Origin of the sequence: Dellaglioa algida (genome assembly GCF_030127605.1) — a bacterium.
Classification (GTDB): Bacteria; Bacillota; Bacilli; order Lactobacillales; family Lactobacillaceae; genus Dellaglioa; species Dellaglioa algida.
On sequence record NZ_JANXLE010000009.1, the window covers coordinates 1 to 87,525 of the forward strand.

Annotated in this window: 90 protein-coding genes and 5 tRNA genes; 15 read left to right on the forward strand and 80 right to left on the reverse strand. The window is 35.7% G+C overall.

What is annotated here, in order from left to right:
• On the reverse strand, positions 1-367 hold a 367-nt coding region (locus tag N0K73_RS07300; protein ID WP_284063901.1), incomplete at its 3' end, for a CvfD/Ygs/GSP13 family RNA-binding post-transcriptional regulator.
• 57 nt (positions 368-424) lie between these two features.
• Positions 425-1,009: a peptidylprolyl isomerase gene (locus N0K73_RS07305; RefSeq protein ID WP_112251557.1), complete on the reverse strand. Its 585-nt coding sequence runs from the start codon at positions 1,007-1,009 to the stop codon at positions 425-427.
• 131 nt (positions 1,010-1,140) lie between these two features.
• On the opposite strand from N0K73_RS07305, the gene N0K73_RS07310 reads away from it, so the two are divergent.
• Positions 1,141-2,139, forward strand: coding sequence for an NAD(P)/FAD-dependent oxidoreductase (locus N0K73_RS07310; RefSeq protein ID WP_284068665.1), 999 nt, complete (start codon positions 1,141-1,143; stop codon positions 2,137-2,139).
• Positions 2,140-2,164: 25 nt separating this feature from the next.
• Complete coding sequence (locus N0K73_RS07315) at positions 2,165-2,803, forward strand: VTT domain-containing protein (protein WP_057974767.1); 639 nt, start codon at positions 2,165-2,167, stop codon at positions 2,801-2,803.
• A 26-nt stretch (positions 2,804-2,829) separates the two neighbouring features.
• Here the strand turns inward: N0K73_RS07315 and N0K73_RS07320 are convergent, their stop codons facing one another.
• The 17 genes from N0K73_RS07320 to ccpA form a co-directional block, all read right to left on the reverse strand.
• Positions 2,830-3,468 (reverse strand): TIGR01906 family membrane protein, encoded by a 639-nt coding sequence (locus N0K73_RS07320; protein ID WP_181647459.1) that lies wholly within the window; start codon positions 3,466-3,468, stop codon positions 2,830-2,832.
• On the reverse strand, positions 3,452-4,237 hold the full coding sequence (locus tag N0K73_RS07325; RefSeq protein ID WP_404825141.1) for a TIGR01457 family HAD-type hydrolase: 786 nt from the start codon (positions 4,235-4,237) through the stop codon (positions 3,452-3,454). Before N0K73_RS07325 ends, N0K73_RS07320 begins: the two co-directional genes overlap by 17 nt.
• A gap of 22 nt (positions 4,238-4,259) precedes the next feature.
• Positions 4,260-4,874: a YutD family protein gene (locus N0K73_RS07330; RefSeq protein WP_112251551.1), complete on the reverse strand. Its 615-nt coding sequence runs from the start codon at positions 4,872-4,874 to the stop codon at positions 4,260-4,262.
• A gap of 37 nt (positions 4,875-4,911) precedes the next feature.
• The gene (locus N0K73_RS07335; protein ID WP_112251549.1) at positions 4,912-6,285 is read right to left on the reverse strand and encodes a bifunctional metallophosphatase/5'-nucleotidase; all 1,374 of its coding nucleotides are present in this window, start codon (positions 6,283-6,285) and stop codon (positions 4,912-4,914) included.
• 5 nt (positions 6,286-6,290) lie between these two features.
• Positions 6,291-6,902 (reverse strand): metallophosphoesterase family protein, encoded by a 612-nt coding sequence (locus N0K73_RS07340; protein ID WP_057974759.1) that lies wholly within the window; start codon positions 6,900-6,902, stop codon positions 6,291-6,293.
• Positions 6,903-7,000: 98 nt separating this feature from the next.
• Positions 7,001-8,374 (reverse strand): amino acid permease, encoded by a 1,374-nt coding sequence (locus tag N0K73_RS07345; protein ID WP_057974758.1) that lies wholly within the window; start codon positions 8,372-8,374, stop codon positions 7,001-7,003.
• Between the two features lie 118 nt (positions 8,375-8,492).
• Positions 8,493-9,509 carry a class I SAM-dependent methyltransferase gene (locus tag N0K73_RS07350; RefSeq protein ID WP_057974757.1) on the reverse strand — a complete coding sequence of 339 codons (1,017 nt, stop codon included), beginning with the start codon at positions 9,507-9,509 and terminating at the stop codon, positions 8,493-8,495.
• A 62-nt stretch (positions 9,510-9,571) separates the two neighbouring features.
• On the reverse strand, positions 9,572-9,880 hold the full coding sequence (locus tag N0K73_RS07355; protein WP_057974756.1) for a hypothetical protein: 309 nt from the start codon (positions 9,878-9,880) through the stop codon (positions 9,572-9,574).
• Entirely contained in the window at positions 9,867-10,304 is a 438-nt protein-coding gene (locus N0K73_RS07360) for a type II secretion system protein (RefSeq protein ID WP_057974755.1), read from the reverse strand. The genes N0K73_RS07355 and N0K73_RS07360 overlap by 14 nt, the downstream gene beginning before the upstream one ends.
• Complete coding sequence (locus N0K73_RS07365; protein WP_057974754.1) at positions 10,301-10,588, reverse strand: hypothetical protein; 288 nt, start codon at positions 10,586-10,588, stop codon at positions 10,301-10,303. The genes N0K73_RS07360 and N0K73_RS07365 overlap by 4 nt, the downstream gene beginning before the upstream one ends.
• Before the next feature lies 1 nt (position 10,589).
• The gene (locus N0K73_RS07370) at positions 10,590-10,985 is read right to left on the reverse strand and encodes a hypothetical protein (protein ID WP_146302684.1); all 396 of its coding nucleotides are present in this window, start codon (positions 10,983-10,985) and stop codon (positions 10,590-10,592) included.
• 16 nt (positions 10,986-11,001) lie between these two features.
• Positions 11,002-11,316, reverse strand: a complete 315-nt coding sequence (comGC, locus tag N0K73_RS07375) for a competence type IV pilus major pilin ComGC (protein WP_057974752.1) — start codon at positions 11,314-11,316, stop codon at positions 11,002-11,004.
• Positions 11,313-12,371 carry a competence type IV pilus assembly protein ComGB gene (gene comGB / locus N0K73_RS07380; protein ID WP_112251547.1) on the reverse strand — a complete coding sequence of 353 codons (1,059 nt, stop codon included), beginning with the start codon at positions 12,369-12,371 and terminating at the stop codon, positions 11,313-11,315. The genes comGC and comGB overlap by 4 nt, the downstream gene beginning before the upstream one ends.
• A complete protein-coding gene (gene comGA, locus N0K73_RS07385; RefSeq protein ID WP_225416513.1) occupies positions 12,313-13,293 on the reverse strand; it encodes a competence type IV pilus ATPase ComGA in 981 nt (326 codons plus the stop codon). Before comGA ends, comGB begins: the two co-directional genes overlap by 59 nt.
• Positions 13,294-13,400: 107 nt before the next feature.
• Positions 13,401-14,135, reverse strand: coding sequence for a YebC/PmpR family DNA-binding transcriptional regulator (locus tag N0K73_RS07390; protein ID WP_057974749.1), 735 nt, complete (start codon positions 14,133-14,135; stop codon positions 13,401-13,403).
• 108 nt (positions 14,136-14,243) lie between these two features.
• Positions 14,244-14,747, reverse strand: a complete 504-nt coding sequence (locus N0K73_RS07395) for a VanZ family protein (RefSeq protein WP_112251545.1) — start codon at positions 14,745-14,747, stop codon at positions 14,244-14,246.
• 76 nt (positions 14,748-14,823) lie between these two features.
• Positions 14,824-15,825: a catabolite control protein A gene (gene ccpA / locus N0K73_RS07400; protein WP_057974747.1), complete on the reverse strand. Its 1,002-nt coding sequence runs from the start codon at positions 15,823-15,825 to the stop codon at positions 14,824-14,826.
• A 205-nt stretch (positions 15,826-16,030) separates the two neighbouring features.
• On the opposite strand from ccpA, the gene N0K73_RS07405 reads away from it, so the two are divergent.
• Positions 16,031-17,134 (forward strand): M24 family metallopeptidase, encoded by a 1,104-nt coding sequence (locus tag N0K73_RS07405; RefSeq protein WP_112251543.1) that lies wholly within the window; start codon positions 16,031-16,033, stop codon positions 17,132-17,134.
• Between the two features lie 41 nt (positions 17,135-17,175).
• Here N0K73_RS07405 and N0K73_RS07410 read toward each other — a convergent pair whose 3' ends face one another.
• The gene (locus N0K73_RS07410; RefSeq protein WP_112251541.1) at positions 17,176-17,685 is read right to left on the reverse strand and encodes a hypothetical protein; all 510 of its coding nucleotides are present in this window, start codon (positions 17,683-17,685) and stop codon (positions 17,176-17,178) included.
• Positions 17,686-17,702: 17 nt separating this feature from the next.
• Positions 17,703-18,101 (reverse strand): DUF948 domain-containing protein, encoded by a 399-nt coding sequence (locus tag N0K73_RS07415; protein WP_057974744.1) that lies wholly within the window; start codon positions 18,099-18,101, stop codon positions 17,703-17,705.
• 232 nt (positions 18,102-18,333) lie between these two features.
• On the opposite strand from N0K73_RS07415, the gene N0K73_RS07420 reads away from it, so the two are divergent.
• Positions 18,334-19,221, forward strand: coding sequence for a mechanosensitive ion channel family protein (locus N0K73_RS07420; protein ID WP_112251564.1), 888 nt, complete (start codon positions 18,334-18,336; stop codon positions 19,219-19,221).
• A 43-nt stretch (positions 19,222-19,264) separates the two neighbouring features.
• Here N0K73_RS07420 and N0K73_RS07425 read toward each other — a convergent pair whose 3' ends face one another.
• From N0K73_RS07425 to cbpB, 3 genes are read right to left on the reverse strand one after another with little or no spacing between them, the layout of a single operon-like run.
• Positions 19,265-20,410: an N-acetyldiaminopimelate deacetylase gene (locus N0K73_RS07425; RefSeq protein ID WP_112251539.1), complete on the reverse strand. Its 1,146-nt coding sequence runs from the start codon at positions 20,408-20,410 to the stop codon at positions 19,265-19,267.
• A gap of 28 nt (positions 20,411-20,438) precedes the next feature.
• Positions 20,439-21,146 carry a 2,3,4,5-tetrahydropyridine-2,6-dicarboxylate N-acetyltransferase gene (dapD, locus tag N0K73_RS07430; protein ID WP_057974584.1) on the reverse strand — a complete coding sequence of 236 codons (708 nt, stop codon included), beginning with the start codon at positions 21,144-21,146 and terminating at the stop codon, positions 20,439-20,441.
• Positions 21,147-21,170: 24 nt separating this feature from the next.
• Positions 21,171-21,653, reverse strand: coding sequence for a cyclic-di-AMP-binding protein CbpB (gene cbpB, locus N0K73_RS07435; RefSeq protein ID WP_112251537.1), 483 nt, complete (start codon positions 21,651-21,653; stop codon positions 21,171-21,173).
• A gap of 166 nt (positions 21,654-21,819) precedes the next feature.
• Here cbpB and N0K73_RS07440 point away from each other — a divergent pair, with 166 nt between their 5' ends.
• Positions 21,820-22,557: an MIP/aquaporin family protein gene (locus tag N0K73_RS07440; protein ID WP_057974582.1), complete on the forward strand. Its 738-nt coding sequence runs from the start codon at positions 21,820-21,822 to the stop codon at positions 22,555-22,557.
• 56 nt (positions 22,558-22,613) lie between these two features.
• Here N0K73_RS07440 and N0K73_RS07445 read toward each other — a convergent pair whose 3' ends face one another.
• Genes N0K73_RS07445 through racE form a run of 3 tightly spaced genes read right to left on the reverse strand, consistent with a single transcriptional unit; the run spans position 22,614 to position 25,189 of the window.
• Entirely contained in the window at positions 22,614-23,135 is a 522-nt protein-coding gene (locus N0K73_RS07445) for a metallophosphoesterase (protein ID WP_112251533.1), read from the reverse strand.
• Position 23,136: 1 nt separating this feature from the next.
• Positions 23,137-24,378: an XTP/dITP diphosphatase gene (locus N0K73_RS07450; RefSeq protein WP_112251531.1), complete on the reverse strand. Its 1,242-nt coding sequence runs from the start codon at positions 24,376-24,378 to the stop codon at positions 23,137-23,139.
• Position 24,379: 1 nt separating this feature from the next.
• The gene (gene racE, locus N0K73_RS07455; RefSeq protein WP_057974579.1) at positions 24,380-25,189 is read right to left on the reverse strand and encodes a glutamate racemase; all 810 of its coding nucleotides are present in this window, start codon (positions 25,187-25,189) and stop codon (positions 24,380-24,382) included.
• Positions 25,190-25,350: 161 nt separating this feature from the next.
• On the opposite strand from racE, the gene N0K73_RS07460 reads away from it, so the two are divergent.
• Positions 25,351-25,839: a YslB family protein gene (locus N0K73_RS07460; protein WP_057974578.1), complete on the forward strand. Its 489-nt coding sequence runs from the start codon at positions 25,351-25,353 to the stop codon at positions 25,837-25,839.
• 64 nt (positions 25,840-25,903) lie between these two features.
• On the opposite strand, the gene trxA is transcribed toward N0K73_RS07460, so the two are convergent.
• The 33 genes from trxA to N0K73_RS07625 all read right to left on the reverse strand — a co-directional run bounded on the left by trxA (position 25,904) and on the right by N0K73_RS07625 (position 62,629).
• Positions 25,904-26,215, reverse strand: coding sequence for a thioredoxin (trxA, locus tag N0K73_RS07465; protein WP_057974577.1), 312 nt, complete (start codon positions 26,213-26,215; stop codon positions 25,904-25,906).
• 86 nt (positions 26,216-26,301) lie between these two features.
• Positions 26,302-28,659 carry an endonuclease MutS2 gene (locus N0K73_RS07470; protein WP_112251529.1) on the reverse strand — a complete coding sequence of 786 codons (2,358 nt, stop codon included), beginning with the start codon at positions 28,657-28,659 and terminating at the stop codon, positions 26,302-26,304.
• Positions 28,660-28,677: 18 nt separating this feature from the next.
• Entirely contained in the window at positions 28,678-29,202 is a 525-nt protein-coding gene (locus N0K73_RS07475) for a CvpA family protein (protein ID WP_057974575.1), read from the reverse strand.
• 4 nt (positions 29,203-29,206) lie between these two features.
• Complete coding sequence (zapA, locus tag N0K73_RS07480; protein WP_057974574.1) at positions 29,207-29,461, reverse strand: cell division protein ZapA; 255 nt, start codon at positions 29,459-29,461, stop codon at positions 29,207-29,209.
• Positions 29,462-29,605: 144 nt separating this feature from the next.
• Positions 29,606-29,899 (reverse strand): DUF1292 domain-containing protein, encoded by a 294-nt coding sequence (locus N0K73_RS07485; RefSeq protein ID WP_057974573.1) that lies wholly within the window; start codon positions 29,897-29,899, stop codon positions 29,606-29,608.
• 14 nt (positions 29,900-29,913) lie between these two features.
• A complete protein-coding gene (gene ruvX / locus N0K73_RS07490; protein WP_057974572.1) occupies positions 29,914-30,348 on the reverse strand; it encodes a Holliday junction resolvase RuvX in 435 nt (144 codons plus the stop codon).
• 8 nt (positions 30,349-30,356) lie between these two features.
• Positions 30,357-30,617 carry an IreB family regulatory phosphoprotein gene (locus tag N0K73_RS07495; RefSeq protein ID WP_057974571.1) on the reverse strand — a complete coding sequence of 87 codons (261 nt, stop codon included), beginning with the start codon at positions 30,615-30,617 and terminating at the stop codon, positions 30,357-30,359.
• Between the two features lie 146 nt (positions 30,618-30,763).
• Positions 30,764-33,421 (reverse strand): alanine--tRNA ligase, encoded by a 2,658-nt coding sequence (gene alaS, locus N0K73_RS07500; protein ID WP_112251527.1) that lies wholly within the window; start codon positions 33,419-33,421, stop codon positions 30,764-30,766.
• Positions 33,422-33,696: 275 nt separating this feature from the next.
• Entirely contained in the window at positions 33,697-35,022 is a 1,326-nt protein-coding gene (locus tag N0K73_RS07505) for a DEAD/DEAH box helicase (RefSeq protein ID WP_112251525.1), read from the reverse strand.
• A gap of 1 nt (position 35,023) precedes the next feature.
• Complete coding sequence (locus N0K73_RS07510) at positions 35,024-35,977, reverse strand: DHH family phosphoesterase (protein ID WP_112251523.1); 954 nt, start codon at positions 35,975-35,977, stop codon at positions 35,024-35,026.
• A gap of 15 nt (positions 35,978-35,992) precedes the next feature.
• The gene (locus N0K73_RS07515; protein WP_112251521.1) at positions 35,993-36,673 is read right to left on the reverse strand and encodes a metal-dependent hydrolase; all 681 of its coding nucleotides are present in this window, start codon (positions 36,671-36,673) and stop codon (positions 35,993-35,995) included.
• 57 nt (positions 36,674-36,730) lie between these two features.
• Positions 36,731-37,873 carry a DNA polymerase IV gene (gene dinB / locus N0K73_RS07520; protein ID WP_057974566.1) on the reverse strand — a complete coding sequence of 381 codons (1,143 nt, stop codon included), beginning with the start codon at positions 37,871-37,873 and terminating at the stop codon, positions 36,731-36,733.
• 166 nt (positions 37,874-38,039) lie between these two features.
• Entirely contained in the window at positions 38,040-39,527 is a 1,488-nt protein-coding gene (gene zwf, locus N0K73_RS07525) for a glucose-6-phosphate dehydrogenase (protein ID WP_284068667.1), read from the reverse strand.
• A 168-nt stretch (positions 39,528-39,695) separates the two neighbouring features.
• The gene (gene yajC, locus N0K73_RS07530; protein WP_057974564.1) at positions 39,696-40,055 is read right to left on the reverse strand and encodes a preprotein translocase subunit YajC; all 360 of its coding nucleotides are present in this window, start codon (positions 40,053-40,055) and stop codon (positions 39,696-39,698) included.
• A gap of 84 nt (positions 40,056-40,139) precedes the next feature.
• On the reverse strand, positions 40,140-41,285 hold the full coding sequence (gene tgt, locus N0K73_RS07535) for a tRNA guanosine(34) transglycosylase Tgt (RefSeq protein ID WP_057974563.1): 1,146 nt from the start codon (positions 41,283-41,285) through the stop codon (positions 40,140-40,142).
• Positions 41,286-41,301: 16 nt separating this feature from the next.
• On the reverse strand, positions 41,302-42,342 hold the full coding sequence (gene queA / locus N0K73_RS07540; protein WP_404825140.1) for a tRNA preQ1(34) S-adenosylmethionine ribosyltransferase-isomerase QueA: 1,041 nt from the start codon (positions 42,340-42,342) through the stop codon (positions 41,302-41,304).
• A gap of 17 nt (positions 42,343-42,359) precedes the next feature.
• The gene (gene ruvB, locus N0K73_RS07545) at positions 42,360-43,376 is read right to left on the reverse strand and encodes a Holliday junction branch migration DNA helicase RuvB (protein WP_057974561.1); all 1,017 of its coding nucleotides are present in this window, start codon (positions 43,374-43,376) and stop codon (positions 42,360-42,362) included.
• Between the two features lie 15 nt (positions 43,377-43,391).
• Entirely contained in the window at positions 43,392-44,006 is a 615-nt protein-coding gene (gene ruvA / locus N0K73_RS07550) for a Holliday junction branch migration protein RuvA (protein WP_112251517.1), read from the reverse strand.
• Between the two features lie 136 nt (positions 44,007-44,142).
• Positions 44,143-46,116, reverse strand: a complete 1,974-nt coding sequence (gene mutL / locus N0K73_RS07555) for a DNA mismatch repair endonuclease MutL (protein ID WP_112251514.1) — start codon at positions 46,114-46,116, stop codon at positions 44,143-44,145.
• Positions 46,117-46,132: 16 nt separating this feature from the next.
• Positions 46,133-48,712 (reverse strand): DNA mismatch repair protein MutS, encoded by a 2,580-nt coding sequence (gene mutS, locus N0K73_RS07560; RefSeq protein WP_112251512.1) that lies wholly within the window; start codon positions 48,710-48,712, stop codon positions 46,133-46,135.
• Positions 48,713-48,738: 26 nt separating this feature from the next.
• Positions 48,739-49,539, reverse strand: coding sequence for a TIGR00282 family metallophosphoesterase (locus N0K73_RS07565; RefSeq protein ID WP_112251510.1), 801 nt, complete (start codon positions 49,537-49,539; stop codon positions 48,739-48,741).
• A gap of 133 nt (positions 49,540-49,672) precedes the next feature.
• Complete coding sequence (rny, locus tag N0K73_RS07570) at positions 49,673-51,247, reverse strand: ribonuclease Y (protein WP_112251508.1); 1,575 nt, start codon at positions 51,245-51,247, stop codon at positions 49,673-49,675.
• 147 nt (positions 51,248-51,394) lie between these two features.
• On the reverse strand, positions 51,395-52,636 hold the full coding sequence (locus tag N0K73_RS07575; RefSeq protein WP_112251506.1) for a competence/damage-inducible protein A: 1,242 nt from the start codon (positions 52,634-52,636) through the stop codon (positions 51,395-51,397).
• A 64-nt stretch (positions 52,637-52,700) separates the two neighbouring features.
• Positions 52,701-53,288 (reverse strand): CDP-diacylglycerol--glycerol-3-phosphate 3-phosphatidyltransferase, encoded by a 588-nt coding sequence (gene pgsA, locus N0K73_RS07580; RefSeq protein ID WP_057974554.1) that lies wholly within the window; start codon positions 53,286-53,288, stop codon positions 52,701-52,703.
• 63 nt (positions 53,289-53,351) lie between these two features.
• On the reverse strand, positions 53,352-54,206 hold the full coding sequence (locus tag N0K73_RS07585) for a helix-turn-helix domain-containing protein (RefSeq protein ID WP_057974553.1): 855 nt from the start codon (positions 54,204-54,206) through the stop codon (positions 53,352-53,354).
• Between the two features lie 88 nt (positions 54,207-54,294).
• Positions 54,295-55,017 (reverse strand): elongation factor P 5-aminopentanone reductase, encoded by a 723-nt coding sequence (ymfI, locus tag N0K73_RS07590; protein WP_112251504.1) that lies wholly within the window; start codon positions 55,015-55,017, stop codon positions 54,295-54,297.
• 1 nt (position 55,018) lies between these two features.
• A complete protein-coding gene (gene yfmH, locus N0K73_RS07595) occupies positions 55,019-56,323 on the reverse strand; it encodes an EF-P 5-aminopentanol modification-associated protein YfmH (RefSeq protein WP_112251502.1) in 1,305 nt (434 codons plus the stop codon).
• Complete coding sequence (gene yfmF, locus N0K73_RS07600; protein WP_181647457.1) at positions 56,323-57,576, reverse strand: EF-P 5-aminopentanol modification-associated protein YfmF; 1,254 nt, start codon at positions 57,574-57,576, stop codon at positions 56,323-56,325. Before yfmF ends, yfmH begins: the two co-directional genes overlap by 1 nt.
• 120 nt (positions 57,577-57,696) lie before the next feature.
• On the reverse strand, positions 57,697-59,976 hold the full coding sequence (locus N0K73_RS07605) for an FtsK/SpoIIIE family DNA translocase (protein WP_112251498.1): 2,280 nt from the start codon (positions 59,974-59,976) through the stop codon (positions 57,697-57,699).
• A gap of 111 nt (positions 59,977-60,087) precedes the next feature.
• Positions 60,088-60,393, reverse strand: a complete 306-nt coding sequence (locus tag N0K73_RS07610; RefSeq protein ID WP_057974548.1) for a DUF1033 family protein — start codon at positions 60,391-60,393, stop codon at positions 60,088-60,090.
• 119 nt (positions 60,394-60,512) lie between these two features.
• Positions 60,513-61,025 carry a tRNA (uridine(34)/cytosine(34)/5-carboxymethylaminomethyluridine(34)-2'-O)-methyltransferase TrmL gene (trmL, locus tag N0K73_RS07615; protein WP_057974547.1) on the reverse strand — a complete coding sequence of 171 codons (513 nt, stop codon included), beginning with the start codon at positions 61,023-61,025 and terminating at the stop codon, positions 60,513-60,515.
• Between the two features lie 177 nt (positions 61,026-61,202).
• The gene (locus tag N0K73_RS07620; protein ID WP_112251496.1) at positions 61,203-62,075 is read right to left on the reverse strand and encodes a methyltransferase domain-containing protein; all 873 of its coding nucleotides are present in this window, start codon (positions 62,073-62,075) and stop codon (positions 61,203-61,205) included.
• A gap of 41 nt (positions 62,076-62,116) precedes the next feature.
• Positions 62,117-62,629 carry an aminoacyl-tRNA deacylase gene (locus N0K73_RS07625; protein ID WP_404825139.1) on the reverse strand — a complete coding sequence of 171 codons (513 nt, stop codon included), beginning with the start codon at positions 62,627-62,629 and terminating at the stop codon, positions 62,117-62,119.
• A 174-nt stretch (positions 62,630-62,803) separates the two neighbouring features.
• Between N0K73_RS07625 and guaC the strand changes: the two genes are divergently transcribed.
• Positions 62,804-63,781: a GMP reductase gene (guaC, locus tag N0K73_RS07630; protein ID WP_057974545.1), complete on the forward strand. Its 978-nt coding sequence runs from the start codon at positions 62,804-62,806 to the stop codon at positions 63,779-63,781.
• A 40-nt stretch (positions 63,782-63,821) separates the two neighbouring features.
• On the opposite strand, the gene N0K73_RS07635 is transcribed toward guaC, so the two are convergent.
• Positions 63,822-65,003, reverse strand: coding sequence for an AI-2E family transporter (locus N0K73_RS07635; protein ID WP_112251494.1), 1,182 nt, complete (start codon positions 65,001-65,003; stop codon positions 63,822-63,824).
• Between the two features lie 14 nt (positions 65,004-65,017).
• Entirely contained in the window at positions 65,018-65,371 is a 354-nt protein-coding gene (locus N0K73_RS07640) for a PTS glucitol/sorbitol transporter subunit IIA (protein ID WP_057974543.1), read from the reverse strand.
• A 124-nt stretch (positions 65,372-65,495) separates the two neighbouring features.
• On the opposite strand from N0K73_RS07640, the gene N0K73_RS07645 reads away from it, so the two are divergent.
• From N0K73_RS07645 to N0K73_RS07655, 3 genes are all read left to right on the forward strand, one after another.
• Complete coding sequence (locus tag N0K73_RS07645; RefSeq protein WP_112251492.1) at positions 65,496-66,521, forward strand: lactonase family protein; 1,026 nt, start codon at positions 65,496-65,498, stop codon at positions 66,519-66,521.
• Positions 66,522-66,533: 12 nt separating this feature from the next.
• A complete protein-coding gene (locus N0K73_RS07650) occupies positions 66,534-67,172 on the forward strand; it encodes a copper homeostasis protein CutC (RefSeq protein WP_057974541.1) in 639 nt (212 codons plus the stop codon).
• A 229-nt stretch (positions 67,173-67,401) separates the two neighbouring features.
• A complete protein-coding gene (locus tag N0K73_RS07655) occupies positions 67,402-67,605 on the forward strand; it encodes a hypothetical protein (protein WP_112251490.1) in 204 nt (67 codons plus the stop codon).
• A gap of 122 nt (positions 67,606-67,727) precedes the next feature.
• Here N0K73_RS07655 and mgtE read toward each other — a convergent pair whose 3' ends face one another.
• The 4 genes from mgtE to yjbM are packed head-to-tail and all read right to left on the reverse strand — an operon-like array spanning position 67,728 to position 71,478.
• Positions 67,728-69,098 (reverse strand): magnesium transporter, encoded by a 1,371-nt coding sequence (gene mgtE, locus N0K73_RS07660; RefSeq protein ID WP_057974539.1) that lies wholly within the window; start codon positions 69,096-69,098, stop codon positions 67,728-67,730.
• Between the two features lie 10 nt (positions 69,099-69,108).
• Positions 69,109-70,029, reverse strand: a complete 921-nt coding sequence (locus N0K73_RS07665) for an RluA family pseudouridine synthase (protein WP_404825138.1) — start codon at positions 70,027-70,029, stop codon at positions 69,109-69,111.
• Entirely contained in the window at positions 69,995-70,798 is an 804-nt protein-coding gene (locus tag N0K73_RS07670; RefSeq protein ID WP_057974538.1) for an NAD kinase, read from the reverse strand. The genes N0K73_RS07665 and N0K73_RS07670 overlap by 35 nt, the downstream gene beginning before the upstream one ends.
• Positions 70,799-70,830: 32 nt before the next feature.
• On the reverse strand, positions 70,831-71,478 hold the full coding sequence (gene yjbM / locus N0K73_RS07675; protein WP_057974537.1) for a GTP diphosphokinase: 648 nt from the start codon (positions 71,476-71,478) through the stop codon (positions 70,831-70,833).
• Between the two features lie 263 nt (positions 71,479-71,741).
• Here yjbM and N0K73_RS07680 point away from each other — a divergent pair, with 263 nt between their 5' ends.
• The gene (locus N0K73_RS07680; protein ID WP_181647455.1) at positions 71,742-72,374 is read left to right on the forward strand and encodes a DsbA family protein; all 633 of its coding nucleotides are present in this window, start codon (positions 71,742-71,744) and stop codon (positions 72,372-72,374) included.
• 49 nt (positions 72,375-72,423) lie between these two features.
• Here the strand turns inward: N0K73_RS07680 and pepF are convergent, their stop codons facing one another.
• The 5 genes from pepF to N0K73_RS07705 all read right to left on the reverse strand — a co-directional run bounded on the left by pepF (position 72,424) and on the right by N0K73_RS07705 (position 77,887).
• The gene (gene pepF, locus N0K73_RS07685) at positions 72,424-74,244 is read right to left on the reverse strand and encodes an oligoendopeptidase F (RefSeq protein WP_112251486.1); all 1,821 of its coding nucleotides are present in this window, start codon (positions 74,242-74,244) and stop codon (positions 72,424-72,426) included.
• Between the two features lie 57 nt (positions 74,245-74,301).
• Positions 74,302-75,435, reverse strand: coding sequence for a competence protein CoiA (locus tag N0K73_RS07690; RefSeq protein ID WP_112251484.1), 1,134 nt, complete (start codon positions 75,433-75,435; stop codon positions 74,302-74,304).
• A gap of 69 nt (positions 75,436-75,504) precedes the next feature.
• Entirely contained in the window at positions 75,505-76,182 is a 678-nt protein-coding gene (locus N0K73_RS07695; RefSeq protein WP_112251482.1) for an adaptor protein MecA, read from the reverse strand.
• A gap of 163 nt (positions 76,183-76,345) precedes the next feature.
• Positions 76,346-76,744 (reverse strand): transcriptional regulator SpxA, encoded by a 399-nt coding sequence (gene spxA / locus N0K73_RS07700; RefSeq protein ID WP_112251480.1) that lies wholly within the window; start codon positions 76,742-76,744, stop codon positions 76,346-76,348.
• 405 nt (positions 76,745-77,149) lie between these two features.
• The gene (locus N0K73_RS07705; RefSeq protein ID WP_057974531.1) at positions 77,150-77,887 is read right to left on the reverse strand and encodes an MBL fold metallo-hydrolase; all 738 of its coding nucleotides are present in this window, start codon (positions 77,885-77,887) and stop codon (positions 77,150-77,152) included.
• 176 nt (positions 77,888-78,063) lie between these two features.
• Between N0K73_RS07705 and N0K73_RS07710 the strand changes: the two genes are divergently transcribed.
• Positions 78,064-78,489 carry an antibiotic biosynthesis monooxygenase gene (locus tag N0K73_RS07710; protein ID WP_146302739.1) on the forward strand — a complete coding sequence of 142 codons (426 nt, stop codon included), beginning with the start codon at positions 78,064-78,066 and terminating at the stop codon, positions 78,487-78,489.
• A 28-nt stretch (positions 78,490-78,517) separates the two neighbouring features.
• Here the strand turns inward: N0K73_RS07710 and N0K73_RS07715 are convergent, their stop codons facing one another.
• Both N0K73_RS07715 and N0K73_RS07720 read right to left on the reverse strand, forming a co-directional pair.
• Positions 78,518-80,554, reverse strand: coding sequence for an ABC transporter permease (locus N0K73_RS07715; RefSeq protein WP_112251476.1), 2,037 nt, complete (start codon positions 80,552-80,554; stop codon positions 78,518-78,520).
• A complete protein-coding gene (locus N0K73_RS07720; RefSeq protein WP_112251474.1) occupies positions 80,551-81,306 on the reverse strand; it encodes an ABC transporter ATP-binding protein in 756 nt (251 codons plus the stop codon). Before N0K73_RS07720 ends, N0K73_RS07715 begins: the two co-directional genes overlap by 4 nt.
• A 141-nt stretch (positions 81,307-81,447) precedes the next feature.
• On the opposite strand from N0K73_RS07720, the gene N0K73_RS07725 reads away from it, so the two are divergent.
• From N0K73_RS07725 to N0K73_RS07735, 3 genes are read left to right on the forward strand one after another with little or no spacing between them, the layout of a single operon-like run.
• A complete protein-coding gene (locus tag N0K73_RS07725; protein ID WP_112251472.1) occupies positions 81,448-82,122 on the forward strand; it encodes a response regulator transcription factor in 675 nt (224 codons plus the stop codon).
• 9 nt (positions 82,123-82,131) lie between these two features.
• A complete protein-coding gene (locus N0K73_RS07730; protein WP_112251470.1) occupies positions 82,132-83,178 on the forward strand; it encodes a sensor histidine kinase in 1,047 nt (348 codons plus the stop codon).
• A gap of 11 nt (positions 83,179-83,189) precedes the next feature.
• On the forward strand, positions 83,190-83,747 hold the full coding sequence (locus tag N0K73_RS07735) for a M15 family metallopeptidase (protein ID WP_112251468.1): 558 nt from the start codon (positions 83,190-83,192) through the stop codon (positions 83,745-83,747).
• A 92-nt stretch (positions 83,748-83,839) separates the two neighbouring features.
• Here the strand turns inward: N0K73_RS07735 and nrdG are convergent, their stop codons facing one another.
• The 7 genes from nrdG to N0K73_RS07770 all read right to left on the reverse strand — a co-directional run bounded on the left by nrdG (position 83,840) and on the right by N0K73_RS07770 (position 87,519).
• Positions 83,840-84,427 carry an anaerobic ribonucleoside-triphosphate reductase activating protein gene (gene nrdG / locus N0K73_RS07740; RefSeq protein WP_181647461.1) on the reverse strand — a complete coding sequence of 196 codons (588 nt, stop codon included), beginning with the start codon at positions 84,425-84,427 and terminating at the stop codon, positions 83,840-83,842.
• The gene (gene nrdD / locus N0K73_RS07745; RefSeq protein WP_112251466.1) at positions 84,405-86,579 is read right to left on the reverse strand and encodes an anaerobic ribonucleoside-triphosphate reductase; all 2,175 of its coding nucleotides are present in this window, start codon (positions 86,577-86,579) and stop codon (positions 84,405-84,407) included. Before nrdD ends, nrdG begins: the two co-directional genes overlap by 23 nt.
• A 470-nt stretch (positions 86,580-87,049) precedes the next feature.
• A tRNA-Leu gene (locus tag N0K73_RS07750) sits at positions 87,050-87,133 on the reverse strand.
• A 12-nt stretch (positions 87,134-87,145) separates the two neighbouring features.
• Positions 87,146-87,216, reverse strand: a tRNA-Cys gene (locus N0K73_RS07755).
• Positions 87,217-87,271: 55 nt separating this feature from the next.
• Positions 87,272-87,344, reverse strand: a tRNA-His gene (locus N0K73_RS07760).
• Positions 87,345-87,356: 12 nt separating this feature from the next.
• Positions 87,357-87,430 (reverse strand) — tRNA-Trp (locus tag N0K73_RS07765).
• A gap of 8 nt (positions 87,431-87,438) precedes the next feature.
• Positions 87,439-87,519 (reverse strand) — tRNA-Tyr (locus N0K73_RS07770).
• Positions 87,520-87,525: the final 6 nt, after the last annotated feature.

The following is an 87,525-nucleotide window of genomic DNA, read 5'->3' on the forward strand; positions in this document are numbered from 1 at the left end:
CTCCTAATTGTTGGTTTATCCAAAAATCTATTTTGTTATCTATTGCTTCAAAGCCAGTGTTTACGGACCTATTAGTCCAATAATATTTATGATTGATTTTAACTCCAGAACTTTTTAAACTAGTATTTTTTTTAGAAACGTTCCTAATTGAAAAGCTCATTTTACCGTTATATTCATCAATATCAATAATTTGTACTTTAACTTTTTCATTTATTTTCAAATAATTCAGTACGTCGTCAACATATCCGTTATGACATTCTGAAATATGGATTAATCCTTGAATACCTTCCGCAATTGTTACAAAAGCGCCATATGGCTGGATTCCAGTTACGATTCCAGAAATTACTTGTCCTATTCTGTATTCCATATAAGTTTCTTCCTCTCATGTTAAACTATCCCAAAATAAAAAGGACTTTCATCCCTTTTACTTTGTCACTATCATATTTTCAATCACAATTGGTTCAACAGGTTTATCTTGCATTGCCGTTTTTGCATTCGCAATCTTATCAACAATGTCCATTCCACTAATTACTTGACCAAATACGGTATGATGAAAATCTAACCAGGGAGTACCACCCTTTTGATATTCTGTTATTGCCTCTTCAGGATAGTTAGCATCCTTTAGTTGATCAACCATTTGTTCAGGCACGTTTGAGTTTTGAACAATAAAAAACTGGCTACCATTTGTTGCAGGTCCAGAGTTAGCCATTGATAAAGCCCCTCTTAGATTGAATAATTCAGGTGAAAATTCGTCTTCGAATGAATCTCCCCATAAACTTTCGCCACCCATTCCTGATCCAGTTGGGTCACCAGACTGCACCATAAAATCAGAAATCACTCGATGAAAGATAACATCTTTATAATATCCTTTCTCCGAAAGGCCGATAAAGTTCTCAACTGTTTTTGGTGCTTGTTCAGGAAATAATTGAATTACGATATCACCGTAATTTGTAACCATTTTAACTTGTGGACCCGTCACGTGTTCTAAGTCTAGTTGTGGATATGCCATAATTTTTGTTCCTCCTCTTTAAACTTTAATGATTTCATTGTACCCAATTTCGTTCTAATTTACTATTACTTTATATTTTTTATGCGTTATACTACTATAATGTTAACAAATAGAATACTAGGAGACAAAATATGACAGAAAAAGACATATTTGATATTACCATTATTGGTGCTGGGCCCGTTGGTCTATTTGCTTCAACTTATGCACATATGAGGCAAGCTAAAACTCAGATTATTGAGAGTCTTCCTGAAATAGGTGGGCAAGTTGGCACGCTATACCCCACAAAAAAAATCTATGATGTGGCCGGATTCGCCGGCATCTCTGGCGAACACTTAGTTAAACAGCTTTCAAATCAGGCTTCTCAATTCAATCCTGATATCAAATTAAACGAGACTGTTCTATCTTTTGTGAAGGAAGCCGATTTTTTTAAAATTCAAACTTCTAAACGTATTACATATAGTAGAACAATCATTATTACGGCTGGTATCGGTTCTTTCCAACCTCGAAAATTAACTATTCCCAATGCAACGGAGTTCGAAGATCAGTCTTTATTTTATAATATCAGTAATCCTGACAATTTCTCAAATAAAGAGATTGCCATTGCTGGTGGTGGCGACTCCGCAATAGACTGGGCGAATGAACTTTCCATAATAACTAATCAAATTCACATGATTCATCGTCGAGATACCTTTCGGGCTTTGGAATACAGCGTTTCGAAGTTAAAAGAAACTAATACCATCTTTGAAACACCCTTTGTCATTCAATCACTTTCTAAAAAAGAGGGTCATCTTGCAATACTTTTGAAGCATTCTAAAGATAATATTAATAAAACAATAATTGTTGATAATTTACTTGTGAATTATGGTTATTTATCCGATAATAAAATTATTCGTAAATGGGGATTACTTATGAATAAAAAGTTGTTATCTGTGAATTCCGAAATGGAGACCTCAACTCCCGGTATTTTTGCCGCGGGAGATATCGTTTCATATCCGGGTAAAGTTGCTTTAATTGCTTCGGGTTTCGGTGAGGCTCCTACTGCGGTAACTAGCGCTTTGAGTTATATCAACCCAAAGACTAGCCGAACCATTCACAGTACTCAGCTGATAAAACAAAATACAAAAAATTAAAGGAGTACGTATACTTATGTCCGTAATAAATTTTTTCATCGATTTTGTTCTACATATAGACACACATTTAATCAGCATTGTCACTAACTTTGGAAATTGGACCTACCTTATTTTATTTTTTATTATTTTTATTGAAACTGGTGCTGTTATTTTACCATTTCTACCGGGCGACTCGCTGTTGTTTGCCGCAAGCGCTTTGGCAGCAAACTCAATTTACCATTTAAATATTTGGATATTCGTGGGACTTTTCCTTGCAGCTGCCTACTTAGGCGACTCGCTAAACTTCTTTATTGGAAAAAAAGTAGGGAGTTCAGTTTCGGAACACGCTGTATTCGGTAAATTGATCAATCAAGATAATCTAAACAGAACTGAACAGTTCTTTAACAAACATGGTGGTCCCGCAATTATATTAGCCAGGTTCATGCCGATTATACGAACTTTCGCTCCTTTCATCGTTGGTGGTAGTGGATTTAAGTATTCTCGTTTCTTACGATTTAGTTTAATAGGCGGATTTTCATGGGTCACAATTTGTTGTTCTGCCGGATTTTTCTTTGGTAATATTCCAGCCGTTCAGGATCATTTTTCTCTAGTTGTCTTAGGAATTATATTAATCTCTCTAATTCCAGCCGTATTCGGTGGTCTCAAAGCAAAATTCAGTAAATAAAAAGAACATTGAGAAGTTAGAAAAATCTAACTTCTCAATGTTCTTTTTATTTCTCTTTTACCCACGTAAATTCCAATAAAAAAAAATAGTTCTATCAGAATGAAGACTAGCAAGAAACAAATCATGAAGAAATTTTCTGGTAGAGCTAGGATAATAGGATCTAGTTGTGGATAAAATATCCAATCATTATTTCTAAACATGAGTTCATGAAATAATATGAAATAGTGTTCAAAGTTAAAGAAGAATAAAAACACGCCAATAAAAGGGATGGTAGCTGCTATCTGAAACGGCCTAATTAATCTCCACAGTTCTTTTTGTTTCACTAACCGAATAATAAATGTTATTGCAATAAACCCAAAAATAATAAAACAAATATAATTAAGTAAAAATAATTGCTTAACATCATGGTAATGCTGCATACCATCATACGACGAAGGCAGCGTCATTTGCAGTTTGTCCACCCACGGGTAATTAAAATAACGTAACAAACTTTTATAATCAGACATCAATCCCGCTTGAGATAATCCAACTTTTTTTTCTAGATGTGATGTGGTCACAAAAAATCTATAAATGAACGTACTATTAATTACGATTATAATAGAAAAAGAGACAATCGCTAGATATAAACTCAGCCACTGCCCCACTTTTTTAACGCGTTCTATCATTATCAAAATCCCAATCATCAAGTGAATCCATTTGAATTGTTGGTTGTACCGGTTTTGATGCTACTAATTCCTTCGTTGAAACGCCCGTATAAACTAACATTGTATCAACGCCAAAATTAATCCCGGCCATGATATCAGTCATATAATTATCGCCGACCATTACGACTTCGCTCTTCTCAAGTCCCAATCTCAACAGCGCTTCTTCCATAATAATTGTCTCTGGTTTCCCAATATAAGTGGCTTCTTGCTGCGTTGTACACTCAACCATCCTTACTAAAGATCCGGCACCGGGAAGTAACCCTCGTTCGTTTGGAATATTCGTGTCAGCATTCGTTCCAATGAACTTAGCACCACGTTTGATGGCTAATGTAGCCATTTCAAATTTATGATAAGTAACATCAGAATCTAAACCAACGATAACGTAATCAGGCGCTGTTTCTTCAACAACAAAATTTTTATCCATAATAGCTTGTTTTAGTCCATGCTCCCCAATGATGTAGACACTTTTTTTATTGGAATCTAGCGAAGCTAAGTAGTCTGCAGTCGCAAGCGCGGCCGTGTAGACTTCTTTTTCTGTCACATGAATATCAAAATTATTGGCTAAATTTGCAACAACATCTTTTGGCATTTTAGTCGTGTTGTTAGTCACAAATAAAAATGCTATATTACGTGCCTGAAGAGACTCAACGAATCTTTTTGCCGCCGCAATTTTTTCTTTTCCTCGATAAATTGTACCGTCTAAATCAATCATATAACCTTTATATGCCATTATTATCACCTTATCCGTTTAATTATGATTTATCTTTTTGTCTAATTACAAATTCATGTTTCTTCGTACGTTTTGGTGCCGGTTTTGAAACATTCTTTTGTGTTTTAACAGGTTTTGTTTTATTTAATGGTGCTTTAGGTTTTTTATTTTTAATTTGATATTTTTTTTCAGCCGTATGTGCTTTTACTACTGGTTTTCTTCTTTTACCAACTGGCTTAATCGTTTTTTTACGTTCTTTCGGATTAGAAACTGGTTCAGGCTTTTGTATTTCTAAATTGTGTAACACAAAATAAGAACAGCCAAAATTACAATATTCATATAAATAATCTTCCAGGGTATCGATACATTGTGACCGGTATGCTTTCTTATTTTCAGTTTTATAAAAACCTCTTAATCGAAGTTGATCATATCCCCAATCACCAACAATATAATCATATTTTGTTAAAATTTGGCTGAACCGTTCCGTTAATTTTTCAATTTCGAAGCCATCTCTATAGTTTGAAACAAGATCATATGGACGGTTATCGATTACTATTCTGGTCTCACTCTGTCGAACAACTTCACTAGCGTAGGCTTTTAATTTTTCTGCCTTGATTGCGAGCTGCTGTTCTCGTTTTTCTTTCTGTGCTTGATTCAAATTTTAAACCTCCTTTTACTGCTTTAGTCATACTTCATTATACAGAAAATTCCATTTTTAAATAGTCCCCAACGTAATCTCTCAAAAACTTTTTGCCATTTATGGTGATTTCGCCTGTTATTTCTATAGTTGGGAAGAAAGGAATGTACATGAAATGATCAACCGTTGCAAAGGTATAATAGTCATCCAGAACAATTTTTTGCTTATGATACAAGAGTTCACCATTTCCTTGTTCTGTCAATCCATCAACCACAACTTCACCAAATAATTGGCCTCTGAACCCCATCCCCCTAATTGGAAATTTTTTAAGAAATGACCTATTCTTTTTAATTTCCTGCATTAGTCGTATCAAATTATATCCAGTTAGTTTAACCGTAATCACCCGCATCGGATGCGGCAATGTCTGATGTAAGTCATTTTTAGTGACAACACCTTTTTGTAGATTTTTCAAAAGCAATCCACCATTTAACATGGCTATATCCGTTTTAGTCCCTAATTCAATTGCTTTAAGCGCCGCTTGCATTAATTCCGAATTTTGAGTCCACGATGTATTTAAATCTCTAGGTAAATTTGTAATAACCTCGGATGTTAACATTGTTTCTCCTCGCGACCTATATCCCGCTATTTCTGCCTGGTCACTGCTAATTTCGGGTAAACTTTCCGTTTCAATTACCCGGGCGTTTTTCTGGGTGATATTATGGTTCTCTAGCTCAACAGAGACTTCACCAATGTACATCCCCCATTTACCAGCCGCGGCTAATAATGAATCATTCACTATTTCCCCAGATTTTAACAAGTGATGTGAATGTCCGCCTAAAATGATATCTATCTGAGGATACTTTTGAGCAACTTTTCTATCTACGCCCAACCCTAGATGTGATAACAAAATAATAACGTCGACTTTACCGACTAACTTTTTCAAAAGTTCAGGTAAAACTGTATCAATTTGATTAGACTCCCACCCGTTCATCTCATAGGTCATCGGAAACGGTGCCGTTAATGCAATTATTCCAATTTTAGTCCCGGCCGCAGTTTCCATAAGCTTATATTCGGTTGCCCATGAAGGTCGACTATCGACTTCCCCATCAACCACATTATCAAGAATAATATCAAATGTTGCATCGTCGTATAAATGTTGTAACTGACTTCTTGAGTTCCCAATTCCTTCGTTATTTCCAATTGTAACAGCATCATATTTCACGGTATTCATTAATTCTATATTTGCCTTACCATTTGTCGCTTCTGATAACGGATGGACACGATCAATTGCATCCCCGATATCAAATGTTAAAACAGTCTGTCCTTGCTTCTCAAGATTAATTTTTTCTGATTGTAAAAATCGTCTGATTTTAGGCCAATTCTCTAAATGTGAATGAATATCATTCGTGTGTAAAATTGTGATTTTTTCCATTGATTTCAATCCACCTCATCTTGGTTTTTTAATGCTTCTTTTTTACCAGCAATCATGACGTCAATTTCAGCCATCGTAAACGGTGCACCAAATTTTTTCTGATTTTCCAGATAACTAACCTCTGGAGAGTCAATACCAACATTAATATTTGTCTCAGAATTCACACTATAGTGGTGAATGTGCCCGTGTAAATTGATACTATTATTTGTAATTCCCAGCATCATGGGGTAATGTGTCAAAAAAAGTTGATGATGATTCATTTTTAATAAAATACCAACATCATGAAATTCGAATTTCGGTTTATTTTTAATTAAAATATTTTGTTTTTTTATATAATTGATGATTGAACGATTGTCATGGTTACCTTTGATAAAAGTAATTCGACCGTTTAATTGCATTAAAATTTTAAAAATTGCCTCATTACCACCAGAATTAGCCATTAAAACTGCAACGTCTCCAAGATGATAAACTAAATCATCATCCGTAACAATTTCATTCCAGCTGTTAATGATTGTTTGATTCATTTCATTGACATCTTTGAACGGTCTCGGTGCAAAATCGTTATTTCCAAGTAATTTTCCATGCATAAAATGCGTATCAGACGTAAAAAATATCATATTTTTCACCCTTCTTCCTAAATATTCTTTAATCTTATAGTTTATATCTCGAATATACAAAAAAAAGACCTTAATAAATCTTAGGTCTTTCAAAAAATTTAATCTGCAAGTTTCATTTGAACACTTTTAATACCGTACAGAATAATCAACCAGCAAATTGAGGCAATAAGCGCAATTAATGTATCCGGCTTCAAACACAATACGATACCCACAAATGTCAGAAATGCCAAAATCAAGTAGTTCGTCATAGGAAAGAGTGGCATTTTAAATGCTAATGTTTCTTCTGCCTTTTCTAGCTTAATTTTACGACGATATTTCAAATGTGCTATAACAATCGTACCCCAAATGAACAAGAAACACGTCGTCGCGATACTTGAAATAAAGGTAAATACAGATTCTGCCATAAACATATTTAATATAACTGAAATAGCAATCACAGCTGTTGAAAATTTTAATGCAAATGCGGGAACTTGATTGTGCGAAAGTGTACTGATTTTTTTAGAAAACTTATTTTTTTTACCATAATTTAATGAAAATAACATTCTTCCAGTACTAAATAACGATCCATTACAAGCAGATGCGGCAGCCGTAATGACAACAACGTTAATGATACTAGCTGCAGACTTTATCCCAATATTTTCAAAAACTTGAACAAAAGGACTTTGTGACTCTGATATCATGTTCCAAGGATAAATTGCCATAATTGCCAAAAGTGATCCCACGTAAAATAAAATAATTCTTAGCGGGATTTCATTAATTGCTTCTGGAATCACCTTCATCGGATCTTCCGTTTCAGCAGCAGTTAGCCCAACCATCTCGATACCTACAAAACTGAATAATACCATTTGAAATGATAGAACAAATCCTTTAATTCCTTGAGGAAAGAAGCCACCGTGATTGACTAGGTTCGTTAAACTAGCGTGCCCGACCGATGTTTTAAAATTGACGACGACCATATATATACCAATACAAATCAATACAACAATGGCAATAATCTTAATAAGTGCGAACCAAAATTCCGTTTCACCAAATAGTCCAACCGTAACTAAGTTTATCCCTAAAAGAATTAGTAACATGACCATACCGGGAATCCACTGTGGTAAACTGGGAAACCAAAACTTCATATAAAGTCCAACCGCGGTAATCTCTGTCATTGCGATTGTTACCCAACAAATCCAATAAGTCCATCCGGCAACAAATCCAACTTTTTCACCTAAATATTCATAAATAAAATCAATAAATGAGTGTGCATCCACATTGGATAGTAGAAGCTCACCCAGTGATCGCATTAAAAGAAAACATGCAATCCCCGTAATGAGATATGCTAGTAATATAGATGGACCTGCCAAATGGATCGATTGTCCAGCTCCTAAAAATAATCCAGTCCCTATTGTTCCACCAATCGCAATCAATTGAACGTGGCGACTTTTTAGTCCCCTGGAATGATGGTCACCTGAACTTTTGTCTGTCATTGCTATCAATCTCCCTCTATGTAATTAGATAAATTATACATGACGTTCGCCAATTTCAAAAGACATATTTTCTTCAAAAATTACCAAAACAAAAAAGTAACTCAAAATATGAGTCACTTTATCTGTTGTTAAAATTAATTTGAATCCATTTATCTAACGTCTTAACAAAATTTTGGAATTGTTCTTCATCTTTTAGTGATGGGAAATCTCCTAATAACACTTCGTCTACCTGTTTACTGTTATTTCCATGTTTTTGTATAATTAAGATTGATTTACGTGAACCGGCAGAACTAAATAAATTAGCCGGTAAATTTAACATTCCCTGAAGATATGCATTTTCCTGAATGTAGACTAATAATTTTTTTGCTTCTTCAGTTTCAAATAAACCTGTAGGCACAAGATAGACACCAAATCCGCCATCATTCAAGTAGTTTACCGATTGTTCAATTAATAAATGGTGAACGTAAGAATGTCCCTCAGTAGCACGTGTTGCAAAGTGACTGACCCGCTCATCCAATGGATAATAACCAATTGGTAAGTCCGCAATAACCACATCAGATTTTTTAACGACTAAGTCATCAATTGCGTCCTGATGAAATAAATCCAAATTCAGCCGTTGTAATTGCCCACTTAATCCGGCAATTGACAGCATTGTATCGTCGTTATCAACTCCATATGCCTTAGATATTTCAAACTTGTCCGTAGACATTTGGTTTAAAATAGTTGTTAAGAGGTTTCCCGATCCAACCGTAATATCCAATAGGCTGAACGTTTTCTTCTCACCCATCAGTTTTTCAAGTACAAATGCCACTAAAAAGCCAATTGTATCAGGTGTCATTTGATGATTAGGTTGAATTTTTTCTTGTCTGGTTGCCTTCAGCAAAACTAACTGAATAACTTTGCGTACATCTTCCGATGATAATGACTCTAGATTCATTTTTTTATAAATTTGATTTAAAAGCTTCACATCTTGATCATTTGGTAGACCCGATTCCACATGCGCGGACTTATTGTCTAACAAGTTATTGCTAGTTTCAATAAAGGCATCTAAATAAGTGATTTCTAAACTTTTTTGTAAAATATCAATTGTTTCGTTAATTTGATTAAAGTTCATTTCAATTTCTTCTAATGACATAAAATCACTCCCTGAATTTATTTGCTCGTTTCAGTTTAACGATTTTTAATTATCAATTCAAGTTAAGTTTCTTTTTTATCATTTAAAAATGTATATTGAACATCATTTTTTAGTTTTATCCGGTAAACGTTCTTCTGGTACTCGACGGTACCTAGATTATAATAAAATGTTTCATCAATTTTTTTGGATGTCTGATTTAGAATAGTCATATTTTTCATTGTCTCTGCCTGATTGTATTGACATATTTTTTGGTAACTAGTAATTTTCGCATAAAAATATGCTAATTGACCCGTTAATAAAACAACCATCATCATTAAACAAAACATAGCCGAGACAACTAGATGCCCACCTAATAAATTATTTTTTTGCATTTTGAGCCTTCTTTTCCATCGGAATTACCAATTTTAAAGTTCTATTTTGATGTTCTTGTTTAATTTTCAAAAATAAAATAGGTTCGTCGTACTCGATTGAGAATGATTTAACATGGTATAAAATTGGCACGTGTCCTCCCGAAAACCCGATGAATTGAATCATCTCACCATGTTGACTAAGAAAATATCTAGCGCCCGTTTTATTATTCTTTAATGCAACCGTATATTTACCAACATCTATGATATTAAGATCTAGTTGATCTGACTCTAATAAACTAATACATTGTTGTAATGAAAACTCACTATTTTCATTACTTTTTTGATATTGGCTTGTACACAATTTCCAACATGTTGTCATCAGACTGAGAGAAATAACAAATATTCCTAAGGCAACAATGGTCTCTAACAGTGAGAACCCCTTCATTTTAATTTTACGCTGACTAATTCTTCCTCAGACTGGATACGAATTTCCGATTTAGTGGCACATTGTAAATCACCTTCAACTAATTTTGTTAAATTACTCGTTGGATGAATCACTAATAGCTTACTAACCTCACGTAAATTTCTCGTAAGTGTTGTTTTATGATTCCAGTAATCCGCTTGCTTTCGTAACGTATGATTTGTTTGAACGTACAGTCCAAATCCTGATGCCACAATAGTTAACGTCATAATGGCATCAGCTAACACAATTCCCGATAACTTTCGCATATCACTCTACATCCCTTCTAATAAATTGGCCCCATCCAATTTGGAAAACCAATTTTTGATTTCTATTTGGTAAAGTAGATTTAAAATTAACCGTCTTTCCGGTTATCTGTCCGCTTCTACTGATTTTAATCGTCACCTGTTTTTTTACGGTTACAGTCTTCGGATAACTGAGACTAATTTTATTTTTTCCATTGATGATAGTCATTTTATTTTCATTAAAATTAATAATATTGGGCATCTTATTTAGCGGTGATTCTATGACCGCGCTTTGCCATAACTGTTCAAAATTTTGCCAAAATTGCTTTTCTCTAGACGTTGCCAATGCCCTATCCATCGGTCCCATCAACAATAAGCCACATAAACTAGTAACCGCCAGCGCAATCAACATTTCAATCATGCTAAATGCGCATAACTTATTTTTCAGTTTTAACGACATTATTTGAAATAACTATATGATTTGCTTGCGCTTCTTTCTCTTGCTTCTCAGTGAGATATTTTTCTGAAACTAAATCGGAAAAATTAATTGATTTATTGTGTGTCTCATTTTCGTACAAATCAACTTGGGTTTGGACTACACTGACCAATGCTTCGTCATTAACGTGCTTTGCACTTGTCCTTTGGTGCCCAATATTCGGAAGTATAATTAACATTAAGAGAGAGATAATAAAAAGGACGCAGAGCATTTCAACAAGTGTAAATGCCTTTAATTTTTTTCGATTGTTTTTCATTTAATTTCCTCCATTGTTTGATACATAGGTAATAAGATTGCTAAATATAGTCCAACGATACAAGCCGCCACAATTATAAATGCAATTGGTTGCACATAAACCATCATTTTTTCGACAGATGATTCAAATTTTCGATAAGTTAATTCAGAAAATATTAGTAATTCCTGACTCATCACCTCTAACGTATTTCCCTTTTCAAGAAATATAGTTAGTTCCTTCGGAAAAAGTGGGTTCTTATCAATCATTTGTTTAGTATTACCGCCCTTTTCAAAATGTTGTGTAAGCTGACGTCCCAGTTGATAAAGTAACGATTCTTGATCAAATTGGTTTAAATAATCACATATTTTATTGAGATTCAAGCCACTCGATAGCAGTAGGCCTAAATTAAAAGTTAAGTAATAATGGCAGTAATCTTTATAAATTTTGCCGACTACGGGTATCTGACAATACCAAACATGTCGATTCATTGTCGTTTGCCTAGAAACACGAATAATAATTTTAATACCGTAACCTATAAGTAAGCTACTAAAGAGACCAATTATACTTTTTACAATGATTACTTTGATTCCAGAGTTCGAGGTCGTTCCCAGTTGGCTATAGTTAATTTCTGGTAATATAAATTGTTGAATACCAATATATAATGCAATTAATAATCCCATCAAAATAATAGGATATTGCAATAGTTGCTTTAACTGTTTCTTTTGTTTAACTCTAACTGCCATTAATTTGCCTAATTGATTAATACTCTTATTTAATCCGCCGTATTTTTCAGAAATCATAATTTGATAATATGAACTTTTTGAAATGTACGGTTTAATTCCCGTCGAAAAAGCTTCACCCTGACTTAACTCGGCTTCAATTTTTTGAATATCTAATTTACCCGTTGAAAATAATCTCGTCGTAGTGGTTAATGCTTGTTTCAATGAAAACCCGGCATCCAATAAATCCGCTAATACTTCAAAAAATTCACTTTGCTTTTTTATTGTCCACCTTTCACTATTGATAACGACTTGCCGTTTCCAATGTAATAATGTTGTTTTTAACGCATTCAGCAAGATTTTTGTGCCACCTTTCTAGCGGAAGTTTTTGATTATCCGTCCCATCAAAAATATTCTTTAAATTCTGACCGGATAATAAATCGAATAAAACGCCATTTGATCCCTGCGTTGTTTCAATTAAGCGTTGGTAGCTAACCGCCTGCAATGATTCTTTTAAATCACTTCGGCTAACACCAAGATTTTCTAAGCGTTTAATTGTACCGGCCGCATTTCTTGCATGCACGGTACTTAAAATTAAATGACCGCTCATAGCCGCTCTAATTGCCGCATCAGCAGTTAATTCATCCCTAATTTCACCAATAATAAAAATGTCTGGGTGATGCCTCAACCCAACCTTCAATAACTCTGCATATGTCATATTTGCTTTATCGTTCACTTGTAGTTGAATAAAATTTGTATTATGAATTTCAACTGGATCTTCGATTGTTAATATCGTCCTCTGACGTTGTATCTTTTCGGCAAGTTGATACATGGTTGTCGTTTTACCTGAACCCATGGGACCCGAAAACAAAATTAAACCACTAGATTGGCATAAACCGGCTAATTCTTCAAATTGATATGGCAACAATCGGTTTATCGGCATATTAGTTTCCGAATAAATGAATCGAATAACGATTGATTCCCTTCCTAAAAAATCGCCTACGCTGGAAATCCTACAATTAATCTGTTCATGTCCAATTTGCCATTGAAAAGCCCCAAACTGTGGCCGCCTATTTTCACTCAAAATCATATTAGCTTTAAATTTAAGAAAGTTATTCATTTGCATCAACTTTCTTTCTGAATATGTATCCAAATTATGATATTGGTTTGAGATACGATACTTAACCGAGCACCCTTTGGCATCTGGAATTATATAAAGATCACTTGCCCTCTTCTCAACGCAGATTTTAAAAATTGTATTCATTTCTGTTTCAATCATTTCAATATTCCTCCCTTCTTCATATTGAAATACGCAAAAAAAGCCAAAACATTTAAGTTTTGGCTTTTTTTGCGTATTTTTATTTTTTGAACAATTATCTTTAAAATTTATTCTTCGTCCGATAAATCTCCAGCATGGAAAACTTCTGAAACATCGTCATTTTCTTCCAATGCATCAATCATGTGGTGGAATTGTTCAATTTTATCTTCAGGAACTGGTACTAAGTTTTGAGGTACCATGACCAATTCAAATGTATCTAATTTATAGCCTTTACCCTCTAGTGAAGCACGAACATCTGGTAAATCTTTAGGATCTGTATAGATTTCAAATAATTCTTCTGATGTCTTCAAATCTTCAGCACCAGCGTCAATAACATCTTCAAACATTGCATCTTCGTCTGTATCTAACTCTTCGCGCGAGATAACAATGTATCCTTTACGGTCAAACATATAGTTAACAGAACCAGTTTCACCTAAGTTTCCACCATTGCGCGTGAACGCGATACGGACTTCTGATGCCGTACGGTTACGGTTATCTGTTAAAGTATGAACCAAAATGGCTACTCCACCTGGTGCATAACCTTCATATGTGATTTCTTCATAATCTGCACCCTCAGAACCAGATGCTTTATCAATAGCACGTTTAATATTATCTTTAGGCATATTTGCAGCTTTAGCTTTATCAAGCATCAAGCGTAATGAGGGGTTCGAATCGGGATCAGGGCCACCACTTTTTGCAGCCATGTAAATTTCTCTTGATAATTTTTGGAAAATTTTACCACGCTTAGCATCTTGTGCATTTTTTCGACCCTGGATGTTATTCCATTTTGAATGTCCTGACATAATTCCCTACCTCTTTCCGAAATGTTTCTGAATTTTTACTTTTAACCGTTTATTATAGTATCAAAATAACGAGCTAATATCAACATGATTCGCGTGAAATAGCCTAATTTAGTTCTTGCGGGTTTTTCTTCGATGATAAAGCGTCACTATTAGTATAGTTAATAAAACCCCTGCTGTTGCACCAATTGTATCAAGAATTACATCCTGAACGAGGGGTGATCGTCCACCCGTCAAACTTTGATGAAATTCATCAAATGATGCATAAATTGCGGCACAAGCAATTGCAATAAATCCACTATAACGCCATTTTTTAATCCTATTTTTTAATCCCAAGAATATAAAACCGGCCATTAAAAAGTACGTCATAAAATGGGCCGCTTTGCGAATGAAAAATTCAACAAATTTGAAATAACCAACTTGTTGAATACTTTCAACTTGACCCGCATAACTAAATGACACATTTGATAACCAGTTCTCAAACGGTTTATTAGCTAAATATTTTTCAAGAAATGGAACAGACGTCTGCTGTTTATAGGTCTCCGATGAACTTATAAATAGAATCACAATAATTAGTACTGCCAAAGCGAAGTAAATATTATTTTTATTTTTCATAAATTTTCCGTCCAAATTCTAATAAAAAAACTTGATTTACTTCAAATAACAATTGAAGAATCAAGTTTTTATTAAATTATTTTGTTGAAGAACGCTTAATTAAGCCATATGGTAACAGAATAGTCTTTTCACTGACTTCTTCTTTATCCATTAATTTTGTTAACAATCTCATTGAAACTGCGCCCAAATCATACAAAGGTTGTGTAATTGAAGATAATTTAGGTCGAACAATTTCAGTTAATTTTGAATCATTACTTGTAATAATTTCAAAATCTTCTGGTACACGTAATCCAGCATCCCTAGCGCCATTTAAGACACCAACAGCTAATTCATCGTCACCGACAAAAGCAGCCGTTGCATGACTTGAAGCGATTGCTGGCCATAACGTTTCGCCGGCACGATAAGAATAATCTGTTTCAAAAATTAATTCTTTATCAAATTTGATTCCGGCTTTTTCAAGAGCCATCTTGTAGCCCTTGAGACGATATTCACCATTAATTGGTTCATCCATCGAACCAGAAACAAATGCAATACGTTTGTTTCCATTATTAATTAAGTCCGTTATCGATTCCATTACAGCAGCAACGTAATCAATATTTACACTACCTAATTCTCCAGTAGGATCAACTGATCCTGAAAGAACAACTGGCGTCCGACTTCTTTTCAATTCAGCACGTAATTCATCAGTAATTTGATTACCCATGAAAATAATGCCATCAACTTGTTTAGCTAATAATGTATTTAATACCTGCACTTCTTTTTGACCATTTTGATCAGAGTTAGCTAGAATGATGTTGTATTTGTACATTGTTGCAACATCATCAATTCCACGAGCCAATGATGAAAAGTATATATTAGTTACATCGGGAATAATAACCCCAACTGTCGTCGTTTTTTTACTTGCCAAGCCTCTTGCAACTGCATTAGGTCTGTAATCAAGACGATCAATCACTTCCAAAACTTTCTTTCTTGTTGCTGGTTTAACGTTGGGGTTACCGTTAACCACTCGTGAAACAGTAGCCATTGAAACGGCTGCTTCTCTTGCTACATCATAAATTGTTATTGTTTGCTTATCCATTAATATTATTTCCTCTCATTACTTAAATATCAAGTTTTCATTCCGTTTTCATGCACTAGAACAATTTAGCAAATTTTCAAGATAATTGCAAGCGTTTTTACCTTATTTTCATGAAAATAAATTTATATAATGAAAATTACAATTCTTCATCGTTATTCTATACCTATGTTATAATGCAGTATACTAATGTAAAGGGAGAGATTTCATGTCACATATTGCATCTTTACAACAATGGCTTGCCAATAATGGCACAGACATTGCTTATATCAACGATCCAATGAGTATCCAATATTTTACTGGTTTTGAAAGTGATCCAATTGAGCGTGTTATGGCACTCTTTGTGTTTGCTGATCAAGATCCATTCTTATTTACGCCGGCTCTCGAAGTTGAAGCTGCCAAAGATACAGGCTGGAAATACCCTGTTTATGGTTACCTTGATCACGAAGATGCCTTTGCAATCATTCAAAGTGAAATCAACAAGCGTCAAAATTCACCAAAAAAATGGGCCATTGAAAAAGGTAGCTTAACCGTTGAACGTTATGATGCTATTCGTCGTATTTTCCCAAGCGCAGAATTTGTTGCCGACGCAACGGGGTTCATCGAAACACTTAAAGTCATAAAAACACCCGATGAAATTGAAAAATTAAAAGTTGCCGGAAAATGGGCAGATATTGCTTTTGAAGTTGGTTTTAAAGCTCTTCAAGAAGGTAAAACTGAACAAGACATCGTTGCCGAAATTGAATATGCGATGAAGAAACAAGGTATTATGCACATGAGCTTTGATACTATCGTACAAAGTGGTAAAAATGCTGCAGAACCTCATGGCTTCCCAAAGAAGGACTTAATTCAGCCAAATGCACTGACATTGTTTGATTTAGGTGTCATTTCAGATGGTTATATCTCAGATGCAAGTCGGACTATTGCTTTTGGTAAACCAAATGAAAAATCTTTAGAAATTCATAAAGTATGTTTAGAAGCTCAATTAACGGCACAAGCTGCTGCTAAACCCGGTATGATTGCTGAGGACTTAGACAAAATCGCCCGTGACATTATCGTTAATGCCGGTTATGGTCAGTACTTCATTCACCGTCTCGGTCACGGTATGGGCCAGAGTGAACATGAATTTCCTTCAATTATGGAAGGAAATAAAATGGAACTTAAACCTGGCATGTGTTTCTCAATTGAGCCTGGTATTTATATTCCTGGTGTTGCTGGTGTCCGTATTGAAGACTGTATCTACTTAACCGAAAATGGTAATGAACCTTTTACAGTTACACCTAAAACATTAAAAACAATTGAACTTCACTAGACAAAAAAAACTCATTACAATGTAATGAGTTTTTTTTGTCTTTATTTTTCGCCTGTCCATCCGTCGGGATAAATTGTTTCGGCTTTTCCTTCTGCTTCATCAGCATCTTTGGCTTCACCAAAGGCACTCTTACTATCAACATAAATATCTTCATCAGCTAAGTCTGAAAATTCATCTGTTAAATCAGTCATTTGTTCAAAAATATCGTCTGATTCCATAGCCAATTTATTCTTTAAATCATTTTTTGCATTGATCAATGCGTCCTTAGCGTTAGCATAGGCATCCTGACTCATAAGTAAGTCACTTTTTTCAGAGATTTTATCACTTATATTATTTTTTATCTCGTCAAAATCACCTATTTTATCTTTTAAATCGTAACTAGCATCTTCAGCATACGCCTTATATTCCAGTACTCGATCACGTGCATCCATAGCTTTTTCTTCGATTTGGTTTTTAATATCTTGCTTTGTTTTTTCTGAAATTAATTTAGAAGCTGCATATGCGGCAACTCCACCCGTAATTGCTAACCCCAATAAGAATTTTTTTGACATGTTAACCCCTCCTTGATTTAAGCTTTTCTATTTTTATAAAAATCAAATGCTTTTTTACCAACATTAATGAAAGCCGAAGAATCTTTAGCTTTTTTTGATGTTGCTGAAACATGTGATACTAGGTCGCGGCTTGCATCATTCAAATCTGACACGCTTTCGCTTAGATCAGCAACTGCCTGAAATAACGGATCTATCGTTGCCACTTTACCATTCACATCGTCTAATAAGACATTTGATTTCACTAGCATATTTTCAACCTCACCAGATAGTCCATCAACGTCACTGGTAATTGCTGAAATACTTTTATTAACTTCTCCGAGCGTTCTCATCATTTGCATTAAAACGAAAATAATGAATAGAACTAAAACCGCAAAAGCAATAGCGGCAATTAATCCCGCAATTTGTCCAACTGTCATAATTATTCCTCCTATTTACTTATGTAAAATAATTCAAAATCTACTTATAGGATAGCATTCGAACCTTAAAACTGCAATCGATACCATACTGCAGTTTAGCATTTAAATTACACATTAACTCATATATTTGCTATGATGATATCAATAAATAGATTTAGAGGTGAACAGTATTTTGAACAGTATTTTGAACAGTATTTTGAACAGTATTTTGAACAATCTTTTTTTAACCCATATTTCAAAGGATAGCTTAGTTTTAGGCACCTTACTTAAAACGGTCACGAAACAAGGTAATTTCATTTCACGCTACATAGCTGATATCGATTGGGATTCGATTATTAGCCATTTAGTTGAGCTAGCATTTTCACTTATTTTTTTCTCGTTCTTATTTATCGTTATAAATTGGATTGGCAAAAAAATTATTCGTCGAACATTTGCTCAATACCGAATGTCCAGCAAATATTCAACAAATAGGGTTGAAACAATTAATTCCCTAACATTAAATTTGTTTCATTATGTTATGTTGTTCTTTTATTTATATGCCATTCTCTCAGTACTCGGTGTTCCAGTCGGAACACTCATCGCTGGTGCTGGAATTCTAAGTGTGGCCTTAGGTCTTGGCGCACAGGGATTTGTGACTGACGTCGTCACCGGGTTTTTCATTCTTTTAGAACAACAATTTGATGTTGGTGACATCGTTAGAATCAATACTATCGAAGGCCCTATCGTAGCTGTCGGATTACGAACGACACAGATTGAAGACTATGATGGTATCTTACATTTTGTGCCAAACCGTAATATTACAATTGTCAGTAACTTATCTCGAAACAATATGAGAGCCGTCATCGATATTCGAATTGATGTTACCGATGATGTTGATAAAATAACCGAAATTGTACAAAAAGTTAATGATCATTTAGTTCCACTTCACCCTGAAATTAAAGATGGCCCAAATATTTTGGGTCTTGTCGATCTGGGCAAAGGAAGTTTAGTCTTCAGGGTTGTTGTGTTCACGTTAAATGGCGAACAGGCCCCAATCCAACGAACATTTTTGGCGGGTTACTTAGCCGCCTTAAACGAAGCCCACATACATGTGTTAAACTCACCTATCACACTTAACTAAAAAATGATTCAAATTATGTAAAAACATAATTTGAATCATTTTTTTATTTCCCTAATTGCAGATCTCTGTCAGTTAAAAAATGTGTCATTGCAAGAACACCAGCGTCAATTGCAACTTCTTTAGGTGCTAAAAACTCAGAATGAAGTGAGTATGGACTATCGACGCCCAACCAGAACATTGTTCCGGGTATTTTAGATAGTAAAAACCCAAAATCTTCTCCGGTCATTGCAGGTTGTGTTTCGACAAATGAAACTTCAGAATCATTTTTCATAAATCGAATAAAGTTTTCAGTTTTACTTTCATTATTCTCAACCGGTAAGTAACCGCCTTGAATTAAATTCAGTTCTACTTCACAACTATAAGTTAGTGCGATACCCTCACAAATTGTCGTTACACGCTTTTGAATTAATAAATTCATTTCTTGCGTCAGTGCCCGAATCGTCCCATTGATCTGTGCCTCGCCAGCAATAACGTTACCCGTAGTACCTGCCGTAAATTGGCCTAACGTGACAACTCCTGACTGAATCGGGTCAACATTTCGACTAACAATCGTTTGTAATTGATTAACTAATTGTGCACCCGCCACAACCATATCATTCGCTTGGTGCGGGTATGCTGCGTGCCCGCTTTTACCGGTCAAATGCGCATGGATTTCACATGTTCCCGCAAACAAAGTCCCTAATCGGGTCCCAATTGTCCCCGCAGGTAACTGCGGATTATCATGAAACGCATAAATTTCATCAGGCATCCATTCGTCTAATAAACCACTTTCATAAAGTCTTTTACCGCCACTGGCATTTTCTTCCGCTGGTTGAAAAATAAAAGTCATATTCGCCATTGGTTGATTTTCTGAAAAATAATTTAAAATCCCTAATGCAACGGTCATGTGAATATCATGCCCACAAGCATGCATCCGACCCTCATTTCGTGAGGAAAATGGTAACCCCGTCTTTTCGGCGACCGGTAATCCATCAATGTCAGTTCGGTAGCCAATTGTGTAATGACCAATCGAACCAGCAAGCCGAACTAAAATCCCGGTTTCAACAGTTTTTATCGTCATAAAATTGTGATTGAATGTTGAAATTAAGTTCAATAAATAGGCTTGAGTTTCAAACTCTTCTAATCCAATTTCCGGAATTTGATGTAGGTCCCGTCTGATTTTAATTAGCTCTTCAGTTGTTAAACTCATTTCTAATTACTCCCATTCCAATTTGCTTCTAGATATTGCGTAAATCTGCTAAAATCTCTGTCTTGTCTTTTGTTTTATCATCAATATCTTTAACTTTTTTTGCCGGCATCCCTACAACTACCGTATATGGTTCAACATCCTTAGTTACAACGGCACCAGCACCGACGACAGCACCTTTACCAACACGAACCCCTTCAAGAACGACAACATTACCACCAATCAGGACATCATCTTCAATGATAACTGGCGTTGCTGAAGGTGGCTCCACAACTCCGGCAAGAACTGTTCCAGCACCAATATGACAATTTTCTCCAACAATTGCACGACCACCAAGAACTGCGCCCATATCAATCATTGTTCCCTTGCCAATTTCAGCACCAATATTAATAATTGCACCCATCATAATAACCGCATTATCGCCAATTAATACTTGATCGCGAATCACTGCGCCAGGCTCAATTCGAGCATTAATTTTTTTCAAATCTAATAATGGAACGGCTGAGTTTCGTGTTTCATTTTCAATATGCGAGCTCGTAATTTCTGGTGTTGCCTTTAAGAAAGGTTCAACATCTGCCCAATCACCAAATAAAACACCGGCTTTATCATTTAGATAATCTTCAATTGTATCAGGGACTTTAATTCCTGCTAAGTCACCTTTAACATATACTTTTACGGGTGTTTTCTTTTTCGAAGTACTAATAAAATTAATAATTTCGTGTGCATCTAAAGTTGCCATCATCATTCTCCTCTATAAGTTATATTATTTTTCTTCTTTTGTTTCAATTGCTTGAACAGTGTAATCTTTCTCAAATTCATGAGCAATATGATTCAAACTTTTCATAAGTTCACGACGCGTCACAATCCCTGTAAAACTACCATCATTAGAAACAACTGATAAAAATGGATGGTCAACAAGTAAATGTAATACATTTTCAATATCATAAGGATCTTGGATTGTCGGCATATCTGTTTCCATGACATCTTTTACGTAGATTTCATGTAACCTACTAACATCCAACTCATCCAATCCTAACATTGTCTCAGTAATCATAGATAAAGATAATAATCCTTTAAATTTATAATCATTATCTAAAACTGGAATCTTGGCATAACGCACTTTCGTTAAAACCAATAACGCATGATCCAAAAAATTATTTTCTTGGACGTTAGCAACCATCTCTGCCGGAATTAAAAAGTGTTCCTGGTTTTCGGATAACATTTTTTCAATAGACTTAGCTATCATTCAATAGATCCTCCTTCCAAACATTTAGTACATCTTCCATTTTATAATAGATTACGCTCAGACACTATTTTTTTTCAAAAATTATGGCAATAATTAATAATTATTTACATTTGTTAACAATATTGGTACCATAGTGAATATTGTGAACAAAAAATAGGAGGACACTATGGATTATACATTAACAACAAGATTAGCCGCAGAATTTATTGGTACAGCAATTATGGTAATTTTAGGTAACGGTTCTGTTGCCAACGTCGAACTTGGACATACAAAAGGACATGGTAGTGACTGGGCTTTAATCGCCTTTGGTTACGGATTTGGTGTTATGATTCCTGCCTTAATCTTTGGTAGTATTTCAGCAAATCATATTAACCCTGCCTTCACCTTAGGTTTAGCCGTTTCTGGTTTATTCCCATGGAGTGAAGTACTTCCTTATATCGCAGTACAATTTTTGGGTGCCTTTTTCGGACAGGCAGTTGTCGTAGCCACTTACAAACCTTATTATGATCAAACAACTGATCCTGAACGTATTTTGGGAACTTTCTCAACAATTGATGCAGCTCAAAGTAAATTAAATGGGTTTATTAACGAATTTGTTGGTACTTTCATTTTAATCTTTGGTGCACTTGGAATTACAAAAGCCCCATTCTTTTCTGATAACCTTGGAACGGCTCATCTTGGATTAGGTTTCTTAGTCCTCGTATTAGTTGCTTCATTAGGTGGCGCAACGGGACCTGCTTTAAACCCAGCCCGTGACCTTGCTCCGCGTTTGTTGCATCAACTTTTACCACTTAAAAATAAAGGTAAATCACAGTGGGATTATAGTTGGGTCCCAGTCGTGGCACCAATTTTAGCTGGTATTTTAGCAATCTTTGTATACAAATCATTGTTCATGTTATCATAATTTAAAATAAGCTTAAAATGACATTGTCATTTTAAGCTTATTTTTTTATCTATCAATTAACGTTTAAACTCGGAACTAAGCTCCGGAACACTCTCGTGTTGTCTCGTAAAATATGTAACACGAACAAATTTTGCATCCGCCTCAATAATTGCATAAGTTCCTCCTAGACCACGGTACTGTCCTCTCGGTAAACTGATACTCCCCGGATTCAAAATCAACATTCCATCATCAGTCATCTCACAACCTAGTTCATGCGTATGTCCAAAAAATGCAAAATTTGCATTTTTTGATTGGGCTCTTAAACTCAGCGTTAATAAATTGGTTTTTACGCCAGTTAAGTGTCCATGTGATACATAAATTGTTTCGCCATCGACAACTTTAACTAGCTCTTCTGGAAATTTCATATCGAAATCCATATTTCCAATAACGCCATTGAACACGTTAAAGAGTGAATCGTTAGCTTCTAGCTCTGAATCTCCACAATGAAAAAATGCATCAACTTTATTTTTATTATGCGCTAAAATAGATTCTAGTATCTCTCGATCACCATGACTATCACTGACAACTAAGCATTTCATCTTATTTCTCCCACCAATCATTAAATTCTGACATTAAATTAACGGTTGCGCGGCCCCGATGACTAATTTTATTTTTTTCGGTTTCAGTTAATTCAGCCATTGACTTATCTAATTCTGGTACATAAAATAATGGATCATAACCGAATCCGTTATCTCCGCGTGGTATCCCCAAAATTAAACCGGCAACTTCACCATCCGCTACCAGTGACTCACTACCCGGTCTGGCAAAAACTAATGTTGTATGGAAGGTTGCTGTTCGCTCTTCTTTGGGAACATCAGTCAATTCATGTAGTAATTTTGCGTTATTAGCTGCATCATCATGATCCCTAGCGTATCTAGCAGAAAAAATTCCGGGTCTCCCACCTAGAGCATCTACCATTAATCCAGAATCATCAGCTAAAACGGGTAACTTAGTTAGATTTGAAATTGTTTCAGCTTTTAATTTAGCATTTTCTTCAAATGTTTTACCGGTTTCTTCGACGTCTGGTAACTCAGGATAGTCCAATAAGGTCGTAACCTTGAAACCTAATGGATTGAAAAGACGTTTAAATTCGGTCGCTTTCCCCTCATTTTTGGTTGCAATTAAAATAACATCTTTTTGATTCTCAATATGATTATTTTGAATTAAAATAGTTTGTTTTTGTGAATTGCCCATTAATTCTGATAATCCTTCCATTGCGCCGCCTAAAAGCTGAGTTAGCTTATCGCCAAGTAAGTCGGCATTTGACTTTTCAAAATTTAATTGTAAAAACGCACCAGACTCATTTTGTACAATGACTAGATGGCTATCAGTGTCTGCTTCTTCTTGACCAGTTAAATCGACAAACAATTCAAAATCAATAAACCCTACATTAACTGCTGAGAATGGTTTTAATTGTTGACCGTCATTCTGTAATAATAAGTTTTGAATGGCAACATAACTCGCGTTAATAACTGCCGCAACAACATCTCCATCAACCTGCGTAATTTGTACTTGTAATGCAAATCCTTTTTCTTTTAAAGGCTCTGCCAATGCCGTTTTAAGTGATGACGTTATTACATCCACATTAACTGATGCTTTAATCCCCAGCCACTGATTAATATCAACCGTTAATTCGCCTGCAGTCGATACCTCGTTAACCAGTATCGTTACCTTAGTCAGCCCAAGTCGGTATTCAATTGCGCTGTCTACTTGTTTAAGACTTAACTTTGTAATTGAGACAGGTCTAACTTCTAAATTATCGCGATTCTCGTGTTTACGCATGCTAGTCTCCTTGACCTAAATGAATTGTTTTAGCGTTAATATTTTCCAAACCTAACCAACCTGAAGCAATTTCATTAAAATCGTCTGAACTTCCCGTTGTGTAAAATTCATGCGTTGTTTCTTCTTCACGTTTAGCCGCGATATCAAAATAGTCCAGTATAGTTGAAACATCGTTAACCGTTTCGGCTCCTGAATCAATTAGCGTAACCTTATCACCAACAGCTTTTTGGATAAATGGTCTTAAAAGCGGATAGTGCGTGCAGCCCATAACTAGAGTATCAATATTCTTATCATCAAAGAATCCCAAAGTTTCAGCGACAACCTGTTCAGCATATTTTGATTCGTATTGGTCATTCTCAACAATTTGTACAAATTCGGGGCATGGTAAACTAGTTACAAATAAATTTGGATTTTTCTCATGCAAAGTTCGTTTATATGCGCCACTTTTAATTGTTCCTTCCGTACCAATAACACCAACCCGTTGATTTTTGGATGATTTTATTGCAGCTCGACTTCCTGGTTTTATAACACCAATCACGGGGATTGCTAATTTTTCTCGCAAATCGTCTAATGCCGCAGCAGTCGCCGTATTACATGCGATTACTAACATTTTTATTCCCTTACTTAATAAGAAAGACGTCATCTCCCATGTAAACTCTAGAACCTGTTCTGAGGGTCTAGGGCCGTATGGCATTCTAGCCGTATCACCTAGATAGTAAATTTTTTCATTCGGTAGTTGTTTAAGTGCTTCTTTTACAACCGTTAATCCACCAACGCCTGAATCTATAAATCCAATTGCTTGATTATTCATTATTTTAACCTCTTTTTAAATTACTTAGTATCTTCAATTATGACTTGTCTTTGCTTAAAATTCAAGTCTAGCCAATTATCTTTGACCTCCAAAAAATAATATCATCTAATCTTAAATAACGGTATAATAAAAACATATAACATATTTAGAGGGAGATCCAAATGAAGTCTAATTCAATTGAAAACTTATTATCCGCTGATACAAATAACATGTTCGCTTATGAACTTTTACGCGACAGTTTAATACCAGAAGTGTTCGGTACGGATACAACCATCTTATATTGGGCTGGTAAGAAAATGGCTCGTAATATCAATTTAGCTAGCATCACAGATCTTGTGACTTTTTTCGAAAAAGCGAATTGGGGGAACCTTGAGATTGTTAAGGAAAAGAAAGATAAACAAACTTGGTTACTCTCAGGCGATATCGTTAAATTCCGACAGAATCAAGTGAAAACAGCAGATTTTAATCTTGAAGCTGGATTCATTGCCGAGACAATTCAAATTCAAAGTGGTTTCACATCAGAAACAATTGTTGAAAATCAGAATAGTAAATCCGGGGTTTCAATCATTGTTCAAACTGATTTAAAAAATCCGAACGAAGTAGAACCCACAAATCAATTTCATTTTGAAAAATCAACTGATAACGACTAATTTTTATAGCAATAGTTGTCCGACAAAAAAAGAGTTAACCTTTGGGTTAACTCTTTTTTTGATATTAAATATATTTAGCTAATACTTCTTTAACTTGATCTTTTGAATGATAACCAACGATCGTATCAACAACTTCGCCATCTTTTTTAATCATTAATGTTGGAATACTCATGATACCAAAAGATTGTGCCGTTGCGGGGTTTTGATCAATATCCATTTTAGAAAATTTAACCGTCTCGCCCATTTCTTGTTCTAATTCTTCAATTGCTGGTGTTTGCATGCGACAAGGACCACACCATGTTGCCCAAAAGTCTGTTAATGTCACACCTGAATCAGTAACTGTTTCAAATTCTTTATCTGTAATTGCTTGTACCATTTGAATTCCTCCTCTGTTATATTATGCTAATATCATATCAGAGAATATGAATATACGCTATATTTTTGCTTACAAAAAGTAATGAATTACTTAAAGTGAACAATTGTTGCGCCATTGCCTCCAGCATTAGGTGCCGCAAATTCAAATGATTTAACATGACGATTAGCCTTCAAATAATCTGTTATTCCAGTCCTTAAAGCTCCTGTCCCTTTACCATGTACAATTGTAACTGAAGCATATCCGGCAAGCAGTACAGAATCAATATACTGATCAACTTGACTCATCGCATCATCATAACGTTGACCACGAAGGTCAAGTGATGTTGATGTACTCGTAGAAGCAGCATTCTTAAAGACCGTTCGATCTTTCTTGTCACTCTCAACATGAACTTTCTGAAGATCATCTTCACTAATTTTCATTTTTAGAATACCAAGTTGAACTTCCCATTCCGTCTTACTCATTTTTTTAACTAAAACACCTTGTTGACCATATGTTTTAACTAAAACATCATCATTCACACGAAATTCCTGCTTACTTTTAGCACGTTGAAGAACTTTATTTTTCTTCAACGCATCTGTTGGCTGGTGCATCTGTGATAACTGCGATTTAGCATCAATAAGCTCATGTTCTTTTATGGCCTGTCCCTGAGTAATTTGCATTTGACGAATTTTTTTAATAATTTTATCAGCATCTATTTCAGCGTCCGCCACAATATCATTAGCCTTTTCTTTGGCTTTATTTGTCATTGATTCTCTTTGCGTGACAAAATCACCATATTCTTTAGCAAGATCATCATGTAATTTTGTCGCATCAGTTAATTGGACTTGTAAGGCTAATGCTTCATCTTCTGCTTCTTTTCGCTTACTCATCAAATCAGAAATCATTTCATTCAAATCTTGACTATCTTGATCTGTCAGGCTTTGAGCTTGATCAACAATCGCCGAATCCAACCCAATTTTACGAGAAATATCAAACGCATTACTACGACCAGGAATACCAATTAACAGGCGATATGTTGGTTGTAGCGTAACACTGTCAAATTCCATGCTGGCATTAATTGTTCCAGCACGGTTAAACCCGTAAGCTTTTAATTCAGGATAATGCGTTGTTGCAACCGTGTAACTCCCTTTTGCACCAACCGCGTCAAGAATCGAAATAGCTAAAGCAGCACCTTCTTGCGGGTCCGTTCCAGCGCCTAATTCATCAAATAAGACTAATGAACGGTCATTAATATTGGCCAGAATTGAGACAATATTAGTCATATGGGCAGAGAACGTACTTAGACTCTGTTCAATCGATTGTTCATCCCCAATATCCGCAAAGATATCTTCAAAAATACCGATACGACTACCTTCACTCGTAGGAATATTCAATCCAGACTGACCCATCATTTGAATAAGGCCCAGCGTCTTCAATGTAATTGTTTTACCACCGGTATTAGGTCCCGTAACAACAATTGCCTGATAATCTTTCCCTAGCATAATATCATTAGCAACCACTTTTTTACTATCTAATAATGGATGACGCGCTTGTCTTAAGAAGATGTCATTCTCAACACTGATTGTAGGTTCAGTTGCTTTAATTGAACTTGCATACTGCGCCTTAGCATTAACGAAATCAAAATGACCCAGAATATAAGCATTTTCTAAAATTTCTGCAGTAAAAGGTGCAATTAGTTCAGATAGCTCAGCTAAGATACGACGTTCTTCATCAGCCTGAGCGAGTTGTTGTTCACGTAATCGATTATTCATTTCAACAATTGCTTGAGGTTCAATAAATAATGTTTGCCCCGTCGCACTTTGATCATGAACGGCACCACCAAATTGGCCACGATATTCGGCCTTAACTGGGATTACGTAACGTTCATTTCGAATTGTTATTAATGCCTCACTTAGATATTTGGCACTCTTTCCACGTGTAAATTCTTGTAATTTTGCTCTAATGGCACTTTCTGAACGTAAGATGTTTTGTCTAATATTATGCAGTACTGGTGATGCTTCGTCAGTTATATGACCATCATTCTCGATAGATTGGTTTAATCTACGACTAATATCGGGTAAATTTTCAAGTTTGTCTATCCAATCGAACAGTCTAACCAATTCTATTTCAGAGTCCGCCAAATCCTTGAAAAATAATTTTATTTCATTAGTTGTTCTTAAAACACGACCAACTGCTGCCAACTCCTTACCATTCAAAGAAGCACCCATATCAAGCCGTTTCATGTGTGGTTTCACATTAACTAATTGTGGTAATGGAATACCTCCACGTAAACGTAATATTTTAACGGCATCTTGTGTCTCATCTAAATCTTTTTGAATTTTTTCAAGATCAATCATTGGTTTTAGGCCGTTAACTTCTTCTTGACCAGATTCAGTCGATATAAAAGCTTGAATTTGTTGTTTAACTTTTTGGTATTCTAATGTATTTAAGCCTTTTTCGTTCATAGTTTAATCCTCCTAGCGTTAATCCGTGGCTTCTTTTGTTATAAATATCTGTTTGGCCACTGTAGGCGTCTCTGTTAGTATTTTTTGTGCGATAGTTGACTCTGAAACGGATGCATTAATGGTTTCGTTTGGCCAAATTGATAAAACGGTCAAACCAACAAAAATAAAAACAAACATCAACGCAACAGATAAAAATCCTCCGATTAGAGAATTAACTTGATGGATAACAGGAAGTTTCGTTACAGAATTTACAACCCTAATCACACTTCTTACAAGTATTCCACCGACTAAAAGTAAGATAGAAAATACAATCATCGAATAGAAATTAGTTTGAACATGATTTGCGATAGTTGTACCGCCTGTCGTCGAAAATTTTGGAAAATATTCCCCAAGCCAATTAGTGACAGGATTGGTTAACACACGGGCAAATAAATAGATGGCGATAAATCCAACCATCCTTAAAAGCGTTAATACCAACCCTTGTTTGTAGCCACTAAAAAATGACACGATTAATAAAAAAATAACAATTAAAGAAACTGTCATAATATTACTCCTTTACTTGTGTTTCACCATTAATTTCGTTTAATTTTTCTTGCAATTTAATTTGATCTGAGACGGCATTGATCGCGACCAACATGGCTGCCTGTTCATCATCTATCTCAGGTAACATCTCTTTCACAGATTGAAATTCATTTTTCACTAATGTTGCTACGGCATCCATGTGCATATCTGATTCTGACCCAACAATTGTATACACTTTTTTACCGATTTTTGTTTTATATCTATTTTTTTGATTTTCCAATGAACACCCTCCTTGCATTTAATCATTTAAAAATAATTTTACCACGAATTACATAAAAGATATACGTTATCACAATTTAGAGAAGATAATCTTAAGCAAAATAAAAAAGTTAAACCAACTGGCTCAACTTTTCAACATAAAATCTTATTGCATACTCTCATCTGAAAGGAAGGTATTCAAGACTTCTTCAACCATATCCCATTCAGCGTCATCTTCAATTGGTTCTAAATCACTTTCAGTTGCTTCACCGTTTTCATTGGGGTTAAATGAGTAGGCTTGAATTTCAACCTCTTCATCTGCCTCTGAACCTAATGGGTAGAGCATGATGTATGATTTGTTATAATCATCAGATTCAAATGTGAATAAAACTTCAAAAAGCGTTTCATTACCATTATCATCTACCAATGTAATTTGTTGGTTTTCTTCTTCATTATTCATGTTGTGCCCTCACTTTATTCTTTAGTTAATTTGCCTTTACCATCTAGATAATTTTGTAAAATAAGGCTTGCGGCAAGTTTATCAATTACTTTTTTTCTTTTTTTTCTTGATGTGTCAGCCTGTTCAACAAGCATACGTTCTGCCTCAACCGTTGTCAACCGTTCATCTTGAAAATCAATAGGTAGTCCAAAAGTTTCTACCAATAAATCACCGTATTTCTGTGCGGCTTCGGCTCGTGGACCTAATGAATTATTCATGTTTTTAGGTAATCCAATCACAAATCCAGTCACTTCGTACTCTGCAACCAGCTCCTTAACGCGATCAATCCCAAATTCACTTCTGTCTTCATTAATACGAATAATTTCAACGCCTTGGGCAGTCCATCCTAACAAATCGCTCATTGAAACGCCAACCGTTCTTGAACCAACATCCAAGCCCATTAATCTCATTTAACTGCCTACTTTTCTTCTTTATTTAAGTAATTTTTAACTAATTCTTCCACAATTTCATCACGTTCATATTTTCTAATTAAGTTCCGCGCATCATTATATCTAGGGATATACGCGGGGTCGCCCGATAACAAATAGCCAACAATTTGGTTAATAGGATTGTACCCTTTTTCTTCTAGCGACTGGTAAACAGTCACCAAAGTATCGTGGACATCTTTTTTATTATTTTCGTCGAACTCAAAGAACATTGTTTTATCTAATGAACTCATAAAGCGGCACCCCCATCTATTTATTAACTTACCTCTATTCTACTAAAAAATAACGCATCCGACAATCAAAATAGACTGATGTAATCAAGCCGTAATATAACAAAAAAGTATTTACCTAATTAAATAGATAAATACTCCTTTAATTTTTATTTAGTTTGATTTTCTAACCAATTTGTTGCCTCTTTGATTGCGTCACCCAACCCGGCTGGATTCTTACCACCGGCTTGTGCTAAATCTGGTCGGCCACCACCACCGCCACCGACGAACGGTGCGATTGTCTTAATTAAATCTCCAGCTTTTAACCCCGATTTAATTCCATCGGCGCTAACGGCAGTAATTAAATTAACTTTACCATCATCACTTGTCGTTCCAATTGCCAGGACATCTGATAAGCCCTGTGTTTTCCACTGATCCGCAAGCTGACGTAATTGAGACATTCCGGAAACCGAAACTTGTGCTGCGATAAGTGTTTTACCATTAATTTCTTGTTTATTCTTAAAGACATCTCCAGCTTGTTGGCTGGCAATTTTATCCTCAAATGCTTGAATCTGTTGTTCGCTAGTTTTTAATGAAGCCTGAAGTTGTTCTATTTTCTTAGGTACTTCCACAACTTTATTAGCTTTTACTTGTTGTGCCACTGATTCTAAAAGGGTACTTCGACCATTTAAAAAGTCAAATGCTTCTTTAGAAGTTACTGCTTCAATTCGGCGAACACCAGCACCAACACCTGATTCAGAAATGATTTTAAATAAACCAATTTCGCTGGTATTAGCAACATGTGTCCCACCACAGAACTCAATTGAATAATCACCAATTTTAACGACACGAACGATTTTGCCATATTTTTCTGAGAATAAAGCAATAGCACCCATATTCTTAGCAGATTCAATATCCGTTTCAACCGTCTCGACGGCCAATTCAGCCCAAATTTTATCGTTAACAATCTTTTCAACTTTTTCCAATTGTTTTTCTGAAACAGAACCAATATTTGTAAAATCAAAACGTAAATAAGTTGGTTCAACAAGTGAGCCAGCTTGGTGAGTATGCTCACCCAAGACATCCCTTAATGCTTGATCAAGTAAATGAGTGGCCGTATGATTTTTTTCAACTTTCTTATGGAAATCTTGATTAATTTCTAAAGATACTAATTGATTTTTCTCCATAGGTGCAAGAACTTTAATCGCATGTAGGTTTTGTCCATTTGGGGCATGCTGAACATCTTCTACCTCGGCAATGACATTACCACTCGTATCTTTAACAGTCCCTTTATCGGCAACTTGTCCACCCATCTCAGCATAAAAAGGTGTCTTAGAAAATATAACCTGTGCATTGTCTCCCGGTTTAATCGTATCCACTAATTTATTATCAACGATTAAATCAACTATTTCTGTTTCATTAACATCGGGATGCGTATATCCGACGTACTCACTAACCGTTTTAATATCGGTTAATAACCCATTTTGAACGCCCATTGACTTTGCATTACCACGAGCAGCGCGGGCACGTTCCTTTTGTTGTTGCATTTCTGCATTAAAGCCTTCTTGATCGACCGATAGCCCTTCATCTTCTGCGTATTCTTTTGTTAATTCAAATGGAAATCCATAAGTATCATATAATTTAAAGACGCCGGCACCAGACAATTCTGATTTATTTTCTGCTTTAGTTGTCTCAATCAGATTATTCAATAATTGTAATCCATCTTTTAACGTTTCATTAAAACGTTCTTCTTCAGAACGCACAATTTTAGAAATATACTCAGCTTGTTCTAAAACTTCCGGATAATAATCCTTCATGATATTTCCAACGACGGGTACAAGTTGCGTTAAAAATGATCCTTCAATACCTAATTTTTGTCCATGCATAACGGCACGACGAATTAAACGACGGATAACATATCCACGTCCTTCATTAGAAGGCAATGCGCCATCACCAATTGCAAACGAAATAGCACGTGCATGATCCGCAATAACTTTAAATGAAATATCATCTTGTTCATTATCGTCATATTTTTTATTATCACTCATTTTTTCAGTTGCATCGATTAATGGTAAAAATAGATCCGTCTCAAAATTAGTCTTAGCATTTTGGAAAATAGAAACAACACGTTCTAAGCCCATCCCCGTATCAATATTTTGATGAGGTAGCGGTTCATACGTATTTTCAGGTGTGTGATTAAATTCAGAGAAAACAATGTTCCAAACTTCTAGATAGCGTTCATTTTCACCACCAGGATAATTCTCAGGATTATCTTCAGCCAAATTATTAAAACTTTGTCCACGATCGTAGAAAATTTCCGTATCGGGGCCACTAGGTCCTTGACCAATATCCCAAAAGTTATCTTCTACTTCTACAAGATGGTCCTTGGGTAATTTAACCTCTTCTAGCCAAATTCGTTTTGCTTCTAAATCCTTTGGATAAACGGTAACGTATAATTTTTCAGGGTCAAAGGCAAACCATTTTTCACTTGTCAATAATTCCCAAGCCCAATTAATTGCTTCAGGTTTAAAGTAATCACCAATTGAAAAGTTACCCAGCATCTCAAATAACGTATGGTGACGTGCTGTTTTCCCTACATTTTCGATATCATTTGTTCTGATACTTTTTTGCGCATTCGTAATCCTGGGGTTTTCTGGTACAACTGACCCGTCAAAATATTTTTTTAAAGTGGCCACGCCCGAATTGATCCACAATAACGTTGGATCATCTACGGGGAGTAATGAAGCACTTGGTTCAATGGTATGCCCTTTTTCTTTAAAGAAATCTAGATACATTTGTCTAATTTCAGTACTTGTCATTTTTTTCATAGGTGTAACTTCCCTTCTATTTTTAAGCAAAAAACACCGCTGCGAGTAAGGACGCTTATAGCGCGGTACCACCTTACTTGCAACGATGTTTTAGTCGTTTACCTCTTAAGCTCGATAACGTTGAGTGGACGTCATTCTCTACATTCATATCACAAGGTAGCTCTTTTAAATAATCATTTCTCTCAGCAAACGAAATGTTTCTGTCCATCTATTTAAAATTATCCTTGTTTCTAATAAAAATTATATTGAAAACCACTCAAATTGTCAAATCTAGCTTACGATTCTTTACGATTTTGCTTTCTGTTAACGCGACGATCCATTTGATCTTTACGTTTAATTGCTTTTTGGATCTTTTTCTTGTATCCAGGTTTACGTTTTTTCTTTTCTTTTTTAACCATTCCCTTAATTACGGGAGCTAAAGGATCTTTTGTCTGTTTACGATTTTCACGACGATTACGATCATAGGAGTCAACGATTTCGCCTTTTTTAATATCTTTGGGTGCAAATTTAATACCCATTGCTTCTAATTCGGCAATTTTATTTTCTTCATTTGGTTCATATAATGTCATCGCAATTCCGCTAAGGCCATTACGACCAGTACGTCCAACTCGATGAATAAAGAATTCTAAGTCGTTTGGAATATCATCATTAATAACATGTGAAACACCTTCAATATCAATTCCACGGGCAGCTAAATCAGTTGCAACCACATATTGAAAATCTAATTTTTGTACTTCTTTCATTACGCGTTTTCGTTCACGAGCTGGAACATCCCCATGAATTTTGGCAACTTTTAAATCTTTGCCACGTAAGTATTCAACAATTTCATCAACACGCGTTTTTGTATTGGCAAAAATAAGTGCAATATAGGGTTGGCCCATTGTAATTAATTGATAAATAACTTCATTTCGATCGTGTCCTTTTGTCGGAATAATCCAATTTTCAATCGTATCACTAATCACTGACTTAGCAGCAATTTCTTCAACAACCGGATTTTTCATGTACTTCTTTAAAAATGGTTGTAACTTCTGAGGAATCGTTGCTGAAAAGACCATCATTTGAAGATCAGAAGGTAAGGCCGAAGCAATCTGGTCCGTCTCCTTCAAAAATCCCAAATCAAGCGTCATATCAGCTTCATCGACAACTAAGATTGAGGCATTATGGATGTCTAAATCGTTACTACCCATTAAATCAGCAATTCGTCCAGGCGTCCCGATAACAATTTGTGGTTGTCTTCTACTTAATTTATCAATTTGACGTTGTTTATCTGTCCCACCAACATAATTTTGGATATGAATTGGTTCAGGACTAAATTCTGCCAATTGTTTTGCAGCTTCATAAATTTGGTAAGCAAGTTCACGACTTGGTGTTGTAATAACTGCTTGAACCGTGTTGTTACTTGAATCAATTTGGTTGAAAATTGGTAATAAGAAAGTATGTGTTTTACCACTCCCTGTTTGGGATTGGCCTACGACGCTTTTGCCCTTCATAATAACAGGAATTAGTCGTTGTTGAACTTCCGTTGGTACATTGAAATGAATCGCCTCAATCGCTTTTAAAAGATACGATTTTAGGCCAAAATTTTTAAAGTTTTCTGGCATCTTATTCTCCTGTGTATGTCCTAGCTAAGTCATCAAGTGATTTAACTATTTCTTCGTACTCTGCTTGGTCTTTGGCTCTTGCACCACTGGCCATGGGATGTCCACCACCATCATGCTCTTTTGCTAGTTGGTTGATTACTGGTCCCTTTGAACGTAATCGAACGCGATAGCTACCATCCTTTTGTTGAACAAAAATTGCCCAACATTGAACTTCAATAATTTTACCTGGTAACGGTACAATTTGAGATGAGCCAGCATCGCCCAACTCTATTGAATCAAGATAATCATGTGTTAATACAACGTATGCGGCTTTATGTTCCGTAATCACTAAATTATCATATACGTAGCCTGATAATTTAGCCACACCCGCCGTAATATTATCCATCTTTTGGTTTATTTTAGTTGTTGAAAAATGATAAGCCATTAATTCGGCAACCACCTGCATTGTGTGCGCAGTCGTTGCCGAATACATAAAGCGACCGGTATCACCAACGATACCAGCATAAAGCATTCTGGCCGCGTCATCAGTTACAGTTAACCCACCTTCAACCTGATCAACTAAATCCATGACTAGCTCAGAACTACTTGACGCCCCTGTTTTTACCCAAACCAAATCACCATAAACGTCTTCATTTGGGTGATGGTCAAGCTTAATCAGGTATGCCCCCGTCGTATAGCGATCATCTTCGATTCTTGGCCGATTAGCCGTATCAATTACGATCACAAGTGCATCATTATACAAATCATCAGCAATTTCATCTTGGTCGCTAATCCAGGCTAATCCAGCCGATGGTGCACCAACTTGGTAAACCTTTTTTTCGGGAAAGCTTGCACGAATTATCGCTGCTAATCCAGATTGAGACCCAATTGCGTCAGGATCTGGACTTTGATGACGATGAATAATAATTGTATCAAATTGTTTAATTTTCTTTAATATCTCTAATTCAATTTTCACTTAAACGACCCCTTCTTAAAACTCAAACGGAACATCAATTTCGGGAATGATACCAACACCATCATTCAATAATTGAACGAACTCAACAGGATCCTGCTCAATTTTTGCAAACGTATTATAGTGGATTGGCACAACCTTTTTAGCTTGAACAAACTCAGCCGCAATTGCCGCGTCTTCTAATCCCATTGTGAAAGTATCACCAATTGGTAAGAATGCTAAATCAACGGGTTCCATGTGGTTAACTAACTTCATATCTGAAAACAAAGCTGTGTCGCCGGCATGGTACAGAACTTTACCATCAATATGTAACTCAAAACCCGCTGCAACACCTAACGTTCTAGGATCACCATCAATGGCGAGTGCAGCGGTATGCCATGCTGGCACAAGTTTCACCGAGCCAAATGGTAGCATAAGTTGACCTCCAAAATTCAATGCTTCAACCGTTAATCCTTCAGATTTAAAATAATTAGCTAAATCAGTAATTGAAATAACCGTAGCATCAGATTGCTTAGCCAACTCAATCGTATCACCCACATGATCATAATGTGCATGGGTTACCAAAATGTAATCCGGATCTAATTCCGCAACAGTTGTCTTAACTAATGGATTGTCTTTAATGAATGGATCAATTAAAATCGTTAACTGATTATCAGTAATAATTTGAACACTGGATTGTCCAAGCCATGTAATTTTCATGATTAATCTTCTTTCATTTCCAAAGTTGCTCTTAAGTATAACGGTTATTGAGCCCAATTACAAAGGCTGATTCAACACTTTTTTTTCAAATAAAGGCAACTTCATGTTTTCAAAACCGATTGGTGCCAAATTTGTCATCGTTAATCCAAGTAATCGAATCCCCTTCTCGGCACCTAAAATTTCATCAAATATCTGCCGACCATAAAAATAAATCGTGGCCGCATCATTACGGATAAATTCGTCCAATGTTAATCTTTTTGTGAGTGTCGTAAAATCTTGATACCGAACTTTAATAACTAATGTTTTCCCATGTTTCTGTTGTTTATTCAACGTTTCCGAAACTAAGCTCGCAATATATCTAAGCTGAGTTTCCACCTCGTCAATCGTCATCAACAATTTTCCATATGTTCGCTCACTTCCAATAGACTTTCGTTCTCTTTGCCATTCAACTGGTCTGTCATCTACGCCACGCACTCGTTTGTATAAGAAATAGCCTAATTTACCAAATTGTTGTATTAATTCAACCTCAGATTTTTCCAACAGTTCTTTTCCAGTAAAAATACCTTGATCAATCATCTTAGGAGCCGTTTTTTTACCAACACCCCTAAATTTCCCAATCGGTAAACTGGATAAAAAAGGAATAACATCGCCTGGAAGTATTAGCGTCATACCTGCCGGCTTATTATAATCTGATGCTAATTTTGCCAAAAATTTATTGTATGAAACGCCTGTTGAACAGGTTAAATGTAATTTCTGATAAATCTCTCTTTGAATCAAATGTGCCACCTGAATAGCACTCTTAATTTCTTTTTTGTTCTGCGTAACATCCAAATAGGCTTCATCAAATGCAATTGGTTCAATCATTTCGGTGTATTCATGAAATATTTCATGAAGTTGACTTGAAACCTCTTTATACAACGTGAAATCCGGTGCTTTAAAAATAGCTTTAGGACAAATTTCATAAGCTTCTTGTGCCGCCATGGCAGAGTGGATACCTAATTTTCTGGCCTCATAGTTAGCTGTGGCAACAACGCCACGACCACCATTTTTTCTAGGATCATGAGCGATTACTAATGGCTTTCCGATAAATTCGGGATGTTCACGTTCTTCAATTGATGCATAAAAAGCATCCATATCAACATGAATTATTTTCCTTTTTAATAAATTCTCATCTATTGTGATACCATTCAACTCAGCCATTAGTCCACCCCTTTTCTTAATTCATTATAACAAACATACGTTCTATTTAAAACCAATCACTCATCATTGTCATCTATCACTTTGACTTCTTACCCGTCCTATCTGCAATAAAGAATCGTTTGCAAAAAAAATAACGCCTCGATTATTATCGAAACGTTACTTTTAATTATTTTTCAGGATTATAAATCCAGTAATTGCCATCATCTGTTAATAACTTAGCTGATGCTTCTGGCCCCATAGAACCGCTCAGGTAGTTAGGGAATATCGTCTTGTCATCATCGTTATTATGCCATGAATTCAAAATGACGTCTGCCACATTCCAAGCTTTAGCAACTTCATTCCAATGCGCAAAGTTAATCGCAATCCCGTTCAAAGCATCCAAAAGTAATTTTTCGTATGCTTCTGGTGTATTAGCTTTTGTCTCAGGAGAATTAACGTAATCCAAATTAGTTTTATTTGTATTAAAACCTTGACCAATTTCTTTAGTGTTAATTGTAAGTCTGAAGCGCTCATCAGGTTCAATCGTGATCGTTAATACATCTTTACCTAAATGTTCATGTTCATCACTCGTTCCAAAAATATTTTTTTCAACATTTTTAAAAACAATATTGATTTCAGTATTTTTTTCAACGAGACGCTTACCGCTTCGAACGTAAACTGGTACACCGGACCAACGCTCGTTATCAATCATTAAGCGTCCAGCAATAAACGTTTCCATCATCGAATCTGGTGCAATTTGTTCTTCATCGCGGTAAGCCTTTTCAGTCCCTGCCTTGTTAGATCCATATTGTCCACGAATAAAGTTTGCATCAACCTCTTCAGGTTTTAAAATGCGAATAGCCTCTAAGGCCTTCAATTTCTCTTTACGAATTTCTGATGCAACAAATTCTTTTGGCATATCCATCGTTAACAATGATACTACCTGCATAATATGATTTTGGAACATATCACGCATAGCACCGCTTGTTTCATAGTAACCACCACGTTCTTCAACGCCTAATGATTCGCTTAATGTTAATTGGATATTATCAATATATTTATTATTCCACAATGTTTGCGTAATTATATTACCAAAGCGAATTGCCGGAATATTTTGAATCATTTCCTTACCCAAGTAATGATCAATTCTAAATATTTGGCTTTCATCAAAAGTATTTGAAATCTCATCATTTAATTTTTTGGCACTTTCAAAATCTCGACCAAATGGTTTTTCGATAATTAAACGATTAAATCCATTTTTAGTAACCAAGTTTTGAGAGCCCAAATGAGTTGCAATTGTCCCAAAGAATTGAGGTGACATTGCTAAGTAAAACATACGATTACCCTCAATTTGATATTTAGCATCAAGGTCGTCAGCCAATTTCTTTAACGTTATGTAGTGCGCAACATCAGTTACATCATGCGATTGATAATAAAAATGTGAGGCAAAATCAGCGATTTTAGTTTTATCTCCACTGACTCCAACTAAGGATTCAGTAACAACATTTCGATAAAAATCGTCTGTCCAAGGACGTCTTGCAGTCCCAATAACGGCAAAATTTTCATTTAAAAATCCTTTTTCAAATAACTTGAAAAGAGAAGGATATAATTTACGTTTTGCCAAATCACCGGTTCCACCAAAGATAATAAATAATGCTTTTTGTTGAGTTTCCATTACTTCACACCACTCTCGTTTTTTGAGGTCTCAGTCCTCTTTATTAGTATCAAAATCAATAATATAAGTTTACATTTTATTAGTAAAATAAACAAGAAACTTGGTCTTAAAACGGACAATAAAAAAAGTATTAACCTTAATTAGATCAAAGTTAATACTTAAAAATATCTATTTTTCGTCTGATGAAGCTTTATCTTCTTCAGTTTTTGTTTCAATCACTTCTTCTTTAACAGCTGGTTCTTCTTTAGCTGCAGGTGTTACTTCAACAGCGGCTGGAAGTACGCGTGCAATTGCTGAGCGTTCGAATGTTAAGAAAATACCGTCACAATCAAGCGTAACTGTTTTTGCTTCTTCATCAAAGCTATCAATAACACCATGTAAACGACCGATAGTAACAACTGCATCCCCAGGTTTTAATTGGTTCATCATATCTTGTTGTTTTTGTTGTTGTTTTTTTTGTGGGCGAATCATCATGAAGTACATCAAAACGAATAACGCCACAATCATTAAAATACTACTATATTGCATTAATTAGCCACCTCTATTTTCTATTTTCTTACTATACAAGGGTATCAAACTTCTTGACTGAACACCATACCTATTCAAATAAATTTAAAAATTCTTAGGATTTTTATCATAGAAGCCGTATTGTTCAAAAAATGCTTCACGAAATTCCAATAAGTTATCATCCATGATTGCTTGACGAACGTCAGCCATTAAATGCGTTAAGAAATATAAATTATGGTAACTCGTTAAACGAATACCAAATGTTTCGTCCGCCTTAATTAAGTGACGTAAGTAAGCACGTGTATAATTTTTACATGTATAACAATCGCAATTTTCATCCAATGGTCTAAAATCGCGTTCGTATTTAGCATTTTTTACGACCACGCGACCCATTGAAGTCATTGTCGTTCCATTCCTGGCAATTCGTGTTGGCAGTACGCAGTCAAACATATCAATTCCACGTAATACCCCATCAATCAAAGCATCCGCTGAACCGACGCCCATCAAATAACGAGGTTTGTCTTCGGGTAATAATGGTGTTGTAAAATCTAAAACGCGGTTCATTTCAGCTTTCGATTCGCCAACAGACAACCCACCAATTGAGTAACCGGGGAAATCCATTGAGACCAAATCGCGTGCGCTACGTTCTCTCAAGTTACGATGACCGCCACCTTGAACAATCCCAAACAATGCTTGTTCTTTAGGGTTCAAATGTGCCTTAAGACCACGTTCAGCCCAACGACTCGTCCGATCAACTGATTTACTAATATAATCATAGCTTTCTGAAAATGGTGGACATTCATCAAAACTCATCATGATATCAGCACCTAATGCGTTCTCAACATGAATGGCTTTTTCTGGCGATAAAAATAAGTTGGCGCCATTCAAATGACTCTTGAATTTAACGCCCTCTTCACTAATATCACGCATCTTAGCTAATGAGAAAACTTGGAAACCACCTGAATCAGTTAAAATACCTTTATCCCAGTTCATAAATTTATGCAGTCCACCGGCTTCTTGAACGATATCTTCACCGGGTCGTAACCATAAATGGTACGTGTTCGATAAAATAATATTAGCACCCAGTTCATCTAACTCTTCAGGTGCCATGGATTTCACTGAAGCTAATGTACCCACGGGCATGAACATTGGCGTTGGAAATGTCCCATGCGGTGTAATAATCTCACCAAGTCTAGCACCAGTTCGTTTATCTTTTTTGATTAAGCGATACTTAATTGCTGGTTCTACCATTTATTAATTCTCCATTCTATTTAATGTACATTGCATCGCCGAAACTAAAGAACCGATACTTAGCATCAACCGCATGCTTATACGCGTTTAATATATTTTCTCTTCCTGTAAATGCCGCAACTAACATCACTAATGTTGATTTTGGTAAATGAAAATTAGTGATAAACCCTTCAACGACTTTGAATTCATAGCCAGGTTTAATGAAAATTTCAGTCCAACCACTGTCAGCCTGAATATCACCGTTAAATTTTGATCCAATTGTTTCAAGCGTTCTAATTGAGGTTGTTCCGGTTGCAATAATCTTGCCGCCCGATTGACGTACCTCATTTAACATTTTAGCCGAGCCAGCTGTTAATCGATAAAACTCGCTATGCATTTTATGATCTTCAATATTTGTCTCACTAACAGGTCTAAATGTTCCTAGCCCAACGTGCAGCGTCAGATAAACCAAATGAACGCCTTTTTCTTCTATTTTTTCTAATAACTGTGTTGTAAAATGTAACCCTGCCGTAGGTGCTGCGGCTGATCCAACCTCTTTTGAATAAACGGTTTGATACATTTCTTGATCTTCAAGCGTTTCTTTAATATAAGGAGGCAATGGCATTTCACCAAGTTCATTCAAAATCTCCATAAAAATCCCATCATAATCAAAGCGAATCATTCGACCACCATGTTCTAATTCCTTTGTAATAGTTGCCGTCAGTCGACCATCACCAAAACTAATCACGGAACCAATCTTCATTTTTTTAGCAGGTTTCACCAAGGTTTCCCAGTTATCGCCATCAGTATTATTTAACAATAACACTTCAATGTGACCACCAGTATCGGGCCTGATTCCATGAATTCTAGCGGGCATTACCCGAGAATCATTCATCACCAATGCGTCCCCTGCATCCAATTGATCAATTACATTGTAAAAATAGTCATCTTGGATATCGCCAGTCTCATGATCCAAAACCAACATCCGTGATGCGTCACGTTCTTCTAATGGCGTTTGCGCAATTAAGGCTTGAGGTAGCTCATAATCAAAGTCTTCAGTACTTAGTTGTTTAGTCAAAATATCGTCATCCTTCTCTATTTGTTCTCGTCAAAATTATAAGGTCGGTTCAGATGCTCGTAAGCCTCCATTGTAGCAACCCGTCCCCTTGGTGTTCGTTTGATAAAGCCAATTTGCATCAAATAAGGTTCAACCATCTCAGCGATGGTTTCTGTCTCTTCACCAATATTTGCTGCCAGAGTACTTAAGCCCACCGGTCCACCTTGATAAAAATCAATCATGGTTTCTAATAATTTCCGATCCGTTTCATCCAACCCGCGATTATCCACAGCTAACAAGTTTAACGCATGATCAGCCGTCATTTGATTAATTTCGCTTTGGTCGGAGACTTCCGCAAAATCACGAACTCTTTTTAATAAGCGATTAGCAATTCTTGGCGTTCCTCGTGATCGACGAGCCAACTCATGCGCACCACTTTCTTCAATTTTTGTATTGAAGATATCAGCAGAACGGATCACAATTTCTTGTAAATCAGACTGATTGTAATACGCCATATGTTCAACGATGCCAAATCGATCTCGCAAAGGTGCCGATAATAAACCAGCTCGAGTTGTCGCACCAATTAAGGTAAATGGTGGTAACGGGAAATGTACGGGGTGGGCGGTTGGTCCTTGTCCGACAACAATGTCGACAAAAAAATCTTCCATAGCCGAGTACAACATTTCTTCCACCATTTTTGGTAAACGATGAATTTCATCGATAAATAAAATATCTCCAGGTTGTAATTCATTTAAAAGCGCAACAAGATCTCCGGATTTTTCAATTGCGGGTCCACTTGTTGTTCTTATTTGAACTTGCATTTCATTAGCAATGACCATTGCAAGTGTTGTTTTACCTAACCCAGGTGGTCCATACAATAAGACATGATCAAGTGCTTCTTCACGTTGCCTTGCGGCTTGAATATAAACACTTAATTCATTTTTTACTTTATCTTGACCAATATATTGTGATAAAAATTGGGGACGCAGCGACTTTTCAATGGATTCTTCCTGATTATCTTCAGGTTCATTTGAAATAATCCGTTGTTCTGTCATCTTATCGACCTCCTTTTATTTTTTCATTAATAATTTTAGACCTTCTCGTAAGTAAGCATCCGTTGAATCAGCCTCAAACGAAGTTAAATTCTTACTGATGGCTTTAATCTCACGTTGAGAATAACCAAGTGCTGATAAAGCTTCAAGGCTTTCTTTCATAAACGGTGATGCTTGTGACGGAATAAAATCAAGCGATTGTTGGCCCGGCATTGTTGCCGCCTGACCTTCAATGTCATCCAACTTACCCTTCAAATCAAGCACAATTTGTTGGGCCGTTTTCTTACCAACACCTGGAAACTTAATCAGGTAACTAACATCTTCTGTATTAATCGCATTTACTAAGCCACGGTGGTCATCATTTGCTAAGATTGCAAGTGCACTCTTAGGACCAATTCCAGATACATTTAATAACTTTTCAAATAATTTTTTTTCATCTAAATCATAAAAACCAAATAACGTCATATCATTTTCACGAATCGCCTGATAAACAAAAACTTTAACGGGTTTTTCGGTATCTTCTTGATACCTAAATGGGTTAGCAACAAAAATTTGATACCCTATTCCATTTACTTCCAAAACAAGATAAAAAGGCGTTACAGCAGTTATCTGTCCAATAAAATACTCATACATATTATTTTCCCACTTTTCTTAATCTACATCATTCTACTTTTAATAGTGTACCATAGACCACTTATTTATACAGGTGCTCCTTACCTTACAAAAAAATCAATCATCGCCAAGTATTCAGCAATAATTGACTCTAAATTTAACCTTCATGACCCGTTTGATGCGACTCTTGAATTCGTTTAAAAAAATGTTCCATATCTTGATTTGAAAAATGAACCAGTACTGGACGTCCGTGTGGACAATTAAATGGGTTTTCCACACTCTTTAGATCAGCTATCAGCGCTTTAGATTGTCGATCATCAAGATGATGGTTTGCTTTAATTGCTCGCTTACAACTCATCATAATCGCTGATTTTTCTCTAAACTCTGCAATCGATATTTTACCATCCGCTAACAAGTAGTCAATCATTTCTCTGATTGTACTCTCCTCTTGGCCTTCTTTAAACCACGTTGGATGTTGTCGAATAATAAAACTATTCTGACCAAACGGTTCAAGAACGAGTCCAACTTCTGACAATATCTCGGTATGCTCGGTAATAATCATAGCTTCACTTGCCGTGTACTCCAGAACGATAGGAACTAATAAATTTTGTGAATCACTAGAAACTTCACCAATTTGCTTTCGATAAAACTCATAATTAATCCGTTCTTGCGCAGCATGCTGATCTAAAATATACAGCCCATCCTCAGACTCCGTAAATAAATACGTCCCATGCATTTGTCCAATATATTTTAAATCCGGAAATCTTTGTTCACTTTTCTTGGTCGTCAACTCTTCTTCATCGCTGATTTCTTTTTCATCGACTAGATTAACTCGCTGATCAATTGAAAATGGTTCTAAATTATCCTCGTTAGCATACCGATTTTCAAAATCACTAACACGCTTTGATTCCAATTGTTCGGCGACTTGAATTGAGATTGGCTCAATTGCTTCTGATAACTCATTTAGTTTCTCGCTACTGCTGACATCAACCGATGTGCTAGCTACCGATTTCTTTTTCCCCAGCACAAAACTAGGTTTAGATTGATATTTACTTGAGGCTTCATTTAAATCAAACTGTAATTGATCAGTATCTATCTTTTCGCGTTTTTTTGAACTCAAATTTTCTAATGCTTCCGGAATTAAATTTTCTTTAGCAATTCGTTCGTAGATTACTTTTTTAATTAATTCAGTTAACTCGGGTTCCTTGCTTAACCGCACTTCTTGCTTCGTTGGATGAACATTAACATCAACTAACAAAGGGTCCAATTGGATATTTAAAACCGTAACCGGATACCGTCCAACCATTAATTTTGATCCATACCCCTTAATAATAGCCTTATTCAAACTAGTGTTTTTAACATAACGGCCATTAATTAAGATAGAGATAAATTGTCTTCCGGCGCGTGTCAATTCTGGTAAAGATGTATAACCGCTGATTTTAAAATCTAAATCGTGACCACTAAATTCCAGCATTTGACGCGCACTCTTTACGCCATAAATGGCAGAGATAGTCTGTTGTAATTGACCATTACCAGTTGTTCTCAGCACTTCCTTGTCTCCATGTGTCAATGAGAAAGAAATAGTTGTGTGACTCATTGCCAGTCGGTTCATCATGTCACTAATAACTGACATTTCAGTTTGCAATGACTTAACATACTTTAATCTGGCAGGTGTATTAAAAAATAAGTCAGAAACGGTTATTTCCGTTCCTTTACGACTAGCGGATGATTTTTCATCAACTATCTTGCCACCATTAACTGCAATAAAAGCCCCGGATTGTCCAGCAACTGCTGTATTCATAGTTACTTTAGCAACTGATGCGATACTGGGTAACGCCTCACCACGAAAACCTAAGGTACTGATTTTAAATAAATCTTCTCTTGTCGTAATTTTACTTGTGGCGTGCCGTTTAAACGCATTTTCAACTTGCGATGATTCAATACCGTCCCCATTATCAATAATTTTAATTGATTTAAGTCCAGCTTCTTCAACGACAACGTCAATTTGTGTAGCATGTGCGTCAATTGCATTTTCAACTAGTTCTTTCACAACGGATGCAGGTCTTTCAACCACTTCACCAGCAGCAATTTGATCCGCTAAAATTGTGGGTAACTCGATTATTTTCGTCATTTAATCACCTTCAGTCTTATTTGTTCAATTTCTCTTGCCAATCGTATAAGACGTTCATAATATCTCTTGGCGTCATATTCATCAAGTTAAGTGCTTTAAGTTCATCCATAACTGCTGACTGGTCTTTCGATAACTCTTCAGACGTAAATAAAGATAACTGTATTTCTTCTTCATTAATGGTTTGTTGAGAATTCGATGTTGTATTTGAATGTTCATTTTTTTGCTCTAAATCATCCAAAATTAACGTTGCTCGACTTAATAATTCTGTGGGCATCCCTGCTAATTTAGCAACATGAATCCCATATGATTTATCTGCAGCGCCATCTTGAATTTTGTGTAAGAAGACTAATTCACCATTTTCCTCGATAGCTCCTACATGGACATTTTTTAAAGAATTAACCGTTTCTTCAAGTACCGTTAATTCATGGTAATGAGTTGAAAAAAGTGTTTTGGCGTGAACATGTTTATCCACGTACTCAATGATAGCTTGTGCAAGTGCCATACCATCATACGTTGCCGTTCCCCGGCCCAATTCATCGAACAAGATTAAACTGTTCTCAGTCGCATTTTTGAGTGCTTGATTTGCCTCTTTCATCTCCACCATGAATGTACTCTGCCCCGAAATAAGATCATCGGCCGCGCCAATCCGAGTAAATATTTGATCAAAAATAGGCATTTTGGCTGCTTCTGCCGGTACAAAACACCCAATTTGAGCCATCACAACTGTCAATGCTAATTGACGCATATACGTACTTTTACCGGACATATTTGGTCCCGTAATTAATAATATATCTAGCGTTTCTGGCATATTAACATCATTTGGAATATAACTTTGTTTGCCCATAACTTTTTCGACTACTGGGTGCCAACCAGCTGTAATTGCCAATTGATGCCCTTCTTTTAATAGAAGTGGTTTCACAAAATGTGAATCTTCACTGACAACCGCAAAACTTTGTAAAACATCTAGTGTCGCAATCCCTTGCGCCAACAATTGTAGGCGTTCAATCGATTTTTTAACAGTTTCTCTAATTTCAACGAATAATTTATATTCTAAATCAATTGCCTTACTTTCGGCTCCTAAAATGATGCTTTCCCGTTCTTTTAACTCGGGCGTAATATAACGCTCAGCATTAGTTAGCGTCTGTTTACGTTCATATCGATCTTTTGGCACATTTATAATATTAGATTTGGTTACCTCAATAAAGTAACCGAAAACACGGTTAAATCCAATTTTAAGGTTTTTTATTCCCGTCAATTCTCGTTCTTTTGCTTCCATCTCTGCCAACCATTGTTTACCATTTTTCATGGCATCTTGGTAGACGTCAAGCTGATCATTGTATCCCTGCTTAATTAAATGTCCATCGGTCACTGATAATGGTGGCTCTTCAACAATTGCGCGTTCAATCAAATTAGCGACGTCATCAACCGGGTCTAACTTATTAATAACATCGGAAAAAGTCCCATCGTTAATTTCTTCCAATACGTATTTAATTTTGGGTACTTGCCTAAGTGATAGCTTAAGCTGGACTAAATCTCGTCCATTCACACTCCCAAAAGCAACACGTCCGGCCAGCCTCTCTAAATCATAAACCTTAACTAATTCTTCTTGTAACGTGCTGCGTTCAAAATAATGATTAATCAGTAAATCAACCTTGTTTTGGCGGTCTAAAATCTCGGCATAGTTAATAAGCGGTCTGTCAATCCATTGTTTAAGTAAACGACCACCCATTGCCGTTTTTGTATCATCAAGTAACCAGAGTAAGGTCCCCTGTTTTTTACCCGTTCGAATATTTTGCATTAATTCTAGATTGTATTTTGAATAATGATCCATTTTCAAGAAAAAATCAGGTTCATAATGAACTGCTTTTTGTAAATGGTCTAAACTGCGCTTTTGTGTGACTGAAAGGTACGTTAATAAATCCTTGACAACGGTCACTTCTAACGAATCCGTTAAGTCTTGAATAGCGTAGCTTGATTCAGCATGACTTTCACCAAGTTCTTGTATTGAGAGCATAATATTTAACTTTTTCAACGTTTCAATTGTTGTATCGGATAAGCTACTGTTAATCACAATTTCTTTCGTTCTTAAACTCATTAATTCGTTAATTAAATTATCCAAATTATCCAAACGACTCGTTTTGAGTTCACCTGTTGATAAATCAACGTAAGCAAATCCAAATACCCCACCATCTTCAATTATGGCCGTTAAATAATTATTCTCCTTGGATTCATTTATACCATTATCCATTGTCGTTCCCGGAGTGACCAATTGAACGACTTCTCGTTTAACCATGCCCTGAGCCAACTTAGGATCTTCGACTTGTTCACAAATTGCGACTTTATACCCTTTTTCAACTAAAATATCAATATAGTTTTGAGCAGCATGATGAGGAACACCACACATTGGAATTGGATCATCCGCTTTTTTATTGCGTGTCGTTAGCGTTAATTCTAATAGTTGAGAGCCTTTAATGGCATCGTCGTAAAATAATTCATAAAAATCTCCCAAACGGTAAAACAAAAAAGCATCAGGATACTGTGCTTTAATGTCGAAATATTGAATCATCATTGGTGTCTGTTTCGTTTTTTGCGGCATAGTCGAGATGCCCTCCTATTTTTAATTTAGTCCATGAAAGGATGATCATCGTTGATCAAAACGGGGAATATTTTCTTAGCATGTCCCGTTTTGTCATCTATATCAATGACACAAGCCGATAATGTTTGACGTCCTGTTTCATCAACTTCAAATCGTGTAGGCATTTGCGATAAGAATCGACCAATTACATTTTCACGTTTCATACCTAAAATACCATCATAAGGACCCGTCATACCAACATCTGACATAAATGCAGTTCCTTTGGGCAAGATACGCGCATCATTTGTCGGTACATGCGTATGAGTTCCTACAACGGCTGATACTTGTCCATCTAAAAACCATGCAATGGCTTCTTTCTCGCTCGTTGTTTCAGCATGGAAATCAATAAAAATGAAATCTGTTTCTTTTTTAACTTCTTCTAAAATATCTTGAACAACTGCAAAAGGATCATCTGAAGGCGTCATAAAAACACGGCCTTGTAAGTCAATCACGGCTAGTTTCTGTTGATTAATATTAATGATCGTATGACCAATTCCAGGCACTTGATTTGCTGAAAAATTAGCTGGTCGAATTAATTTCTTTGCGCCACCAATAAAATCCTGAATCTCACGGTTGTCCCAAGTATGATTACCCATTGTAACAACATCGGCACCCGTCTGAAGGAATGCCTTATAAACTGATTCATTAATTCCTCGGCCTTTTGTTGCATTTTCACCATTCACAATGGTTGCCTGTGGATGAAATTTTCTTTTTAATTTTGGCAAGTACTCCTTAATCATTTGTTGACCTGAATCACCAACAACATCTCCGACAAATAATAAACGCATGGTCGTCCTCTTTTCTTATATATATTAACCAGTTTAACATTCTTTCTTTTTATATAGAAATCCAATTAAAAAAGTCATTAGACAAAAAATGATGATTTAAGAAGTTAATCTCAAATCACCACCGTTTTTTTATTTATTTTGCGTACTCAATTGCTCTTGTTTCTCGAACTACGGTCACTTTAATGTGGCCTGGATATTCGAGTTCATCTTCAATTCTATTTTTGATATCTCGAGCTAAAACAGTTGCTTGAATATCATTAACTTCATTTGGCGTGACAATAACACGTACTTCACGACCAGCTTGAATTGCATAACTTTTCTGAACACCCTTAAATTCATGGGTAATATCTTCAAGTTTTTCAAGCCTATGAATATAATTTTCTAATGATTCACTTCGTGCACCAGGTCTTGCTGCTGAGACAGCATCAGCTGCCGCAACCAGAATAGCAATCGTATACTTAGCTTCAACATCGCCATGATGTGAGGCTATGGTGTTGATAACAACATCATTTTCTTTATACTTCTTAGCTAATTCAAGTCCGATTTCCACATGTGAACCATCAACTTCATGATCAACTGCTTTCCCAATATCATGTAACAATCCTGCGCGTTTCGCTAATGTAACATCTTCACCCAATTCAGCGGCTAACACACCTGCTATCTTGGCAACTTCAATAGAATGGCTTAACACATTTTGACCATAACTTGTTCGGTAATTCAAGCGACCAATTGTTTTAATTAGGTCTGGGTGAATCGTATGAAGTCCGAGATCAAAGGTTGTTTGTTCACCTAATTCACGAATCTTCTCATCCATTTCTTTACGTGATTTTTCAACCATTTCTTCGATTCGTGCTGGATGAATACGACCATCTTGAATTAATTTCTCAAGCGTCATCTTGGCAATTTCACGACGAACTGGATCAAATCCACTTAAAACGACTGCTTCAGGCGTATCATCAATAATCAAATCGATCCCTGTTAAGGTTTCTAATGTTCGAATATTACGTCCTTCACGACCAATAATACGGCCTTTCATTTCGTCATTTGGCAAGGTTACTAATGAAACAGTTGTTTCAGAAACCATGTCTGCTGCACTTCTTTGGATAGCTTGAGCAACTAAGTCTTTAGCATTACGATCAGCTTCTGATTTGGCTTGCTTATCACTTTCTTTAATCATTACAGCTCGTTCATGACTCAATGATTCTTTTGTATCGTCCATAATAATGGTTTGTGCTTGTGTTTGTGTTAGAGAAGCAACTCTTTCAAGTTCTTCTTGTTGTGCCTGGATAAGTGAAGTTGCTTCTTGTTGTTTGACGTCAATAAGTTTTTGGTCAGACGTTACTTTTTTCTCTTTGTTCTCAAGCGTTTGTTCGCGTTTATCTAGTGCGCCATCTTTACGATCTAAAGTTTCTTCACGTTGAATTACTCGATTTTCTTGCTTTTGAATTTCTGAACGTCGTTCCTTTAACTCATTGTCTATTTTATCACGATAACTTTGACTTTCTTCTTTGGCCTCTAAAACGGCTTCTTTTTTCTGAGTCTCAGCATCTTTCATTGCACTTTGTAAAATACCTTCGGCCGTATGTGTTGCACCATCGAGTGTTTTTTCAAAATTTGACTTTCTATATGCAATTCCAATAAAAATTCCAGCAACTAAAGCAATAATAGCGATGATAGCGAGGATTAATACGGTTGTTATAGTTCCCATAAAAGTCCACCTCCGCACCATCAAACAATGATTAATTAAATTAATCATAAATTTTTAGATGTTTTTTATTTTGTTCATATACACTTTAGTATTTTACGGTTAATTGCCCCCCGCTGTCAACAACAATCCATTGTTAGCTTTAATTATTTATTCATTAATTTCATCAAATATCCATTTAAGTCCACTTAAGACACTTCTTTGACGAACGGTTTCTCTGTTCCCTGCAAAATGAAATTGTTTTGCAACGACGGGATTATCTTTGAAGGCAAGTCCAATCCAAACAGTTCCTGCTTTTTGTCCTTCAAGTTCATCTGGACCAGCGACCCCCGTGAATGAAATGGCAATATCCGTTTTCATTTTATCCTGTGTTTGTATAGCCATCTGTTTAGCAATACTTTCACTAACAACGCCATATTTTTTTATTGTTTCAGTCGGAATACCTAAAACATCAGATTTTACTGCATTTGCATATGTCACAAATCCGCCAGGATAAACTTTTGAGACTCCCGAGACTTCAGCCAAAGTACTTTGAAACAATCCGGCTGTTAAACTTTCTGAGGCAGAAATTGATAAATCATTTTTAATCAGTTCGGTCACAACCACATTTTGTAATGAATTATCATCCCCATAACCATAAAAATAATTACCTACCCTATTTAACACACTAGTTTCCATCTCGCCAATTAATTTTTCAGCCGATTTTCCTTCTGTAGCACTCGCGGTAATTCGTAAAGTAACTTCATTAGTCTTCGCATAAGGAGCAATCGTAGGATTTGTTTGTGCATCTATTATATCTTCTAGTTCAGTAACCAGTTTAGATTCCCCAATTCCAAAGAAGCGTAGAACCTTTGATTCAAGATGACTATTCAAGTTATATGTTTGCTTCAATAGTTCCTCAACTTCTTTGTTAAACATCGTTTTCAATTCATTGGGTGGGCCGGGTAATAGTAGAAAGTCGCATGCTGCACCCTTATAGAAATCTCCAACGGCCATTCCGGCATGGTTTTTGATGGGCACTGAGCCCTCTATATACAAGGCTTGCAATTTATTGTTTTCAGTCATTTTTCGACCCGTTTGCGCAAAATGATTTTCAATTTTCAGCATTGCATCTTTATTTTCAACTAGCTTTTCATTTAAAAATTTAGCCACCATTTGTTTCGTTAGGTCATCTTCCGTTGGTCCAAGCCCTCCGGATAAAATTACTAAATCATTTCGTTTAGAAGCAATTTCAATTGTCTCTAGCATACGTGACTCATTGTCCCCAACAACCGTCTGATAAAATACATTAACGCCTAAATCCGCTAATTTATCTGCTAAAAAAGCGCTATTCGTATTTACAATTTGTCCTAATAAAATTTCTGTTCCAACTGCAATTATCTCTGCGTGCATGATATTGCCTCCTAGTTTCTAATTAAAAAAGACTAAAACAGCTAACCGTTTTAGTCTAATCATTTTATTTTTCGAATGAATCTGAGAAAATCGCTCTATTTTGGACAAAATAATCGATTCCTGAGTAGATAGTAAAGAATAAACAAATGTAAAGGAAGATAGCGGCCATTGGGACACTAATTGCTGCAAACAATACATTATTTAAGAACAACAAAATGATTGCGATCATTTGCGTTGTTGTTTTAATTTTACCCGGCATAGCCGCAGCCATAACCTGACCATCATTTTCAACAATGATCAATCTCAACCCTGTGACAGCAAGTTCACGACAAACAATGATTGCTGCTACCCAAGATGGCACTTGATTAAATGCGACAAGAATAATAAATGCAGTCATTACAAGCATTTTATCAGCCAACGGGTCAGCAAACTTTCCAAAATTAGAAACTAAATGTTGTCGGCGTGCGATTTGACCATCCAAAAAGTCTGTTAATGAGGCAGCCGCAAAAATAATCGCCCCAACCAAATGTGTAACTTCGATTTGAGTGCCAGCCCAGGTGACCATTCCCCAATCAAGTGGTAATAATAACACCAACATGAAAATTGGAATTAATATAATTCTGACAACCGTTAATTTATTTGGTAAATTCATAATTGTTCCCCTTTTTTTTCAAAAAAAACCAACAACATAGACTTCGTTGCCGGCAATTTTTGTTTATTGAATATTTACGGTAACCGTTCTAACTTGTAAGGCCGGATTTGTTTTCGTAAAATCAAATTTTTTGCCATTTATTGTAATACTCATAGCCGTTGCATTTCCAAAACTAAAGACAAATGACTTTGTTCCAGCCGGAATTGAAACAGTGTCACTCGCATCTGACACAAGCGTTGCTTGCCATAATTGTGTGCCGTCAGCTGTGATTGAGCTCCAAGCTGCACTACCAGCAGCCGTTAACTTAATTTCAGAAGTTTTGGGTGCATTTTCCATCGTATAGACGGTGTTTGTCCCCGTATCTGAAACGTATGTTAATTTTTGCGTCTTCTTATCAGACGAAGAACTTGAGCTTGTTTCTGACGATGCAGAACTAGCACTCTCAGATTTTGCTTTTGAATCAGTTGAAACCGAAACTTTAGAGCTTGAACTTTCAATTTGAGTATCCGTATTTTTATTGTTTAATGTTACACCATAAATAGTTCCCAAAATTCCTAAAACAATGACAACAATAATAATTGTAGGTAAATACGACATGAATTTATCAAATTTGCTGTCCTTTGGAAGTCCCGCAGACTTATCAGAACGCGATACTCGTTCCTTTGTAACTACTGCCTCTGGTTCATCTGGAACAGTTTCATTGAATTCTCCCAATAATTCATTTGCATCCAAATCGACTGTTTCCGCATATTGTTTAACAAATGCACGGACATAAAAATCTCCTGGTAAATCAGAAAATTTTTCGTCCTCAATCGCGATTAAATAACGCTTTTGAATCTTCGTCATTTGTTGTAAATCATCTAACGTGTAACCTTTATTTATTCTCGCTTCTTGTAATTTCTTTCCAATTTCACTCATATCAAATTCTCCACTTAGTTTAATAGTTAATCTTCTAAAGCCCAGTATAACATAGTCACTATGCCCAATTTATTAAAATTTTATTATTTTATTTCAACCATCCGCCAGACACATAAATTGTTTGTCCGGTGAGGTACCCTGCCTCTTTTGCCAATAATTGCTTCACCCAGAAACCAATCTCTTCAGGATGAGCAAATCGACCAATTGGAATCTCATTTGAAATTATTTTTTTTGTTTCTTCAGAAAACTGTTGATTCATTTTTGTATCTACTGCTCCTGGTGCTACAACGTTAACTGTGATACCTAATGACGCAACTTCCTTACTATACGCATTAGAAAAAGCAGACAGAGCCCCTTTAACTGTGCTGTACAGAACTTCCATTGCACTTCCAACACCTCCATAAATCGAACCAATAAAGATAATACGTCCGAAATGGTTTAGTGCTAATTTAGGTTCCAATTTCTGAATTAGCGCTAACGGCGTTTGAACTTGCATTTTCATCATTTTCTCTAAATCAGCCATTGGGGCCTCATTAAATAAATGATAAGAAGTTGTTCCCTCCGCAAATATTAACGCGTCAACCGCAAATAATTGCGATGTCACGGCTTCAACATCAGCCGTTGTCATATCAAATTGTAGCGGTAAAAAATCCTGTTTTGGATAGTTTTTTCTCAACTCATCTGTCAATGTTGTAATTACTTGTTCATTTTGATAATAATGCATGGTCAACGACCAACCCGCGTCTGCTAACTGTCTCGCAATCATTTGACCGATATCACCGGATGCACCAAAAATAACTGCCCAGCTCACCTTATTTGTCCTCTTTAGCCATAATTTGATAAACACTAATTGCTTCAGAGCGAATAAAGTCTTTGGCACCTTGGCGAACTTGATCTAAGGTCATGTTTTCGATAATTGGTGCTCGATCAAAGACAGTAGCGTCATTAAATAGATCACCATCGTATTGATTTGCAATGCTTTCAAGAGAATTCATTGATTGAATTGATTGTCCTAACATCTCACGCTTAGCTAGTTCAAATTGAGCATCTGCGTCAGCTAAATAATCCGCCGCGTTCTCTAAAATGTGAATGATAGCATCTGACAATTTTTGCGGATTATCTGTATCACCGCTGATACTTGCAAAATGAAAGCCACGTTCAATTTCAAATTCGTATCCGAATGAATCATCTAGTGTTCCTTCATCATACAACTTCATATATTGAGGAGCAGTATCCCCAAACAGGAGATAGAGCAGCATATGAATCGTCTCTTTATATTTCAAGCCATCACGACCTTCAGGAACATCATCCAAGCCTTTAATACCAACAATTGTTTTAGCCCGTTGGATTTCCATTTCGGTTGCCCGATATGGCATGATATCTGACCCATCAACCTGAGTTTCTGGAATTGATCGCTTAATTGATTCAGCCACTTCTGGGAAATTCTTACAATCTTGGTTAGCTTTGATGAAAGCTAACGTTTCCTCAGGATCAACATTACCAACAATAAATAGATTCATATTACTTGGATGGTAAAAAGTTTCATAACATTTATATAAGTCATCCGCGGTAATCTTATCAATTGATTCAATTGTCCCAGCTATATCACTGCTGACGGGATGATTTGGGTAGAGGTTACCTAAAATCCCAAAATATAGTCGCCAATTAGGATCATCATCGTACATTTGAATTTCTTGACCAATAATACCTTTTTCTTTTTCAACCGTTTCTGGTGTGAAATAAGGGTCCTGTACAAAATCTAACAATGTTTCAATATTTTCAGGAATATGATTAGAACTTGAAAACAAGTAACTGGTACGTGTGAAACTAGTGAAAGCATTCGCACTAGCCCCATATTCGCCAAATAAATCAAATGCATCATGATCTGCTTTTTCAAACATCTTGTGTTCCAAGAAATGCGCGATACCATCTGGTACGTGAATCATTTCCTCTTCACCAATTGGCACAAAGACACTATCTACTGAACCATAATTGGTTGTAAAAATACCGTAAGTTTTATGAAATCCCTTACGAGGTAAAATGTTTACTTTCAGACCATTTTCCAAAGTTTCTGTATATAATATTTCATCGAACTGCGGGTATTCTAATGTTTTCATTATTTGATTTCCCCATTCAAAAAGAAGATTGCTTGTAATTTAACTTCACGAGCGATAGCCTGAACTGCAGATTTATCGACGGCATTAATACCATCAATCCATTCTATTGTCCCAACTTCCGTCTGTGTCAACTGATCAACCATTGATTGATTAATTAATGCCATTTGCGAATCAAGGCTACTCTGATATTGATTAATCATGGTCATTTTTGTTTTATTCAATAATTCATCACTGATATCACCTGCGATGATGTCATCCAATTGTTGTTGAACAATTTCGATAACCTTATCTTTATTTTGTGATTCAATACCAGTTTGAACAGTTAAAATCCCTCTAAATGTATCTAATGAACTACTAGCGTAATAAGCTAAACTAGCTTTTTCACGCACATTTACAAAAAGTTTAGCAAGTGGTGAACCACCAAAAATGCCATTAAAAATAAGCCCAGCGTAGTAGCCGTCTTCTCTATAGTAAACGGGTAACTGGTAAGCTATATTCAATTTACCTTGAGCAACGGCTTGCGTTTCGACTTTAGTCACAACTTCTTTGACATCCTGATGATAGAAGATAGGTACCATTTCAAAATCTCTCGGTGTAAATGGTAATATTTTAACGATACTTTCCGTTTCTATTTCATCTAACTCACCAATAACAAAAATGTCCACTCGGTTAGTTGCAAGCATCTGCTTGTAATACTCAAATAGACTAGTTGCGGTGATTTTTTCAATGGCTTCAATTGTGCCATAACTTGGGATTGCTTGATCATTTTGAAAATAAAGCTTTTGTAATTCTAATCCCGCGTATGATTGTTTATCATCACTAATACTTCTAATTGACATCATCAAATTTTCTTTTTGACGTTTAAATGTTTCTTCATCAAAATGGCCATCTGTCACGTTAGGATTAAAAATAATTTCTTTAATAAAATTAAATATTTCTTTCAAACTATCTGTTTTGTGTTCCAAAAATTTATCGTTTACGCCATTTAAAATCAGGCTTATTAAATGGTAATTTCCTTTTTTACTAACAGTAATCCCAAAACTAGCCCCATAAAGTTCTGATAACTTCTCGGCTAATTTTTGTTGAGATGGGTATTTTGCACTACTAATTTCTAATAAATTAGCTAGCAACATGCGTTCTGCTGATTCTTCCCCAGCTAAAGGTGCAACAAAATTAATGACTATTCTATTTGTTTTAAATTGACTATTTTCAATAACGGTTAAGTTAATACCATTTTCTAATTGTTTACGCACAAAAATGTGCCTCCTTTTAATCGGACGTTCTCTTACCATAATAATTGAAAGACTAGTGAAACACAAATTTAATTGTTTCGTAATAACTGGTCTACAACAACAATAAAAAAACTGACAACCCTAATCTGGGTTATCAGTTTCTTCATTTATTAATACTTTACGCGGTTTACTTCCCTCGGGTGGGCCAACAATCCCCTTGGCTTCCATCTCATCGACAATTCTCGCGGCTCGATTATACCCAATTCTAAATCGTCTTTGCAGCATGGATACACTACAAGATTGTTCATGTGCAACTAATTTAACGGCATCTCCGTATAACTCATCTTCTGAATCAGCTGATGACCCAGAATTAGCCGTTTCATCATCTGTTACAATCATTGTTTCATCATACTGAGGTTCCTGTTGATTTTTAATAAATTGAATAACACTCTCAACGTCTTTATCTGAGATATATGCATCCTGTACCCGAATCGGTTTGTTCAATCCCATCGGCAAGAACAGCATATCTCCACGTCCTAAGAGCTTCTCAGCCCCGTTACTATCGATTATTGTTCTCGAATCAATACCACTTGAAACAGCAAAAGCCATTCGTGACGGCACATTTGCCTTAATTAAGCCCGTAATGACATCAACTGATGGTCGTTGGGTTGCCAAAATCATATGGATTCCGGCCGCTCTGGCCATCTGCGCTAATCTAATAATAGCATCTTCAACTTCATTCGAAGCGACCATCATTAAATCTGCCAATTCGTCAACAATAACCACGATATAAGGCAATGTTGCTCTTTTTTGACCGTCATTTTTATTCTCTTGTGTAATCATTTCATTATATCCTGAAATATTACGCTGACTGGCATCTGCAAATAATTCATACCGTCTTTCCATTTCAGAAACCACTTTGTGCAAAGCACGTGACGCCTTTTTAGGATTCGTGACAACGGGCGTCAACAAATGCGGTATCCCATTATAGACACCTAGTTCAACTTTTTTAGGATCAATTAACATAAACTTAACTTGGTTTGGTTTCGTATTCATCAATAAACTTGTGATAATACCGTTAATTGCAACAGACTTACCACTTCCTGTCGACCCGGCAATTAACAAATGTGGCATTGTCGTTAGATCTGCTGTTACTAATTGACCCGAAACATCTCGACCCAACGGTACTTCAAGAACCTTGTCCGGCGTTGGATTTTTTTGTTGTGATTCAATAACATCCCTGAACGATACCATTGAAATTTTAGAGTTTGGCACTTCAATTCCAATCAGTGATTTACCAGGAATTGGCGCCTCAATCCGAATATCTTTGGCGGCGAGCGCTAATGCCAAGTCATCCGCAAGATTAACAATTTTACTAACTTTAACACCAATTGCCGGATGTAGTTCGTATTCGGTAACCGATGGTCCTAAGCTCACACTTTTAATCTCAACGTCGACACCAAAACTTTCAAATGTCTGTTGCAATATTTTAGTGTTTTTTTCAATTGTTTTATATTCGCCACTTTGGTCTTCTTTGGGGATTTTAGTTAAAAGTGTAACTGGTGGTAACTGATAATCTTCATTATCTTCTGCAACCACGCTTGCTAATAAACTAGGTTCATCGCTTACTTCTGGTTCTGGATCCGGTTCTTGTTGCGTAATAATTGGTAGCTTACCAATATCTAGATTGGATTCAGGTTCTATTTCCTGAACTTTAGGTTTCAGATCAACCAATGGTTTGGGGTTTTCTTCTTCCAAATCCATCTCATTTTCTTGTCTTTCCTCTTTAAAACTATTAAATGCCACTTTACTACGACGAATGCCTTCTCTTGACCAAGCAATAATGACATTAAGGTAGCGGTGAACGGTATACATCACTTCTGAAAATGATAAATTAAAAATAATAAATAATCCTGCTAAAATGAAAAGTGTACTAACAATATACGTTCCAGCTTGTGAAACCAAAAAGTGCGATAACTGGTATAAACTTGCTCCAATCATCCCGCCACCAACAGTTGATCCTACCGACGACTGACGAAAATCTGAAACTAACGTCCCCCATGTGTACTGAATAAACTGATTATGTACGTCTGAATGTCCAACAAACCATGCCTCTAAAAATACTAATACGCCAATGTATAGTATCAATGAACCCCAGCTAATGCGTTTTTTCAAGTTAGGCTCTTTACCCATGACCATTAAATAACTACCGTAGACACCAAGAATCAATAACGCAAATTGATAGGTATTCCCGACGAATAAACGGAAAACGTTAGCGAATAAAGTTCCCAAGTATCCCAGCGCTAAAACGCCAAGTATGCCAAATAATAAAAATATAGCACCAATTATATTTTTAGAAAATTTGTATTGAACTGTTTTTTTTGTAGTACGTTTTTTTCTTTTCTTTGTTTTTTGAGCCAAAACAGTTCCTCCTTCTACTAAAATGAATATTCAAATTATACCATATCTCGAATACCACACGTGGCCAATTCACGCATTTTCAAAAAAAGAGAGCTAATAACATAATCGTTATTAACTCTCTTTTTCTGGTGCTATTTCTTTGCCATCTTTAACTATCATCAATCCTTGATACAACTGTAAATCATCGCCACAATCAGCGCAATAATCAAGTTGCTTATCATCCCAGAATGCCGTTAAAAATTGACGTTTGCTTTTTTGATGACTGAACTTGGCCGTAAACGTATCGGCTTGCTTTTCAAAAAATACAACCGCATCATCCATTGAATCAAACTCAACAGTCTCCTGAATATGTGTTTTCCAATCATCGAAAAACCACCAGGGTTCGTCAAATCCAAATATTGTTATTACTTGAAACAAACTAGATCATCCTTTCATTTTATAAAATACTTATTTACCATAAATGATGGCCCTTTTCATAACTCAAAAGTAAGTATAACTTATTTATGAAAATCTAGTTTAAAAAATGCTCAGGCTCTTTATTTTAATTTATCATTTTCATACGTATGTGTTTTATCTAAATTAGGAAAATCTTGTTGTCTCAAGGCTTCATAAATGACGATTGCGGCTGAATTAGACAGATTCAAAGCACGAATATGCGTGTCATCCTGTGGAATTCGAATAGCCTTTTCTTCATTTTGGCGCATAAAGTTTTCAGGAAGTCCTGTTGTCTCCTTACCAAACAAGAAGTAATAATCTTTATCCACATCCGTATAATCAACCTGTGAATAAGTTTGCGGTGCAAACTTAGAAACCAAAAAAAGTTGTTTTTGATCTGGAATAGTTTCCAAAAAATCTTGCAAATTTTTATGATAGGTAATTTTTACTTTATCCCAATAATCAAGACCGGCACGCTTCAAATATTTATCGTCAGTTGAAAATCCGAGTGGTTCAATTAAATGTAATTCAGTATCTGTTCCAGCACAAGTCCTAGCAATATTACCTGTATTTGCGGGCATAAGTGGTTCAAAAAGCGCTATATGATTTGTCAAAAGTAACATCCTTCCAAATGGTCCAAGTATTTTTAGGCAACAAAAAAACGTATCATTTCGGTGTGGGCACGGCGAAAAGATACGTTAATGAAGACCAATTTCCAGAAACTGACAACATTGTCGACAATCTCTAAACAACCGAATTCGTATATTCATAATAACACAGCATTTTATTTGTTACAACACCGATTCTGACTTATTTTTACGATGTTTTAATAAGGTTACGTCCACTGTGATTTGTTTGAGGGGATGCGCTTTAGCCCTCGCTTGATTATCTGATGTGGCTCCCCAATGTAACGGTGTCATCTCAAGTAGTGCCGGAAATAAGCCTTCAGGAATATCAAACTGGTAGCTAATAACGATCTGTTCAGAATCAGGATATTTTTCTTTGAAAAGGTTTAAAACCTTTTCATTACTGTAACTTCTATTATGACTTTCCTCATTGTATAAAAGTTCGCGTAACTCAACTAAATAATTTGAATTTGGAATAATTTTCAATAACTGCCCATTTTCCTCCAAAACACGATCGAATTCTGCGTAGGCAGAAGGAGAAAAAATATCAATTATGGTTGAAAATGATTGGTTATTAAAAGGTAACTTAGCTAAATCGGCAATACAGTAAAAAGCGTCTGTTTCCTGTTGAGTCGCATAATTGATGGCATCTTTTGATATGTCAAACCCAACATAGGTGTCCTGACTATTTTGACGAGCAACCTCAATATTGTGTAGTGGGGTCCCTTCTCCGCATCCAACATCCATAATTGTTTCGCTTTCATCTGAAAGTTGTTCCAGTATTTTATCGGTGATTGGTTTAAACAAACCAGCTTGCAATAATTGTCTACGAGCGAGCCACATGTCCAATTCGTAATCACTTTTCACACCATGGTTTAAGAAATAAAGAGTTCCCTTTTTAGATAAATCAACCTGATGATCATCTGGGCAAATCATCGTCTGGCCTCTAACTTCACTATATGGTTGTAGGCAGACAGGACATCTAAATAAATCTATTTTATTTTTTAAAAATATGGCACTCTTCTCGATTTTTTTCAATTTATCTTTATTCCTTTTTTATCATTTAATTTAATGAGTAGCTACTTTTCAATATTAATATAATGGCCTTTAACCAATGTCACCAGTTCTTCACGTTTTACGCCAACAGATCGGCCAACTTTTCCAGCTGAAACCCATATTTTTTCGAATTCTTGTATGCGTTCGTCAAAATAAATTGGAAATCCTTTTCGTATATTTATGCCAATTGGCGTATTAGCACCATGAACGTATCCGGTAATATTAATCAAATTTTTATTATCCGCTAAGTGTAATTGTTTTTCATTCAATTCACGCGCAACTAATTTTAAATCAATTTCAAAGGTAATAGGTAGACAGACAACCACATAATCTCTGTCACCATTACTTCCTTGCAAAACAATTGTTTTTAAAATACTTCGTTCATCGGTTCCGAGTTCTTCAGCTTCTTTGCTTGAGTCCATTTGTCGTCCACCCAAGAAGTCAAAACTATAGCTTTCAAATTCAATGTGATGTTGATCCAAAATACGTTCGTCATTCGTTTTTTTAACTTTTTCTTTTTTTACGATGTTAATCACTCCCAAAATGATTATAGCACGATGACCTCGCCTCTCGCATTATTGTTTAATTTTCGATTAATAATGTAAATATGTTGACTTATATCAAAAAATAGCGTAAATTATCCTTTGGTTACTGATATTAATTAAAAAACATAAAATAATGTTCGTATTTAAAGGAAATGAGGAGACGTTATGCCAGTTTTTGATTATGAAGATATTCAACTTGTCCCTAATAAGTGCATCGTGAACAGTCGTTCTGAAGTTGATACATCCGTTCAATTTGGTCCTCGCCGTTTTAAATTACCCGTAGTCCCTGCAAATATGCAGACTATTATTGATGAACCGTTAGCAGAATGGTTTGCGGCAAATGATTATTTTTACGTCATGCATCGCTTCGATGAAGAAAGTCGATTACCATTTGTCAAAAAAATGCATGAGAAAGGCTTATTTGCTTCAATTAGCGTTGGCGTTAAACCTAGAGAATGGGCATTAATTGAAGAACTAGCTAATGCCGATTTAATTCCAGAATATATTACAATTGATGTGGCGCACGGCCACGCACAAAGCGTTATTGATTTGATTCACCATATTAAAAAATGGTTACCAGAATCCTTCTTGATTGCCGGCAACGTTGGGACTCCAGAAGGCGTTAGAGAACTTGAAAATGCTGGTGCGGATGCAACTAAAGTAGGAATTGGTCCCGGGAAAGTTTGTATTACTAAAATTAAAACTGGTTTTGGGACTGGTGGTTGGCAATTAGCTGCCCTTCGCTTGTGTGCTAAAGCCGCAAGTAAACCAATTATCACCGATGGTGGTATCAGAACCCACGGCGATATCGCCAAGTCAGTTAGATTTGGCGCGTCAATGTGCATGATTGGCTCACTCTTCGCCGGACATAAACAAAGTCCTGGCGATTTAATTGAAAAAGACGGTCAGTTATTTAAAAGTTATTTTGGTTCAGCTTCTGAGTATCAAAAAGGAAGTCATACGAACGTTGAAGGTAAAAAAATGTTAGTGCCATTTAAAGGAAACATTCATGATACCTTAATTGAAATGCAACAGGATTTACAATCTTCAATTTCTTATGCTGGAGGTAATACCTTATCAGCACTTGAAAAAGTTGATTATGTTATTGTTAAAAATTCGATTTTTAACGGAGACGCCCTATAAATAAAAAAAGTTAGACAAAATAAAATTTGTCTAACTTTTTTTATTTATCTTTATTTATTTTTTCCGGTTCTGATTCAACATATAATCCAGAACTTTCTTTATACCACGCAAAAATCCGTGTCACAATAACTTTTATGATAGCATATCCAGGGATTCCAAAGATAACCCCCATTAAACCAAAGATACGTCCTGATCCTAATAAAACGATTAGGATTGTGACTGGATGAATGGCTAAGCTACTACCCAAAATTAATGGTGAAATTAGTCTTGATTCGACTGTTTGTTCAACGAAAAAGACGATAATAACCTTTACTAACATAATTGGTGAGATGAACGCGGCAATTACAAGCGCTGGAACCATTGCTAAAAACGATCCCAAATATGGAATTAAATTTAAAAATCCGGCTAAAATACCTAAGGTTAAGGCAAATTTAAGTCCCACTACGGAAAACCCAATAACGAATAATACGGCCACAAAGAAGGCTACCGTTAATTGACCACGGATGTATTGGCTCACTTGCAAGTTAATTTCATCTAATAGCCCAATTGTTGCTTTCCGATATCTAACTGGGAAAAACTTCGAAAGATAACCAGGTAAACTATGACCATCTTTCAATAAATAGAATAAAATAAATGGTGCCGTTATTAATCCAATAATAAAGGTTGTCACGGTCCCAACGACACTACCTAATGAACCAACAGTTGAAGTAACTACTGAACTCGCTTTTTTAGAAATTGTTCCGATAATATCTGTATTTATATTTTCAACAGAATTTTTAATTGTGTCGAATAGAGATGATGACATAAAGTCATCCGTTTGACGCGTAATATTTGACCAGTACGTTGGCCAATTTTTAATAATGCTGATTGTTTGCGTCTGAACGGCAGGAATTAAAACGACAATGCCCCACACTAAAAGTCCGGCAATAACGATAAATACAATTGTAATAAGTAAACTACGATTAATTCTAAAACGAGATTCAAAAAAATCGATTAGCGGCGCAATTAAATAATACAACACCCCCGCTAAAACAATTGGAAACCCGACGATACTAAGAAGCTCTCCAATTGGTGCAAAAAACCAGTTTACCTTTTCTGACATAAAGATAATCAATAAACTCAATAAAATAATTGATAAAACGCTAACCGTTTTATTATTGATAACCCACTTCCAAAACCAAGATCTTTGTGAAACAACTTTTTCATTTTCATCTGGGCGCATTTTAATGAACCCCTTTATTTATAAATAATTGTACTGCCGACTTTAAAAGTAGGTAATACGTGCGGTGTTAAATAAATACCATTAGGTTGTGGATGTTCTGGAACTTCCATAAAGAATAATGTGGCATGTCCAACTGACTCAAAATTACTTGAAACCAACTCTCCGGCAAAATCAATTTTAAAAGTCTGATCATCGATGACCAGTTCATCGCCAGTCTTTGGTGAAACAATTTCTTTACCCTCTTCAAACGACTGGATAACAGAAACTTGTCTCAAATCATCCGTTGCACTTTCATTAAAAAGAATCACAATTGGTTCTTTTTTAGAAATAGCATCCTTACCAATTTCTTCAATTTTTGCTGTTGTCATAATTTTTCGTCCCCTATCTCTTTTTGGTTACCTATAATTATAGCATAACGTACGGTATAAATAATAACGTTTACAATGAAATATGATATAATATTGGCAATATCAAAAGGAGGCATTTACAACTATGAAAGAATCAATTTTATTTGGTACATATACAAAAAAAACAAGTACTGGTATTCACCGTGCTCAACTAGACACTATCGAAAAAAAAGTTACAGACGCTATACCTTACATTAAAGTTGAAAATCCAACATATTTGACTAAATCTGATAAAAATATCTTATACACAGTTTCAAAAAGATCAGAACTTGGCGGTCTTTCCGCATTTGATGTCACAACGGATAACCCTTTATTTTTAAATGACGTTTCTGCCGAAGGTGCACCACCTGCCTACGTGGCAGTTGATAATGCACGACAATTGGTCTATAGCTCAAATTATCATAAAGGCCTTATCTCAATTTCAAAAATCCAAGCTGACGGTTCATTATCTCTCATCAGTGAAACCGCAAATGAAGGCCATGGCCTAAAACCTGAACAAACCAGCTCTCATATTCACTTTACTGATTTAACACCAGATAATCGTTTAGTCGTCTGTGATCTTGGTACTGATCAATTATTAACTTTTGACGTCTCAGATGACGGTGCCATTAAACAGGTTGCCGAATATCGTTCAGCACCCGGATTTGGCTCTCGACACATTGTTTTCCACAAAAATGGGAAACTAGCTTACTTGGCCGGAGAACTTTCTAGTGAAGTAACGCTGCTTAGTTACGATCAAATAGATGGATCGTTTAAAGAAATTCAAACATTGTCATCAATTCCATCGGATTGGGATGCACACAACGGCATTGCTGCTATTCGCATTTCAAAAGATAGTCGCTTCTTATATGTGTCCAATCGTGGTCATAATTCAATCGCTTGTTACGCCTTAGACAATGATGGTAAAATGGCGCTTATCCAATTGATTCCAACTGAAGGTGATTTTCCACGTGACTTTAGCTTGAATAAATCGGAAGAATTCTTGGTTGTTGCTAATCAAAACACTGATAACGCCAGCTTATTTGAACGTGATTCAACATCTGGCAAGCTAACCCTGCTCCAAAAAGATATTTCTGTTCCAGAATCTGTTTGCGTTTATTTTGAAAACTAGGAGAAATTAAATTTGTTAATTAAAGAAGTTGCAGTCGAAAATTTTACCGATATTCCGAAACAATTTGCAGCTGGGGCTAATCGCTTCGAGCTTTGTGATAATCTTGCCGTTGGCGGAACAACCGTCAGCAAAGGGGTTATGTCGGAAACGATGCATTATGCTCAGGACAATCAGGTCCCTGTTATGGCAATGATTCGACCTCGCGGTGGAAATTTTGTTTATAACGATACCGAATTAAAAATTATGGAAGCCGATTTATTTCAGGCTCAACAACTTGGGGTTGATGGTGTTGTCTTTGGCGCTTTAGACACCGACAATCAATTAGATACAGATGCTATGGAATTTTTAATTGCCGCAAGTGGTGGCATGCAAATCACTTTCCATATGGCCTTTGATGAAATTCCAAGCGATGCCCAACTTGATGCATTAGCTTGGTTGTCAGAACACGATATCGATCGTGTTCTGACACACGGTGGTTCACTCGATAAGCCAATTGAGGAAACACTACCACATCTTCAAGAAATTATTGATTGGTCAAACGGGCTCATTAAAATTGTTCCCGGCGGTGGTATCACCGCTGATAATGTTGATGAAATTGCGACTAATTTAAATGTTAAAGAACTTCATGGCACAAAAATCGTTTTAAAGTAAGATAACAATAAGGGTTTGGATACTTCCATAATTGGAATATTCAAACCCTTTTTAATATATTTATTTTTTTATTTAACTACCTACTTATTAATTTTGAAAATAGATTTAAAAGTCATAAATATTACGGTTATTCGCGAGTATTATTTAAAATTAATTATGCTAATATAATTAATTTAATATAGACAGCGTTTACTTAATGTGATAGATTAATCGTAAAGGAGGCTTTGATATGCTTTATATAATTGGTATTATCTTCATATTAATCGCTATCTGGCAACTATTTATGACCTGGCAAACTTTCACGAAACTTAAAAAGGAAGGCACTAAAGATACCTCATCTTTTATTATGTTAGCCTTATCAAATAGTTTATTGTTTGCGGTTATTTTCTTTGGTGTTGGAGCAGGATATCTTCTTTTTAATGGTTATTTCTAAAAATTTAAAATCGATATTTTCGATTTTAAATACTTTCATATATCACACACCAAACCATTTTGTCCCCTTAAAACGCAATATAAAAAGCTCTAACCACTATGATTAGAGCTTTTTGTATTATGTTAACTTGTAATAAAAAACTTTAAAAATACTTGTGCAATACTGAAATAAATGAGCACAGATGTTAAATCACTTAACGTTGAAATGAAAGGACCTGATGCAACTGCCGGATCAACGCCTATTTTGTCCATCAAAATAGGAATGAAGCTACCGGCCAAGTTAGCAACGGTAATTGCACTCATCATTGCGAGTCCAATAACCATTCCTAATACAAAGTTACCCTTCCAAATTCCAACGATTAAGGTAACAGCAATACCCGTTACAACACCAATAACTAACCCCGTGAATACCTCACTAATAATTAGCCTAACCACACTTTGTTCCGTATCATCTTTAACAGCTAACCGTCGAACGGCAACGGCCAAACTTTGTGTTCCGGCATTACCGGCTGTCCCGGTAATCAAAGAAATAAAGACAGCCAAAATACTTGCTTCACTTAGCAAGCCCTCAAAATGGCTAACCAAACTTGCCGTCGACATCCCCAAAAATAATAACGTTATCAACCACGGTAATCGTTTTGAAGCCGCCTTAAATGGATTTTCAGTTTGTTCTTCAGTATCAACACCGGCCAAACCAGAGTAATCTTCAGCTGATTCTTCATCAATAACATCAATAATATCATCAACAGTAATCACACCGATTAATTGTTCATCGTAATTTGTAACTGGCATCGCCAAAAAATTATAATCACGAATCATTTTAGCAACGTCTTCTTGATCATCATCCGCTTTTACGGACATAACTGGCGTAGTCATGATATCACCAATTAATGCGGTCTCGTCACTCATCAATAAGTTTCTCAACGTCACGATTCCGAGTAATCGTTTATCATTATTAACAACATAGTCATAATAGATTGTTTCTGCATTTCCTGCTTCTTCTCTTAAAACTTGCATGGCAGAACTAACCGTTTGGTTAGAAACAATTGAAGCAAAATCAGTCGACATAATAGCACCGGCCGTTTTATCTTCATAATGGAGTAATGCCTTAATTTCATTGGCCTTGTCTTTATCCATTAACCCTAAGTACTTAGCCAACTTATGTTTATCAAGTTGTCCCAACAGATCAACTTCATTATCGGTATACATATTGTCCAATAATTCGGCAACATATTTCAGCGACATTTCATCAAAATATTTGACAGCTTCTTCGGGATCATCTTCAATAGCATCGAATGTATCACTTAATTCTTTAGGCGTTAAGTATTGGTAGACTCTTTGTCTTTGCTCTTTATCAAGTGTTGTAAATATTTCGGCTTGTTCATAAACATGTAAATCTGTAAATTCATTATGGAAATTATATCGTTGCCCTTTATCCAGCGAGTCGATAATTTCTTCAGTTTTTATTTGGTTATATTTTTCTGTATCTGCCATGCGAAGTGCCTCATTTATTTTTATTTATGAATTTCTGCATATCCAGTGCGATGGGACTTTGGACATTTACCATTCTGTGGGTAAACGGCTGGTAAAATTCAATCTCGCTGCAATGTAGTGCCTGCCGTTCCATTGGCATATCGACGTGTCCGCCATACAACGTATCACCAACTAAGGGATGTCCTGTTGACGCGAAATGAACTCGAATTTGGTGTGTCCTACCCGTATGCAGTTGAATTCTATACTGACTAGCGTCCTGCGTAGACCGCTCCAACCAATATTCCGTTGAAGCCACTTGACTACCTTCTCCATGCCCAACTTGTCGTTTGATAAACGATTCAGGATCACGTTGAATAGGCTCGTCAATGAGTCCATGATCATCTGTAAGCTTTCCTTCAACAAAGGCTGTATAAAACTTATTAATTTGATGATTTTGTAGTTGTTGATCTAGTAGCGCATGGGCAAACCGATGCTTAGCAAACAAAACGAGCCCGCTTGTATCACGATCGAGACGTGTCGCAATATGCGGAACAAATTCCTCTAAATGGCGATTATCATAATAACCTGCGACACGATTAATCAGTGTATCTTCTGGGTGCAAAAACGAAGGGATTGATGCAACGTGTGCAGGTTTATTAAGAATTAAAAAATCACGATCCTCGAATGCAATATCAATTGGAACAAATGATTTTTTCAACTCATTTTTATTTTTTTCAGCTGGTAATACAATACTTACCTTATCATTTTGTTGAATAAAGTCGATTGCCCATTGCTCATTGTCATTAACTAGGAGCCGTCCACCGCGATATTTAAGGGTTGCTAAAAGTCGCCTAGATACACCTTCGCCCTTCAAAAAAGTTTTCACTTTTTGGGGTGACGTCCCAGTATATTGCCAATCAATCTTCATAATCACTGCCAATAAATGCTTCATTCACACGTTTCCAAAAATCATTATGTCGATATTTTGCAAAACAGATGCGTTCCTTTGCTACCCGGTATTTTATCATCTTAATTTGCTTATTATGATAAATTTCCTGATCAACACTAAAAATAAAATCACCACTTTGCGTTGGTTTAAGTGTTATCCAATCATTTGAAGCCACAATCACGGGTGAACTCAACGTTCGAAACACTCGATTATTAATCGATGCAATTTCTGCCATTTGTAATGATTCAAGGCCAGGGTGAATGACTGCGCCACCAACGGATTTATTGTATGCCGTTGACCCTGTTGGCGTTGAAATACATAACCCATCTCCACGAAATTTTTCGAATAATTGATCACCAATATAGACATCCGTCACCATTGTATTATTAATTCGTTTTAATGTTGATTCATTTAGCGCAAGAAATTTTTCAGGCTCCGCGTCATAATATTCAACTTTAACATCTAATAATGGGTAGTTAATTGATTGTTTATTGTCTGATTGTAGGCTAATAACTAAATCATCAATTTCATCATCTCGCCAGTCCGTATAAAATCCCAAGTGCCCCGTATGGACCCCAACAAACCTGATATTTTGAAGATTATCTTGATAGTTTCTAAATGCGGCAAGTAATGTTCCATCACCACCAACCGTAATGACAATTTCGGGATCATCATTATCAATTGGTATATGCGCGTCCACTAATTTTTGATATAATTCCTTACTAACTTTTTGTGATTTTTTTCCATCGTTTTCAAAAATAGCAACTCTCATATGTACCCTCTTTTCCAAATATCTCTTGCTGCCTACTTATCATCTTTAGACTGATTTTTATTCAGGCCTTTACCATAAAATAAGTGTTGAGCTTCTTGAATTTCTTCTCTAATTTCGGACATTTCGGTATCTAATTTAAAAGCGGCCTCCGCTGCTCGCTCTAATCGTGCATTCAACTGACTAGGGAATTCGCCTTGATACTTGTAGTTCAAAGAATGTTCGATAGTTGCCCAAAAATTCATGGCTAATGTTCGAATTTGAATTTCAACAAGTACATTTTTTTCACCGTTTATCATTTGTACCGGATATTTAAGCACAATATGATATGATCGATATCCACTAGCTTTTTTATTCGTAATATAATCACGTTCTTCTACCACAGTCATATCGTTTCGAGAGCGCAATAAATCAACGACTTGATAAATATCATCGACAAACTGACACATAATGCGAATGCCAGCAATATCTTGCATATCAGTTTCCAGTCGCTCCTCTGAAATTTGACGTCGCTCAATTTTCTCTAAAATACTATCAACTGTCTTCACACGACTCGTTACAAATTCAATTGGTGAATGTTGACCAATACCTGTAAACTGCTTTCGTAATCCACGCATTTTAATTTTCATTTCTGAAACTGCCTGTTCATAAGGTCTAAAGAAATATTTCCAGTCTTCTACCATATCATCACTCTATTCTTTTAATCAATTTACTCATTTCATTTTAGCATAACTCAAGCGATTACATCCGATTTAGTCTCTCAATATCTATAAAATTAGAGAATAATGAGCTCATTTTTAGAAATCTTGATAATTAATAAGCGTTAATGATTGAAAAAAAAATAAAATTTGGTAAAGTAAGAATAGTTATTAAAACAGAAATGAAATCAAACCCCACACGCTCAATATATGATTTTAAATCTAATCAATTAATTGGAGGAATACTCTTGCTAGAAATCTATTTATTTGTCAACCCATTAGGCACTAAGTGTTTCAAATCTGAACAAAAAGTTTTAAATTATATTGATAATTCATCGAAAAAAGTTTCTTGTCAATTTGTGCCCATTTTAAATATGCAAATGATAAGTGATATCATGATTGAAAAGAATCTCGATACGCACAATTTAACGCTTCGGAATGAATTGGTTACGTCCCTTTATCAGGCTACTTTAGATTACAAAGCGGCCCTTTTTCAAGGTAAAAAGCTCGGCCGCGCATTTTTAATGGCCATCCAGGAATCTTTAGTTAAAGACAGCGCCTGTTATTCGGAAGCTCTCATTCAACGTGCTGCCAAGAGTGTCGGCCTTAATTTAGAAATGTTCACTGAGGACAGACGTTCTGATTTAGCAAAAAAATCATTTAAAAATGATCAAAAAATTGCTAACGACATGAATGTTACGGAACATCCCACGATTGTGATCAATAACATTGATGGTCTTGACTGCGGCATATCATTTCCAGATGTTGATCTTCTCAATCTATCAAAGATTTGCGCCGGCGATTTTAATTGTCAAGAAGTCTTACAGCAAACTGATTTTACTACTGCCAACAACCCACAAAATCAATTATACGTTTTATAAAATAAAAGATACGCTCGTAACCTTATTATTAAGATTACGAGCGTATCTTTTATTTTGCTAGTATTTCAGGTAATAATGCTTCTAATTCATTCAATCTTATTTCAAAAACAGAAAAAGCATTATCTAAATATTCCGATTTGGTCATATCAACGCCTGCTTTTTTCATGACATCAATTGGAAAATCTGAGCTCCCCGCTTTTAGATAAGTTAAATAATGATCTAGTGCATCTTTTTTACCACTCGTTATCCCTTCAGATAACGTTGTTGCCGCAGCAAACCCCGTTGCGTATTGATAAACGTAATAATTATAGTAGAAATGCGGAATCCTTGACCATTCCATGGCAATCTCTGGATCACGTTCTAAACTATCACCATAATATTTCTGATTTAAATCGGCATAGTAACTAGACAATTTATCAGCCGTTAACGGATTTCCAGCAGCATCTTCCTCGTGAATCCAATGTTCAAATTCAGCAAATTGTGTTTGACGGAAAACCGTTCCCTTAAAGCCATCCAAATAATAATTAAGTAGGAATGCCCTTACTTTAGGATCTGTTTGTGTTTTTAATAAATAATGAGTTAATGTATTTTCATTAGTTGTTGAAGCAATCTCTGCCAAAAAGATTGGGTAATCACCATATAAATAAGGTTGATTATGATGTGTATAGTAGCTATGGACACTGTGACCCATTTCATGCACAAGTGTGTACAAATTATTTACGTTATTCTGCCAATTTAATAACATATAAGGGGCCGTGTCGTACATACCAGATGAATAAGCACCACTTCGTTTCCCTTGGTTTTCGACAACATCAATCCAACGGTCATCAAACGCTTGTTGAACATGGCTCAAATAATCAGGGCCCATTTCGTGTAACGCTTTTAGTGCTTCATCTTTTGCTTCATCATGGGTGTAACTTAATGCCGGTTCACCGGTCATTGGTGTATACAAATCATATGAATGCAGTTTTTCAACATTTAATATTTTCTTTCGTAACGTAACATAACGATGTAACAAGGGTAAATGTTTATTTACTTGCTCCACCAACGTATTATAAACAATTTCCGGTATTTGATTATTTGATAATGACGCATCCCGGGCATTTTCGTAGTGTCTAATTTGTGCACTATAATTATGAACTTTTACATGACTTGACAGCGTAGAAGCTAATGTATTCTGGAATTGTCCATAAACTTCGTACAGTTTTTTAAAGGCTTGTTCTCTCACGCTTCTATCTGTTGACTCCAAAAGAACACCATAGATTCCTTGCGATAATTGGACATCATTTCCACGTTCATCTTGGACTACTGGGAATTTCAAATCCGCATTATTTAATATTTCAAATGTTTTAGATGACGCACCAAAAATATCGCTAGCTCCGGCCAATAATGTTTCTTCGGCATGAGAAAGAACGTGCGCCTTTTCCATTAATAAACTATCAAAAAAATGCTGATAACCTTTTAACTCTTGGTTATTAGCAATAAATTGATCCAAAGTCGCCTTTGGCATCGCGATAATTTCAGGTTCCAACCAAGAAACAGCTGCCGAAACTTTAGCCGCCAATGACCCGGCCCTAGCGTTTAAAGCCTGATATGTTGGATTTTCTGTATCTTGATCATTCTTTAAATTAGCATATACATAAACTTTTTCGAGCATTCGTTCAAGGTCAAAAATAGATTTCAATCCAATCAAGAGTGCTGAATCGTCTTGACTTAATGTTCCTTGGAGGTTCGAGATCGTCAACACGGATTTTTCGATTTTCTTATAATCTTCTTCGAATAGTGCGTCCGACCGATATACTTTTTTGACATCCCACGTTAATTTTTCCGGTACTTCTTCACGTTTTGGTAATTGTTTAGCCATTGTCATAAAATCCCTCCAAATATCATTTATTTACACTTATAAGATAACATATTTTTAATCAAACTATTCACTAAATGCACAAGATCGGCATAACTTTTCTTTTTTTAATGTTGCATCGTTCGCCCATTCAATTTTACGACATATCTCGTAATTCCCCGTTGTATCAATTGGCATTATAATTTGATTTTTAATCAGACTTTTCACACAAGCATCATTAACTTGTTTCCGTGCTAACTGATTAACAAAAGGTAATTCAAAAAACATTTTAGTTATTTTTTGATGTTTCATAAACATTAACTCAATCTCACTTCTAGTTATACTATCTGCCATCACTTCTTGTAATTCCAGAACAACTCGAATTCTCCAAAAAATATCTTCATGTTGATAAATAGGCGGTAGTCGTGATTCACTCAAACAGCATAATGGGAATCCCATAAAAAGCTGGCGTCGCGCATAACAATAATCTATTTGATTTTTTAAATATCGATTAAGATAATGGCAGTTTTTCTCTAATTTTGTTAACTGCCCCGCTAGTTCACTTCGTGTTAAAGCCAAATTTCTGTTTCTAGAATTTATCTTAATAAACAACATTAAGGCCGTCGCATCAGTAAATATCCCCGTTCGATACCTTAATCCATACAAATTCTCAAAACACAGCTCATACTTTAATACTAAACATTGCTTTTCCGCATCGAGATAAACCAAGAAATAACCAATATTTTTATGAAAGTTTATAAACATAGCTTGCTGCTGCGTTAATCTTTGACCTAACATGTGTCGTTTACCTAATATCCAAAAAATTCTATACCCGTGCTCTTTATACCCCTTGGTTCTTTTACGAAAAGGGTCGAGCGATAAAGGACTACATTGATACTCTACAACTAATTGGCTGTTCCTTAAATTAATTAAAACGTCCGGTCTTTGCTTGATTTCCGGTAAGTATTCTTCAATCTTAGCTTGTTTATGTCTTTTCTCCGCCCATAGTTTTATTAATTTTTTACCAATTACGTGTGCGTCAGTTTCACCTTCTGAAAAATAATGACATGTTTTTTTGTAGTGCGCAAAATGGGCTTGCTTTTGGGGCCCATTTTTATAAGTAACGCGCTCTTTGCATCCGGGACAAAAATAGTTATGCCCTCGCTTGAAGTCCGTCGCGCAAACTAGCTCTTCATGGTGTTCCATTTTTGCATATATCATTTAACTTCTCCTTATCACAATTAAAATACGCAAAAAAATAAACAAACCAACCATAAAAGGTTAATTTATTTATTTGAAGTATTTTCTTGCTTCAGAAAGTGCATCATCTGACATGATCTTTTTCCCACGTTCTTCCAAAAAAGACCCAGTTGAAGGCACAACTTGTGCATACTCTAACGCGACAGCGATATCATTTTCGATTGTTTCTTTTGTTGTGTTATCTTTATCAAAAATTAATTCTAAAAAATATTTATCTTGAACCTTAAATAAATTACTTTGTGTACTCGTTGGTCTAAAAATTTTGGCGAGTTGAATAAAATCTTCAAAATCTCCAAATTCAAACGTTCTCGTTTGAGCCGCTTTTTGGTAGCCCGTTCCTTTAACTGTGTTCCGTAATTCGCCATCAGCATCTTCTAGCTCAGATAGTCTGTCCTTTATGAAACTGCCTAAATCGTCTTCCTCCGACAAATCAGAGATATTTATTTCTTTAGGGTTTTGAATATCTTCTGGCTTACCACGACTAATAAACAACTCTAACCCGTCTCGATTAGGTAAAACTTGGAATGTCACTGCTTCATTATTTTCAAATTCGTGTTCTGTATCTACTTCGCGTAAAATACTATAAAAGAAGTCTTCAATTTGAGTTCTATTACCCAATAAATCTAAAACGGTAATACCCCTTTTAGACAAATCTTCATCTTCTACTAAAACTCGAATCGTATTTTCATTTATTTTTTCCATTTTCATTGCTTATCACCCATCTTTCTGACAACTATCTTAATTTTAGCTAATATTCACCATTTGTAAAGAAATTCAGCCTAAATAAAAAATTCAGGAATGTTCATCCCTGAATTTTAACATGTTGCCCTAGTAAAGGCTAATATTCTAACGTTTTTTAATTTTAACTTAATTAAAATCCAGCAAGTAACTGCGCCTTTTGTAATTCTAAAGCTCGCACATCTCTTGGTAAGAAACGACGAATTTCATCTTCATTGTAGCCAACTTGTAGACGTTTTTCATCCAAAATAATTGGACGACGTAATAAGCCGGGATTCTCTTGAATTAATGAAAATAATTGTTGAAGTGGTAGATCATCTAAGTCCATATCTAATTCTTGGTAGACTTTTGATCGTTTTGAAATAACTTCTTCTGTTCCATTTTCAGTCATTTGCAAAATTGTTTTAATTTCATCAATGTTGAGAGGCTCAGAAAAAATGTTACGTTCTTGGAATGGAATATTATTTTCCTTAAGCCATGCACGTGCTTTTCGACATGATGTACAACTTGGTGAAGTGTATAAGGTTACCATATGCTCTCTCTCCTTTTAATAAAAAAAATTATCAATTACCATAAACTTATTGTAACTTATTATTCAGCAAATTACTATCATTTTATTAAAAAAATTTACTAATTAACGCGATTGATAATCGTACATTTATATCTAAATTGTTCATTTAAAACAAATATTATTACACTTATACCACAAATGGTTTTTATCGTTTTACAACGTTATCATAAAAATTTTATAGTTATTATTATTTAAGAAAATATAATATACATTTTCTTAAATAATTAATCATGCGTTATTATCCTTTTATACTTACTAAAAGTACGTAACGACGGCTTGAAACGCATGTTCATGCTAATTCAGTATTTTTATTAACAATAAAAAAAAAATACATATTGTTAAAATAATTTAACAATATGTATTCGATTACAAAATTACTTTTAAATATTTCTCTGCAAGTAAAACAGTCACATCCTCACCAGCTTCTAACTCCGCTTGTTGCTTTAATAATTCATGCGACCCCATTGCCGGTAAATGGGTTAATAGCAACCTTTTAACATGATTAATCCGTGCAAATCTTCCAGATTCACCCGCCGTCATATGCCATTTTTTACCAACTTTATCATTAAAGAAATTTGTATCAGTCATTAATAAATCTGCATTTTGGCTAATTGTGTTTAATTTCTCGTCATAGGCGGTATCTGCTGTAAAAACAAATACCTTACCAGTTGCACTCTCCGTGATTTTCATGGCATACGCGGGTACTGGATGAATTGTTTCTATAAATTCAAAAACAAACGGCCCAATCTCTACGACTTCTCCATTTGTATAACCGACTCCGACCGTAGCATCCGCCCAAGTGAGCTTACTAAATGCCTCTTGATCGATTTTAGGCCCGTAAATAGGTAAGGCCTTAGAAACTTCATCCCCGTTAATCTGCCAATCGTATTGTAGAACACCAACGTCTGCAATATGGTCTTGGTGATAATGTGATAACACAACTGCATCTAGATTTAAGGGGTTCAATTTCTGCTCTAAACTGAGCATAGCCCCACTACCGCAATCTAATAATAAATTAAATCCGTTACTTTGAATCAAGTAAGAACTGGTTCCAATCTCATGTGCTGGATACCCGCCATAAAATCCTAATATTGTCAACTTCATTTTTAATTATCCTTCCCTTTGCTTTTGCGTCTCGGATGCCATTTTTTTGGACTATACTTAGGGATGAATTAAAGAAAATTGGAGATGTATCTTTGATAAATCGAATAAATACAGCGCTAGGCGCAGAATATTTTTTAAAATCTATTGTCAGAAATAACTCATCACGATCTTTTATTATGCTAAGTCCTATTGTTAAGTATAATAATTCATACCTGCTGGACATATCCGATGATAATTCTATTTTCTATTCTGGATTAGACTTCCGTGTTAGATATCATGTGGGTGAAGACTCCTGGCAAGGGTTCTACCATTTTAAGTATATTACATTAAGCGATGAAGAAAGCAAGGTATACTTAGCTCAGGTACAAAGCTTCATCAGTAAACAAAAAAATCCCGACGGCATGGTTGCTTATTACACCTTACAATCATTGTCTAAAGGTTACAATTACGTTTTTTTAACTATCTGGAAACAACAATCTGACTTTGCCAATTGGCGTAAAAGTTCAGATTACGAACAACTGAAGTATTACGAAAGTGAATTTCAAGTCACCCCTGTGGATGCATTGTATACAGTTAATGAATTCATAAATATTAAAGGTTAAGTTACTTTTTTAAGTGCTTAACCTTTTTTTAGTTTCTATTATTAATAATTCGGTTCAAAACGTGCGCAGTGATCAAAAATAATCCGTAGTACATCGCATAGAAGGTTCCCCAGAAAAATATAATGACATTGATATTTGGTAAATCAAATAAGGCCACATAAATATTAAAGGTGAACAACGCTTCGATTGACCCTAAAATAACTGGAATTAAAAATAGTCCAGCCGTCTGCTGATAAACGATACGTCGAATCTCCTTATTGGTTACGCCTAAACTCTGCATCAACGAATACGTTTTCTGATTTTGTCTAAGATCTACCATTTGTTGCAACATCATAATACTACAAGTTGCGACTACTAAGATAATACTGATAAAACAAGTTACATATATAAAAAAGCCCGTTAATTGAGTGACGTTTTTTGCAACTTGTTTCCTAACGCCTACGTTTTGGTAATGGTAACGGGACTTGGATTGAGCGGAAAAATTATAGTGTGTATTTTCCAGAGAAGTTCCAGTTAACTGCAAATAGGTTTGTTCTTTTGCCTGATCATCAAGTTTATGTCCAAAATCATTTTCGCTTTGCGCAAATGCTTGATACTTTTTAATATCAATGGCTGTTAGATTATATCGCGTATCACTTTTAACGCCGTTATATACCTTATCATCAACAATCATCAAATTTTTAACATAATGGGTTTCACCATATGGAAAGATACTCTGATATTTTTGTATTTTTAACTGATTCAATGATTCTTGATCAAAATGAATCAACTGTTTTTCGCCGTCAATTTGATATCTCGCTAGCTTATGTAAAATCATTATTGACTCATTTGACTTAATTTTAATGGGTTCTAATCCACCTTGAATCCTACGAGCACGATTGTAATCAGATTCTGACATAATTGTTATCGGGGTAATTTGGGGTTTACTGCTATTTTTTTGATTTAATTGAACGCTCGTCCGCATTGGTATAATTTTAAAATGTCCGGTAACCTGCTGCTTTATCTCTAACTGATTTTCTTTTAACACTTTTTTTACGGTTGCCAAATGATAATTATCCGTTATGAAGTGAGCCGGTGCAACCTGATCAATCGTCTTTTGCGCATACGAATATAATGTAGCCATCCCAATAAACGCAGACAATGAAAACATAATTAACAAGGTCATCAAGCTCAACATCACCGCATTTTGTCTCAGATTACCTTTCAAATTAGAAAAAGCGAGTAATCTCCCCCCTCGATACATAAAATGGTGCCACTTTTGCATCAATCTTAACAGAATAGGTATCAAACAATAGAAGACCAAGAGGGTTCCTAAAATAATCATCACTGCAATCATAACAATGACCAACAAATAATCATTTCTACGTAGCCAAATATTAAAAATAGGTCCGAGCTCTTCAAAATTAACTGCTAAGTATAAGGGAACTCCAATTAGAAAAAGACTAACGATGGCTAGAAGACGTTTAAATGATCCGAAATGTTCATTACTAGCACCATCATTGTGTGTAAATAATGAAATTAACTGTTTACGGTAGATAATACTCGAATTAATAACAGACATCACTAAAAAGATGACATTAAAGATTAAGACAGTATTAATTAAACTCCGCCAAGATACGATAATATTTGTATCCGCCGTGATCACCATAGCCCTCAGTAGGATCATTGCAAATAATTTAGAGAAAAGTGCACCAACGGCTAAACCTATCATCAATGCAATATTACCCAGAATCAAATTTTCAACGAACAACATCGCAGCAATCTGACTCTTCTTAACTCCAAGAAGATGATAAACGGCAATTTCCTTTTCTCGTCGTTTGGCCACAAAAAGATTGGTATACATCATAAAACAAGCAATAAAAATTAAAATTAAGAAGCTACTAATTTGTAACGTCACAGATATTGGTAATTCTACGCGTGAATTTTGTGTTAATTCTTTATTAAAAGACATTGATAAGAAGGAAAAATACACAGTAACGGCAATTGAACTGGCGATTACATAAATTAAATAATCCCAAAAACTTCGTCGAACACTTTTTAAAACGATATTTGCCAATGGTTTCATTGTTCTCCTCCACCAATGGCGGCTTGCATATCAATTATTTTTTGGAAAAAATCTTTTCTTTGTCCGTCTCGCCTAATTTCAGCAAACACGTGTCCATCCTTAATAAAAATAATCCTTTTACAATAACTAGCCGTAAATGCATCGTGCGTGACCATCATGAGCGTCATTTTTTGTTTTTCATTTACGTCCGTTAAATACTGCAATAACTCTGTAGCAGCTTTTGAATCCAAGCTACCGGTTGGTTCATCCGCAAATAACATCTTAGGTTCTGTTATGATAGCTCGGGCAACTGCTGCCCTTTGTTGTTGCCCTATTGAGACTTCATTTGGGAACCGTTCCAAAATAGTATTTAAATTTAAGACGGTTGCAATATTGGCAAGCTTTTCCTCAATTGTTGCCACATTCAATTTGTCCAAAGCCAGTGGTAAGATAATATTTTCTCGAATTGTTAAAGAATTCAGTAAATTAAAATCTTGAAAAATGAACCCTAATTTCTGGCGTCTAAATTCTGATAGTTTTTTTTCATCATATTGTGTAACGTCCTGATTATCAATCTTTATGTGTCCAAAAGTAGGTTTATCGATTGTTGACATAATGTTTAGCAATGTCGTTTTACCAGCACCAGAAGGCCCCATGATACCAACGAACTCCCCTGGATCAATGACAAATGAAATATTGTCAATTGCAGTTGACCGATTAAACTTCATACCATAAATTTTTTTTACGTGATCTACTTCAATGAATGCCATAATTTTGTCCCTCCGCTACTCAATATTATACCTAACAACGGGGCGCTTAGCCTAATATTTATTTATACCTCTCGTCCATTTGAATTTACCATTAAAAACCGGTATTGTAAGGTAAATACGTTTCTAACTTAAAGAGGTGACAATATGTTTAATATAATGATTGTAGAAGATGATAAAACAATTGCTAATATTACCGCAGATAGCTTGGCAAAATGGCGATTCAATCCCATTTTAACTAACGATTTCAGTAAGATTGATTTAGAATTTATTGAAAAAAAACCACATTTAGTTTTATTAGACATTAACTTGCCAGATTTTGATGGTTTTTACTGGTGTAAAAAAATCCGTGAAACATCTAATGTTCCAATCATATTTATATCTAGTCGTAATACCAATATGGATATGGTGATGGCCATGAATATGGGTGGCGATGACTTTGTCAGCAAACCCTACTCAATGGAGGTTCTAGTCGCCAAAATTTCTGCTCTATTACGTCGCACATACAATTACGTGGAAATGGGACCTGAGACACTTGAACATAATGGTCTCTTCTTAAATCTACAAAATGGAACCGCTAAATTTAATGATGAAATTATTGATTTATCAAAAAATGAGTATCAATTACTTCAATATTTAATGCGTCAAACGGGTAAAATTGTCAGTCGTGAAAAATTACTCCGTGAACTTTGGGAAGACGAACATTTTGTAGACGATAATACATTAACCGTTAATATTAACCGCGTACGTAAAAAAATTGCACATGCAGGACTGCCTAATTTCATTGAAACAAAGGTCGGCCAAGGCTATATCATCCCCTAGGAGGCATCCATGACATTTTTTAAGTACCTTTCAGATAAGATATTCTCAATTATTTTCTTCATATTTGGTATTTTATTAGTCAATCTTATCCTGTGGTTAGATCCATTTCATGAGATTGTTTTATCCACATTAACGTATATTGACGTGTTAATTATGTTAATCTCGACCGCTTTTATCACGACGCGATACTGGTTCAGTCGTCGATGGTATCAAAAATTCAGTACGCCAATTGATGCATCAGCAACAAATTTGTCATTACCAATTACGGGTGCACATTCCAATGAACAGCAAATGTATCAGGTGTATATTAATTCATTATTGAGTGGTCACCAAACACAATTAAATAACGTTCTATCAAAACAACAAGAACAAGAAGACTTTCTGAATGCATGGATTCATGACATTAAAGTCCCTTTAACCGCAATTCAATTGCTGATTGAAACATCAGATGGTAAACTGTCCGAAAAACAAGTTATGCAAACTGAAATTGAATTAAAAAAGATTGAGAATTTCGTGGAGCAAGTTATTTATTATTCTCGTTTAGATAGTTTTTCAAATGATTATTTAATTCAAGATTACTCACTTAAAAAAATAGTTAACCTTGTTATTCGAGACAATATGAACTTATTTTTCTCGAAACATATTCGCTTCACTTTCAAAAATGAAGATATCTCCGTTTTAACTGACTCCAAGTGGTTACGCTTTATTTTAAATCAGATAATTACCAACTCGCTAAAATATACGCCAGAGAACGGTGAAATTTCTATTTCTTTAACTGACACCAGGAAAGAAACCACGCTATCAATTAAAGATACCGGAATTGGAATTCCAAAAGTTGATTTAGCCCGCGTTTTTGAAAAAGGCTTCACTGGGAATAACGGTCGACAATTTAACCAAAATGCTACAGGCTTAGGTCTTTACTTAGCAAACCAACTGAGTCACAAATTAGGTCACAAATTATCAATAGATTCTTCAGTGAACAAAGGCACAATGGTAACCATTACTTTCCCAAAACTTGCCTATTATAATGATGAAATGGGCAATATTCTTCGATAGGAGGCATTACTATGTTATCAGAAATTGAACTCGGTTTTACAAACGTAAAAACTATTGACCCAGATATTATCGTGGATTTACGATATGCCACAAAAAATAACTTTACCAACCAAATTATCTATGACTTTTCGGCGGCCATTGCAAGAACGGGAACCGTAAAAAAGCTTGGTATCGCCAGTAAATTACTTAAGGTACAAGGTTATCGTTTGAAAATTTGGGATGCCTACAGACCCGTTTCGGCTCAAGAAAAATTGTTTGAAGTGTATCCTGATCCCAATTTCGTTGCGAAACCAAATCCTAATTTTAGCCATCAAAAAGGCGTTACATTTGATTTGACAATCTGTGATTTAAACGGAAAAGAACTCGAAATGCAAAGTGAATTCGACGATTTTTCAAAACGAGCCGGAAGAAATTACAACAGAACGACACAACAACAACGTAACTACGACGTGTTAAATAATGCAATGATAACGGCCGGATTCATCGGATATTCCGAAGAATGGTGGGACTACAGAGATTCTGATATGGATGCCTATACACCTCTCAGCGCAAATCCAAATGACTACTAAAAAACGCTTTACTCTAAGAATAATCTTAGAGTAAAGCGTTTTTAATTTAAATGAAATACATATAGGCAACTTAGCCATAAATAATCATATGATTATTTCAATAATTTATCCCATAAAACGACTTCACCAGTTGCTAACGACTTTTGAACGTCAATAATTCTTTGATTTGAACTACCCCTGAATTGTAAAGTTAAATCTTTTTTTGGTAACTCAAATCGACCATCAACCAAAATATCTATTTTTGAAAGTAATTCAAGTTTATCATCAGATTCAAGCATTAACTCATCCCAGGTGTAACCTGTCCAAGACCAAATATCTTTTGTCCAAGCGTAGGTGTCACGAATACGATTGACTAGACTCAAACAAACCTGTGTATTAACAAATGGCTCCCCACCCAGTAAAGTCAATCCCTGGCAATAATCCTCACTCAAATCCACTATAATCTGATCTTCAAGTTCCTTAGTATAAGGCGTGCCATATCTAAAATTTTGAGCCGCTTTATTATAGCAGCCAGGACATGCGAATAAGCATCCACTAACGTATAAACTACAACGAACACCCTCACCGTCGACAAAATTAAAAGGTTTGTACGATGCCACATATTGTTGACTTAACTCGCTTGCCATCCATTCTTTAGGTTGCGGATTTCTGGGCGTTCTAATTCTCTTTTGTCGTTCCATCATCAACCATTCCTAAACTCATATTTTTAACACGAGAGGCAATCTCTTTGTGACGACCATGAACCATTGGACGTTGTTGTGGATTACCTAAATACCCACACGTTCGCTTAACAACATCACATGTTTTAGGATCGTGATTCTGACATTTAGGACATTCAAATCCGCGTTCAGTAGGATTAAATTCACCATCGAAGCCACATTGATAACAGTGATCAATGGGCGTATTCGTCCCTAGATAGCCAATTTTGTCGTAAGCCCAGTCCCAAACGGCTTCCAAGGCATTAGGATTTTGACGTAAATTAGGATATTCACAATAATGAATAAACCCACCAGACGCATATTTAGGATATGCCATTTCGAATGATAGTTTTTCAAATGGCGTTGGATTTTTCCTAACGTCATAATGAAAACTATTTGTATAATATTCTTTCGCCGTAATATCTTTAATTTCACCAAATTTTTCAGTGTCCAAGGTACAAAAACGATCAGTTAATGATTCACTTGGTGTAGAGTAAACGCTAAAATGATAATCATATTCTTCAGACCAATCTGAACAATAATCCTTAAGACGTTTTAAAATATCGACTGTAAATTTATGTGCCTCTTCATTTTTTTCCCAATTAGGACCAAAAAAGACAGTTCCAACTTCATATAATCCAATATAACCCAAGGAAATTGTTGCACGTCGATGCAGAAATAAATCATCAACATTGCCATCTGGCTTCAATCTCTTTCCAAAAGCCCCATGTTGATACAAAATAGGTGCATTTTCGGGTACTGCTTCCTTAACACGATTAGCTTTAAACACAAGTGCCTCTTTACAGAGTTGGATTTTCTCCCTGAATATATCCCAGAATAAATCAATATCACCATGTGATTCTAAAGCAATTCGAGGTAAATTCACGGTAACCACACCCAGATTCATACGGCCTGAATTAACCTCATTACCATTTTCATCTTTCCATCCTTGTAGAAAACTACGACAGCCCATGGGCACCTTAAAACTGCCCGTAAGCTCTTTTATCTTATCGTACATTAAGATGTCAGGATACATTCGCTTCGTCGCACAATCGACGGCCAGTGCCTTAATGTCGTAGTTAGGATCACCAGGTTTTAGATTCAAATCTTTTTTTATTGTGAACACTAACTTTGGAAAAATTGCTGTTCGATGTTCTCGACCTAATCCTTTAATCCTGATTTTTAGAATTGCAATTTGAATTTCACGTTCGATCCAACTTTCACCCAACCCAAATCCGAGCGTAGTAAATGGTGTTTGCCCTTGCGATGAAAATAGCGTATTAATCTCATACTCTAATCCTTGCATTGCATCGTAAATGTCTTTACTAGTTTTAAGTTTAGCAAATGCCATTTGCTTATCTGAATCAAGAATCCATTCTTTTGCATCAATTAAGTGTTTTTCATAATTTAACTGTGCAAATGGGGCCAATAACTCATCAACTCTATCTGCAGAACAACCGCCATATTGACTTGAAGCGACGTTAGCAATAATTTGTGCCATTTGAGCAGTGGCCGTCTGGATTGAATGTGGACTTTCAACTTCTGCATTTCCAATTTTAAATCCATGAGTCAACATTTCTTTAAAATCGATTAAACAACAATTAGTCATAGGACTCCATGGTGTGTAATCTAAATCATGATAATGGATAGAACCGCGTAAATGAGCCTTAGCAATTGATTCTGGCATTAATTTTAAACCTAAAGTCTTACCAACAGTGCCAGCCGTTAAATCCCGTTGTGTGTTAAAAACATTACTGTCTTTATTAGCATTCTCATGAATAATTGTTGAATCCTTATGTAACAATTTCTCTAACCGATCAGCAGGATCAGTTTGCTCTCTCCAACGTAGCTCATCTCGCGTTCTGTATTCTTGATAATTATGTAACGCGTCGCCATATCCTAATTCCTTATATACATCTACTATTAAATTAAACATAGTCGATGCATCAACACTATGGCGGTCATTCAATTTTGTTAACATTAACGTTTTGAATTGGTCCCGTTCTTGAGAAGAATGCAACCTCTCTAACGTACTTCCCATAACCTTTCGCATTAAAAATTTAACTTTACGACCATCGCGCTTTACAAATATAATAGGTCCTTTTATTTTTAATATTGAATTATCATTTTTCATAAATGGACTTCCTTTTCTTTTTCGAATAAATCTATATTACTTGATTATCCTTTACAAAACAACAATATATAGTGTGCAACAATATCTATAAGTCTATATGTCGGATTACATGATACCTGCTACCGTTGATGTTAAGCCAAACAATTCAATACCATTTTTCAGACAGATATATTATAAACTTAAAAAAAATCGTATCTGATCTACATAGATATTCCAAAAAATGGCTTATCAATCTCTATAATACTCAAAGATATTCTTAACGAAATTAAAAAGAATAAATAACGCAAATAAAACTAACATACTGATATTTAACCGTTGTCCCCATGGCATATATCCGTAAATCATGATATTTACGAACTTAAAAAGGACAACAATCTGTAATTCTCTATCATTTCCTATAATTTAGGGCAAAAAAAAAGCCCATAAAATAGGCTTTTAAGTTTTATAATATTCTCCATAATGCTTAATAATACCGGTGATCGGGGTCGAACCGATACTCCATTGCTGGAACTGGATTTTGAGTCCAGCGCGTCTGCCAATTCCGCCACACCGGCATAATTCGTGTAAGGCGGTAACCGGATTTGAACCGGTGATGAAGGTTTTGCAGACCTCTGCCTTACCACTTGGCTATACCGCCATATAATTGTAATAACTTATGAAATCAATTATTACTTGATATAACCCTAATAAAGGGCGACATGTGGGAATCGAACCCACGCGTGCCGGAGCCACAATCCGGTGCGTTAACCACTTCGCCAATATCGCCAAAACAAAAAATGGCAGGGGTAGTAGGAATTGAACCCACACTGACGGTTTTGGAGACCGTAGTTCTACCTTTAAACTATACCCCTGTAAAAAATGGAAGAGAGTGGATTCGAACCACCGAACCCGAAGGAGCGGATTTACAGTCCGCCGCGTTTAGCCTCTTCGCTACTCTTCCAAAATA

Excerpts from the sequence above, each read along its gene's own strand:
- N0K73_RS07350 (WP_057974757.1), bottom strand. The coding sequence starts at position 9,509 with ATGTCATTAGAAGAAATTGAAATGAACTTTAATCAAATTAACGAAACA.
- N0K73_RS07325 (WP_404825141.1), bottom strand. The coding sequence starts at position 4,237 with ATGGCATATAAAGGTTATATGATTGATTTAGACGGTACAATTTATCGA.
- N0K73_RS07640 (WP_057974543.1), bottom strand. The coding sequence starts at position 65,371 with ATGACAACAGCAAAAATTGAAGAAATTGGTAAGGATGCTATTTCTAAA.
- N0K73_RS07475 (WP_057974575.1), bottom strand. The coding sequence starts at position 29,202 with ATGACAGTTTCTTTAATTGTTATTTTTTTATTAATCGTGTCATTTTTT.
- N0K73_RS07485 (WP_057974573.1), bottom strand. The coding sequence starts at position 29,899 with ATGAATAATGAAGAAGAAAACCAACAAATTACATTGGTAGATGATAAT.
- mutL (WP_112251514.1), bottom strand. The coding sequence starts at position 46,116 with ATGACGAAAATAATCGAGTTACCCACAATTTTAGCGGATCAAATTGCT.
- N0K73_RS07340 (WP_057974759.1), bottom strand. The coding sequence starts at position 6,902 with ATGATATTTTTTACGTCTGATACGCATTTTATGCATGGAAAATTACTT.
- N0K73_RS07705 (WP_057974531.1), bottom strand. The coding sequence starts at position 77,887 with ATGAAGTTGACAATATTAGGATTTTATGGCGGGTATCCAGCACATGAG.
- N0K73_RS07645 (WP_112251492.1), top strand. The coding sequence starts at position 65,496 with ATGAAAGAATCAATTTTATTTGGTACATATACAAAAAAAACAAGTACT.
- spxA (WP_112251480.1), bottom strand. The coding sequence starts at position 76,744 with ATGGTAACCTTATACACTTCACCAAGTTGTACATCATGTCGAAAAGCA.
- N0K73_RS07670 (WP_057974538.1), bottom strand. The coding sequence starts at position 70,798 with ATGAGAGTTGCTATTTTTGAAAACGATGGAAAAAAATCACAAAAAGTT.
- N0K73_RS07305 (WP_112251557.1), bottom strand. The coding sequence starts at position 1,009 with ATGGCATATCCACAACTAGACTTAGAACACGTGACGGGTCCACAAGTT.
- N0K73_RS07345 (WP_057974758.1), bottom strand. The coding sequence starts at position 8,374 with ATGACAGACAAAAGTTCAGGTGACCATCATTCCAGGGGACTAAAAAGT.
- nrdD (WP_112251466.1), bottom strand. The coding sequence starts at position 86,579 with ATGAAAAATGATAATTCAATATTAAAAATAAAAGGACCTATTATATTT.
- N0K73_RS07365 (WP_057974754.1), bottom strand. The coding sequence starts at position 10,588 with ATGCGAAAGTTATCGGGAATTGTGTTAGCTGATGCCATTATGACGTTA.
- pepF (WP_112251486.1), bottom strand. The coding sequence starts at position 74,244 with ATGACAATGGCTAAACAATTACCAAAACGTGAAGAAGTACCGGAAAAA.
- N0K73_RS07665 (WP_404825138.1), bottom strand. The coding sequence starts at position 70,029 with ATGAAGCATTTATTGGCAGTGATTATGAAGATTGATTGGCAATATACT.
- N0K73_RS07585 (WP_057974553.1), bottom strand. The coding sequence starts at position 54,206 with ATGAGTGAAATTGGAAAGAAATTACAAGAAGCGAGAATAAATAAAGGT.
- N0K73_RS07635 (WP_112251494.1), bottom strand. The coding sequence starts at position 65,003 with ATGCGCCCAGATGAAAATGAAAAAGTTGTTTCACAAAGATCTTGGTTT.
- N0K73_RS07310 (WP_284068665.1), top strand. The coding sequence starts at position 1,141 with ATGACAGAAAAAGACATATTTGATATTACCATTATTGGTGCTGGGCCC.
- N0K73_RS07710 (WP_146302739.1), top strand. The coding sequence starts at position 78,064 with ATGCTAAGTCCTATTGTTAAGTATAATAATTCATACCTGCTGGACATA.
- N0K73_RS07460 (WP_057974578.1), top strand. The coding sequence starts at position 25,351 with ATGAAGTCTAATTCAATTGAAAACTTATTATCCGCTGATACAAATAAC.
- N0K73_RS07425 (WP_112251539.1), bottom strand. The coding sequence starts at position 20,410 with ATGAGTTTAACAACTGAAGAGCTAATTAAAATCAGACGGGACCTACAT.
- rny (WP_112251508.1), bottom strand. The coding sequence starts at position 51,247 with ATGGGAACTATAACAACCGTATTAATCCTCGCTATCATCGCTATTATT.
- N0K73_RS07450 (WP_112251531.1), bottom strand. The coding sequence starts at position 24,378 with ATGCGTAAACACGAGAATCGCGATAATTTAGAAGTTAGACCTGTCTCA.
- zwf (WP_284068667.1), bottom strand. The coding sequence starts at position 39,527 with ATGGAAACTCAACAAAAAGCATTATTTATTATCTTTGGTGGAACCGGT.
- N0K73_RS07735 (WP_112251468.1), top strand. The coding sequence starts at position 83,190 with ATGTTATCAGAAATTGAACTCGGTTTTACAAACGTAAAAACTATTGAC.
- N0K73_RS07410 (WP_112251541.1), bottom strand. The coding sequence starts at position 17,685 with ATGTCAAAAAAATTCTTATTGGGGTTAGCAATTACGGGTGGAGTTGCC.
- N0K73_RS07515 (WP_112251521.1), bottom strand. The coding sequence starts at position 36,673 with ATGAAAATTACATGGCTTGGACAATCCAGTGTTCAAATTATTACTGAT.
- comGC (WP_057974752.1), bottom strand. The coding sequence starts at position 11,316 with ATGAAAAACAATCGAAAAAAATTAAAGGCATTTACACTTGTTGAAATG.
- N0K73_RS07565 (WP_112251510.1), bottom strand. The coding sequence starts at position 49,539 with ATGCGTTTATTATTTGTCGGAGATGTTGTTGGTGATTCAGGTCAACAA.
- comGA (WP_225416513.1), bottom strand. The coding sequence starts at position 13,293 with ATGATTGAAACAGAAATGAATACAATTTTTAAAATCTGCGTTGAGAAG.
- ruvA (WP_112251517.1), bottom strand. The coding sequence starts at position 44,006 with ATGTATGAGTATTTTATTGGACAGATAACTGCTGTAACGCCTTTTTAT.
- alaS (WP_112251527.1), bottom strand. The coding sequence starts at position 33,421 with ATGAAAAAAATGACAAGTACTGAAATTAGACAAATGTATCTAGATTTC.
- guaC (WP_057974545.1), top strand. The coding sequence starts at position 62,804 with ATGCCAGTTTTTGATTATGAAGATATTCAACTTGTCCCTAATAAGTGC.
- N0K73_RS07355 (WP_057974756.1), bottom strand. The coding sequence starts at position 9,880 with ATGCAAAAAAATAATTTATTAGGTGGGCATCTAGTTGTCTCGGCTATG.
- cbpB (WP_112251537.1), bottom strand. The coding sequence starts at position 21,653 with ATGATAGCTAAGTCTATTGAAAAAATGTTATCCGAAAACCAGGAACAC.
- N0K73_RS07725 (WP_112251472.1), top strand. The coding sequence starts at position 81,448 with ATGTTTAATATAATGATTGTAGAAGATGATAAAACAATTGCTAATATT.
- N0K73_RS07495 (WP_057974571.1), bottom strand. The coding sequence starts at position 30,617 with ATGAGTTCATTAGATAAAACAATGTTCTTTGAGTTCGACGAAAATAAT.
- pgsA (WP_057974554.1), bottom strand. The coding sequence starts at position 53,288 with ATGAATTTACCAAATAAATTAACGGTTGTCAGAATTATATTAATTCCA.
- N0K73_RS07445 (WP_112251533.1), bottom strand. The coding sequence starts at position 23,135 with ATGAAATGCTTAGTTGTCAGTGATAGTCATGGTGATCGAGAGATACTA.
- N0K73_RS07405 (WP_112251543.1), top strand. The coding sequence starts at position 16,031 with ATGTCACATATTGCATCTTTACAACAATGGCTTGCCAATAATGGCACA.
- N0K73_RS07335 (WP_112251549.1), bottom strand. The coding sequence starts at position 6,285 with ATGGAAAAAATCACAATTTTACACACGAATGATATTCATTCACATTTA.
- N0K73_RS07415 (WP_057974744.1), bottom strand. The coding sequence starts at position 18,101 with ATGACAGTTGGACAAATTGCGGGATTAATTGCCGCTATTGCTTTTGCG.
- trxA (WP_057974577.1), bottom strand. The coding sequence starts at position 26,215 with ATGGTACAAGCAATTACAGATAAAGAATTTGAAACAGTTACTGATTCA.
- ruvB (WP_057974561.1), bottom strand. The coding sequence starts at position 43,376 with ATGACAGAACAACGGATTATTTCAAATGAACCTGAAGATAATCAGGAA.
- N0K73_RS07505 (WP_112251525.1), bottom strand. The coding sequence starts at position 35,022 with ATGCCAGAAAACTTTAAAAATTTTGGCCTAAAATCGTATCTTTTAAAA.
- N0K73_RS07320 (WP_181647459.1), bottom strand. The coding sequence starts at position 3,468 with ATGATAGAACGCGTTAAAAAAGTGGGGCAGTGGCTGAGTTTATATCTA.
- yfmH (WP_112251502.1), bottom strand. The coding sequence starts at position 56,323 with ATGAAAACATTAGAATACCCGCAGTTCGATGAAATATTATATACAGAA.
- N0K73_RS07690 (WP_112251484.1), bottom strand. The coding sequence starts at position 75,435 with ATGATATATGCAAAAATGGAACACCATGAAGAGCTAGTTTGCGCGACG.
- dinB (WP_057974566.1), bottom strand. The coding sequence starts at position 37,873 with ATGGCTGAGTTGAATGGTATCACAATAGATGAGAATTTATTAAAAAGG.
- N0K73_RS07360 (WP_057974755.1), bottom strand. The coding sequence starts at position 10,304 with ATGAAGGGGTTCTCACTGTTAGAGACCATTGTTGCCTTAGGAATATTT.
- mgtE (WP_057974539.1), bottom strand. The coding sequence starts at position 69,098 with ATGGCAGATACAGAAAAATATAACCAAATAAAAACTGAAGAAATTATC.
- N0K73_RS07730 (WP_112251470.1), top strand. The coding sequence starts at position 82,132 with ATGACATTTTTTAAGTACCTTTCAGATAAGATATTCTCAATTATTTTC.
- nrdG (WP_181647461.1), bottom strand. The coding sequence starts at position 84,427 with ATGGAACGACAAAAGAGAATTAGAACGCCCAGAAATCCGCAACCTAAA.
- N0K73_RS07695 (WP_112251482.1), bottom strand. The coding sequence starts at position 76,182 with ATGAAAATGGAAAAAATAAATGAAAATACGATTCGAGTTTTAGTAGAA.
- yajC (WP_057974564.1), bottom strand. The coding sequence starts at position 40,055 with ATGCAATATAGTAGTATTTTAATGATTGTGGCGTTATTCGTTTTGATG.
- N0K73_RS07390 (WP_057974749.1), bottom strand. The coding sequence starts at position 14,135 with ATGTCAGGACATTCAAAATGGAATAACATCCAGGGTCGAAAAAATGCA.
- tgt (WP_057974563.1), bottom strand. The coding sequence starts at position 41,285 with ATGGTAGAACCAGCAATTAAGTATCGCTTAATCAAAAAAGATAAACGA.
- N0K73_RS07715 (WP_112251476.1), bottom strand. The coding sequence starts at position 80,554 with ATGAAACCATTGGCAAATATCGTTTTAAAAAGTGTTCGACGAAGTTTT.
- dapD (WP_057974584.1), bottom strand. The coding sequence starts at position 21,146 with ATGGCAACTTTAGATGCACACGAAATTATTAATTTTATTAGTACTTCG.
- N0K73_RS07575 (WP_112251506.1), bottom strand. The coding sequence starts at position 52,636 with ATGCACGCAGAGATAATTGCAGTTGGAACAGAAATTTTATTAGGACAA.
- N0K73_RS07470 (WP_112251529.1), bottom strand. The coding sequence starts at position 28,659 with ATGAACGAAAAAGGCTTAAATACATTAGAATACCAAAAAGTTAAACAA.
- ccpA (WP_057974747.1), bottom strand. The coding sequence starts at position 15,825 with ATGGATAAGCAAACAATAACAATTTATGATGTAGCAAGAGAAGCAGCC.
- racE (WP_057974579.1), bottom strand. The coding sequence starts at position 25,189 with ATGAATAATCAAGCAATTGGATTTATAGATTCAGGCGTTGGTGGATTA.
- N0K73_RS07395 (WP_112251545.1), bottom strand. The coding sequence starts at position 14,747 with ATGAAAAATAAAAATAATATTTACTTCGCTTTGGCAGTACTAATTATT.
- N0K73_RS07655 (WP_112251490.1), top strand. The coding sequence starts at position 67,402 with ATGCTTTATATAATTGGTATTATCTTCATATTAATCGCTATCTGGCAA.
- mutS (WP_112251512.1), bottom strand. The coding sequence starts at position 48,712 with ATGCCGCAAAAAACGAAACAGACACCAATGATGATTCAATATTTCGAC.
- N0K73_RS07440 (WP_057974582.1), top strand. The coding sequence starts at position 21,820 with ATGGATTATACATTAACAACAAGATTAGCCGCAGAATTTATTGGTACA.
- yjbM (WP_057974537.1), bottom strand. The coding sequence starts at position 71,478 with ATGGTAGAAGACTGGAAATATTTCTTTAGACCTTATGAACAGGCAGTT.
- N0K73_RS07370 (WP_146302684.1), bottom strand. The coding sequence starts at position 10,985 with ATGATTGAAATGTTGATTGCGCTGGCGGTTACTAGTTTATGTGGCTTA.
- ruvX (WP_057974572.1), bottom strand. The coding sequence starts at position 30,348 with ATGAGATTAATGGGCTTGGATGTTGGTTCAAGAACGGTTGGCGTTTCA.